The organism is Veillonella parvula (genome assembly GCF_024461875.1).
GTDB lineage: Bacteria > Bacillota > Negativicutes > Veillonellales > Veillonellaceae > Veillonella > Veillonella parvula_I.
Map to the genome: position 1 here is coordinate 1 of NZ_JANGAL010000002.1, position 115,343 is coordinate 115,343.

Sequence of the window (115,343 nt, forward strand, 5' to 3'; positions counted from 1 at the left end):
ACTGACGATCTTCGCCGTGACAGGGCGACATGTTAACCGCTACACCACGGGGCCGCGTATCAACTCGCGTTGACTACTTGTACATAATATCATGGATTTAAGAGCAATGCAACTATTTTTTAAAAAAATATTATTACAAATCTATGAAAATAATTGATTATATTTGATAATCGTTATTTTATAGCTTTTATAAAAGTATCTCTATATTATATTACAGGAATCCAACCTTTATCGTCATAATTCGTCAGTTTTCGCAATAGTACAATTTTCTCTATAAGCTATAAGAGGTATACCCTTTACTAGAAATCATCCTATTCTTTACTCAATATGCTACAATATGTATATATTCAGTATGAAAATGCCTCTATAGAAACATGAAAGGATTCGCTATGAATAAGTTCAATTCAAAAGGTGTTATTGTCGCTCTTATCATAGCTATTATAGGAGCGATGGCCGCAGCATGGTACTTTTTATGGTATGTACCACATACACCAGCCTACACATTAAAAATCATTCACCAAGCAGTACAAGATAAAGATGCAGACGAAGCATTGCGCCACGTAGATATAAAATCCATTGTAAAAAACATTGTAGAACGAGAAGGCAATAAATATGTCGATACATCTACCCCACTTGGCAAAGCCACAATAGCAGCTACCAAAACATTTGGACCAGCTCTTATCGAAGACGTAATACGGACATATATCGAAGATCCTGACAGCTTTAAGTCTGAATCACCTACCAATAATACCACTACAGCAAATGATGATAATAAGTCTATGGTAGATCGTCTTGTAGAAGGTCGCCTATTTAAGGAACATGATGTAGAGGTTAAAAACCTAAAGTCAGAAGATAATGGTGATAAGGCTACTGTGACTGTAACAATACAAAATAATAAAAAGAATATGACAAAAGATATAAGAGTTTTGATGCGTCATTTAGGAGATGGAACATGGGTGATTTACGATATTCCTAATATTGAAGACCTATATACTATCACTAGAAAATAAATATCTTTGTCTTTTCTAACATTTTAAATTGCAGATCTTAGAAAACGTAAATAAGAGCTATGTCGTTTTTCTAGATGAGCAATTTACATTGTAAATCCAACAAAGGACAGTATCTACCGAAAGGTATATACTGTCCTTTTATTATCCTATAATCTTAACAATCGTAAGTTCTCATGTAAGACGAAATTATACATAACTTAATTAGCAAATATAACTAAATCCTTTAAAAATGGGATTTTATCTATCAAAATCTACAATAGCCAAGGTTACAGTCACTTGTGAGATAAGGCGTTGTGCATCATCTATCATATCAAAGCGCCACACATGGGATGTCTTACCTTTTACTAGTAAAGTTCCTAACGCTGTTAAGGATCCTTCACACTTTACAGGGCGTAGATGGTTAGCAGTTACAGATTGTCCTACACCAAATTTATGAGAACCTACCAGTTCATTACTCATCATACCTGCAATAATTTCTGCAAAAGCTAATGTAGCACCACCGTTTAAATAGCCTTGTGGTTGTTTGTGAAACTCAGTTAAATTCATTTTTGCAATACATGTAGTATCGCTCGTCATACGAGGTACATCGATTTGTAAGGATTCAATTAGATTCATAGTGTTCGTTTCTCCATACAATAAGTTTCTAGCCGGTCATCAAAAACTGTTACACCTAGTCCATCACCATCAGGGACCTGCATAACACCCTCATTAAAGGTTAAATCTGGGAAAATAAGATCTTGTTCAAAATATCGATTTGAATCGGACAAATCCCCTGCCATATAGGAATCTCCTAATGCGGCTAACTGAACATGAAGCATTTTAGAAACCCCTGATTCTACCATGCTACCAATCCAATATGGAATATGACGTTCTCTACATAGATTAATAGCTGCTTTTGTTGGAATAAGCCCCCCCATGCGCCCTACTTTTATATTAAGCACATCAATCAAACCATATTCGATAGCATAGGACAAATCATCATATCCTAAAATGGACTCATCCAAACAAATTGGCGTATAGATTTTCCAATCACCATGATTAAGACGCTCCCACTTCCAATCTTTATAAGATTGAAGGTTTGCCATCGCAAAGGGCTCTTCAATACAAGCTAGACCTAAATCATCATACTGACGGACCTTATCTATTTCTTGATATGAATAGCTTCGATTTGCATCAGCCGCTAAGACCAAATCCGGATAATGTTTGCGAACTAAAGCTACGCGTTCATAACCATCTATAGGATTTACCTTTAATTTAATCCGCTTACAACCATTTACTACATGATGCGCTACAACATCAAGTAATTGGTCTATTGGCACATCACCGACGACGATACCACTTTCAATTGTCTCTTGTAAAGGTTGATCCATAATGTAGGAAACAGAATTTACACCTATCCGTTCACAATGAAGATGAATAAGCGCATTTTCTAGAGCCGCAATAGCCATAGGCATATTGTCTCGATTGCGCCAAAATTGTAATTGTCGTACATAGGTCATCAGTGATTTAGGCCGCATCAAGCGCAAATTAAAGATATAATCGTCTACCATAGCTTTCCAACAGGTTTCTACGGTCTCAAATGTATAGAATGGCTCTGTGAAAGCTACGCATTCCCCATATCCTACATATCCTTGTTGATCTTCAATACGAACGACGATAGTCTCTCTTTCTTTCACCTCGCCCTTGGCAGTCTTAAAATTGAACTTCAGTGACAATTTAAGGCGATATGTAGTTATACTTTTAAAGTTTAAAATATCATTCATAGGCGCCTCAATTTTCAAATTTCAGTTTATTACGCAATATTTTGCCAGTTCCATTTCGAGGCAATGCGGTTAATACTTTTACATATTTCGGAATCTTATATTTTGCTAAAGAGTCTTTCATAAAGACTATAATATCCTCTGGTGGCAAACTTTTACCATCATGAAAGGCCACAAAGAGGGCTGGCACCTGTCCCCATTTAGTATCAGGTACAGGCACGACGGCACATTCCTTTACCGATGGCAACGTATAGACCAAATCCTCTAATTCCTTAGGATAAATATTTTCACCCCCAGAAATGATGAGATCCTTACGTCGATTCAAAATATAAACGAACCCCTCCTCATCGATGTAACCAATATCATCTGTATTAAAGTCTCCATCAATAGTTTCCTTATTGATATAACCAGTCATAACCATAGGGCCCGTCAAATGAATTTCGCCTACCCCATCTGTATCAGGATTATCGATACGAACCTGCATGCCAGGCAGGGGCTTACCTACAGATTCTCGTTTATGAGGATACTCCAATACAGAGAAGGTCACACTTTGACTAAAGGTTTCCGTCATGCCGTAGGTCTTATAGATAGGCAAAGATTTCTTTTCACAAGCTTCGATGAGCGCCATGGGAATGAATTCTCCACCGAGCAATATAACACGTAATGCATGGTGCGTAATATGTGGCTCTAATTGAGTCAAAATAGTGGGCACTAAGGACATCATATTGATTTGCTCAGATTCTATAAGTTTGAGAACTTGAGCTTCATCATATTTAGGCAAAATAGTGATAGCCGTCCCGTTATAAAGAGACCTCATCAAGATAGATAAACCACTCACATGAAACAGAGGCAGTACCATTAGCCAATTATCCTGCTCTGTTTTCCCTAGTACCTCATGGGATGCTTGTACATGAGCTTTAATCTGCCCCCATCGAAGCGGTACAGACTTAAATTGCCCCGTAGTAGCGCTCGTATTCATGATAGCAGCTATGTCTGTGTCCACAAATACCCAATCAAAGGAGTCCTCGACCGCTAAATCCGATAGAATATCTTCTAGAGCTTCAAACTCATTTGTAACAATTGAATTAGAGGCCTTCGAATCAACGAAATGAGATAATTGATTACGTCGTTCTTTACTATGTAATACGGTGGTAACACCTAGTTGATCCAATTGGTTTTCTATTTCCTTTGGCTTAAGATGTACATTAAGTAAAAGTACCTCTTTATGAACTAGCATAGCAGCCAACACATACATTGCCATGGTCACAGAGTTATCAGACAAGATAGCCACACGAGATGCGTCTAAAGGCACTAAATTACGAGCTACATGGAGTACACCACGGTATATATCGTTATAGGTATATTCATTTATACATTTACGATTAGGATAGTGCTGTGCACCATAACGTAACCACTCCATCATCTCACCTCGTATCTAAACCTAATCACTAATAAGTAATCACTAATTACCAATTACCAATAAATAGTAAATAGTAAATAATAAGTAATAACTAAAAAATAATAATTGAAATATGATAAATAAAGAGATATTACAAGAAAGGCGCCTCCTATAGAGGCGCACTTGTCGTTTTAACCGTTAATATAGTCCGTCATATAGGACTGTATCGACTCCCGATTAAGGGAATTTAGGGAATTGTTTGAAGTTAGGTTTCCGTTTTTCTTTGAACGCGTCACGACCTTCTTTCGCTTCATCAATTGTATAGTACATCAATGTAGCGTCCCCTGCGAATTGTTGTAAACCTGCAAGGCCATCTGTGTCGGCATTGAAAGCGCCTTTCAACATGCGCAAAGCCATTGGAGATAATTCAAGGATTTCGCTACACCATTGAACTGTTTCTTCTTCCAATTTGTCAAATGGTACCACAGTATTAACCATGCCCATTTCATACGCTTGAGCTGCTGTGTATTGACGGCACAAGAACCATACTTCGCGTGCGCGTTTGTGACCAATCATGCGAGCCAAATAACCTGCACCGTAACCAGCGTCGAAGGAACCTACACGAGGACCAGTTTGACCGAATTTAGCATTTTCAGAAGCGATTGTAAGGTCACATACGATGTGTAACACATGACCGCCACCGATAGCATAACCATTAACCATTGCAATAACAGGTTTAGGGATGACGCGAATTAAGCGTTGTAAATCGAGAACGTTCAAGCGAGGCACATTGTCTTCACCTACATAACCACCGTGACCACGTACGCTTTGGTCACCGCCGGAGCAGAATGCCTCTTTATCTTCGCCCTTACCGTGGTTAGCACCAGTCAATACGATTACGCCTACTTCGTTATCTTCACGAGCTACTGTGAAAGCATCAATTAGCTCCATTACCGTTTTAGGACGGAATGCGTTGCGCACTTCTGGCCGGTTAATAGTAATCTTTGCAATGCCATTATATGTTTCGTAAATTACATCTTCATAATTACGATCCAATACTTTCCAATCAAATTTGCTCATGGACTTAACCTTTCTTCTGTAAAAAATCTAACACCGCTTGTTCAAAAATTTGCGGTTTTTCTATATGTACATTATGCCCCGCCCCGTTGACGATGACATGATTAAAACTTGGCAACTTGCCAAATACGTCTCTTCCTATTGTAGTATATTTTGTATCTAATGCGCCACTCACATATAAACCTTTAACAGAGAATTTTTTTAATTTATCCCCTACATAAGACATTACGCCCTGCCCTGACCCACGCAACGTACAAGCTAATGCATATGGGCTATTATTGGAACGACGTAGATAGATTAATTCTTCTACCCCCTCTGAAAGCTGTTTTTGACTCTCAAAAATAGGTACTTCCGCCCATCGTGCAGCAAACCAAGCACCATCATGCTCTTCGATGTGAGCTGCTAAGTCTTCATCCGCCTTGCGGCGTGCTGCTCGCTCAGCGTCAGAAGCGATGCCTACCGAGCCACTTTCAAGAATAAGACCTTTGATTTCACGTTCATACTCCAACGCATAGGAAAGTGCAATACGAGCACCCATGGAATAGCCCATAAGGTAATAGCTTTCACCAACCATGTGATAGATAACTGTGTGCAAGTCCTCTATCATTTGAGGAATGGTATAGGCCTTATCCTCATCAGGAATATCTGAATCACCATGTCCGATCAAATCGATACGGACAACGCGATACCCCGGCAGATTAATAGCATCCCAAGTATAGCTCGATTCAGAGAAGCCGTGGAAACATACAATAGGTTCCCCTTCACCTACCACAGTCAAACCGTAGCGGTAGTCGCCCAAGTCAAAATACATACGCTGAGCTGGATTACACAAAGCATTATCTACAATACTGCAAAAATACTGACTCATAGTAATGCCTCCATATCAACTGAAACGTTTGTATATTTCCTATGTAACTGACGACTATATTCCCGGTCTGTTGGTATTTCAATAATATGAACGCCAGATTCCTCGCTAACTTTAGCTAATACAGGGACCAATTCATCAGGACTAGAGATTTTAGTGTACCCACAGCCATAGAGTTTAGCAGCCCCACTATAATCTAAACCTTGTGACGTAGAGAACAAATAATCAAAATATTTCGTTCCCTTTTGCGGTAAATATTCAAAAATACCGCCTCCATCGTTATTATGCAAAATAATCGTCAAATTGAGATTGTGCGTTTTAGCGACCGCTAAACCGTTTAGATCATGGAATAAAGACAAATCACCCATTACGAGATATGTAGGCTGATGATTCGTTGCAAGTCCAAGCGCAGTTGAAACGGTACCATCAATACCATTAACACCACGATTACCGTAAAGAACAGCATCTGACTCCCCAGAGAACCAGAAGTAATCAAAGTCGCGAATGGTCATACTATTCGCCACTAGCACTTGGCTATTGTCAGAAATATGCTGTTGCAACTCGCGTATCGTGCGTCCTTCAAAGCAACTTGGTTCTTCTATGGCTGTACTTAGTTGAGCTTTACCAGCTACGTCTAAACGTTGCCATCTATTAAGATATGCATTAGATTCGTTCTTTACAGCGAACAAATGCGTAAACATATCTATGCTTGCTTGCATGTGTATGGTGGTTTTCCCCATAGGGTTCATGGAGTCCATCGTGGGATTTACCTCAATATACTCCACATTATCCCAACTTGCCACCATTTGCTGTACCCGTTTCGATACAACGATTTGGCCAAACTGAATCACGCAATCTGGCTTTAGTACAGGCCATAGGTCTTTATCCGCTAAAAACGCATCATACGTAGAAATGACAACATCAGAGAAATGTTTTTTCTGAATCATATCTGTATCATTGTTACGATTGCTAGCAACTTCATGATTGTCATCAATAGTACCAGTCTTATGACAACGTCTTACATTGGACAATGGATCCGCCAAGATAGGAGCTTGTAAATTCTCCGCAAAGGAATGAATAGACTCAACTTCATCTACATCAATTTGTGGGCCAGCTAAAATAAGGACTCTCTTATACTGTGTAAGCAATAGATTAGAGTTATTAAAGTTATTAAAGTTATTAGTATTATTAGCACTATTATCAGTAGTATTTTTAGTATAACTTACATCACTTACGTCACTTACATTACTTGCATTACTTACATTACTTGTATTATTACTTCTATTCTGATAGCTAAACACATCACCGTAATTAGGTTTAAATACTTTGTAAGGGCTACGTCCCATTACAAAGTGCTTACGGTCCAGTTCAGGCACTAATGGCTCAAAGAGAGGTACATTGATATGCACGGGTCCTTTTTTAGTATCCATAGCTTTCATATACGCCTTGCGTGCTACTTGTCGTGGATATGTGTAGTAATGCTCATCTTGGGGCACCGCTAATTCTTCATAATAGTTTACAGCTGTACCAAAGATTTTTTGTTGATCTACTGTTTGTGGAGCCCCTGTATGTAGCAAGGTATAAGGTCTATCGGCAGACAATACGATAAGAGGTACCCCACTATATTGAGCCTCTAAAATAGCGGGCAAATAATGAGCCACTGCGGAACCGGATGTACAAACTAGCACAGTTGGTTCTTTATGAGCCTTTGCAATGCCAAGTGCCATAAAGCTAGCAGAGCGCTCATCTATATTCATATATGTTTCAAAGCCTTCATACTCCGTGAAAAGCATAGCCATCGTCGTAGAACGAGAACCAGGGCTAAACACAGCATGCCGGACGCCGAGTTGGTAAAACTCATCTACCAAGGCAGCAATATATTCGTTCATTATATTCCCTTTCAACAACTCCTAAGGGTTTGGAAATTTATCATAATGCATCCAAAATGGTGCGCATTTTATTATTAGTTTCTGCGTACTCTTCATCCGCATCAGAATCGGCTACGACGCCACATCCTGCATAGGCATAAAGAACATTATCCATAATGAGGGCAGATCGAATAGCAACGATGACAATGCCGTCCCCCATATCTTTCATAAAGCCAAAAGGTGCTGCATACATGCCGCGCTCATGAGTTTCGTACTTTTGTAACAATGTCAACGCCTTTTCTCGCGGTTCACCACCGAGAGCCGGTGTAGGATGGAGCAACTTTGCCCATTCCACGAGGGATTTTGTGCTATCCTTTGCAGTAATAATGGTGCGCAAATGATATAGATGCGCCAGCTCCATGATACCCGTTTCACCTATTATAACCTCCGGAGTAATAGATTTCATGATATCCACAATACGGTCACGGACGATATTATGTTCAAAGAGATTTTTCTTATCTGTTAACAGTTGTTCCTTAGTCCACGCATTTGGTCCATGTTTAGGCGCTGTCCCCGCCAAGGCATAGCTGAGAATTTCACTACCTCGATGGCGAACTAGAATCTCTGGCGATGCACCCACAAAGGTGCGTCCATCCTTTTCGTAACCAAAGATAAAGCAATTTGGATTATTATCTACTAAATTTGCTAAAATACTTGCCACATTGTATGGTGTTTCACTAGTAAACTGTACCTCTCGAGAAGAAACGACCTTCGTCATTTCACCACTACTAATACCATCAGCGATAGCGTTCATCAAACTATCCCAAGCCGCCTTATCATCACTGGTTTCCTTGTAGTTATGGCGAACTCGAGGCACCTCGAAATCCGTAATAGGGACGCTTTCACCAGCGTGCAAGTAGAAAGACTCCCCATTTTCTACGATGTAATAATGGGTGAAAGCAATCATTTCATGACCCATGCCAGCCCATTTAGGGTCCTTAGAGTTCTCAAAAAAAGTATCTCCATAAAACACGTAAGCGTAATTATGGCGATCTTCATCATCTTTGACCGTCGCCAAACGTTTAGCGCCTACAACGATGCGGTCACTTTGACGATCCACCCAAAATACGCGTTCTTCGTTTGGAAAATTCAGCCAAAAGGCTACCGGACTATTCAGTTCTAACGGTTCTTTATTATATATCATAGTTGTATATCGCTATTAAGAAATAAAATAGACTATAGTAAAAACACCTAACGTGTAGAAGATTTACTTCTACACGTCAGGCGTCATCAATAAGTTTCCAAATTTTTGAGATGAGCCTAACGCCATCACACGTCGATGGGCCCTCTTTATATCTAATTTATTATATCATAGGTAACAGTTAAAAGGTAGAAAATAAAACCTCTACACCGCATGCGTCGTGCATGAATGTAGAGGTTTTCATTATATTCAAAATGTTGTTACTTTATTTAAAAGCCTTAGCCCCAATATCTGTACGATATTGCATGCCTTCAAAGTCGATATGCTCTATACGTTCATAGGCTCTATCAAGTGCCGTTCTAAGGTCTTTGCCAAGTCCGACAACACCAAGCACACGACCGCCATTAGTGACATAATTTTCACCAACAAGCTTTGTACCAGAGTGGAATACAATGGTTGTGTCATATTGTTTAATATCCCCACTGATGACATCGCCCTTAGATGAAGTTTCAGGATAGCCCTTAGAAGCAAGGATAACGCAAGCCGCTGAGGAGTCTTTCCATTTCACCATATTAGAGGTTAATGTGCCCTTAGCACAGGCCATCATAATCTCACCTAAATCACTATCCAGTAGCGGCAATACAACTTGTATTTCAGGATCACCAAAGCGCGCATTGAATTCTACCACCTTAGGACCTTCGTCAGTAATCATAAGCCCCGCGTAAAGGCAGCCTACATACGGCATGCCTTCTTTTTCCATAGCCGCTACCATAGGTTCTAAGATGGTTTTCATCGCTGCGTCCCGCAATGCATCTGTAAGAACGGGGGCCGGTGCATAGGTCCCCATGCCACCTGTATTAGGCCCTTTATCACCATCAAAGATGCGTTTATGATCTTGAGAGGCAATCATAGGAACTACGGTCTTGCCATCTACAAAGGCTAATAAACTAGCCTCTTCGCCTTCCATAAACTCTTCGATAACAACGGTGCTGCCTGCATCACCGAATCGATTACCACTGAGCATATCTTCTACGGCTACATTCGCTTCATCGATGGTCATGGCTACTACAACACCCTTCCCTGCTGCCAAGCCGTCAGCTTTAACAACGATAGGAGCTCCTGTTTGAGCAATAAAAGCTTTCGCTTCATCTACCTTGTGGAATACACCATACGCAGCAGTGGGAATATTGTATTTTTTCATGAGGTCTTTAGCAAATACCTTTGAGCCCTCTAGTTGAGCGGCTGCTTTAGATGGACCAAAAACTGGAATCCCCGCCTTATTAAGTACATCTGCTAAGCCCGCTACTAAAGGAGCCTCAGGCCCAACAACACCTAAATCAACTTGATTATCTTTCAAAAAGCTAATTAAATGATCGCTTTGTTGCCAATCGATGCCAACTAGCTCTGCACAATCTGACATAGCCGCGCTACCAGGAATAGCATATACCTTTGTTACGCTAGGGCTGATGGACAATCGCCACGCCAATGCATGTTCACGGCCGCCGCTACCGATTACACATACTTTCATAAGTCCTCCATCGGCGCCTAAACGCCATCAAATCCATAATAATATAAACACATAACGGGCTTACTCCAAACATCAATAATTGTTGTGACCGTTCAATAGATATTTTGCCCTAATCGTGTTTAACAATCCGCTAAAAATTCTTAACTAGTTAATGTTTAAAGTGACGAATGTTTGTAAATACCATAGCGATGCCCGCTTCGTCAGCCGCTTTGATAGACTCTTCGTCGCGAATAGAGCCACCTGGTTGAATAATAGCTGCAATGCCATGCTTTGCCGCTGTTTCTACGGTATCTCCAAATGGGAAGAATGCATCGGATGCTAATACAGCGCCTTTAGCGGCTTCCCCGGCTTGTTCAAGAGCAATTTTTGCAGAACCTACGCGATTCATTTGACCGGCCCCAACTCCAAGAGTACGCTTTTCATTAGAAATCAAAATCGCATTGGATTTTACATGTTTTACGAGTTTCCATGCAAATTCAAGAGCTTTCCATTGTTCCTCTGTCGGTTGTACCTTCGTAACAACTTTATAATTAACGCGGTCTTCTAGGATATCGTCTTCTGTTTGCACTAATAAACCACCAGACACCTTTTTCACTGTCACTTGGCCAGATTCCGGCTTAGATAGTTCAATGAGGCGAATATTCTTCTTAGCTTCAAGGATTTCTAATGCCTCTTTTGTGAAAGCAGGTGCCATAATAACTTCTAAGAAAATTTTGCTCATTTCCTCCGCTGTACTTGCATCTACGTCACGGTTTAAGGCTACGATGCCACCAAAGGCGGATACGGAATCAGCTTCGTAAGCATTTACATAGGCATCATGTAATGTAGCTGCAGTAGCGGCACCACATGGGTTCGTATGCTTAATAATACATGCAGCTGGCCCAGTAAACTCCCATACCATATTCCATGCCGCTTCCATGTCTACAATATTGTTATAGGAAAGCTCTTTGCCATGTAATTGTTTCAAGGCCCCCATGCCATGAGCTGTACCAATTTCTTTGTAGAATGCGGCTTGTTGATGCGGATTTTCCCCATATCTAAGATCTGTTACCTTCTCATAAGCACTCAAATATTCTGGAGGTATAGGGCCTTCATTCAAGATTCTACTCATATAATTAGCGATGGCCACATCGTAAGTCGCTGTATGAGCAAAGGCTTCTTTGGCAAGTCCAAAGCGATATTCTTTAGTCAATTCACCTTGATCCTTGAGCATCGTAATGATTTCATCGTAATGATTTGGATTTACTACGATGCCCACAAAGGCATGATTCTTTGCTGCAGAACGAACCATCGTAGGACCACCAATATCGATATTTTCGATGGCCTCTTCTAAGGATACATTAGGTTTTGCAATGGTTTCGCGGAACGGGTAAAGATTGACTACAACAAGGTCGATTGGTTCAATACCATGTTCTGCCATAGCTTGTTGATGCTCCGCATTATCACGGATCGCCAAAATACCACCATGCACCTTAGGATGTAATGTCTTTACGCGGCCATCCATCATTTCAGGAAAATCAGTCAAAGACTCTACCGATTTTGCCGGAATACCTGCTTCAGTTATGACTTTAAGGGTCCCACCTGTGGAATAAATGGTTACCCCTAAATCAACTAAACCTTTCGCAAAGTCTACAATACCTGTTTTATCAGAAACACTAAGTAATGCATTTTTAATCATCTAACGTCTTCCTTTGCTTACACATCAATCTTCAATATATACAACACGACCTTTTATAGTGAGCTTATCCTCACAAAATAGTCGTAACGCCTCTTTATATGTTTTATGTTCAATAGGCAATAATCTACCACTCAGGGTATCCTCTGTATCCTCAGGTAATAAAGGAACCGTATTCTGCATAATGATAGGCCCTGTATCCATTCCGGCATCAACAAAGTGTACCGTACAACCAGTTACCTTTACTCCCGCATCAATAGCTTGTTGATGTCCATGAAGACCTGGAAACGATGGTAGCAAAGCAGGATGAATATTTAATATCTTATGCTCATATCGTTCAATAAGTTGAGTTCCTACAATGCGCATATACCCTGCCAAAACGATACCATCTACCTTATAGGGCTCTAACGCATCTAACTGGGCTTGTTCAAAGCTAGCTTTAGAATCATAGTCGCTACGCTCGATGACAATGAGTGGAATATTCCAAGATTTAGAACGTTCAACGATACCTGCATCACCGTGATCTGTAATGATAACTACGAATTTACCATTAATATACCCTTCTTGCATGGCTTCATAGAGGGCTTCCCCATTGGAGCCTCTGCCGCTTGCAAATAGAGCTAGACGCTTTTTAGCTACGGAACTAGTCATTAAATACCGCCCCTTTTACAACAACTGGACCTTCACCGCTAACGATATGACCAATTTCATAAACAGCTTCATTACGACTTTCAAGATTTGCCTTTACTCGATCCACATCCGCAGCATCCACTATGAGAATCATGCCGATACCCATGTTAAAAGTACGGTACATTTCATGCCAATCTACATTGCCCCATTCTTGTAATTTTTCGAATACAGGAAGGCGAGGCCATGTATCACAATCGACCTCTGCCGTTACTCCCGCAGGTAAAACGCGAGGAATATTTTCATAGAAGCCCCCGCCCGTAATATGAACCATACCTTTAATTAGATTTTCTTTAATCAAAGGCAAAACGGCCTTAGGGTATAAGCGCGTTGGTGTTAATAATTCTTCTCCCAGTGTTTTGCCGAATTCAGGAATATTTTGATCAATGGAAAACCCTTTATGATCGAATACGATTTTACGAACTAAAGAGAAACCATTAGAATGAACCCCAGAAGATGGTAACCCAAGAATAACGTCTCCTGCCTTGATACTTTCACCAGTAATCAATTTAGGACGATCTACGATACCAACGGCAAAACCAGCTACATCATAATCCTCATCATCGTAGAAACCTGCCATCTCAGCAGTTTCACCGCCTAGTAAAGCGCAGCCTGATTCTTCGCACGCCTCAGCTACACCACGTACGATATCCGCCACTTTTACAGGCTCTAGTTTGCCAACCGCAATATAATCAAGGAAGAATAAAGGTGTAGCACCTTGTACAAGGATATCATTAACACTCATAGCTACACAGTCTTGACCGATAGTATCATGTTTATCCATCATGATAGCGAGACGTAATTTGGTGCCCACCCCATCTGTACCAGATACGAGCATAGGGTCCGACATAGAATGACCAGCTAAGGAATAGAGTCCCCCAAAACCACCTAAATCACCAACAACACCCGGTGTATAAGTGCGTTTAACAGATTCTTTCATCAATTCTACGGCACGGTTGCCTGCATCAATATCAACGCCTGCATCGCGATAGGTTAAACTAGTTTTATTCGAGCACATATTTGACCCCTTCCTCTTGGTCCGCAGGAACCGCTACACTATAATCACCATTAAAACATGCAAAACATAAATCATTTGACTTTACATCGGATATAGCGCGACATAAACCTTCACGAGACAAGTAATGTAATCTATCAGCCTTTATGAAATCTCTAATTTCATCCACTGTATGAGTAGCTGCTATAAGCTCTTTACGCACCGATGTATCGATGCCATAGTGACAGGAGTATTCAATGGTCGGAGAGCTAACACACATGTATATCTCTTTAGCACCCGCCTCTTTTAGCATTTTTACAATGATACCACTCGTAGTACCGCGCACGATAGAGTCATCGATGAGAACGATACGCTTTCCCCCAACGACATGAGGCAATGCATTTAGCTTCATACGAACAGCTAGTTCTCGTTCCTCTTGATTTGGTTTAATAAAGGTACGACCGCTATAACGGTTCTTAACTAACCCTTCCGCAAAAGGAATCCCCGATGCACGAGCATAACCTAATGCAGCCGTTGTACCGGAATCGGGAATGGACATGACGATATCCGCATCATACTTAGTTTCGTTATATAATTCGCGGCCCATATTGAGACGAGATTGATATACGGATTGACCATCGATATGACTATCGCCGCGTGCAAAATAGATGTATTCAAAGACGCATAGCTTTTTATCGATTTTTTCTGGTTCCGCATAGATTGTGCTACGCACACCAGAATCATCGATGATAACCATTTCACCAGGATCTATATGGCGAATAAACTCTGCCTTAATCGCATCAAAAGCACAGCTTTCACTAGAAAGCACATAACCGTTTTCCGTTTTACCTAAGCAAAGTGGTCTAAAGCCTTGAGGGTCACGTACACCTACTAAGGAGTCGTTCGTAGTAATGACTAGAGAGAAAGCCCCTTCAATTTGACGTGCCGCATCGGCAATTCGTTCCGCTTGTGTTTCTGCTTTAGAGCGGGCAATCAGGTTTACAATAACCTCAGAGTCCATCGTCGTTTGAAAGATTGAACCATCGGCTTCAAGGCGTTTTCGAATAGATAAGGCATTCGTTAGATTACCATTGTGAGCCACCGCAATTTGACCACCTTGGTAGTGAATAACCAAAGGCTGAATATTGCGCGGATTATTAGACCCTGTCGTAGAATACCGCACATGGCCAGTCCCCATATAGCTTGGCAATGCTGGTAATTCTTTAATAGCCTCAGTCAACAAGCCCATGCCTTTTTTCAGTTCTACATCGTGCCCATCAGTAACAGCAATGCCCGCACTTTCTTGACCACGATGTTGGAGTGCAAATAGCCCCCAATATACATAGCGTGCTACATCAACGGTTCTATCATAGACACCAAACACACCACACTCTTCATGCCATTTATCAAAAACAGGATCGTAGTTCATCTTCCCCCCTATTAGGCACGCTCGCCAGTAAGACGGAATAACATTTCCTTATACGCTTCTTCAATATTACCAAGATCTCGACGGAAACGGTCTTTGTCGAGTTTTTCACCAGTTGTAGCATCCCAGAAACGACATGTATCAGGAGAGATTTCATCACCTAATAATACCTCACCTTTATGAGTGCCAAATTCTAATTTAAAATCTACAAGGGTTACATTTTTAGTAGCCAAGAATTTTTTTAAAATATCGTTTACCTTTAAAGTAATAGTAGAGATTACGTCAAGTTGCTCTTGAGTGGCCCAACCAAGTGCAGTAATTTGTGATTCGTTGGCAAACGGATCGCCTAATTCATCATTTTTGTAGCAGAATTCAAGGATTGGATGTTTAAGTGGTGTACCTTCTTCAATGCCAAAGCGTTTAGCCATAGAGCCAGCCGCAATATTACGAACAATAACTTCAAGAGGAACTATTTTCAATGCAAGTACTGTTTGGTTGCGATCATCTTCACGACGAACAAAATGAGTTGGTACGCCTTCTTTTTTCAACAATTCAAAGAAGAAAGAGGAAATTTTATTGTTCAAAACACCTTTTCCAAGAATGGTATCATGTTTCTCGCCATTAAATGCAGTGGCATCATCTTTGTAATGAACGATGTACTCATCTTTGTTATCTGTTGCATATACTTGTTTTGCTTTGCCTTCGTATAATAATGTTAATTTTTCCAAATCGATGTTAGCCATGATCTTTCTCCTTTATCATAAATTAATGATACAAACTAATTAATGATACAAACTATGTAATAGATATCTAAATAAACTGTTTTTCTTAACCAATATTTAATCGCCGATGATTTACATGATTAAATATGAATAGCACCTTGTAATTCTGCATTGTCTGCTAAGACTTTTTCAGCCATATCTTTACGATATTGTTGATATTGTTCTTTCAGGTCTTTATTGAAAGCTGCTCCAATTTGTACTGCAAAGAGCGCTGCATTTTTAGCACCATCTACAGCCATAGTTGCTACAGGCATACCAGATGGCATTTGAACGATAGCAAGCAAAGAATCAATGCCTTTTAGAGCCGTTGCATTAAGAGGAATGCCGATAACAGGTAATGTAGTGAAGCTCGCCACCACACCAGGTAAATGAGCCGCCGCGCCAGCACCAGCAATAAAAGCGATAGCCCCTTCATCTTCAAGTCGTGTGACAAAGTTCTTCACAGCCTCTGGGGTACGATGAGCTGAGGCAATAACCATTTCATAAGGGATTTTGAATTCATCAAGTACGGCAGATGCCTTTTTCATTGTGTCTAGGTCAGACTTGCTGCCCATGATAATACCGACCTTCATAGATCCTCCTAATAAAAAAGCCCAGCCAAAACAGACTGGGACAAATACGCGCAAATAGCCTCCGTAGACTTGCTTTGAGTTTGTTGATTTGCATAGTTCACGGTGCTACCTCCTTCTTGTACTCAAATTGTAACACCTAACATTTACAAAATCAATACTATTTTCGAATATTTTTTTATTAAATATTTTTATCATTCGTTATATTCCGAACTATTATAAAAATATAGATTGCATCATATAAAATAATTTTAAATAAATCTGTAAAATAAAATACTGCCTTTTCAATCTTATAATAACACAAATTTACTCTATCGATTAAAATATTTATATGTTTTTTCTTATCCATACAAAAAGAGGATAACCCATTTATAAACAGGTTATCCTCTTTTCATAATTCCGAACATTAGATCACTTAACTTGTATCTATTATTGATTAGTGAGTACCACTTTCAAAGGCAGCTTTCAATTCACCTACAGATTCAGGAATATAATCTACGATAGAAGACATCAACGCATACATCAATGCAGGCTCGAACGCATCATCACCACACATATATACGCAATCCAAGTATAGGCTAGAATCTTGTTCATCAATATATAGTTTGTAATTTTTATATGTCGCATTGTCTCGATTAATTAATGCATTCAAGGCATTCATATTTTGTGCCGTTACCTTTTCAGGACCTAACACTAAACGAACTACACTATAAATACTGTTATCGAGAATGACGAATAAAGGCATATCCCATAAAGGAGACTTGATATAAGAACGATATACTACTGTACCGTCTTCATCATCAAAATCCTTCCGTTCAAAAGATATGATTTCTTCTTCTTTCAAAAACTTATCAAATAATAAGGATTTAGGATTCATAACAACCTCTATTAAGCTAAGCCAGCTACTTTAAGAATATCTTTATGTACAGTATCTAAATGCGGTTGAATAACTTCAAGCATAAGATTCACTACTACAGTAGGGTCAAATTGTTCATTCAAACATGGTATAGACACATCCATATAAATGTTATTATCTTCATTGCTCACGTAATATTTAGATATCTTGTAATCTTGATTTAACGTGTTAAGTTCTTTCAATACCGCAGGAATCACTTTTTTATCAATAGATGTTGTTGTGATAGCGATGCGTACATAGGTGAACGCAGAATCGTCTACAACGATGAACACAGGCAAGCTATGCTCATGAACATCCAAACGACCATGATATACAACTGTATTAAGATCGTCTGTCATTTCTTCCTTTGTAAACCAAGTGTTACCGCCTTTGTTAAGGTCAGCAACAAGTAAGTCGAATTTTTCTGCTTTTTTATTCATAATTCCCTCTAACAATAATCAGACAAATTAGTCTTCGATAAACACACACCCATTATCTTTGAATTCTTTAATGCGAACTAAAGACTCTACACGGTAGCCCGCATTTTCCAAGCGTTCACGACCAGGTTGGAAGGACTTTTCAATAGCAATCGCCATGCCTACTACTTCATCACCTGCGTCTTGAACCAACTTAGCAAGGCCCATAGCCGCCTCACCAGACGCCAAGAAATCGTCGATAATCAACACTTTTTCACCAGCTGGCAAGAATTTTTTAGAAATAGTGATATCATAATTCTCTTCTTTTGTATAAGAGTACACAACACTATGATATACATCATCTACCATAAGGATAGATTTTTTCTTACGCGCAAATACCAATGGTACGTCTAGTTCAAGCGCGGCCATCAACGCCAACGCAATACCAGATGCTTCGATGGTAACAATACGTTGTACACCTGCATCACGGTAACGATCCGCGATTTCTTTACCAATCGCCTTAAACAATTGTGGATCGATTTGATGGTTTAAGAACCCATCTACTTTCAGCACTCGATTATTGAGGACAATCCCCTCTTCACGAATGCGTTCTTTTAATAATTCCATGTGCTCATACCTCCGCATAACTATCTTTAAATTTTAACGTAAACAACCCCTTAGGGTCAACCTATATCTAGTAAAAGTCTTATAATATAACCCATAAATATCATTGCAAATAAGACTTAAATATTTCATATATGAATTATATAACTCAACTGCTTTATAGGAATATAATATAGCACGGTAAAACTCACACTAATATATAAAAAGACACACTTTAAGAAAGTTTCCTAAAGTATGTCTTTAAACATGTCTTTTTCTTATAAAACTTTATCTCGAGTACTTTCACGATTAACTAGTAAGGACGTAAATCTTGCAGCCCCTTCAGATTGAGGAACCAAACGTGAACGCACAAGCACAATGTCGCGTGTTGGTACCGGAATATCTGTATCGATGCGCACAATAGTCCCTTCTTGCATTTTTTGTTGTACCACATGATTAGGCAACATGGAAATACCCATATTGATTTCTACAAGATCTAGTAATACATCGACGCTACCCAATTCAAAGCGAGGCTTACGACAAGCACCATGTGTTACATCGTCAAAGAATGTACGACTAGCAGAGCCTTTATGCAAGAGTAAAATAGGCTCGTTAAGAAGGCGCCCTTGATCAAAGAATCCTGCCCCTTTATAGTCAGGGCCCCCAACAAAGACGTCTTGAATGGTAGCTAACGTAGTTACCTCTAGCTGAGGATTATCTCTCAAGCCCTCATAATCATTAACCACAGCTAATTGCGCCTCTTTATTGAGTACTAATTCTACACAATCAGGAGACGGACGATTAATGATATGTAAGCCAATTTCACTTTCTTGTAATTGCCATTTGTGGAAATAAGGCAATAAGAAATGGCGACACAAAGTATCTGTGGCAGCCAAATTTAAACTTTCATAAGCTTGGCTAACCCGTTCTTGTAATTGGGTAACACCATTATCAAGAATAGAGAAAGCTTTAGCTACCGTATCAAACAATTCTTTACCTTCTGGCGTGAACCCTACAGATTTTGTAGTACGCACGAAGAGAGGCATATTAAGTTCTCCTTCTAATTGTTTGATACTTTGACTGATGGCGGATTGGGACACCCCTAATTCTTTTGCGGCACGGGAAAAAGATAAATATAAGCCTACCCCTAGAAAGGTTCTATATAAATCTGCAGATACTGCCATTTTATTCACCTCTGTTATATACTAATAGTAACGTCTTACTTTTAAATACACATATCATTACCCTATTATAACTATAGACTCTCAATATATAATGAATATGTAGAAATCTTCATGAAAGTTAGGTCTTATGACCTTCATGAACTTTTCATATTTATTAGTATTTCTAATCTTTTCATTAGTAAGATTATCTTTACTTATAAGTCTAGACCGACTATACTTAATTTGTCAATATCCCATAGGGAATTATATACATTACAGGAGGCTACAATGGCTATACAACGATTATTCGTAACAAAACGAGAATCTTTCAACCTAGAAGCGCAACGCATGTTACAAACCTTACAACAGGAATTATCTATGCCTGCTACAGATGTGACTATCTATGAGCGATACGACATCGAAAATTTAGATGCAAAAGATCTAGAGTCTGCTAAAAATTTAATTTTTTCTGAACCTCCTGTAGATACTGTATTAGAAGAAATTCCAAGTGTACAAGGCTTTGTATTTGCTGTTGAATATGTGCCAGGTCAATACGATCAACGTGCTGATAGCGCAGAGCAATGTATTTCTATGCTCACACTTACATCCGGCCACATCGTGCGTTGTGCTCGCGTATATGCTATCGAAGGCACCTTTACAAAAGAACAAGAAAATGTCATTAAGGCCTACTACATTAACCCTGTTGATTCCCGCGAAGCGAGCCTTGACGTACCAAATACCTTAGCTCTCGATTTAGAAGATCCAAAACCGGTAGCAACAATCGATGGCTTTACTACGATGAGCAATGATGATTTAGAAGCTCTCATCAAGAACTACGGTCTTGCTATGACATTAGCAGACCTTCAAATGATTAGACAACAATACGCAGAGGTGGAACACCGCGATCCTACGATTACAGAAATTCGCCTCTTCGATACATATTGGTCTGACCATTGCCGTCACACTACCTTTATGACCGAGTTAACAGATATTACCATTGAAGACAGCCGCTTCACCGGTTCTATAAAGGAAGCCTTCGAAGAATATATGGAAGGCCGTGCTGAGCTCTACACGACTAAGAAAAAAGCTCGCTCCCTCATGGACATGGCTACATTGGCTGTAAAAGAATTACGCCACGCTGGAGGACTTACAAATCTCGATGAATCTGATGAAATCAATGCATGTACAATCATCGTCCCTGTCGATGTAAATGGCAAGACTGAAGAATGGTTGTTACTATTCAAAAACGAAACCCATAACCACCCTACTGAAATCGAACCATTTGGTGGCGCAGCTACCTGCTTAGGCGGTTGTATTCGCGACCCATTGAGCGGTCGCGCTTATGTATACCAAGCTATGCGCATCACAGGCTCTGGCGATCCACATACAAAACTTGAAGATACATTGGAAGGCAAATTACCACAAAGAAAGATCACCCAAGAAGCAGCTCGTGGTTACTCCTCTTACGGCAACCAAATCGGCCTTGCTACAGGTGAAGTAAAAGAATATTACCATCCTGGCTACGTAGCAAAGCGCATGGAAATCGGCGCAGTTATCGGTGCTGCACCTCGCAACCAAGTTCGCCGTGAGGTACCAGTTGCAGGCGATGTGGTAGTATTGCTAGGTGGTAAAACTGGCCGTGATGGCTGTGGTGGCGCTACAGGTTCCTCTAAAGAACATACCGTTGAATCTCTCTCCACATGCGGTGCAGAAGTCCAAAAAGGCAATGCTCTTACAGAGCGCAAAATCCAACGCTTATTCCGTCGTGGCGAAGTAACGACACTTATCAAACGTTGTAATGACTTCGGTGCAGGTGGTGTATCTGTTGCTATCGGTGAACTAACTGATGGTGTATCAATCAATCTCGACTTAGTCCCTAAAAAATATGCTGGCCTCGATGGTATAGAGTTAGCCATCTCTGAATCCCAAGAGCGCATGGCCTGTGTCATCGATGCTTCTGATGTAGAGGCATTCAAAGCATACTGCGACGAAGAAAACTTGGAGTGTACAGTTGTGGCAGAGGTAACTGATACAAATCGCCTTGTTATGAACTGGAATGGCGAAGCAATTGTAGATATTAGCCGCGACTTTTTAAATACAAATGGTGCTAGTCAACAACAAGAAGCTATCGTAAAAGCACCTACAGATCGATCCTACTTCTTACGTGGTTCAGCTAGTGCAGATAACTTCAAGGAAAAATGGATCGCAGCCGTATCCGATTTAAATGCAGCATCCCAACAAGGCTTAGCAGAACGCTTTGACAGCACTGTGGGCGCCAATACAGTCCTCATGCCATTCGGTGGCAAATTCCAAAAAACGCCTACCCAAGGCATGGTTGCTAAATTACCGGTTCTAAACGGTGAAACTACAACGGCTAGTATTATGACTCATGGTTTTGTGCCTGAGTTATCTGCATGGAGCCCTTATCATGGTGCGCAATATGCAGTACTTTTATCTGTAGCAAAATTAGTAGCTCTTGGCGGTCGCCGAGAAGACGCATACTTAACATTACAAGAATATTTTGAACGCCTCAACTCTAAAGAATCTTGGGGTAAGCCAGTAGCAGCTTTACTTGGTGCTTATAAAGCACAAAAAGAACTTGAAATCGGCGCTATCGGCGGCAAGGACTCTATGAGCGGTACATTTATGGATCTTACCGTTCCCCCTACCCTCGTATCCTTTGCAGTTGGTACAGCTCATGTAGATAATATCGTGAGCCAAGACCTTAAAGGCGTAGATCACCGCCTCGTATTCTTCGATGTACCTCGTACATACGATGACACCCCTGATTGGGATCGATTCAAAGAAAACTGCGATACACTACAAGAACAAATTGAAAAAGGTCGCGTTTACTCTGCCTATGTAGTTGATCAAGGCGGCATTCCTGAAGCAGTCACAAAAATGGCCCTTGGCAACAATATTGGTGTTAAATTCGATAAATACGCTGAACGTGGTATCTTCCAACCAGCCCTTGGTTCCTTCATCGTTGAAGTAGATATTACGGCTGTTAATTATCTTTTAGAATTACCTGATGTGAAAGTTATCGGCGTAACCCAAGCCACACCTGTTATCGAATGGGAAGGTCAATCCGTATCACTCAAAGAAGTACAAGCGGCCTATGAAGCACCTCTAAACGATATCTTCCCAATGTACGCATCAAACGGCTTTGGTGAAGCAGTCGCTTACATTCATGATCAACACGCTAAGCCTCGTAGCACATCCTTAGGTGCAAAACCAAAAGTTCTCATCCCAGTATTTCCTGGTACAAACTGCGAATTTGACTCTGCTCGTGCCTTTGAACGAGCTGGTGCAGAAACAGATATCGTGCTCATTCGCAACCAAACTCCAGAACAATTAAAAGAATCTATCGACGTAATCAAAGCTAAATTAGCAGAGTCTCAAATTCTTATGTTCCCAGGAGGTTTCAGTGCTGGTGATGAGCCAGATGGTTCTGGTAAATTCATAGCCACCCTCTTCCGCAACCCATACCTTGCAGAAGGTTTAGAAAACCTCTTGTATAAACAAGATGGCCTTGTATTAGGTATTTGTAACGGCTTCCAAGCGCTCATCAAGTTAGGCTTGTTACCTGGTGGACATATTGAAACGTTAACTGCAGATCATCCTACATTGACATACAATACTATTGGTCGTCACTTATCTCGCATGGTTAATACGAAAGTTATTTCCACAAAGTCCCCTTGGATGAGTGATGCTAAAGCTGGAGAAATTTACACGGTACCAATTTCTCACGGCGAAGGTCGCTTTATAGCGTCTCCTCAACAAGTGTTGGAGTTCAATAAAACTGGCCAAATCGCTACACAATATGTAGACTTTGATGGTATCGCCTCCATGGATAGTCACTTCAATCCTAACCAATCTGTAGCTGCTATCGAAGGTATTTATAGCCCTGATGGTCGCGTATTCGGCAAAATGGCACACTCCGAACGCTGTGGTGCAGGCATCAGCAAAAATATTCCTGGCCAATTAGAAATGCCAATCTTTACATCTGGTGTAAAATACTTCAAATAATTGGTCACTATGAACTTTCATGTGAAAGCCTACTTCTTCAAGTAGGCTTTTTCAATATTGATTTTTTTCGAAAATATTAGTATTATAAATTGATACTATATTTACAGACATGAGTTCTCATGTAAAGCTATACATACCTAGTGTGGGTTAAGAAAGGATTTTATTATGCATTGTGCTCAGAAAATGACTCATAATATCTACTGGATTGGTAGTAATGACTGGACAACAGAACGTTTCGAAAACTTATTCCCTATTCCAAATGGTGTTAGCTATAACAGCTATTTCATCGACGATGAAAAGACTTGTGTGGTAGACTCCGTAGATGCTGAAATTCGCGAAGAGTACTTCGACAACTTGACTCACCTCTTAAATGGTCGTGAACTTGATTACATCGTCGTAAACCATATGGAGCCTGATCATTGCCAAACATTATTGGAAACATTGGAACGGTATCCAAATTGTAAAATGGTAGGTAATGTTACAACATTCCGCATGTTTGAGCAATTCTATAACACTCCAAAACCAGAACAATACCATCAAATTAAAGAAGGCGATGAAATCTGTTTAGGTAAACATACTTTGGTTTCTTACACTATGCCTATGGTTCACTGGCCTGAAGTAACTTGTACATACGAAAAATCTACAGGCACATTGTTCTCTGCAGATGCTTTTGGTACATTCGGTACAGTTAATGGTAATATCTTTGCTGATCAAACCGATTTCGTAGCTACATACGAAGAAGAAGCTCGCCGTTACTATACAAATATCGTTGGTAAATACGGACCGCAAGTACAAAATGCACTTCGCAAAATTTCTAGCCTTGATATCAAACGCATTGCTCCACTTCATGGTCCAATCTGGCGCACCCCTGAATCTATCCAATATATCACGCACAAATACTTACATTGGTCCAGCTATACAGCCGAGCAAAAAGGTGTTGTCATCGCTTTTGGTTCCATGTATGGCAATACTCGTGCTATTGCTCAACAATTGGCTAAACAACTCTCCAAACGTGGCGTTACAGATATCAAAATTTACGATGTTTCCAAAACTAATGCTTCCTACATCATCTCCGATGCTTGGAAATATACTAACTTGGTAACTATCGCACCTACATATAACTTGAATCTATACCTTACTATGGAAAACTTTATCCATGAATTAAAAGCCCTTAACTTCCAAAACCATAAGGTATCCATCATCGGTAACCACTCTTGGGCTTCCGCTGCGATGAAAACAATGGTTTCCCATTTCGAAAATGACTTCAAAGACATTGAAATCGTTTCCGAACCACTAGATATCAAATCCTCTTTGAAAGAAGAAGATCTTCCATTAATTGAAAAAATGGCAGACGATATCAAAGCATCCATTGAAGCTGCTGAAATTAAAGACGTATTCTAATACCTAATACAAGAGCCGCCTATTTAGGCGGCTTTTTTCTTTTTATATACTAGATTTTATACGCCTAAAACCAGGCTATGTTTTTTGGTTTATATCCATTTATTGAGATCAAATACTATATTTTAAAAGCCTTGTAAATATGCAATAATTCTACTATTTTTTTGCTTGACATAAATCTAACTTTTTCATATACTATACAAGTACCTGTTACACAACAGAATACATGGAGAGGTGTCCGAGCGGCTGAAGGAGCATGATTGGAAATCATGTGTGCGGTTATCCCGTACCCAGGGTTCAAATCCCTGTCTCTCCGCCATAGTAAAAGCAGTGCTTTCGCACTGCTTTTTTATTTGCATATAAAGAAAAAGCTATTCGAATTATACTCGAATAGCTTTTTGTATGTCACACTATATTAGTTGTGAATTTTCTTTGCAATATCACCGATAATTTCAGGTGTCGTTCTACAACAGCCACCAATGATTTCAGCTCCAGCTTTTCGCCATACCTCAACGTAGTCTACAAATGATGCAGCATCGCCATACCAAGTTTTAGTTTTACTATCATAGCTTTCACCAAGATTAGGATATACAGCAATTGGTTTATCTGTAACGGTACGGATATCTTTTATCAATGATTCTACATATTCCGGTTTAGTACAATTAATGCCAATCCCCGTAATAGGATGTACCTTATCGATCATTTGTGCACATTTAATAATGGTTTCGCCACTAGAAACATGGTGCCCATCTTTACAGGAAAAAGCAATCCATCCGGGAATACCTTTTGATGTAAATGGATCAGACATAGCTCTCGCAATAGCAATCGCTTCAGCATAAGACGGTATAGTTTCAAAGGATAATATGTCTGGATGTTCTTCGCAGAATAATGCTAGCCGTGGAATATGGAATATCTCTAGATATTCTGTTTGCACATCAGGATAACCACGGTATTCAGAGCCATCAGCCAAGAAAGCGCCATAAGGTCCTACAGAGGCTGCCACCAACGGTTTAGGTAAAGCATCTTCAGAAAAATATCTAACCCCCTCAGGAGTCTCTTCACCGAGCTTAATACCATGCAATGTAAGCGCCCCACTCGCCTTTGCTTCTAAAAACTCATTACGAGCTTGCACGGCTAAACGAACAGATAGTTTAACGAGCTCTATCGCTTCTTCCGTTCCATAACCTAAACCTTTAAAGCCTGCTACTGTCGCTTGATAGCCAGAGCTTTGAATGATATCGGCACCCGCAGCTAAATAAGAAATATGTATTTTCTTAATGATATCTGGCTGATCCATGAGAACCTTAGCAGACCACAACTTATGTTGAATATCACAGCCATAACGCTCTAATTCGGTCCCTAAAGCCCCATCTAAGACGAGGGCGCCCTTTTCCTTAATAATATCTAAAAATGCACTTCGTTTAGCCATCATACCACCCATTCTATACATACCTCTTATAACACGAGGCTTACCTAGCATATTATATCAAATAATACATTCTGGTACTATCTACAAACTATCTTAATACCTCTGCTGGAGGCTCCTTACCAAACCATTTCTTATAAATTTCTGCATATTTACCGTTTGCTTTGATCTTAGCCAAACCATCATTGATTTTGTTAAGCAATTCTGTATTGCCTTTTTTCACAGCAATACCTAGTGGTGCCGCATCATAGTCCTCTCCAGTAACCTTTGCGATACCTTTGCCCTTACCATTAACATAATATTCGTTTACTGGTGTATCATTGATAACTACATCGACGCCTTTATTTTGCAATTCTAAGAACGCATCGACAATTATATTGAACTGATGTACATCGGCATTGGGAATCTTGCTAGCAATCTCTGCACCAGTAGAGCCGATGGATACACCAATGCGTTTACCTTCTAGATCCTTAAAGCTATTAATATTGGTGTTATCTATGTTCACAACGAGACCATTACCTGCAATATAGTACGGTTTACTAAAATCAACGGATTTTGCTCGTTCTTCAGAAATAGTCATATCCGAAATAGCGATGTCGATGGTATTACTTTGTAATGCTGGTAAAAGCGCATCAAAGTTTAGATTTTGAATATCTGCTTCTATACCCTCTTCATTTGCAATCGCATTGATAATATCAATATCAAATCCAGCTAATTTACCACTATCTTTGTCTTTAAAACCAAATGGTGCATAGGTCGCATCAGTACCTACGCGCCATGCCTTCTGACTATTCCCCTCCTGACCACAGCCTGCGATTAATAAACTACTAGCAATGGTGAAAGCCCCTAATAGAGCTGCTATTTTCTTAAATTTCATATTATTATCCTTACTTCTCTCTGTTCTATCTAGAAACAGAGTTCTTCTTAATCAACTAATATATCTATACTTACACTTATGAGCATAATAAAAATAATACCTCTAAAGGTATTATAGTTTTATGATAACATTCGATATAGTACGGGTCAATAAATCCAACTATACCAATAGGTATTGAATTGATATAGTTTTTAGCTATATCGAAAATAACATTCCTAAGTATATAAAAAGACCGCCTTTACCAAGCATAGATGAAACTTGATAAAGGCGGTCATCTCCAAAATGGAGGATTCCTGGTTATTTATAGAATAAATAAGCTATTCAATTCATTTAGGATATATAGTATGTAATTTATTTAGCATGTTTAGCTTTTATATACATAGCTACCTTGTACAAGAACGTACAGAGTAATAAATACATTACGATACTGAGATATGTCGCTTCAGGTGTTTCTACCCAAGCTTGAGCAAATACATCAACACCTGCAATGCGAAGTACCGCACTGAACAAGGATCCAATAGCACCACCGGCTACGAGACCAGAGGCAATTGTACTACCTTTGGAGAAGCGAAGATCTGCCAATTCTTTGTCTTTTGTACTATTTTGTACAAGATACGCAATCAAACCTCCGATAAGTAATGGTGTATTAATTTCCATTGGCAAGTATGTGCCCAAGGCAAATGCCAACGGTGGAACTCTTACCATCCACAAGATGATTGCAAATAATGCGCCAGCCATGTATAGAGGCCATTGAGCACTACCACCAGTCATCATTGGCTCAATGATGGCAGCCATAGCGTTCGCTTGAGGTGCATTTAATGCATGATCTCCTACAAATCCATAAGCATCGTTTAAAAGAATCATAACACCTACAGAAAGTACGGCACAAAGAATAGTACCAACGATTTGCCATTGTTCCATTTTCTTAGGTGTAGCACCTGTCATATGTGCCACCTTAAGTTCAGACATAAAGTTACCAGCCATCCCAATAGTAGTACCAATAAAGGATGCCATCATGAGGACTGCAATCATACCGACCTTACCAGTCATACCTGCTGCGGTTAAGCATACAGCGGAGATGATAATCATAAAGATTGTCATACCTGAAACTGGTTCTGTACCTGTATAAGCGATGGAGCTAATCCCCACTACAGACAATAGGAAGGACATAATAAGAACGATTAAGAACGCTACAATTGTTTGTCCGAAGCTTTCAGCATACATAAAATGGAAATATGCTGCAAATAAAACTGTACATAACAAGATGCCAGCACCAATCCAAGATGTAGGTACGTCACGTTGTGTACGAAGCAAATTAACATCTACAGTTTTAGAACTAAAGATGTCAAGCACTGCATTTTTAACAACATTTGCTACCACTTTAGACATTGTAATTAAACCAATAATGCCTGCCATAGCGAGCATGCCGATACCAATATGACGAACATAATCAAGGAATACCTTGCGAATTGGGGCCTCCCCTAATGGAACTGCATGGCCGCCAATTTGCATGATATGTTCAGGCGCTAAATAGTACACAATCGGAATACATACAAACCAAGAGAAGAAGGAACCGGCTGCAATGATAGCCGCATAGCGAAGGCCCGTGAAATAACCAAGGCCAAGCAATGCTGCATCAGTATCTACCGCTGCGGTTAGCTTAGTTTGATCTGCAAGGGCTGCCCCCCACTTAAAGGTAGCAGTGCGAATAACCTCTTGCCACCACCCCAAACTATTAAGAATAAAGTCATACACAAGAGCAATTAAACCAGAGCCAAGCATAAGTTTTGCTTTGCTCCCTTCATTACTCATCAATACTTCCGCTGCAGCACGACCACTTGGGAACGGATACACATAGTGCATTTCCTCAACGAAATAGCGACGGAACATAACGCATAATAAAACACCTAAAACGCCGCCAAGAATGATAGGAATCGCCATTTGTACAAAGGATACATCTGTTACATTCCAGATATAAAGAGCTGGCAAGAAGAACATAGCCCCTGCTAATGTGTTCGTACTAGAACTAGCGATAGCTTGAATGTGTACCGTTTCGGCAAAAGCATTTTGCCGCTTTAAAATAACTGCTGTACCCATAGCAAGTACAGATACTGGTGCAAAGGCATCTACTGTTTGACCGATTTTCAAACATAAATAGCCAACAGCCAGTGTGAAAACTGCCGCATAGAACAAGCCCCAGAATACTACATATGAATTAATCTCTACGTAATCTTTCTTAGGATCTAACACCGGTTCTATGGGTGGAATGGAACGAACCTCGTCCGACATAGTAAAACCTCCTCACAGAAAAAGTACAAACGTATAACTATTCACCTTTATACTAACACGGTACTACACATGGTTCAATGGTTTTCTATGCACTATGCGAATAAAACAATACACCCCCTATAAATAATTATTTTGCATTTTTGGCGTCCCTGTTCTACAATGAAAGTATATTAAGAATCTCTATTATGTAACGGTATCGTATACTGCCCTGTATAACACGTATGTTTACTTACGAGGAGGCTCATTATGGAATCAATGGTCGAACGTTTTGTACGCTATACGAGCATAAATACACGGTCTAATGAGGAAAGTACAACCATTCCTAGTACTCAAACTCAAGTAGACTTTGCTACGAATGTGCTCGTTCCCGATTTAAAGGCAATAGGTTTAGATGAGGTTATTTATAATCGTGAAAATGGTTTTGTCATCGGCACATTACATGCTAACACTGATGAGAAAGCTCCTTCCATCGGCTTCATTGCCCATATGGATACAGCTGATTATAATGCAGAAAATATTAAACCTCGTATCGTAGAAAACTATGATGGTAGTGATATTTGCCTCAACGAAGAACACCAAATCTTCACCCGACGTGCCGACTTTCCAAATCTAAAAAATTACATTGGCAAATCTTTAGTCGTAACTGACGGTTTAACACTCCTCGGTGGTGACGACAAGGCTGGAATCTGTGAAATCATGGAAGCTCTCACCTACCTCGTAGCTCATCCAGAAATCAAACATGGTAAAATCATGTGTGCTTTCGGTCCAGACGAAGAAATTGGTACTGGTGCGGACCACTTCGATGTTAAACAATTTCCTGTAGACTATGCTTACACTATCGATGGTGAAAGTCTAGGCCAACTTGAATACGAAACCTTTAATGCAGCTGGCGGTACCGTTACCCTAAAAGGTGTTTCTGTTCACACCGGCACAGCCAAGGGCATTATGATCAACTGTGCTAAACTAGCTATGCAATTTGACGCTTTATTGCCAGGAGCAGCTGTTCCTGAACACACCTGTGGTCGCCAAGGTTTCTTTATGCTCATGAGCATGGAAACACAAGTAGATACCGGTAAAATGAACTACATTATCCGCGACCATGACAAGGAACTGTTCGAAGCAAAAAAAGCATTCTTCTTACAAGCAGGTCAAACATTGAACGAAATATATGGTCGTGAAGTATGTGAAGTATCTGTAAAAGACCAATACTACAACATGTACGATGTCATCAAAGATAATATGGAATGTGTAAATGTAGCCAAAGCAGCTATGGAAAAAGCTGGGATTACACCTATTTGTGATCCTATTCGCGGTGGCACAGATGGATCTAAAATCTCCTTCATGGGCATTCCTACACCAAATATTTTTACAGGCGTAGAAAACCTACATGGTCGTCATGAATTTGCATGTATCGATGATATGAAAAAAGCGGTTGAAGTTATCGTTAATATTGTAAATATTGAAAAATAATAGCATTAGCAAAGCAGTAGTAGATAACAAAAAGGACTATACGAGCCTAGGCTCGTATAGTCCTTTTAATTTACATATTACGCAAGCTTATTATTACGCTTACGATTTCTAATTTCTTCCTCTTCAGCGCGAGCTTTTAAAGAAAGATCTCTTTCAGTCCCCACATAACGACCATATAATAAATAATAAGCAACTAATGCAAGGAGCGCCACAACAACGGTTACATGGAACATACTAGTATAACCTACAACCTCTTTAACAGCGCCTAAAATATAGGGGCCAAAGCCTAGCCCCATGTCCAAGGCAATGAAGTATGTGGATGTGGCAACACCAATACGATGAACAGGTACTATTTTAACAGTAACAGCTTGTCCGTTGGACATAAATGTACCATATCCAAGGCCAACAAACACAGCCGATAAAAGCACAAGCCATGTAGAGTGAGCGATGGATAATAAGAAAATACCAAGTGCTAAGGATACAAAACAAGGATAAAGAACAAAGTTTTCCCCTTTCATATCAAACACAATGCCAAGCAATGGTCTTGTTATAGTAATAACTACAGCATATACAACAAAGAAGAAGGTACCTGCCATAATAAGATCTAGGTCTTTTGTGTAGGCTGCCATAAAGCCAATAACACCAGAGTATGCAAAGCCGACTAGAATGGAAACAAGACTGATTGAATTCATCCGTGGTTCAATGTAGTCCGAGATTCTAATGCCCTTATGTGCTTCAGATTCGATACCAAGTTTAGGTTCATTAAATTTCATGATGACAGAGCCAATACCGCAAAGGATGATAAGTGCAACACAGAATGCGATGATAAAATCATAACCAAGACTATGAAGCATCAAGATACCTAAGAATGGTCCTACAGCTGCGGCAAGAGAGGTAGATAAGCCATAATAGTTAATCCCTTCCCCACGGCGTGACGTAGGAATAATAGCAGCTATGATAGTACTTGTAGCAGTAGATGTAATACCATAAGCAAAACCATTTAAGAAACGAACACTATCAAGCATTAGTAAATTAGGTGTGTAGAAATACATAGCCGTTGAAATCAAGTAAATCAATAACCCTAAATAGAGCATCTTGTGACACCCTAAGATACTGATAAACCGTCCTGCCAACAAACGGGCTACAACGGTGCCAATAATATATATACCAACAGCAAGTCCCGCTTGACTAGCCGTAGCATGAAGATTATCTTTTGCTACAACCGCAATAATAACGATTAATAAATAATAAATTAAAAATACTAAGAAATTAATCAAAGTATCAAGGACAAAGGATTTTGTCCACAAGGCCTCCTTAGCCTTATCCATATTATCAACTCCATTTTTTAAATTATTGTCAACCAGTTTGCGACAACGGTTAATTATAAACCTCTCATTTTAAAAAACAAGAATTAAAATATTATATATCTCATCAATTTTATTTATAACAAACTACATACTCACAATAAATATGCATTAATTTCCATTTTAATATCTCATATATTTTTACGATATAAAACACCTTCAATAACGACAGATGAGACCAAAAGACTCAAAGCCAACTATTAAAGGTGCTACTTTAAATATTTATTTTGTTTTTAGACCACAAGCTTTGAAGAAATTCTTGTACGCTTCAGCCTTTTTCGGTAGGCTCAACGGATAAGCACGTGATGTAGATGGCAAACGTGTCAATGTCAATTCCCGACCATTAAATACAAAAGGAATTGTTTCACCAGTTTTAGGTAATTTAACCTTTTCTGGTAAAAGGCTCAATAAAATCTCCGTAGCCTTGCCGCCTGTTGTACCAATATGCTTACAGTCAGGGATTTGCTCCAGTACGTCCGCAAGTGGAACTGGTTCAACGACCTTAAGAAATGCATCAGATGCATTCCCTTTTTCGCGAATAGCTTTCAAAACAGTAGGACAAGATGCAATTCCAGCTTCAGACAAAAAGGCTTTAATCTTCTCAGGATCCATCGCTTTTTCCTCACCATTTCTAAAATGATCCTTTTCATCAAAGAATACGAGGCCAAAAACACGCCACATATCATTTTGGAAATTTGGATAATGGAATTCCATAGCACGTTTTGATTGTTCTGGAGGAAATGTGCCCATCATCATGACTGTTGCCTTCTTTGGTAAGAATGGAGGGAATGGTCTTGTTTCAATTGTTTCTGCCATATAGCATCAACTCCTTTCACATTCTAATATGAACTTAATTTTCAATACAATATATGAGATATATCACACATTATAATCCAATTAGCTCCTAGGTGAAAGCAACTAAAGAACTCATTAAAATATATCAATAGACTTACATTATCTATTATTATTGGCCAATTGGTTGAGAAACTAAGGTATTAATATGATCGAAACCAACTGGTGTCGGAGATACGAGATACAAGCAAATTACGGCAGCCACGGCAAAACCGATTGCTAAATAAGAGAAACTGCCATTACGAGGAAATTCATACATACCAAAGAGGCGTATCCCTATAGCAGCACCAATAGCTGTAATCAAAGACGGTATAGAAAAAATGTTATAAAAACCGAATACTACCATAAGGCCTGCATAGCCACCTACTACAGTAACCATAGGCAACATGCGATCCATTGGATTTGGAATAGATCGCGTAAGTGCAGCTGGATAATATGAAGCCTCTATGCCAAACATGCCTAAGAATATATTAAAACCAGCCCAAATGCTATCCCATACGCTTCTAAAAGCATCTCTATGCTTGCCGGCATACCATGCAAAGTCTGTAATGATTAAAATGGCTAAGCCTACACAGACAAAGTAGAATTCACTAGGAATTTTAGGACCTATATAAGCACCTACAGCTGTTGCAACAGCACTCAAAATCGATGCTACTATTACACGCTGTAAACGAGGTCGTTTATTTTCAGGAATGCGTTTATACACAGTAGCCAATAACTCTAAAACAAAGCAAGCCATAAAAACAGCAATGCCTGCAGCAGGAACAAAGAACGCGCTTACCAAACTCAAAATGAAGGGAATGCACAAGCGCCATTTAGGGAATAAGACAAGATCTTTATAATCTAAACGAATATCTTGTGTTTCCATAGTGAAGTTGTTGTACACCACAAAGAGCAACATAAAGGCGATTACGTCAACCGCAGTTGCACCCCAAATCAATAAAGTTGGTACTACAACCATAGATAAGGCTACCCCAGAAAGTCGAGATAAACCAGCAGCCACTAAGCCCAGTAATAAAAACGGTGTTAAAGCAGATATAATTTCGAGCATAATATTCCTCCCATCATTGTATAAATTTAAGTATATAGTATCTACCACGCTACATCAAGGAGAGATATATTTTTTCATAGCTAGACGCTTTCGCACAGCAGAGGTAGAGCAACCCATCACCTGTGCAATCCTTGCAACTCCATAACCTTGAGCACGGAGTTTTTTAATCTTATTTTCGTCTAGATCAAGAGTATTTGCCCTTATTTCTATACCTTGCTCTCGCAAATAAATTGCCACTGTAGAACCACGTATCCCATAAGCTAGGCCAATGTCATCTGTACTCATGTGATGATGAATATATAAATAAGCCATCTCCTCTACGCGCATAGGCTTTCGAACTTTAGGAAGTAAGCAATTCCCCATATGCCGCAATACATGGTGAACTTTCCATCGCGATATACCATACATACGAGCAATGGCATCTGTACTATTTCCACTTTTATAGGCCCTACATATACGCACTACATCTATAGAGACGTTTTTATTTGATTGCTGACAAACCAATCCATATTCCTTCAAGCGATTCGCCATCGTCGTAATAGACACATCATAACGCTTTGCTAATGAATGGAGCGACCACTTACCGGTCTCATACAAAGCTTGTACATGGACCATATTGATTTCTTTCTTCAGAGGCCTCCGTTCGATATCGTACGCTTTCATACGGCGCATGATGGTATCAACACTACATTGAAAATAATCCGCCACATCGCGAACGCTCCATTGTTTCTCTATATATAATTGCTGCAACAGCTGTTTTGGTATAACACGCACATTTCGATACATAATTTTGCCCTTCCTTATGAACGAACTCCTTCCCCTATTATTGTGAAAGTTTCACTAAGAAAAAACAATAAAAAAGAGGTTCCTAATAGTCACATAGGTGACCAATAGGAACCTCTTTCAATATGTAATTATATGCCCCACATTATGATATGTGACAGTATGGTTGCTATACCACATCAGTGCACAATCCGTTATTATTTATGTTCTAATAAAACCATAATTAGTTTATACGCTTATAAATAGATTGCTTCATTAGCGGTATCTACGTTCAAGAGCTTTAGGTTTACTTAAAATGATCGACCATTTCATGCCCTCTTTTAAAGCATGATTAGATTTACGCCCACGAGTTGAAGTCGCAGCTAGAGCAGTAGGCGCAGTTGTAATACCTACATTTTCAACAAGAACTTGTCCCTCTTTAGCTGCTTTATCTCGTTTAAACTCAGCTAGTCTTTCACTTAAGGTCGGCCCCGTAACAGCTTCTCTATCTAAGCGAGTCTTACTGGTAGTATAACTCGGATTGCTACTGGAACTTTTCATTGATAAGGCTTCAATATCTCGTTGAGTTGCTGCAGCCTCTTCATTGAAATGTATGTTTTCCATAGTTTGCGATGGAGCTTCTGGTTGCTGAGTTACAATCGGTTTATCTTCATAAGAATCCCGATAAAAGTCATCAACCTTAGACAAATCACCCGTAGACGGTTCATCTACCTTGCGTTCTATGGAGATGCCATATTCGCGCTCCATATCTTCCCAAGTTCCGCCACCAGAGCTTTCATACTCATCATATTCTTCAGACTCTTCAGTATTCTTATTTTTTATAATGGAAAAAGCAATGTACGCGATGATACCTAAAACAAAGATTGGATTATGCGAAAAGATGGATAGCACTGAAGACAAAATAGAGTCCATAGCTACTCCTATTCACCATCTGCTAAGTTTTCACGCATTTTAGTGTCTGCAATAATATTGTTCATATTATAGTAATCCATAACACCTAGATTACCGTTTCTGAAAGCTTCTGCCAATGCTTTAGGAACTTCAGCTTGTGCTTCCACAACCTTAGCTTGCATGTCTTGTGTTTTAGCACGCATTTCTTGTTCTGTCGCAACCGCCATTGCACGGCGTTCTTCGGCACGAGCTTGAGCAATTTTCTTATCTGCTTCCGCTTGGTCAGTTTGCAATTGAGCACCGATGTTACGTCCCACATCTACGTCAGCAATATCGATGGACAAGATTTCGAATGCAGTACCCGCATCAAGGCCTTTACCCAATACAGTACGGGAAATGTGATCTGGATTTTCCAATACATCTGTATGTTCTTCAGAGGAACCTACAGTCGTTACGATACCTTCACCTACGCGGGCAATAATTGTGGCTTCACCAGCACCACCAACGAGGCGATCGATATTCGCACGTACAGTAACACGAGCACGAACTTTCAATTCGATACCATTTTTTGCTACCGCAGAAATAATTGGAGTTTCAATCACTTTAGGATTAACGGACATTTGAACCGCTTCCAATACATCACGACCGGCAAGGTCAATAGCTGCAGAACGTTCAAAGGTCAACGGAATGGATGCCCGTTCAGCGGCAATCAAAGCATCTACAACGCGGTCAACGTCACCACCTGCAAGGTAATGCGCTTCCAACTGATTTACATTCACATCAAGCCCCGCTTTATTAGCTTTAATCAACGGCATTACAATTTGAGACGGATTTACGCGACGCAAGCGCATACCTACAAGTGTAAAGATACCAACATTAACGCCCGCTGCTAAAGCAGATACCCAAAGCCCTAATGGCACAACATATAAGAATACCATAATACCAATCAGCAGAATGGGAATCAAAATTAAAATACCTACATCCATAATAACCTCCATAATTTACGACGATGTTGTGAAAGCTTAATCTCGCTTTCTAACAATATTGCGACCACCTACAACTCGAAGGACCACAATAGGTGAACCGGCATCGATGAAGTCACCTTCGGTTACAACATCTACCAAATTACCATTAATCTTAGCAATACCTGCAGGGCGTAGTGTTGTATGAGCTACACCTTCCTTGCCAGCCAAATCTTCTAATACATCATTAGATACATAACCGGCTTTTGTCGTAGACCGTTGCCCTAAGGTAAACAATTTCCCTATCCATGTCTTTTCAAAGTGATTAAAGAACACAATGATAATGACAATTAACAAGGCTGTTAATCCTAGCACGGCATACAATGCTACCGTACCTTCCCCAAGAGCTACATAAACGCCCCATAGGAATGCACAATAACCGATAAGACCTAAAATACCGCCTGGTACTACGAGTTCTACAGCCATCAAGGAAACACCGATAGCCATCCATATTAAAAACTCCATAGGCCCTCCTCTCTAAAATTAATTTTATACAACTTATATATTTATTATACAATATTGAAGATAAATTATAAAGATACTAAACAAAAACGACTACTTTCACAGATACAATCTGATTCAGTAGTCGTTTATTGTATTGAATACAAGTCAATTCACTTTAATCTCAAGGTTCTATGCCAAGAGCTTAAAATCGTATAAGGTTATACTTCTGTTTTTTTCAATTGGTCATTGCCAACGCCTGTTTTTTGAAGGATCAACAAACAAATGCTCATCGCCATACCTACTACAGTAGCAAGCCCCATTCCTTTTAACACTACAGGTCCAACCGCAAGTTCTGCACCACTAAGACCTACCACAAGGATAACGGATGTAAGAATCATATTAACAGGGTTTGTATAATCCACCTTACGTTCTACAAGCATACGCAAGCCAGAAGCTGCGATAATGCCGAACAAGAGAATAGAAACCCCGCCCATAACAGGTACTGGGATAGCATGAATAAGTGCTGCCACTTTACCAACAAAGGATATAATCATCGCAAGCACTGCAGCACCGCCAATTACCCATACGCTAAAACAACGAGTAATGGCAAGTACGCCAATGTTTTCACCATACGTCGTATTTGGTGTAGCACCAAAGAAACCAGAAAGAATATTTGCAAGACCATCACCAAGCAAGGATCTTTGTAGACCAGGTTCTTTCATTAAGTCTTTAGCGACGATATTACTAGTAACAACTAAATGACCAACATGCTCTGCAAATACTACGAAGAGCGCCGGCATAATCATGATAATCGCATTGATATCAAATACAGGCATGCCATAGAACTGAGGCAATGAAAGCCACGGAGCAGCTTCTACACCAGAGAAGTCAACAACTCCCATCACAGCAGACAATACATAACCGGAGACAACACCGATAAGAACAGGAATAACAGCTAAGAAACCACGGAACACAACAGTTCCAAGCAAGGTAACAACTAAGGAAAACATAGAGATAATAACAGCTTGGCTATGACTCATTCCTAAATCTTGATTACCGATAAGGCCAGACATACTCATCGCTACTGGCGCTAATTCTAAGCCGATAATCGCTACGATAGCACCCATTGCCGCTGGTGGGAATAATTTATCAATCCAACGCGTACCAATATAACGTACGAGAACAGACAAAATTACAAAAGATAGACCAAATACAACGAAGGCCCCTTTTGCCGCTTCATAACCAAGACCAGCAGATAACACACCTGCTACAGGCGCAATAAAAGCAAAGCTGGAACCAAGATATGCAGGAATCTTACCCTTACACACAAATAAGTACAATAATGTACCAATACCATTCATAAACAATGCTGTTGCAGGGTCTACTTTTAATAAATACGGTACCAATACAGTAGAGCCAAACATGGCAAATAAATGTTGAAAACTAAGTGGTAACATTCGGCCCCATGATGGGCGTTCTTGAATATCAATATAATCTTTCATCGTTTCTCCTCACACACAATATAACGATGCTAAGTTCATATAGTACAGTCCTTAAATATACTCTATGAATTTACACAAACAGATTCATCTTATGATACATACGTTAGATATTAACGTTCAAATTTAATCTATCTACGAGTCGACTTTTTAGAAGGCCGTGGTTTAAACGGTCCAGGCATATTTGTCTTATTAGTACGCGTCGTAGCAGAAGGCTTGAAACGACTTTGTGTTTCTTCACGCAAAGATGGTAATGGTTCAGCTGTACCAACTTGTTTTACCCCTTCTACATTACGACGACCAATGCTTGCCAACAACCCAATAGCCATGAAATTCATCAGCAATGAAGAGCCACCATAACTAACAAATGGTAATGGTACCCCTGTTACAGGCATGATACCGCATACCATGGCGATGTTAAACAAAGCCTGACCACTGATAAGCAATGTTATGCCCATTGCTAACCATTTCCCGAATTCATCACGAGCCTTATTAGAAATGCGGAACCCAAAATAGGTAAAAGCTGCAATCAGAACGACAACAAACACTGCACCAACGAAACCCATTTCTTGGGCCCATACAGCAAAGGCAAAGTCCGTATGTGCTTCTGGTAAGTAAAAATACTTTGATGTACCTTGCATAAAGCCTTCGCCTAAAATACCGCCAGAACCTACGGCCAACAGCCCTTGAACTGTTTGATACCCCATATCCTGCGCATGAGGCCAAGGATCAAACCAAGATTGAATACGTTCCCAGCGATATGGCGACATACGAGCTGCAATAAAGCCAAGAAATCCAGCTATCACAAAAGCTCCGCCAAAGAATTTTCCATCAAAGCCCGCTAAATAGATGAGCACAAAGGAAAAGCCAAAAATCAATACGGTCGTGCCCATATCTGGTTGCAAGATTGTTAAGCCTGCAAATATAATTGGCCATATTAACATTGGCAACATATAACTTATACGTTCACTAAAATAACCTTGTAAATTAATGAGAGGGTTAGTATGCTTTGGTTTTCCCCATTTCCGCATGGTGCTCAATTTAGCCGACGTCCATATCAAGGCAGCCAATTTCGCAAATTCTGAAGGTTGAATCGATACAGGCCCAATAACAATCCAACGACGTGCACCATTAATGACTGCACCAATCACAAGAACCAAAATCATACCAATTAGTGTAGCAATCATAATTCTTTGCAACATGTGAGGCTTCTGTAACTGACGGTAATCGTAACGATACAATATGACACCTGCCGCCATAGACAAAAGCAAGAATGTCATATGTTTTAAAAAGTATCCTAATAATCCCGTATTTTCATAGATAGAGCTGATATACGTAGCACTAAAGATATTTACACTGCCTATAATTGTAATGAGAAGAATAGGTAAGAGCATACCTTGTAAGTCATTTTTAAAGAGTGAGCCCCACCGACTATCCCCCTTATTCGGTGTTTGCATGTTAAGCCTCCTTTTGAACTTTTGGCTTAATTGCTTCTAAGCGGAAAATAGGTTGACCTTTTTCACTAAATTTTTCTTCATATTCAGTCTTTACATTTGGAAGATCCGTACTATGTAAATCATACGTTACATTTTTAAGCTCCCAACCACATTCTTTGAATTCTTCGAGAGAAAACATAAACAATCCTTCATTATCCGTCTTGAAGTGGACTTCACCACCATCTTTCAAAAGACGAGCATAACGATCGAGGAATGTGTGATATGTAAGGCGGCGTTTTGCATGTTTCGCCTTAGGCCAGGGATCACAGAAGTTAATATAGAAACGATCAACTTCACCTGGTGCTACTATCTCTTCAATACCTGCGATATCAAATAAAGATACCTTTGCATTGTTCCGCTCCCCTTCAAAGATTTTTTGTGCTGCATAATAAATAACCCCCAGCTGCACTTCAAAACCTACGAAGTTAGCATTTGGATACGCTTCAGACATCCCCGCAATAAAGCGACCTTTCCCCGTCCCTAGTTCCATATATAATGGGTACTCAGGATGTTCAAATAATTCACACCACTTGCCTTTATACGCTTCTTGGCCAGACAAAATAATATGAGAGTCATATTCGTGGATAGCTTCATCAATCCATGGTTTTCTACGAAGGCGCATACTTTCTCCTTACATCTATTTTTAAAAATATGTTTATATTTATTTATATTTATTATTACAGGTCATATACCTATCTTATTAATTATAGAAAAGGGGACATTAAACGTCAATTACATTCTATGTATTTAATACGAATCACTGCGACTATGAAAGCACTTCTTATAAAAAAAGACCTACTTCCGAAGAAATAGGTCTACATTTTATTGGAAAATCATAGCTTCTAAATTTTCAATTTGATATTGACTTAGGCCAAGTTCAGATAAACTCTTTTCAGCTGCAGTGAAAAGATTATTTTTACCAACTCGAGTACCTAATGCTGCCGCAGCGACCAATTCACGGTCCAATTTACCTAGACGTGAACGATTACGATTTTGAGGTTTTGGTTTTTTCATACGGAACGTATTATATTGAACCCCCTCTTTTGCTTCCTCAGCTTTCGGCTTTGTTAAAGGTGCCCCATTAGTGCCATTCCCCAATAAAGCACTAAGTCCTGTTTGCTTTGGTACCAATTTTTCGTACTCATCGCCAAACTCAGGGCGTTCATCACGTAATTGATCAAATGTAGCTAAAGCAGCATTCATTTGTTTCAAGCCAGCAGCAGAGTAAAGTTGACGAATGGCAATACTCACCTCTTGTGGCGTCAACGTGCCTCGCTCAATAGCAGATGCAATTACACTCTTTAATGCACCTTGATCACCAGACGCAGTATAGCGGCCAATTTCAACCAAGTCTTTCTGACGTGCATTAAGCTCTTTTGGCGTATATATATTTATCTCAGATATAGATGGTGCCTGTTTAGAAGGTTGTTCTCCCGCCCCATTAGCCTCAAACATATAGCCACCGGCAACGATGGCCACGGCTAATGTTAAGGTTAATACTCTTTTCAAAGTCTTACAATCTCCCTTATCATTAATACTAATTGTATAATACTGCAATAGTAGCGTACATTATCAATGGATTTATTTTACTGTTCTACTGTAATACATACTGTAGATATTATTATATAATACTTCATCTAATTTTTATAGTCCTATTCGAAAAAAATCTATAATCTTTTAAGAAATTATATATATTTATCTATAAAAATTATATATTTATAAACCACACTTAACAATGCATCAAAATGCACTTCTACTATTTTATCAAAGAGATTAATGGCTATCGTAATAAACTAAGAAAGAGAATTCGAATCATACCAACTATGCAGCAATACTGAACCAAACAGTCTATATAATTTACTCATTTGAGCTTTCAAATATAGTTCTATAACCTTCAACTGTAACAGCCACTATTTGTTCAATTTCCTCTGTAGGATCCTCCGTGAAAGTAAAACTTTCATCAGCCTCAAAGGAAGCACTCGTTCCACAGGACGAACTAAGATTCCGTGGTACAGGACGTAGTTCTATATTAGTTACCCCTTCTGGGGCTTCACGCTTGAAGCGAATCGCTCCAAAATGAGAGTAAAAAGTGGCAATATATTTCATAGACACTCAATTCTAGCTATCAATAACGAATAAAATAGTAAAATACATTCATACTATATGTTGATCATACCATACATGATCTAAACATTTCCAAGTTAACCATCTGCAGGCTAAGCATTTGAACGTTTTGTATTAAGTACAGCAATAATGAACGCTACCACAAAGCCAACACCTACAGCAATTTCACCATTTAGTGTAGGACCAGCACCAGAGGCAGCTAAGCCGAAATTATGAGCAAATGCTGCGCCAGCCGCAAGGCCAAGCACTGTAACAGCGGAATCAGAATTACCTTCACCAGTCATGATTAATTGACGTAATGGACAGCCCCCAAGCAATACGCTACAGAAACCTGCAAGCGCCATACCTAGGAAGTTCCACAATCCATCTGTATGTGCAATTGGTTGGTTTTCAAAGCCAAGATGGAAATTACCAAAGCTAATATTCACAACGAATACACCAATGAGAACCGCTAAATAACCAAAGATAAGAATGGATTTTTTGAACAAGAATAAATCCCGAAAACCACCAACGGTACAAAGGCGACTAAATTGAGATAAGCCACCTACCACAAGGCCTGCTGCCAATGAAATTAACCAAGGTGCATGCATAGCGCCTGGTCCTTTTTGACTAAAGAAGATAAATGCCGGAGCAGTTACTACTAACACTAATAGCCCAACTTGGATGGCAGGCATCATAGCAGACTCTAACTTACTCAATGCGTAAGTTCGTTGTAAAGAATAGCCTTTTTTCAAGAATATTGTACCGAACCCAATACCACCAGCAAAACCAGCAATACCGAACAAAGCATTTAAGTCACCGCCACCAAGTCGCAAAATCATACGAATTGGGCAACCGAGGAACATCAAAGCACCAATCATAACAAAGAAACCAAGAATAAATCGAATAATTGGAGAGGAACCACCTTTACTTTGGTGTTCGCCACGAATCATGGACAATACATAGGCCCCTAAAATAAGACCGATAACTTCTGGACGAATGTACTGTACCGGTGCAGCACGATGTAGACCAAGAGCACCTACGGTGTCACGAACAAAGCAAGCAATACAGAAGCCCATGTTACCTGGATTTCCGGCTAATACGAGAAAACCTGCAATAACACCAATTATAAGGCCTGCAATAATTAAATTTCTTTTTTCATGAGACCCACTCATAATAAACTCCTTTCAAACTACAAGAACTAAAACTATATAAGTATGTGCTCCTACCCGATCAAGCACAATACTCATGATATAATAACCATAAATACATCTTGTTATTCATGGAGATTACCTATGAAGTATATCTATTTAGATAATGCGAGCACCACATTTCCCAAAGCTCCAAATGTGGCTAATGCCATGTCAGACTATTTAACGAACTACGGTATCAACATCAACCGTGGCTCCTATGCCCTCGCCTATGATGTAGAGGATATTATCTATACAACAAGACAACGACTAAACAACGTATTCAACAGCCATGATCCATCACATGTCATCTTTACACAAAATGTGACGATGAGCTTAAACATGGTTATCAAAGGCCTATTGAAATCCGGTGATCACGTACTCGTTAGCTCTATGGAGCATAATGCTGTCATGAGACCGCTCACACAGCTACTCAATGAAGATATTACCTTTGATACTATCCCTTGTGATACTACAGGTTCTATCAAATTAGACGCTATTGAGTCACTCATTCGTCCAAATACAGTAGCTATAATTATTAATCACGCGTCCAATGTATGTGGAACCATACAACCCATTAAAGAAATCGGTATACTCTGCAAAGAGCATAATCTACATTTTATTGTAGACGCAGCACAAACGGCTGGTGTCATACCTATCGATGTAAAAGAATCTCAAATAGATGCCCTCTGCTTTACAGGTCACAAAGGATTATTGGGACCCCAAGGTATTGGTGGCATGATCTTGACCAAAGAAATGGCTCAAACCTTAACCCCTCTTATTACTGGTGGTACAGGTAGTTTCTCACATTTGGAAACAATGCCTACTAATATGCCCGACGCCTTTGAATCAGGCACATTAAACCTACCAGGTATCATAGGTCTCAACAAAGGTCTCACCTTTATTGAGTCGAAGGGTATGGAAAGCATTCACAACCACGAGCTCGCTTTGACAGAAGCCTTCCTCGAAGGATTACGACCGATAGATGGCATTAACATCATTGGCAAGCAAGATGTTCAGAACAGAACTGCTGCCGTATCGATTACAATTGATGGAGCTGATGTTGCGAGCGTTGCTTACGAACTAGAATCAACCTATCACATCATGACGCGCGTTGGACTCCACTGTGCCCCGCGAGCACACCAAACACTAGGAACCTATTCTGAGGGAACTGTGCGTTTCTCCTTTGGCTATGCCAACACACTTGAAGAGGTAGATATGGCATTATCTGCACTACATACAATCCTGAAAAATACTAAATAATAATTATCACCGTTAAGGCTATATACTTTGGTATATAGCCTTTTATACTTCTACGCTTCACACAAACGACCGATAGCATCAGCTCTACAACGTTTACAGTGCGTCATCTGTGGTACATAGTGACCAATAAATTGACGCATATTGTCAATCTCTTCTGCATTCGGTCCTCGATAGTTTTCAAAGGCCGTATCATGAACTGGAATCATAGCAATGCAGTTCATCAAATCGACGCCCCATGCTTCCGCTTGTTTAGCAATGGCTGGTACATGATTCATATTTACATCAGGTACTACTACAGTATTAATCTTAACGATAATATTCTTTTCCTTTAGTTTTCGGATACTTTCAGCCTGACACTCTAATAAAATACGGGCCCCATCGATTCCTTTGTAGATATTACCCTCATAGCGAACCATGGAATATACATTTTTTGCAATCTCTAGATCAATAGCATTAGCCGTAATCGTTACATGCGTAATTCCTAAGTCAGCAATGTCATTAACATAATCAGGCACTGCCAAACCATTACTAGATAAACAAAGCATGACATGAGGAAAATCCTTTTTCACGAGGCGGAAGGTTTCAAGTGTCTTGTCTGCATCACACATAGGATCCCCAGGACCTGCAATACCTACTACAGAGATATCCTGACGAGCATCAAACACCTTGCGCACAAAGGCAGCTGCCTCTTGTGGCGTATATACATGTTGCGTCACGCCTGGTCTATTTTCATTCGCACAGTCGTACTTACGATTACAATAATTACATTGAATATTACAATTCGGCGCTACTGGTAAATGTAGACGACCCCAATTAGCAGAAGCGGCCTTATTGTAACAAGGATGATTTTGTAGGAAACTTTGTCCTTGAATTTCTTTCATAATTAACCTTTCCGACCAAATCTAATAGCATCTTTATGGCAAACATGTAAGCAATCACCACAGTTGGTACAATTCATTTCATTTGGTCGTGTCCCCATTTCACAAACGCGTAAACACGCATCACAGTTGTCGCACTCATTCGTTTTATAAATTCTAAAAATAGAAATCTTACGAAGCAATTCCATGATGCCACCGAAAGGACATACAAATCGACACCATGCATTAGCAATAATAAGGGAACCAGCAATGATGGAAACTACAGTTATAGTACGAGCCGCCCAATACCAGTCGGAAAATTGCATAGATAAAATAACGGCATTAAAATATTCATCACTTGTCCGTATTGGGATCATAATACGAGGATTACCAAATTTGAAATACACAATAAGACCTAAAATTATAGTGGCTACCATGCCGAGTTGAAGGTATCGCATGTAATGTTTACGATTCCTTAGTGGTCCCATAGATATTTTTCCCAGCATTTGGTTAACCCATCCACTTGGACAGAACCAGCTACAAAATGCACGGCCAAAGAATACGACCATAATAGGCAAAACAATCCACCAAGCATAGAAATACGTCGTAATACGGCCCCAACAGGTAATCATGGAACAGCTTTCACAGTTTACAAACGGCACGATATACGGGCATCGGAATATACCATAATATACCCATTTTCCCATGATAAAAAGGAATATAAACTGCACGATACGACGCCAAAGCGTTAGATTCTTAGGGGCTTGTTTCCCAGATACACCAGATCCCCCTTGAGATCCACAGGTTGTAGATGACGGACAATGACTACACATCTTTTACACCAAACCTTTCTATCAAATCGAGACCTCTCGCACTATGAACGGATGTAAATCCATGATTTTCTAAGATTTGTTGCCCTTCTTGGGACCGTGTAAATTCAATATAGTCGGCAGCCAATGCACGATCTTGTACATATTTCATCGTATTGATAGTAAAAGTAAGCGGTGCCGGCGGCACAAATTGTGGTGGTATAGAGAAGTATTCAATGCGATCCTTGAATCGATCATGAGTAGTAAGGCGTTTTTCAATAATGGATACATCAGCTTTACCTTCTACAAGGTCACACATCATGGAAATAACACAAGCATTTTCGGCTATCATATTTTTCATAATGCTATCAGTCAATCCTGACAGTTTCATAATCCCCTTTACAGAGGCACTGCCTGGAGGAGATGCCCCCAATGGTAACATGACACGCACACCGGGCTCCGCCATATCTTTAAGATCACGAATACCGGCAGGATTACCTTTAGGTGTGACTATGACGTAGTCTGTAAAACATAGCGGCTCAAAAGCGATACTTATCCCTTTTTTGCGCATATTTTTTGCTAACTCTAATCCGCGAGCTCCAAAGATTTCGGTGCGACTTTTTTCTGCTAACAAAGATTTACCAATAGCCCCTGCAAAAGCACCGGTGTACTGAATATTGTGACCTGTGTGCATCGTGTAGACTGGGTTTAAATCAAGAAATGCTTCTGACAAGCCTCCACAAGTCCATACTTGTAACGAATCAGATTGTGTTGGCTTATAAGCACCTCGTATAAACGACGGCACTACTGATGCAGCCGCTAAAGCTAAAGCACCACCAATAAACTGGCGACGGGATATATCCTTTTTCAAAAATCCCATGTACTTACCACCTTTCACTGAACTTTACAGCTATATATGTATATTTGTATTATAGTATAAATATTTCTAATCGCATGCATAAGATTGATTAACTAATCTATATAGATTAGTCATATAAAACCTATTATTTATTAAATTATTCAAATTTTTAACTTCAAATAACCATATCTATTTTTATGAATATTTATTACAACAAGTAACTACGATAATTAATGAGAATAAAAGGAAATAGATAGAACCTATGCTCTAAATGCATAGGTCCTATCTATTTTTATTCTATACTTTTATACAACAATCTATACAATAAGCTTCAATCCCTAATATAGCCTTCTAACATCTCCAGTTAAATAAATTCAAAGATATACACTTCCATGTGAATCATGGACCAAACGCAAAAAGGCGGCACAACCAAATGGTTGTACCGCCTTGATTCATCAATTATTCAGCAGTGAATGGCAATAAAGCAATTGCACGTGCACGTTTGATAGATGTAGTCAATTTGCGTTGATGTTTTGCGCAAGTACCGGAAATACGACGAGGTAAGATTTTACCGCGTTCAGTCGTAAAACGACGAAGTTTAGCAACATCTTTATAGTCGATTTGATCGATATGGTCTGCACAGAAAACGCATACTTTTCTTCTTGGCTTTCTGCCTCTATCTCTTCTCATTGCGAATCCTCCTTTTCGAATTAGTAGGAGTCCCTGACACTAGAACGGGATGTTTTCGTCATCGCCGCCTGTACTGAAACTATCAAAATTGGACCCACCTTCGAAAGAATTAGTATTCATATCAAGGGATTGGCCCACAAAGTTCGCCACCACTTCAGTAACGTACCGTTTTTGACCGTCCTGAGTCTCGTAAGAACGAGTTTGCAAACGACCTTCTACAAAGCAACGACTGCCTTTACGAAGATTGCCTGCCGCTTCACCAAGTTTACCCCAAGCAACGCAGTTGATGAAAGCAGTTTGTTCTTTCGTCTCATTTGTTGTGGAATCAATATAGGTATTTGTGGCAGCTACTGTGAAAGTTGCTACCGCACGACCAGTTTTGGTATAGCGTACTTCAGGATCACGAGCTAAATTACCTAGAATTTGTACAGAGTTCATGTTTTCCTCCAGGCTTTAATTATGCTTCGTGTTTAACAATTAGATGTCTTAGGACTTCATCGTTGATTTTCAATACACGATCGATTTCTTTGATTTCAGCAGGTGCTGCTTCAAAGTTGATCAATACATAGAAACCGTCAGTGAATTTCTTCACCGCGTAAGCAAGACGACGCTTGCCCCAACGATCTACCTTTTCTACTGTGCCGCCTACACGAGCAATTAAAGCTTCTACTTTTTCAATAACAGCGTTAGTTGCTTCCTCTTCAGCTGGTTTCACAATAAACATGACTTCGTATTTGTTCATACAAAATCACCTCCTCTTTCGGACTAATGCCCCTATCGACACATAGGGGTAGGAAGTGCTTACCATCAATAAGCCTTACTATTATAACCTAAAAAAATGATGAAAGCAAGGATTCAAATTAAAACCCTCGCTTTTACCAATATTATATACGATTATATTTTTCATCCTCAGGAAAGGCGATAATAGCGCAGATAATTACAAATATGGCTATTACCCCCATCATAGGATAGGCCGTATCATTTGGTAAAAAGGTAAGTATCAACGATGACACAATACCACTACCATATTGCATGGCACCTAATAGTGCCGCCCCAGATCCAGCCATTCTACCTGCTCTATCTAAAGCTAATGCATTAGTTACAGCGGCAATGATACCATTCATGGAGAAGAATAAAAAACAACCAATAACGATTAACCACAATGAATGGTAACCTAAGAACATCAAGCCCATAACAATGGATACACAAACAGCAGCAAATAGTGTGGCATATTTCAATAGTCTATCAAGGCGTATAGCACTAACAATACGACGATTAATGGCACTTAACAACATAACACCAATAATATTAACAGAAAAGAGATAACCAAAATATTCTTTGGGCACTTCATACACATCTATATATACATAAGGCGATCCCGTTAAAAACGCATAAATGGCAATATAAAATGAGCTAACACATAGGGTATATTTCATAAAACCTTTATTGCGTAATAAAATCCAATAGTTATTATAGGTATGACCTATGGACTTTTTGCTCCTCTTCTCTACGGGATGTGTTTCCGGAAGCACTAATACGGCAACGAGCATTAAAAGTCCTATACCAACAAGCAACCAGAATATAGAATGCCATGTATACCATACAAGTAAATGTCCGGCTAACATTGGGCCTGCTATAGGCGCTATAGCCATAACAATGGCCAATGTAGACAACATTTTAGCCGCCTCAGTCCGACCATATAAATCCCGAATCATAGCCCGTGACAACATCGGTCCTACACAGGCACCAAAAGCCTGAAACACACGCCAAGCTAGTAATTCTAGCATAGACGAACTTAGGGCACAGCCCACAGACCCTATGATAAATAAGACTATCCCTATAATCAGTGGCTTCTTACGACCAATTTTATCACTAACGGCGCCCCAAAAAAGCTGAGCTAGCGCAAACCCAATTAAGAAACCTGTCAACGTAAGCTCCGCATCACCATTGAGGTCACGCCCCATCTCAGGCATAGCTGGCAAATAAATATCCGTAGACAACGATGTAAACGCCATCAAAGCACTTAATATAGACGTAAAAAGCCATCCCTTATTGCTAATCGTCAGCATAAAGACACCACTTTCATATAAAACCGCACTATAATATGTATTCATTTAGATTATATCAGAAATAAAATTAATGCTATATAAAGTTTTGATTTTTTCAATAAAAAAGCGTAGTAAAATACTACGCAAAAATTGGTCTATAGTAATATCACTCTTTGCACTATTCAAATAGTATAAAGACAAAAGCCTAACGCAACAGAGTATACAAAATACTCGCACACTAGGCAATCCTAAAAAATGTTTATAAGATGAGCCTAACGCTACCACACGTCGATGGCTCTCTTTTTTTTATTATACAACATAAATAGAATTTCTAAAAGAAATTATAAAACAAATGGTATGACTAATAAAGTCCTCATAATACGACCTTTTATAGTCATAGACTTAAACAATATTTATATAAATCAGAAATTCTATAGAAAATCCTTGCGTCATTATTCTATATAATTTACTATATATAGAGAAATCTGATTATAAAAAGGAGTCATCATGGCTAATATCAATGAAAACTACTTAAACCTTCAAGGTTCTTATTTATTTGCTAATATTGCTAAAAAGGTAAATGAATACCAAACTGCTCATCCAGATGCAGATATTATTCGTCTTGGTATCGGCGATGTTACATTACCTCTTGCTCCAGCAATTATCGATGCTATGAGTAAAGCTGTTCAAGAAATGGGAAAAGCGGAAACATTCCGAGGTTATGGCCCTGAACAAGGTTATGATTTCTTACGTCAAGCTATTGTTGATGGCGATTACAAACCATTAGGCGTAGATATCGCTATTGACGAAGTATTCGTTTCCGATGGTGCAAAATCTGACGTTGGTAATATCCAAGAGTTATTCAGCGAAGATAACATCATTGCTATCACAGATCCTGTGTACCCAGTATACTTAGACTCCAACGTTATGGGTGGTCGTACTGGCGAAGCCGTAGATGGCATCTTCCAAAAGGTTGTATACCTCCCTACTTACGCAGAAAATAACTTCTCTCCAGAATTTCCTTCTGAACGTGTAGACATCGTATACCTTTGCTCACCTAACAATCCAACCGGTACTGTTTTGAGCCGTGCTCGTTTAGCAGAATGGATCAAATGGTGTAAAGATAATGATGCCATTTTGATGTTTGACTCCGCTTACGAAGCTTTCATCAGCACAGAAGATACTGTAAAATCTATCTACGAAATCGAAGGTGCTCGAGAAGTAGCTATCGAGTTCCGTTCCTTCTCCAAAACTGCAGGTTTCACTGGTACACGTTGTGCTTATGCAGTAGTACCTAAAGAGGTCACTGGCAAAACTAAATCTGGTGAAAGCCAACCGCTAAACCCTATGTGGAACCGTCGTCAATGTACTAAATTCAATGGTGTTCCTTACATCATCCAACGTGGTGCAGAAGCAGTATACACAAAAGAAGGCCGTGAACAAACACGTGCAAACATTGCGTACTATAAAGAAAATGCCCGCATCATCAAAGAAGGTCTTGAATCTATCGGCCTTACTGTATACGGCGGTGTGGACGCTCCATACATTTGGCTAAAAACACCTGGCAACATGACTAGCTGGGAATTATTCGACATCTTGCTCGAACAAGTTCAAATCGTATCTACACCAGGCTCTGGCTTTGGCCCTCATGGTGAAGGTTACCTTCGTTTGACAGCATTCGGTAGCCGTGAAAATACAATTCGTGCCGTGGAAAGAATCAAAACATTACAATTCTAATATAATTATGTCTATATTTAGGTTTAGATTTATATCTTGATTTAGATTTAGATTACATTTAATTTGAGACATCTGATTGAAAGTAGTTTATATCTATAAAACTAAAAGACCGATTACAGTCCTTCAATAGGAATGTAGTCGGTCTTTTTATATACCCTTACATATATGAATATTTAATTCTAGTATTCCTTAACACTATAGTACTAACAAATAACATCCCCATATTATTTGTGTCCGCTATATTTACCATTAATTAAAAGTTATGACGAATCCCTGCGTCAATGCGATAGGAATTGTCTATGATAGCACCAAAGTTTTTAGTGAAAGTCCCATAAATATATGTATTAGGACGTACGCTCCATGAACCACCTAACTCAAGATCTAGCCATGTATCTTTAAGGTTCACTTCACTACCTGTAGTTGGCTCACCGGTCATGCTATAAGTAGCTTTCATTTTACCAGAGAATTCATGCGCTAATGCAGCTTTGAGGAAGAGATTGCTGTTCTTACTTTCCTTACCAATACCTACACCGATACGACCAATAACGGAGTTTACCGCATCAGAGTTAATATGCACTGTGCTACCTGTATTTGTACGAGCATCAAAGTTTACACCAGATAATCGACTAAGCGTCAATTCTGCGTTAGGATCGATGTAGAAACCATTGTCTTTCTTGATCCGTTTACCATATTCAACGCTCAAAGAGGTACCTGTATTGCGGTAATCTCCGCTCAAGCTTGTACCTAAGCTATTGCGTACAGTGAAATCATTTTTCAAACGACTTACTTTACCAATCACATCTAAATAACGACCATCATTATATTGTTTTGCACCGTATAATGCTAAACCTGCGGTTTTACCAGACCCTGAACCTAAAGCGTAATCGCTATTGCTTGTACCATATAACAAGGCCCCACCAATAGTCCAATCGCCACGCAATGTGTCATAGCCTACTTGCGCCATATTATAGGTTTGGTTTACATAGGCGCTGTCCGTAATTTTAGATTTACCACCGATGTATTTCCCCCATACACCATGCTTATTGGAGTTGAGTCGCACATCACCGAGGCGACGTTGTAAATCATTCGTATCGGCTCTCATTTGCATCACAGAGGAAGCTAACGCACTCTTAGCACCAGAAACAACTTCGCTTTCACGAGCTGTCACAACCGCTTGGTCAGTAATACTAGGTTTCCCATCAACAGTAAAGCTATCTGTACCAAGCTTAGTAGCATATGCAGGGCTAATAAGGCCTGAATCGACTTGAACATTCACATTTAAATTACGTTCACCCTTAGTAAAGCCAGTATATGTTAATTTATTAGCCAACTGCTGCAAAGTACCTCTTGGGTTATCTACATTTACAGACCCTTTAAGTGCATCTACCGAACTGCGCATAGTCACCGAAGAACCTTTATCAGCATGGTTGATAACGACTTTGCCCTTACCTTGTGCCGCTGCAGGGGCTCCCTTTTCATAGTCGATAGCTGCATGACCAGCATAGTTGTTAATAGTAATAGGTCGTGGATCTACGGTTTGGATAATACCTTGACTATTTATATCTTTACCACCAATAAAATGTTCTACACGACTACCAGTATATAAATAGTTTGCATTATTAGGACGACCTTGTGTAGGATATACGCGTTCAGCTCCTAACCATTCATTGCGCCAAGTCGCACCATTTTGTAAGTACAATCGTAGACCACCATGGTACGGATTATTGTTGCTTTCATCAAATTCATTCAACACACCACCTACCAATTTAGAATTTGGTGTTGTTAAACCTAAAGAAATTTCAGATCCATGGTTATGTGGGTTCTTTTCAATACCATAGTTTTTATCTAAGAATCCTATATTACCATACATCTTCACATCATTCGTTCCCGGATGTAAGCCATCCATCCCCGTATTTACATAAACAAAACCTTCTTCAGATAATGCAGAATAGGTATCAGAGGTATCTAAAGGATATGTTTTTATATCAGCCCCACCTAGTATGCGAATATATCCATCTTTATTGGCTTGCAAACCAACGCCAACAGCATCGACTTTAGCATTACCCTTTACGGTAATTCGAGTATCATCGTTATTGCCATCACTAGTAAGTCCACCATAACCAGCATAGATACCGCTCATATAATAATGTGCCAAATCAGGTCTACGTTTCGCGCCACTTTCTGCAGGTGCTGGATTTTTAACTGTTACAGTTACATTTTTATCGATAGCAACTTGTGTCCCATCAAGGGCGTAAATACCTGTAACATTATTATGATATTTTGTTCCATTTACACCTAAACCTGATACATTAACAGTTAAGTCATCTGTATAATGTCTCTTTTCCCCCCACAAATTAAGACCAATGGATTTTCCGTCTGTATGACTTTCCACAGTTGTGGCTGATACCATGGTAAAAGCATTAGCACCTGTTACGATTAATGCAGCAATAACAGCAGCTTTTACATTTCTTCTCATGTTATACCTCCTTAACACTTCAACTATGAACATAACTAGCTAACATAACCAATTTAATTGTATCTAGATTCAGGGTATATGTGTCAATTTCTACTCATATGATTTTTTATTTGTCCCCTATAACAACACGCTATGTATCGATATAGTTGTGCACAAATTACTTGTTTAAATTAGATATTAATTATTTTCCATACCCTCTAATAAATTCTATAGAAAAATATTAAAAGCTATTAATTTTATGCTATAATAAATATGTTAATTATTAAATTTCAACTTATATAGGAGGCTAATATGAATATTCGTATTGGTATCGTTGGTTACGGCAACTTAGCTCGTGGCGTAGAAGCATCTGTTCAGTTACAACCTGATATGGAGCTCATCGGCGTATTTTCTCGCCGTCAAGGTATTGAAACTGTATCTGGTGTACCTACTTACACGATGGAAGATATTCCTAACTTTAAAGGCAAGATCGATGTAATGGTTCTTTGCGGTGGTTCTGCAACAGATCTTATCGAACAAACACCGATGGTAACAAAATACTTTAACTGTATCGATTCCTTCGATACACATGCACGTATTCCTGAACACTTCGCTAATGTAGACAAAGTAGCTAAAGAGGCCAAAACTGCTACATTAATTTCTTGTGGTTGGGATCCAGGCATGTTCTCTTTGCAACGCGTTTACGCGGAGGCAATCTTGCCAAAAGGTAAATCCTACACATTCTGGGGCCGCGGTGTATCCCAAGGCCATTCCGATGCCATTCGCCGTATCGATGGTGTTCTTGACGCTCGTCAATACACTGTTCCTAAAGAACAATACCTAGAGGCTATCCGTAATGGCGAAACTCCAGATGTTGATGGCTATAAAGGTCACCTTCGTGAGTGCTATGTAGTAGCGGCTCCTGATGCGGACAAAGCTAAAATCGAAAATGAAATCAAAACTATGGAAAACTACTTCGTAGGCTATGAAACTGTAGTCAACTTCATTTCCCAAGAAGAACTTGATCGCAACCACAAAGGCATTCCACATGGTGGCTTCGTTCTTCGCTCTGGTGAAAGTACAGAAGGCACACGTCACGTTATTGAGTACTCCTTGAAACTTGACTCTAACCCTGAATTCACAGGCTCTGCACTTGTTGCTTACGCTCGTGGTCTCTACCGACTTGCTAAACACGGCGGCACAGGTTGCTATACAGTATTCGACATTCCACCAGCTTGGATTTCCACACAATCTGCTGAAGAATTAAGAGCACATTCTCTATAATAGAGCGAGGTCCTCATCGACTTAATAGATGAGGGCCTTTTCATACACATTAAAAGAGACCATCTTAAGATGGTCTCTTTTTTGTCCTATAAGTCTATTTTTACTCTTAATTAATACCAACGTGTTAATGGCAACTCATTCGTAACACCTTTTGTCATCAAAATTTGATGCAAGTCCATATTACCGATGTAGAAACCTGCCGCACATCCACAAAGATACAAATCCCACATGCGTACAAATTCACTGCCTCGTTTCGCCTCTACTTGCTCACGGACGCCTTGGAAATTGTTATACCAATGCATTAAAGTCTTATAATAGTGATACCGTAAACTTTCAACATCGATGACATTCATATCATAGTCATAAGCGAGGCTGACCATTTCGCGGAGGGACGGCAAACATCCGCCCGGGAAGATATATTTACGAATCCAGGCACTTGTTTCCTTTTCAGAGGGATCACTAATATAGTGAAGCAGGAACAAACCTCCGTCTTTAAGCATATCCGATGCGTCCTCCATATACAGAGGAAAATTAGGCCGACCTACATGTTCAAGCATGCCGATGCTGACAATACGGTCAAAGGTACGTCCGGAAGCTGCTACGTCGCGATAATCTATAAGTTCAATCTCAACCTGTCCTTCAAGGCCATATTCTTTAATGCGTTCCTGTCCTTTTTTCCATTGTTCTTCGGAAAGAGTACACCCATAGCCCTTAACACCGTATTTACGAGCCGCTTCAATGAGAAGGAATCCCCATCCGCAACCGATATCAAGTAAAGTCATTCCCTCTTTTAAATACAATTTATCAAGAATATGATGAACCTTTTGATATTGCGCATCTTTGAGACTATCATTCTCATGCTTAAAATACGCACAGGAATAGCTCATGGTTTCATCGAGCCACAATTTATAGAATTCATTGCCTAAATCATAATGGGAAGATACTTGTTGTTTTTGATCTTTCTTTTTAAGACCCGCATTAAAGAGCGAGCTAAGTACCTTACGATTGATAGAGTCCTTACCTACATGACCAAGGACTACACAAAGGGCTTTAAACAAATCCCCTTCAATTTCGATATCTTTACGCATATACGCTTCACCGAGGGCGAGTTCTGCGGATATTAACAAATCTTTCTTGGGAATATCGCGATTAACGATGACGGTAAACTCGGATTCTCCGTCACCGATTGTATATTCATTATCTCCAATTTTTACGGTGAAACAATGATCATTGAAACGTTCTAAATAATGGACTAAGAAACTATCAAATAGCTTGGAAAACATACTGAACTTCCTTTCCTATTAGCTTTCACTATATAGGTTTAAAAATATATACATTAACATGATTGGATACATTCCATACCCTATTAATATATACACCTATAAATTATATCAATATAGTTACGGCGAATAAAAATCTATATTAATCCTATATTTTAATATGAACTTATCACATTATTTAAGTAATATATTTAACTCTATTTATATTATAGCACTTTGAAATAATCTATTTTATATTTATAGAGTAACTCCATCCTATTAGTATGGTATAATATTTATTTGATAAGGTTTATAACAAACTATTGCTATAAACTTTCACAAAGAACGAAATCAATTTATTAATAAAAGGTGGTACCATGAGCACAAATTTAGAAGTAGGCATCGTAGGCCTTCCAAATGTTGGTAAAAGTACATTATTCAACGCTATCACAAAAGCGGGCGCTGAAGCTGCCAACTATCCATTCTGTACAATTGAACCTAACGTAGGTGTCGTTGACGTTCCAGATAATCGTTTAGCTGTATTGGCTGAAATGTTCGGTTCCAAACGCATCCTTCCTGCTGCTATGCGCTTCGTAGATATTGCTGGCCTCGTAGAAGGTGCATCCAAGGGCGAAGGTTTGGGTAATAAATTCCTTAGCCATATCCGCCAAGTAGATGCGATTGCACAAGTTATTCGTTGTTTCGATGACCCTAACATCACTCACGTTTCTGGCTCTATTGACCCAATCCGTGACATCGAAATCATAAATACTGAGCTTTGCCTTGCAGACCTTGAGTCCGTAGAAAAACGCAAACAACGTATTGAAAAAATTGCTAAATCTGGCGACAAAGATGCACGTGCTGAATTACCATTATTAGAACGCATCATCGAAGGTTTAGGTGAAGCGAAACCTGTTCGTGCACAAGGTCTTGAAGAAGAAGAATTGGAAATGATCAAAGAGTTAACATTGCTTACAGCAAAACCATCTCTTTATGTAGCCAATATTTCTGAAGATGAAGTATCTGATTATTCTGCCAACGAATATGTAAAACGCGTAGAGGAATATGCGAAAAACGAAGGCGCTGGTATCGTTGTTGTGTCCGCACGTATCGAGTCCGAAATTGCAGAGTTATCCGAAGAAGAATCCGCTGCATTCCTTGAAGATCTTGGCCTTGAAGAGTCTGGCTTAACTAAACTTATCAAAGCAAGTTATGCACTTTTAGGTCTTATCAATTACTTCACAGCTGGTGAAATGGAAGCTCGTGCTTGGACAATCGTAAATGGTACCAAAGCACCTCAAGCTGCTGGTAAAATTCACTCGGATATTGAAAAAGGCTTTATCCGCGCTGAAATTGTCTCCTTTGATGATCTACAAGCTTGCGGTAGCCAAAACGCGGCTAAAGAAAAAGGCCTCGTACGCCTTGAAGGTAAAGACTACGTTATGAAAGACGGCGATGTAACCCATTTCCGCTTCAATGTATAAACAAACTTATATAACAAAAACCAGTAAATCTCAGGATTTACTGGTTTTTTATTACTAATTATAACCTTTATATAATATTATTTATCGTCTTTATGAAGAACATTTTTGACGCCACTAATCGCACCATCTACAGCATCTTTAACATCTTCAGCTGCTTTTTTGAGATCTTCAGCAACATCATGTGCAGCATCTTTAACTTTTGCAGCTGTATTTTCTACAGCACCTTCTGCTTCCAATTTTTTGTCACCAGTTAATTTACCGGCATTTTCTTTTAATGCACCTTTAGCTTGATTTAATTTATCTTCTAATGCCATAATTATGAATCCTTTCATATGAAATCATTTTTAGTTATGTTAGCTATATATGTTAGCTATACTTTTAAAAATAGATTACTATCCCTTTTTCCCGAAGAAAAACGAAACAACAGCAACAACAATTACAGCGCCAAGAACAGAAGGAATTAATGCCATGCCAGCTAAGCTAGGACCCCATGTGCCAAATATTGCTTGACCCACGGACGAACCAACTAAACCAGCAACAACATTGGCAATAACGCCCATTGCTCCACCTTTGTTAGTGATGGCTCCCGCAAGAAAACCGATAAAACCACCAACAATAATTGACCATAACATACGATCACTCCTTCCTATTTAATCAATATATTTATAATATCCTACCAAATTATACGGGCTTTATAAATATAATAAACAATGTGTATATTTATAATATACCATTCATTTCTAAAGATTAGATGAAGAAATTCGATATGGTTATAAAAGTCGCAATCGATTAAACTACTGTAACAATTTCATCCATTGTGCGACGTGTTTTATTGCGATGCGGTTCTTCATCGCGATAACCAAAAGCAGCCATAACGGCAATACCAAAATGTTTTGTATCAAAGAGCCCTAGTTCATCACCTAAAAAAGCTGTCATCTTATCTTGATTAAAGCCTTCCAATGCACAGGAATCAAGACCTTCATAAGCAGCCATAGTCATCATGTTAGCCATTACAATATACGCTTGCTTAGAAGACCAATCAAAGGCAGCACGATCAGACTCAAATGTTTTATAGTCTTCAGTTGTGAACTGAGCATATTTTTCTTTATAAATAGCATCGACTTCAGCAGGTAATTGTTTCACCTCTTCTTGAATGTAGCGTACATAAGGGGAATCAAATTCCAAATCCACCTTTTTACGTGTTAAAAACACTACGAAATGACTCGCTTCAAGACCAGCTTGAATCCCCCAACCATAAGCTTTCATCTTTTCACGGATTTCAGGATTTTGAATAACTAATAATTGGTAAGCTTCAAAACCTAAGGAGGTTGGAGACAAGCGCGCCGCCGTTAAAATACCTTGCCAATCTTCATCAGAAATCTTTTCAGCGCTATCAAATTTCTTACATGCATAGCGATATGTCATAGCATATTCTAAATCTTTACGATCAAATTTAGGGGCTGTTAATTTTACATTTTCTATTTCATATTTACTCATATATACCTCCATAATTAATATCTGTAATTGATAAAATATATCATGTTTCTATAGTACCACACTCATCGTTCAAGTTATATGAAGATGGACACTAAAGTAAAAAAAGCCTAGACAACGTCTAGACTTTATACGGTACGGCTAGCTCTCCTTTTTCATACCAAAAGAAGCCAGACATACTAATTTTATGTTCTTTTAAAATGGTCTTTACTTGATCCACTATACTTGAGTCTATTGCAATAGATAAACCGCACATATCGTAAAGTTCTGGGGGTGTGGCCATCAACTGATGAGGCACATCTAACTCGGTTAATACTTTATCCGCTTTATCACCAAAATAATAGGATGTAAAAACGACAAGTAATTTTTTATTTTCCAATGCCTCACCTCCTACCAAAGTAGATACGATTAAATGTCTTTCATCTCAATGATTCATTCTAGAAATAAGAAATCTACTTTAAATCAGTAGCTCTAAATCGATATATCAAAATAAAATACTAATATTATAGCTTAACAATATTATCTCCAAGGATTGCATCTGTAATAGCGTACATATTAGTAATACTGCCTACGCCCAGCTTATCTTTTACACCGAAATAATCAAGACAAATGCCGCATGCTGCAATTTCTACACCAAGCTCAGCTAATTTCTTGATATTTTCCAAATGAACCGAATCATTGACTACCATCTTAACACTGCTATTGATGAAATAAATCTTAGAAGGCTTTACGTCAGCTTCAAGCATACATACCCAGAAGGTTTTCATCAAATTTCGGCCAAGCTCTTCACTACCTTCACCAAGATAATCCTTCGTCATCAAAATGACGCGATTTCCATAGTTCATAGGTTCACAACTTACTTCCGTTACCGAATTTGCATTTGGTGTCATAGTAAGATAAAAATCCTTGCCATCTTGGCGAATACCTACACCATAACCACGAGACTTACCAAACTTCTCTACATTATCGCGGCTCACTTCATTATCTACAATTGTAATAATAACAGCATTTGGATTCGCATCACTTACCTTCTTAGTTTCAATAACAGGTTTTGGACACAAGCTACCGCGCACATCTACCGTTAATTCCTTTGTATTGCTCATCATACACCTCTATATACATTATATAATTTGTGAAAGTATCAGCTATCAGCTATCAGCTATCAGCTATCAGCTATCAGCTATCAGCTATCAGCTAATAATAATTTAATTAAATATCTATCCTCAATAGTATAGACCTGATTTTTATAATTTTATTCTGTAACGCGTACCGCTAAACCACTGAAGCTTTCAACAGTACCCACAATAGCAGCACAGTCAATACCCGCCTTATGAAAGGCCTGAACAAGCGGCTCACCTTCGCTAGCAGGAACAGAGAATAGTAACCCACCAGAGGTTTGAGGATCAAATACAATATCCGACCATATAGGATCCAAGTCCTCATCAACTTGTACTTCAGTTATAGCCTTGCGATTACCATAAGATGCAGCCGGAATTAACCCCATTTGAGCCGCCTCGATGACATCATCAAAAAGAGGGATGTCGTAAACTTTAATATGAATCGTCACATTAGAAGCACTCGCCATTTCTACGGAGTGTCCCATGAGGCTAAAGCCTGTAACATCTGTACAAGCATGAACTGTAAAGTTATGCGCCACCTCAGCCGCTACACGATTTAAAGTACTCATACTAGTGACGGCCTGTTCTGTGCCTACAGGGAATAAATCTGCTTTCAACGCATTATTCATAATACCTGTACCAATGCGTTTTGTTAGCACCAACACGTCCCCTACTTGAGCACCTTTATTTTTCCAAATCTGATGGGGATTTACTTGACCAGTCACAGACATCCCAAAGATAGGTTCCTTATTTTCAATGCTGTGTCCACCTACGATGGCTGCACCAGCCTCGGCTACAATCGAACCAGCCCCATTTAACACATCCGTCAAAACACCTTGCTCGACGAGAGGAACCGGAAAGCCTACGATATTCATCGCTGTTAAAGGAGTTCCACCCATAGCATACACATCGCTTAGCGCATTAGCAGCTGCAATTTTACCGAATAAACCAGGATCATTAACCATAGGTGTAAAGAAATCTAAGGTTTGCACCAATGCAAAGGTATCCGAGATTTGATATACACCTGCATCATCGGCACCAGTCATATCTGCGAGAACATGTTCGTTAGTAACGGGTGTTACAGCTTTCAGCACACGGTTTAATATATGAGGCCCAATCTTACACGCGCAGCCTCCACTTGTCACATAATCAGTAAGTCGTACCATAATTTCTCCCTACTCATTTTCCGACAATCGAGAGACGATTTTCTTAACAGCCTTTTCAAATTTAGGGCGCGGCATCAAGAGTTGATGACCACATCCATTACATACGATGAGAAAGTCTGTACCAATTCGCTTAACTTCCCACTCATCACTGCCGCAAGGATGTGATTTTTTCATCTTCACTACATCGCCTACGTAATATCTAACAAATGCCATAGCGCCTCCTTTAACTTCTGTCAGTATTTATATATTTATTATACATAAAATAGTTGATTCTATAAATATATCCTGATTCTATAGTTCAATCGTCTATTACATAACCATAAAATTTTCGCCCTAAATATATAATGTACAGATTTGATATGTCTGCTGTTCTTATAATTAAAACCATAACACAAGAAAAATAGTATTATATAATCACCAAAAGATCACAAAAATGTTTATCTTAATCATTATATTTTATAGGGAAATATTAGTGCATCTAAAGAAATCAACATTAATAACTAAACAATAATGATTTTTCATTTAGTTATCATTCTCAATATCAAAATAAAGATTTTTTATAAATCCCATACTATTCAATCTTTATAAACCCACATTTTTACTACATTGATAATATTTATCATTTAGAAAATTTTCGAAATAAATTTTACAAAAAGACTTGCATTTCTCATTTAGTATGTTACAATATAGTCAACAATGATTATTCGTTAAGTATACGGATAACACATTGTATATAAAACTGTTAAGACGGCAAGTGCCGAAACACACAAATAAGTAAGTACTATTTTAAGAGTTAAGCAAGTGTCTATTTAATCTAAGAATAAGTTTTCTTACTAAGGCGAAGTCGCCCTCGAAATTGATAGAATAAGTATTCTATTCCATTGCATTCACAACCAAGTGGTTATGAATATATACGTTAAGTAACAATTTTGAAAATTATCGTAAGTACAAAGGAGTATTAAAATGGCAGAATTAAAAGGTTCTAACACTGAAAAAAATCTTCAAGCAGCATTTGCTGGCGAATCCCAAGCATTCCAAAAATATACATTCTACGCTAGTGCAGCTCGTAAAGCTGGCATGAACGAAATCGCTGACTATTTCGAAGAAACAGCTCACAACGAATCTGCACATGCTAAATTGTGGTTCAAAGCTCTTCATGGTGGCGATATTTCCGCTGATATCGAAGCTAACCTTCGCGATGCAGCAGCTGGTGAAAACTACGAACATACTACAATGTACAAAGAATTCGCTGACGAAGCTGAAAAAGAAGGCTTTGCTAAAATCGCTTTCCAAATGCGCGAAGTTGGTAAAATCGAAGCTCGTCATGAAGCTCGTTACCTTGCATTAGCAGCTCAAGTATCCGGTAACAAAGTATTCCACAATGACGAACCAGTAGCTTGGATCTGTGCTAACTGCGGTTACGTACACGTTGGTGAAGAAGCTCCAAAAGTTTGCCCTGTATGTGCACACCCACAAGCTTTCTTCCACCGTTTCGTTGAATCCATCTAATCTATAAGTACGACACTAACTAGATTAATAACCTGTAAGTACAGATTTTAATAAAACTATACCTGTAAGTACAATCTAAACTTACAGTAAGTACTGACAACTTCCTTAACAAAAAGACGATGACATTTGTCATCGTCTTTTTTTGCATTCTTTTGCTAGATTTTTATTTTATCTACTAAATTTTTAAATTCTTCTGCTGCTTCATATGGATTATCTGCATGAGCAATAGCAGATATTACGGCTACTCCACTGGCACCAGCTTGCAAAACAGGCGTTGCGTTAGCTAACGTAATCCCACCTATACCAACACAAGGTAATGTTAAGCCTTCTGCTCGTAACTCAGTAATACAATCTGGTCCGCATGGCTCTTGTGCATCAGGTTTGCTACTTGTAGCATACATAGGACCTACACCGACACAATCTGCATACACTACATCAGTCTTATGAAGTTCCTCCACAGAATGAATGGATATACCAACAACCTTATTTCCTACAAGATTACGAACGTCTTCTAAACGCATATCCTCTTGTCCTACGTGAACACCATCAGCATTAACAGCCACTGCTAAGTCTACATCGTCATTAATAATATAAAGCACATTATACATAGCACAAATTTCTTTTAACTGCTGAGCTAATTCTAGTTTCTGTTGTCCTTCTAATGTTCCTATGCCCTTCTCTCTAAACTGAAAGCATGTAACGCCACCCCGACAAGCAGCTTCAACAGTGTCCAATAAATGTCTTTCATTAAATCCTACATCCTGTGTACCACTAATAAAATATACCTTTAATTGATCAGGTACAACTACGGGGCGTATTCGATTTTTAGATAAAAGCATCGCATCATCGAATTCATATAAGGCATCCATAAATGCCACACTAAAGATGCCAGGTTTTACACCGCTCACCTTAACCGCACTTTCACCAGCAAGTCCATAGTAAGCCAGTGCATACGCAAGAAACTCACCGATAGACAGGTTATCCATAAATGGATAATAGGAACTAAAGAATGCAGCTAAGACAGCTCCTAATAGACAGCCGGTCCCTGTTACCGCTGTCATGATTGAGTGACCATGAGGAACTGCAAATACGCGAGTTCCATCAGAAACGTAGTCCTCTTCCCCCGTTGCGACGACAGGACAGTTAATTTGGCGTGCAAGACGATACGTTATAATTGCGCTATCCTCAACTTGTTCTCCATCTACACCCTTACCCGAAAGAGAACTATCAATCTTATGATTTGTATTAAGAGCATCATAGATGGCTTTAATTTCACTTTGGTTCCCTCGTAGCAACGAAATAGCACCAGTTTTAATCAAGTCTAAAACAACAGATAATCGATAAGCCCCGGAGTGACAACCCACAGGGTCTAGTATAATGGGTACCTCATGAGCCTTCGCTAATTTAACAGCCTCTTTGTAATAAGTAACCTTATCTGGTGTAACGGTCCCAATATTGATGAGCAGTGCAGAAGCATGAACGATAAGGTCTTTTAAGTCTTCGCTACACTCACTCATCACGGGTGATGCACCGATGGCTAGCAAACCGTTAGCTGTAAAGGTCCGCACCACATCATTGGTAATACAAATAACAAGAGGATTTTTTTTGCGTAGAGACTCTAATATATTCAGTTCGGACCAATTTGAACCATTTATATTTGGATTGTTGTAGGTCATATAACTATCTCCTCTAGTCATTTTTCAAAAGTTCATCCATCGTTTGAGGGCCATTTACCAATAACCCATAAGCCATATGATTAACAGGTCCACAGCCATTTCCAAGTGCTGGATTATGCTTAATCGCAAGGGAAATATAGTTCTTTGCAATGCCAATTGCATCCATTACATCACGCCCTTTGGCGAGCTCTGCCGTAATAACCGCCGAGAAGGTGCAACCCGTACCGTGAGTATGAACAGTATCATATTTAGGACTTGTCCACGTACGCACATCTCCATCTTTGGTGAAAGCATAATCCGTAGCATCATCTCCAATATGGCCGCCTTTTATAATAACCACTCGAGGTCCTAATTCATGTAAAATACGCTTAGCTGCTGTTGTAATGTCACTTTCACAAGAGATAGACATATCCGCTAACACCTCTGCCTCGCTACGATTAGGTGTAATAACTGTAGCGACCGGAATGAGTTTAGATTTTAAGAAATCGACGGCCTCATCCGATACAAGTCGATCACCGCTGGTGGCAATCATAACTGGATCCATCACATAAGGGATGTTCTTACTCACATAAGGATAGATGAGATCCATCATCTCTGGTAAAGCAATCATACCTGTCTTAACGGCTTGAGGAAGAATATCTGAATATACATCGTGTAACTGTTTTTCTATGCTTTCTAGCGATAGGTGTTCTACGTGGTGAACCCCTGTTGTATTTTGGGCTACTACGGAGGTAACCACTGCCATACCATATACATGGCGGCTTTGGAATGATTTTAGATCGGCCATAATGCCAGCGCCACCACTAGGGTCGGTACCGGCAATTGTTAATGCTGTATGTAGTTTCATTATGCCTCCTTATGTAACAAATTACGTCGAGATAAGATTTGTAATACCACGAAGCCAATACAAGCTCCGCTAATAGAACTCATGGAGAAAGAGGTAATCAAGGTCAACAAGGCCAATGGTTTGCCTAGTAGAAAGTTAGCAATTGGATAGCTAATAAAAGCCCCGAGAATACCTGTACCTATGATTTCTCCTAGAGCCGCCGCCCATATGGAATTGTATTTCTTATATAAATAAGCAGATAACCAAGCCCCAATCATGCTACCAGGAAAGGCTAGCGGAGAGCCTAGTGCTAGTACATTACGTAAGCAAGAGGTACTAAAGGCTGCGCCTACGGAGAATCTCGCCCCAACTATAACGGCTAAGATCACATTTATCATATGTTGAAATGGAAAAATTCGGGCCGGGCCAATGGGAATCGACGTAGTCGATAAGACGACACCTAAGGCTACACATATACTAGCAATAATCAGTTTTTTCATAATACCTCCAACTAAATAAAAAATGAGACCACCTCAAATGGAATGGTCTCGTAATAGTTTGGTATTATGTTTCATTCCACTTCCCTACGCCAGTATTATCTGGATCAGGTCTAGGGTTTTGAATGATCAATCTCAGCAAAAGCACCCCTAGTGGCCATATATTTTTATACTCTAGTTATAACATCATTATACAATCTATGCAACAAAAGAATTGACGGTTCTCCCACCACCTCGTATAATGAAGCCATAACGGGGTGCTCACACGAGTGGGCTGAGAGTAAGCTAATGCTTTAACCCATAACCTGATTTGGATAATGCCAACGTAGGGAACATAGAGGATTAAAAGCCGAGTTCCCATGAGCTCGGCTTTTTCTATGACTTCCTGGCAAGGAGGACGTATGACAAATACACACATTACACAACCACAGTTCGCCATGATATGGTTTGGTGCCGCCCTATCTATAGCGGAGATTATGACCGGCACCTATCTGGCACCCTTAGGCCTCACTCAAGGACTATATGCCATCATCTTAGGCCATATCATCGGCGGTATTCTGCTCTTTGGAGCAGGACTCATCGGTGGCCGTTTGCGGCAAGGCAGTATGAACACGACAGCCTTTAGCTTTGGTCCCTTAGGGGCAAAGGGCTTTGCCTTTTTAAATATGATCCAACTAATCGGTTGGACTAGTATCATGATTTACGATGCTATGCTTGCCTTACAAGAGCTGGCGCCCCTATCTCCTATGATTTGGACTATTGCTATTGGGGCGCTCGTCATTTTATGGCTCTTCATCGGTCTCCACAATACAGGCTATATTCAAGCTATCGTATCTGTTTTATTACTAGGCCTCACACTCTACATGGGAGTTCACATGATTTCTCAATGGCCTAGTGACAGTAGCTTCATGACTAATGGCAATATGAGCTTTATAGCAGCCCTTGAGCTATCAATCGCTATGCCACTGTCTTGGCTACCTCTCATCAGTGATTATACTCGTGAAAGCAAAAGCCCTTTCTCCGCATCACTAACAAGTGCTACCATCTACACCGTAACGAGTGTCGCCATGTACACCTTGGGCCTTAGCGCGGCGATCTTCGGCGGTGGGGACTCTATCATTACTATTATGATGAACGCAGGCCTTGGTCTTGCAGGACTCATCGTCATTATCTTCTCCACTGTAACTACGACCTTCATGGACGCTTACTCAGCTGGCGTATCTAGTACGACTATCTATAATGGAGCATCTAGTAAAGGCGTAGCTGTTATCGTAACCATTGTCGGCGCCATTGCAGCCATCCTATATCCGATGGACGATATTACAGAATTCCTATATCTCATCGGATCCGTCTTTGCTCCAATGATTGCCATCTTGTTGGCAGACTATTTTGTCAATCGCCAACAAGTGCAAACGCTATCGGCTTATCTAGTTCGCGGGTTGATTTGGGCTATAGCCGTAGGTTTATACCATTATATGTTGCATAGTGAAAGCTCCATAGGTGCAACACTACCAGCCTTTACAATAGCATTTATCGTAACATCCATCGTTGGATTCATAAGTAAAACTGCTAACACCTTACTATAAGCCCATCTTCACAGGTCCAGTGCCGATTTCCAACCATTTCGGCTTCGCTTTCATCATGGGTAACCCATACACATGGCACATCCCATTCGCGAATAATGGAAACAAGATCCTCTCGAACATGCTTACGTAAATTCCAGTCTAGTGCAGATAATGGTTCATCAAGAAGCAAGATGGTTGGTTTAGAGTAAAGAGCACGCCCCAATGCAACGCGTTGCTGCTCACCACCAGACAAGCTACCTGCTTTCGTTTTACGATATTTCTCAAGGCCTAAGCGTTTTAATAAGCTGTCACACATCTCTGACGTGCCTCGTTTACTATAGGTAATATTATGTTCCACCGATAAATGTGGAAATACGATATTACCTTGTGGCATATAGCCAACTTGACGTTCTTGAGCAGGTACCCAGATTTTTTTGTCGCGATCAACCCATATAGTTTCATCATATTGAATGCTACCTGTAGTCGGTTTCACAAGACCTGCAATGCACTTAATAAATGTACTTTTACCACTGCCAGATTGGCCTGTTAACACGGTAATACCAGAAGAAAGTACCCCATCGGCTTTCACAGTCACAGAAGGTCTAGCTATGGTAAAGGAAAATGTAATCATCGGACCTCCTAATTATTATCAATGTGATGGAACAAGGACCCCTTTGTGATGAAGTGAATTCCACTCAACAATGCCAATGTGAGCACACAAATATAGATAACTAATTCAAAAGCATCCATGTACTGCCCTGCCTCTACGTAAGAGTAGATAGCAAGTGGCATGGTGCGCGTTACCTTTGGAATATTGCCTGCAATCAAAATGGTAGCACCGAACTCGCCCATAGCACGACAGAAGGCTAAGATACTGCCCGTCAAAATGCCTTTCCAAGCGAGTGGTACGGAGATAGTAAAAAAGATACGTAACTCTGAAGCACCTAATGTACGCGCTACGTCCTCCATATTATGATCGACGGATTGCAATGCTGAACGCACCGTTTGATAAAACAGCGGAAATGCAATTACAGAGGAGGCTATCACGGCACCGGATGCAGCAAAAACAACACTCATACCATGAGCTTCAAGCCAAGCACCAAACGCATAACCTGGAGTAAATACCATAAGTAACGCAAAACCAACAACTACCGGAGGCAGTACAAGTGGCAAGGTAATAAGTGCATCAAGAATGGCAATACCACCCCACTTACAACGGTTCATCCAGTAACAAGTCCCTAAGCCACTTAAAATAACTATGATAAGAGCTATACTTGCTACCCATAATGATAGCCAGAATGGACTCATGTCACGCCCCCTTTCTATACACAACAAATTTAAAATATTTGCGGTATCCATTATTTCTAAAATATTTTTCAAATAAGATTTATGTCCTAAATCATATGCTAGATTATTAATCAGTCCCCACTCCTCACTACAAATGAGTAAAAAAGAGCATACAGTTAGAAATAATCTTATTAGTAATACCGATAATATCTCTATTGTATCATAAGAAAACGCTAGCCCTGAAAGCTAGCGTTTTACTCTTATTTAGAAGTAGAGAAACCGTATTTCTCTAATACTTTTTGGCCTTCTGGGCTCATTACGTATTGGTAGAAGTCTTTTGCCAATGCGTTGTCATATTTTTTGATAATACCGATTGGATAGATAACTGGATCATGAGAGTCAGCAGGTGTTACAGCAGAGATTTCAACTGCATCGCCCGCTGCAATAGCATCTGTTTTGTAGATGAAACCAACATCACCAGCACCTTGGCTAATGGAAGCAGTTACAGCTTTAACGTCTTTCGCATATACTACATTAGGTTCTACTTGTTCCCAAACGCCTAGTTTTGTTAATACTTGTTTACCATAGTTACCAGCTGGTACTGTTTCAGGGTTACCTAACACGATACGTTTTACGGAAGCGATTTGATTCAATTCAACTTTAGGTTGACCTTTTGGAATTACAAGAACGAGTTCGTTAGTTACAAATGGTTTTACATCAGTTACTAAGTCTTTCTCTTGTAACATTTTCATGTTTTTTTCGTCAGCAGAAATGAACAGACTAGCTGGCGCACCTTGTTCGATTTGTTGACGTAATGTACCAGAACCAGCAAAGTTAATAGCAATTTGATCATCTGCTAAGTTATGGCTTTTTTTGTATGCATCTGCCAATTCGGTAAGAGCACCTTTAAGACTTGCTGCAGCTTGTACCGTAATCTTTTCAGATGTACTTGGTTTAGCCGACTCAGTTTGTTTACTTGCATCATTACCACAACCTACTAAAAAGGCAAGCATGAAAACGCTCATTAATACTAATAAAATTCGTTTCATAATTCCTCCTGTGCATCCCTTAAAACACCATACTGTAAAAGCTATGGTAACACCTAGAGACACCTCGTGTACTAACAAACTAAAATATACAATATATTCATATTATACTATAAATCGATAGCTAAAGTCGTATATCCAAAATCACATATTGCATAGATATTTCTGATGATTATGATAAGTAATCATAATCAATAATTTTTTAAATCCCAAAAAATACATACTATGGTATGATAATATTATAAAAAATAAGCACATTTCGTAACGCTTGTTCACTTTTAGCTTATATAAAATAACTGTATATTTGCTATATAGTTATACGATACATTTAAACTATGCCTTTATATTAATGAGAAACTCTAGGTGAGATGATGAATCTATTCGAATTAGTAGGCCATATCTTTATGAACTCTATGGTACCTATCCTAGTACTTATAGGGATAGGATTTGTATTAGATAGAAAATTTAAACTCGATCTATATACGCTGAGTAAACTAAACTTTTATATACTGCTGCCTACCTTTATATTTCGAGCAATGTACGAAGCAAAACTTAACTCAGGTACCTTGGAAATTGTATTCTGTGCACTCTGTGTACTCATACTAAACTCAATTCTTTCAAATGTAGTAGGAAAGATACAAGGTTATGATGTGGCTAAGATTGCAACTCTGAAAAACTGCGTCATGTTCAATAATGTTGGGAACATGGGTGTCGCTCTTGCCATCTTTGTATTTACTAACATTCCCTACGTCATCGATGGTGCTACCCCCTATGCTAATCTAGGTTTAGTGAGTGTTGTATCTATCATGATCATCCAAACTATTAGCAGTAATACCTACGGTTTCTACCAAGCGGGAGCAGGACGATTAACCCCTAGGGATGCACTAAAAGTCGTATTTCACATGCCCATGGTATATGCCATTCCACTGGCACTACTTTGCCACCTACTCCCTTTTGATTTACACGGCCTCTTCTTCTTTGCACCGCTCAATATATTTGCCAATGCCTTCGTTGGCGTCGCTATGATTGCCTTGGGTGTTCAAATTAACAGAACACCGCTAAACTTCTTCAAGATGGATGTTATGCTTGCTACTACATTACGACTCATTGTAAGTCCACTCATAGCCGCCGGTATTACCATACTATTCATTATGTTCTACGGCCCTATGCATCCAATAGCGGCACAAACTATCATTATAACCTATAGCGTTCCAACGGCTATTAATATGTCTCTTATTGCTATTGAAATGAAGAATAATCCAGAATATGCTACACAAATTGTAATGGGCACAACTATTTTATCCGCTATAACTATGCCACTGTTTATTACTATAGCCTATTATCTCTTCCCATTATATTAAAATAAAAAATCATAGTTATAAAAAATCACTCATAGCCATATGACTATGAGTGATTTTTTATGCCTTAGCATTTAGCCTTGTTAAACAAGTTACACAAGCTGTAACAATTATAGCACCAATAATTTCATTCAAGGCTAAATTATGATTAAGAATAACTACATCTAAAGCTAAAGTAACTATTGGTCCCATTGCACTAATAACGGCTGCAAGAGATGCATTAATTCTTTTAAGACCAAAAGACATCAAGTATGAAGGAATGATAGAACAAAAAATGGCCAAAAATACTAAATAAATTATAGTATGCGTTTGGAGTGTTGAAAATGTAGTAAAATTTTTGCTATCAATTATAAAGCCGAGAAGTAAAAGTACTGTAGTTATACACATATAAGTACTGGTAAAAATAGTAGAACTAATATTCGAAACAGCCCTCTTACTATAAATAATAAACAACGCCCAAAAGATTGCAGAAAGCAAGACTAGTAAAATGCCTATTAAAGTATCTGTAAGGTGGTTATCAACGGTAGGATTAAACATAATTGCTAATCCTAGCACAGTAGATACAATTAAAACTACTTTTGAAAATGTAATGCGTGATAAATCTGATGATAACAGAAAAACGTAAATTGGAAATGTAAATAGAACAGCACGTTCTAATGAGGCAGATATATATAATAATCCTATAAAGTCCGTTATAGATGAAGATACATAAAGAATAGCCCCCCAAAATGAGTATTTAAAAACCTTACTTTTATTCACGCTATTCCAATCAAAACGAATCATTGGTATAAGAAAAAAAGGTAATGATAAAACAGCCCTACACACAAGAACATTCAAAGGGCTCAGTGAATCTAAATAAATTAGTTTTGCCCATATAGATTTTGTTGATAAGAATACAGTAGCTAAAAATACCACTAATATTCCTATATTTTTCATTAACAGATTCACTTTATATACTTCTCCATAATCAAATACAACTCAAATAAAATATATAAAATATATAAAATATAAAAACACATTTCATCCTAAGTAGGACGAAATGTGTTCATTATAAAAAATTTAAATTATTGATGAGCTACGTGTTCCATCCCCATGCGAACTAAACATTCAACATGATCATCGTTTAGAGAATAATATGCTGTTTTCCCATCTTTACGATATGTAACAAGGCGTGCTTGGCGCAATACACGCAATTGATGAGAAATAGCAGATTGTCCCATCTCCATGGTTTCTGCAATGTGATTAACACACATTTCATTTTCTAGTAATAGCTCTACTATTTTAAGGCGTGTAGGATCACCCAAGATTTTAAACAGTTCTGCTAGCTTCAGCAATGATTCTTGTTTGTCGGTCATATAATCCCCCTTTTTTAATCCTATCCATTCTTTTTTGTAGCTCTTCTATGTCACTAATCGATACGTCTTAACGTATAACACCAATATGTATGGCATACATATAGACATTATATCATTTTTAACATAAAAAAGAGACTTTGAGAAACCAAAGTCTCTTTTTTTATCATATCTATATAAAATATAAGATATAAATTATTTAATGATTAATACAGGGCAAGTGGAGTGGCTAGTTACATAGCTACTTACGCTACCCATGAATAAGCCTTTCAAAGGGCCAAGACCACGGCTACCCATTACGATGAGATCAGCATTATATTTTTTTGCCACTGCAAGTAGTGCAGGTCCAGGGGAGCCAACTTCAAATACGCTTTTAACTTTTACGCCTGCAGGAATTTCTTTCACTACATCATTAAGAATTTCCTTACCAGTTTCTTCCATATCCTCAGCAATTTGCTCAGATACATATCCACCAGAAATTGGTGTTTGATCAAAATTGGAAATAGCAGACACAATATTTGCAACGTGAACAACAATCAATTCAGCTTGGTTGCGATCCGCTACAGCGAGAGCATGTTCCAACGCACGTTTAGCATTTTCAGAACCATCAGTAGGTACGACAATAGTTTTGTAGGTAACCATAATAACCCCTCCTATTCCTAATCCCTCAAAGGGGATATGATCAAATATCGTTTAGCCTATACTAATATATTCTAGACCATCAAGGAAAACTCCTCTTTTTTCTGAGGATTTATTACATTATAGCACAAATCGTACAGAATTATACAAATAAAAGAATATTATGCGTATATTAAAGAACCTGAGACGATTGATTTGTATTAAGTGTAGTAGTCAATTTAAAACCATCTAATATATCTATAAGTTCCTGAGTAGCAAGATTGCTAGTGGATGGACCAATCATTCGAGCTACTGCTACATTACCTTCATTGCCAAGAATAATTGTTGCGCCAAAGGATACTGGTTCCGCTACAGATGTATCAGATGTATTTGGATTTTTCATATGGCCCGCCAAATAGAACATCACATTACCGTCAATGATATGCGTTTCATAACGAGTAATCGTGGCCTTGTTCACATCAACCAATTGTTTAAGATAATAATCACCAAGCATCTGCTTAGCCATCATAGTTGGCATACCGGAGCTGACAGCTTGTACTGGAATTGTAAAGGACTCAATGTCAAGGCGTACATTATGTTTAGTAAAAGCAATCTTACCTTTTTCATTAAGACGAGTAAAACCTTTTGGATAGGTAAATTTGATACCTTCTGCAACACTGATATCGCTTGTGCCGGTTAATATTTTTTTTACCCCTTTAATAGCATTAAAACCGCGCTTATTGATCAATTCAAAGGATGGAATTGTATGCTCCATCAAACCTAGCTCCATAAACTCTGCACGAACAGGTGCATACGTACTAGACAAATTGTACCGATGAGTTGGATCTTTCTCCATGATAAATTCTGCTTCAAATACAGACTGAACCGGCTCTGTAGATGTCATATCTGCATAAGATTTTGGTGTACTCTTATCCCAGCGTGCGGAAACTGCACCTTTCTTAGCAAAGAACCCACCAACAATATCATTATGCTCAAAGTTATTGCTATGTTGGCGCCAGATATTTAAATACTCCTCATTAGACATGCCCTTAATAGGTACACCATACCAAGTCGTATTCCATTCTTTTTGAGATATTCCTTCTTGTGGTGTATTATTGCGCTTAGTAAAAGATACTGTATAGGAATCCTCTTGAGTAGGGCCCGCTAAATTGAAGGAATATCCTTGAATATGTTCGCTTTCACTACGCACATCCATATCTAACATAACGCCATCAGCTACACGCCAAGGAATCGAGAACATATAACCATTTTTGTAATCCTTCACCACCGTGTTCATCTTAGTAGCATAGGATTTGTATTGTTCTGGCAAAATAGATGCGGAATCCTTCTGAGATTCCACAATAGATAAAGGTGTATCAGGCGTCTTCTGTAAATCTTCTGCCATAATAGAAGTCGTTCCCAAAGCCATGACAGCTAAGGTTGCCGCAAATAAACGTAACTTCATAGAACCTCCTATAACATATTATCCAAGAACGCTTTCGTTCTTTCGTTCTGCGGATGACTAAAAATTTGTTCTGGTGTTCCTTCTTCTTGAATAACACCATCAGCCATAAAGATAACACGATCCGATACTTCACGAGCAAAGTTCATTTCATGAGTTACGATAATCATCGTCATGTGATCGTCCGCCAATTGTTTGATTGTCTTAAGAACCTCACCAGTAAGCTCAGGATCAAGAGCAGATGTGGGTTCATCAAAAAGCATGATTTCTGGATTCATCGCTAGCGCACGGGCAATAGCTACACGCTGTTGCTGACCGCCAGACAAGCGAGATGGATACATATCTCGTTTTTCCCATAATCCTACTTTATTGAGTAATTGCTCTGCAATCGGTGAGATTTCGTCATCTTTCATACCTTTTACCATACGTGGAGCAATCATAATATTATCTAATACCGTCATATGCGGGAACAAATTGAAAGATTGGAATACCATACCCATGCGGAGCAATAATTCATGCTGAGTTTGAGGAGAGGCGTATTTTACAACCCCATTTTCAGTACTAGCAAGAATCGTACCATCAACGGTAATAGAGCCTCCATCAATCGTTTCTAACTGACCCAAGCAGCGTAAAAATGTAGATTTACCAGAACCAGAAGGTCCGATAATAGAAACGATTTCGCCTCTATTCATTTTGAGCGACACATCGCGCAATACGGTTTGATTATTAAAGCGTTTTTCAATACGCTCCATATTTACAAATGTCATAAGTACCTCTTACATCGTCAGATTAAGTATATAATTAGCGTCTCAAGTAAAGATATCTCATCTACGAAATCGCATCTATAGACATCAAATAAAGGTATTCCACCTATAAAACTAGCTACACCATTACATACGACAAACTACCATAGAATTAGTTTAATCTTCGTATACAGCAAATCTTCGTTCTAAGTAGCTGAAGATATTCGTCAAAATAAAGGTAAAGATTAAGTAGAATAATGCTGCCACGAGGAATGCAGAAATATCAAAATCACGTTGTACGATAGATTTTGTAATACGCAAGATATCATTCATCGCCAATACATACACGAGAGATGTATCTTTCAATAAGTTAATTGTCTCATTCGCAAGAGGAGGCAATACACGTTTAAACATTTGTGGCAAGATGATCTTACGCATAGTTTGTGCATAGGTAAAACCAAGAACCTTTGCCCCTTCGTATTGACCACGAGAGATGGATTGAATACCACCGCGGAAAATTTCACATAAATAAGCTGCGTAGTTTAAGACGAAGGTAAGAACTGCTGCCGTCGCATCATCCATCTGAATGGCACCGTCTGTAATGATTGGCAAGGCATAATAGACGAATAAAATTTGTAGCATCAACGGTGTGCCACGCATCAAATACACGAAAGCATCAACAAGCTTATCTACTAAAGGCAATTTAGATAGACGTAACATAGCCATTAAAATGCCACCAGGAATAGATAAAATCCATACAATACAGAATAGCGATACGGTTACCTTTAAACCATCAGCGATGGTTGGGATAATCTGCAATAAATAATCTAACATGAAAGACTCCTTCAAAACACGACTAGAGAAGGGCCATCTGGCCGCTTCTCTAGTGTACATTTCGTTCTTTAATTATCAGTTGTACCTACTGACCATAGTACTATTAGTATATCACGAATTGTACTATTTAGCATCGCTCTTATCTAAGTCTGCGCCTGAGCCTAACCATTTTTCAGCAATTTTATCAGCAGTACCGTCTTTTTTCATTTCAGCTAAGATACCATTAATTTTGTCACGCAAAGCAGTATCATCTTTACGGAAACCAACAGCGAAATTATCAACGCCGTAGTCAGTACCTTCTACGATTTTGTATTTACCAGGTTCTTTTGTCATAAGATAACGAGCGATTACACCATCAGCAATAACCGCATCAACACGACCAATACCAAGATCCATAAATGCACTTACAAAATCCGCATAGGATTTTGTCTCCTTAACAGTCTTACCGCTTGGGTCGTTTTGCAATGCTGCTTCACCAGTACTAGCTTGTTGCACCCCTACTACCTTACCAGCTAAATCAGCTTTACCTTTAATGGAGTCATCGTCATTGCGAACAATGACGTATTGTTTATCCTTCATATATGTGTTAGAGAACAAAATATTTTTCTCGCGCTCAGGAGAAACTGTTAAGCCATTCCACAAAGCATCAATTTTTTTAGATTTTAGTTCCGCTTCTTTACTGGACCAGTCGATAGCTTTGAATTCTACATCCATGCCAGCACGTTTAGCTGCTTCTTTAGCCATGTCGATATCAAACCCGACGATTTCACCTTTTTCATCTTTAAAGCCCATTGGAGGGAAACTATCATCTAAACCGATAACAACTTTCTTAGGCAATTCTGTATTAGCCTTTTTAGTGTCACCACCACAACCTGTTACAAATGCCATCATAGATACAGCTGCAAGGCCAACGGCCATCATCTTTTTCCAATTCATAACTATCCTCCACGGCGATTATCGCCCATTTACTATTTAATAATACGTTCAATACAGATTTAGATTCCGTACTTAATGATTGTATTATACTTTAGTTCATTAAAGTTGTAAATAGTTAATTCGATGAATTTTACATTTTTTATTTTACAGACTCTCCACATATATAGTTTATGATTCTAGATTCATTTGCTTTATGTTTCTGTAGTCCTATATTTATATTTCTGTATACCTATATCGTATGACGCTACGTACTTATACTTTATGACTGCGTATGTTTATGAATGGCCTCAATCATCGCCATTTTATCCTTGTACGCCACCTGATGCAGATCAAGTGGTATCACATAAATTCCACCATGACCATTCATCGCTTGCAACTCGCGCCATTCCTCAGTGAATCCAATAATATGCTCATAATCAACAAAGACGAAATATTCATCCCCATAGAACAAACTGTGAAAGTATTCTTTCACAGAAAAAGGCCTACGTTTTAACACGAGGCCCTTTTCACAGATAAAAGCTTGACTTTCACCTAATCTATGAAGGGTCCATAATATCACGAGCAACAATAGATAATACCATACACGTTCCGCCCAGTCTGAGGGCATATATTTTACAATCAACGCACACGCAACTAGACCGATGATGCGACCGGTCCACTGTATACCGCGATGTATTTCTAAGCTCTGTTGTACGGCACCTGATGAAAAGCGTTCCATCGCCTCTTGTTTCGTCATGGTTTACCTCACAAATTGAAAGTCTACTATATGATTTTATTTACGGCACAAGCCCATAGCTTGCTCTACTTTACGATACATTTGACTCGCTTTAGCATGAGCCTTAGCAGCCCCTTCATCGAGGATTACATCCAGTTCAGGGCTTGTAATCAATTCATTGTAACGTTGTTGAATTGGCTCAAGGGTTGCTACTAATAAATCGGCAATATCGGATTTAAATACACCGTAACCTTTACCCGCGTACATTTCTTCGATAGCTTCGTAGCTGTCTTTTGTAATAGCACGGTAAATTCCCATCAAGTTAGAGATGCCAGGTTTATTTTCTTTATCATAGCGAACCGCATTATCAGAATCAGTTTGAGCTCGTTTCAACTTTTTCACGATTAAATCTGGTGCATCCAAAAGACGGATTGTAGCATTTTGGTTATCATCAGATTTACTCATTTTCTTAGTTGGTTCTTGCAAGCTCATAACGCGAGCGCCACCTTCGCCGACCTTGATATCAGGTACTACAAAAGTTTCACCGAATCTACGGTTAAAACGCTCTGCTAAATTGCGAGTCAACTCGAGATGTTGCTTTTGGTCTTCCCCTACAGGAACATAATTCGTACCATATAGCAAAATATCTGCCGCCATCAACGGTGGATACGTAAGCAATGCTGTAGGAATAGAGTCACCTTGCTTTTGAGACTTATCTTTGTACTGAGTCATACGCTCTAATTCGCCAACATAGCTAATAGATTGCATAACCCAACCGAGCTTAACATGCTCAGGCACTTCGGATTGTACGAACAATGTTACCTTTTTAGGATTGAGACCAACAGCGAGGTACAACGCCGCCAAATTACGAGTATTTTGGAATAGCTCTTTTGGATCTTGCGGTACAGTAATCGCATGTTGGTTAACGATGCAATAATAACACTCATCAGTATCTTGATAGTCTAAAAAATTACGTAAAGCCCCCAAATAGTTACCAAGTGTTAACTCCCCACTTGGTTGGATGCCGGAAAATATAACTGCCATAATAGTCTCCCTATATTGAAATAAACCAACAGTGCCGAAGCACTGTTGGTTATATATATTATTCTACGGTTACAGATTTAGCCAAGTTACGTGGCTTGTCTACGTCTGCACCACGAGTAATCGCTGCGTAGTACGCCAATAATTGCAATGGTACAACCGCTAAGATTGGAGCGATGAATTTATTTGCACGAGGCACATAGATTGTGTGGTCAACGTGTTTAGATAATTCTTCGTCACCTTTCATACCGATGCCGATTACGATAGCTTCACGCGCTTTTACTTCGCGGATGTTGCTGATCATCTTGTCATAAACATCCTCTTGTGTAGCCAATGCGATAACAGGTACGCCCTCTTCAATAAGAGCCAATGTACCATGTTTCAATTCGCCACCTGCATATGCTTCAGCGTGGATGTAAGAAATCTCTTTCAATTTCAAAGCCCCTTCCATCGCTACTGCGTAGTCGATAGCACGACCCAAGAAGAACGCATCAGATTTGAAGCCATAATGTTTTGCAAAGGCTTTCATATCTTCGTCTACTTCAAAGATTTCATGAATCAAGGATGGTAAGTTTTTAACGCCGTTAAGAATTTCTTCGCCTACAGCTGGATTCATTTTGCCGTTTAATTGGCCAAGGTATACAGCGAACAACAAGCCTGCTACTAATTGAGTAGTGTACGCTTTTGTGGACGCTACAGAAATTTCAGGACCAGCCCATGTGTAAACTTTGTTATCCGCTTCACGAGAAATGCTGGAACCAACAACATTGGTAATAGCCAAGGATTTGGCACCAAGGCGTTTAGCTTCCTTCAAGGCCGCCAATGTATCGGATGTTTCACCGGATTGGCTGATAACGATACATAATGTTTTATCATCAGTCAACGGGTTGCTGTAACGATATTCAGATGCGATTTCCACATCAACTGGAATACGCGCCAAGTTTTCAATATATTGTTTTGTTACAAGCCCTGCATGGTATGCAGTACCGCATGCAACGATGAGAATTTTATTGAAAGCTGCCACATCTTCAGCAGTCCAATTCAACTCATCAAAGATAGCTGTCTTACCGTCTTCAGAAATATGTGTACCAAATGTATCACGAACAGCCTTAGGTTGGTCATGAATTTCTTTCAACATAAAATGTTCATAACCGCCTTTTTCTGCTGCTTCAGCGTTCCAATTTACATGGAATACCTCTTTATCAACAGGTTTGCCTTCACGGTCAAATACGGATACATTATCGCGAGTTACGATAGCTAATTCACCATCGCTCAAGATGTATGTATCGCGTGTGTAGTTAATGATAGCTGGAATATCGGATGCTACAAAGTTTTCCCCTTTGCCGAGGCCGATAACCAAAGGGTTTTCTTTCTTTGTACAAATGATTTTATCCGGTTCATCGGCACAGATGATTTCGAGAGCATACGCACCGTCTACACGATTCAGCATACGACGAACAGTACCGACAAAATCACCATCGTACATGTCCTCCAATAAATGTGCAACCACCTCTGTATCCGTTTCAGATTTGAAATGATATCCTTTTGCGATGAGTTCCTCTTTTAAAGGCATATAGTTTTCAATAATACCGTTATGTACAACGGCAAATTTACCATCTTCAGATGCATGAGGATGCGCATTCATATCGGATGGACGACCATGTGTAGCCCAACGAGTATGTCCGATACCTACAGTTCCTTCATTAGGATCCGCTTTCACGATAGTCTCTAAATTGGAGAGACGGCCTACCTTTTTTTGAATTTTAATAACATTTTCAGGACCGATGACAGCAATACCTGCAGAGTCATAACCACGGTATTCTAACTTTGCCATACCGTCCAACAAGAAATCAGATGCTTGATTAAAGCCAATGTATCCTACGATACCGCACATGAGTATATCCTCCTATAACTGGGGGTATTTCTAGCCCCAGCAAAAACTAAGGCTAACTAATTAATGTTCTAGATTAATATTCTATTTAATGTATTAATTATTAATTCAATACAATTCATTCAGATATACTTTGTCCCCATCGTTACCGATGGGCTTTTTAATACCTGTTACGACATGAATATGCCGGAAGAGCATCCGCTGATGACTCGATCACTCTTCACCTCGTCTACCCTAACGACTGCCTTCGCGGGTACTTGCGCTATTCGCCTTTACGAATTTGGAATTCCTTTCTATGATATACGGCAGAATCAGTACAAAATAAAATATGTACTGAGGTATATTATACTAGAAAAATCGATAAAAAGTAAACCACCACAGATAAGTCAAAAGGAATAAAAAAGATTGTTTCTATGCTTCACATCCTTTTCATTGTAAGAAATTATACTTCTATCATTCTAAATTTTACGCAATTAGATTTTGTTGTATTTTCAAAATGTATGTATATAATTTGGGAGATATTAATCATGAATAAAACAACTATAAAGAAACAACATAAAACTAAAAAGAATAGCTTATCATATAGAAAATTACGTCGTTGGGTGTTACCTGCAGTCCTTGGTGCCGCTTTATCGACATTAGCAGTTATCCCAACATTAGCTGCAGAGACTCAAACTAATACCAACGTAGCAGTTGTAACCACAACAGAACAAACTAAAACAGTACCATCTGCACAAGGAAGCACACCTCCAACCGGTGCACCTCACGGCAAACCACCTGCCGGTCATGTCCCTACAGGCACGTCTAACCAAATACCTCCAAATGGGAATCCTCCTTCTGGCACTCCTAACGGTATGCCTCCAACAGCTATGCAGAATGGAGCCCCTAATGGAATGGCACCACAAGTTGAAGTAGATCCTAGTACTTTTAAAGGCACAACTATCGCTACAGAAAACAAATCCATTGCTCACGAATCGATGACAAACACAACGGCCGATCAGAATGCTTTCATCGGTAAAAATAAAGCGGTAATTGATATTGAAAATAGCGTTTTCGATAAAACAGGCGACACTACAAGCGATGACAACAGCAATTTCCGTGGTCAAAATGCAGTAGTCCTCGGTATCGAGGGGAGCCAAATCAATATTAAAGGCAGTAATATTACATCTAACTCTAAAGGCTCTAACGCAGTCTTTGCCACTGGTGAAGGTTCTGTTATCAACGTAGAAAATACTAATATTCACACCAAAAGCGATTCCTCTCGTGGTTTAGATGCTACTTACAAAGGTACGGTAAATGGCAAAAACCTAACTATCACCACTGAAGGGGCTCACTCTGCTACACTTGCTACAGATCGCGGAGAAGGCACTATCACCACAGAAGCAGCCAAACTTACGACATCTGGCGAAGGCAGTCCTGTTATCTACTCCACGGGTAATATTATAGTGAACAATGTCAACGGCATAGCGAATAACAGTGAAATTGGCGTCGTAGAAGGTAAAAATTCTATTACCCTTACGAACTCCAATGTAACAGGCTACAAAGATAATGGTTTCATGCTATATCAAAGCTTCTCTGGTGATGCTGAAAACGGTATTGCTCGCCTGAAAGCAGAGAATAATACACTTACAACTCACGCTACAGGTGCGTTCCTCTATGTAAACAACACTACTGCTGAAGTAGACCTTTCTAACAATGCCATCTCTATGCCGAACACTTCTACCTTAGTGAAAGCAGCTGCCGACTCCCGTTGGGGAAAAACTGGTGAGAACGGCGGTCATCTTACACTCCGCACATCTAACCAAGAACTAAGTGGTAATATTATGGCTGATTCAATCAGTACCATCGCTCTAGACATGACAAATGGATCTAGTCTTGTAGGTGCTGTAAACACAGACAACACGGCTAAAGAAGTAACTGTGAAACTCAGCAAAGACTCCAATTGGATACTCACTGGCGACAGCTATGTAAAATCCTTGAACAACGAAGATACCACAGGCAGTAACATTCACTCAAATGGATATAAACTCGTTGTGGCTGAAAAATAATAATAAAAGCACTACTTTGAATTATTCCAATCCAAAGTAGTGCTATTCTTTTTCAATCAAAACTATAAAACTTCAACTATATAAATATTCTTTAGCCCTATCACTATGAAGTTAGCGTATTATAAGTTATGAGTTAAACAGTCTATTAAATAGCAGCCATATATAGGCCACAGTTTTAATTCAACCATAGGCTTGTAGTTTTCATCTTTAATTTTATGTTCCAACAAATTTAGATTCTCTAAATCATCTTCCCAGCTTTTGATATAGTCCTGCTTTTCTTCTTCGCTATCAAAGTCTTCGTCTATTTTTGCATTTTCAATGCATGCCAATAGTTCATTTCGTTGTTTATCGACTTCACGATCGAACATATCATGTTGCTTCATAGTCCAAAGGCCAAAGTAATACGGACCGTCACTTAAATCGCAGTCAGATTTAGCCTTTTCACATTCATCTAAAAATAGGCCATACTCATCTAATATATAATAGGCGTCAATGATATCTAACTCAAAAACTTCATCATTACTTAAATGATATGCTACATCGCCTCCAAGCTTAATTTGCTTCAAACAATCAAGGGCTTGCTTTTTATTACCTAAATACACATCACAATAAGCAATACAAACTAGTAACCTCATCCTATTTGGATAGCTTTTTAATAACTCTTCAAAAATGACCTTTGCTTTCTCATATTGCTTAAGCTCAAATAAACACACTGCATAGCCAAAGTTCATTTCATAATCGTTCGATACTATTATTCCCCTTTCAAAAGCACGTAAACTTTTCTTTAAGTCCTCTGCAGAACCTTTCTCTCTATAAGCTGAAAAATGATATAAAGCCAACCCTCTGTAAGTCTCTATATATGGAGAATTTAGCTTTACAGCTGCATATAGATAGTCATATTCTTTTATATTCCCCTCATCGTTATAATAAAAAGCCAAATTAGTGTAAACTCTTGCTTTTTCAGTATCACTCAGTTCTTCTATATATTTTCTGAGAAACTCTTCCAATAGTTGTATTGAATTTTCTTCATGCCTCAACACCTGTTCAACAGTTGCTAAAGCACATACCACATCCACATCATGCGGATGTTCATGCATCAAACCATGCAAGTAAGTTCCGAAACGCTCTGCATATTCCTTTAATACATTATAATCACTAAATATAGATACCTTATAATTAGTTTTATATTCTGTTTTTAGATTTTGCCAATACTCTCTTATAGCAAGTTTCATATTACACCTTTACTATCATCGAACATATTTTAGACCATATGTTTATAATAACATAAGTTATTACTTATATACTTTTGTGCTTATAATAACGCCGTTCATATAAATTCAAACTATACAAAAAGATTTCCTTTAGCCTCTATCTAATTCTAATTGCATAAAAATAACCCTCTATTAAATATTCTAAAAATGAATAAAATATCTAATAGAGAGTTATGTTACTTGGACAAAATAAAACCTAACTATATTATGCTCTATCAATAGAAATTAAAGCCGCATTTTTTGCATGTATCAATGTAGTATCAAATAAAGGTATATCCGTATCATCTTGTTTAATAAGTAGCCCAATTTCAGTGCAGCCTAAGATAACACCTTGTACACCAGATTTTACCAAATCACCAATAATATCTAAGTATTGTTGTTTAGATTCATTAGAAATAACACCTAAACACAATTCATTATATATAATATCATTCACAAGTTCGACTTGATCTTCGTTAGGTATAACAACATGAATCCCCCGATTTTCCAAGATACATTTATAAAAATCTTGTTGCATCGTGTACTTGGTACCGAGTAGACCTACCTTTGTAATACCTGATTTTTCCAACTCTACTGCAGTCATTTCCGCAATATGAAGAAGTGGAATGTGAATATGTCTTTTTATTTCATCCGCTACTTTATGCATTGTATTCGTGCATATAACAATATAATCAGCACCAGCCTTTTCTAAAGATTGAGCAGCATCGGATAAAATTTCAGCACTTCTGACCCAATCTCCATTTGCTTGACACTTTTCTATCTCTTCAAAATCGACACTATATAAAATACATTTTGCTGAATGTAAGCCGCCCAAAACTTGCTTAATAGTTTCATTCAAGACTTGGTAATACGTAATCGTACTTTCCCAGCTCATTCCCCCAATTAAACCTATTGTTTTCATAATTTCACCCTCTAAGCTTAGAATAAACCAAAATAAAAAGATTATTCATTATGATTATTCAATTTTAAATATCACTCATCTCTAAACCTCCTATATACGATCCTGCAGTGACTTTACGTAGGACGGAGCAAAGGGACATATATAGGAGGGGATACCTTTAATATCAAATTGTAGAATGGATTCACAATTATTAAAATCCATAGGATTAATCTCAGTAAAGATGGTTCCTCGCAGTGGATTTTGCTTCGCAAAATCTTACGCTCGGAACAAAGTGATGTGTGGGCTTCATCGTCGCAGGCTCCTCTGCCGCCTCACACCCTACTTTTATTCAGCCAACCCTTGTTCTCTACCGATAATATCAGCAATTTCTTGGCACAGGGATTGTAGTTCTTCTTGGTTAGGCCCTTCAGCCATGACACGGATGAGTGGTTCTGTCCCGGATGCACGTACTAAAACGCGACCTTCATCACTAAGTTCTCCTTCAGCTGTTACGATAGCAGCTTTGATGAGGTCATTATCTTCCCAGCCAGTTTTTGTAGCTACACGAACATTTACAAGAACTTGTGGGTATTTTGTCATAATGCCGGCCAACTCAGAAAGAGGTTGCTTTTTCTCCTTCATAAGAGCTGCCACTTGAACAGCTGTTAACATGCCGTCACCAGTGGTGTTGTGATCTAAAAAGATTACGTGACCAGATTGTTCACCACCAACGGAAAGATTATGTTCACGCATATATTCCAATACATATCGATCACCAACAGCAGTAGAAACCGTTTTCATACCAAGTTCTTCTGCTGCTTTATGGAATCCGATATTACTCATAACGGTACCAACTATGGTATCACCTTTAAGTTTGCCTTCTTCTTTTAACTTAAGGGCGCATAGCAACATGATTTGATCACCATCGAGGACTTGACCTTTTTCATCAACCAATAAACAGCGGTCAGCATCGCCATCATTAGCAATACCAAGGTCTGCATTATGTTGTTGTACGGCTACTTGTAAACCTTCAATATGTGTGGAACCACAATGATGATTGATATTCAAACCATCTGGATTCACATTAATATTGATGACTTTAGCTCCTAATCCAGACAAAATTTCCGGACCTACACTGGACGCTGCGCCATTAGCGCCATCATAAACGATAGTCAACCCTTCAAGGGACGTATCGATTGTGTGACGTACAAAATGAGCATATAAATGAGCCAAGTTACTATTAAACTCAATTTTACCTATACCATCCCCTGTAGGACGTGCTAATTCATTATCTGCACTTTGACGAACATATTTTTCCAATTCATCTTCCACTTCATCAGGTAATTTATAGCCATTGCTATCAAAGAATTTAATGCCATTATCTGGATATGGATTATGAGATGCAGAAATAACAGCACCCGCATCAAACCCTTGTTGACGTACAAGGTACGCTACTGCTGGAGTTGGGATAACGCCTGCAATCACTACATTACCGCCAACAGAACAAATGCCCGCTGCTAATGCACTTTCAAGCATAGAACCAGAAATTCGCGTATCGCGCCCAATCAAGAACGTAGGATGTTCCTTTTCCTTACCAAAATGCGTTCCTGCCGCACGACCTAAATGATAGGCTAATTCCGGCGTTAAAAACTCATTAACAACACCACGTACACCATCTGTACCAAATAAACGAGCCATAATTATCCTCCTCTAAGGATTTGTGAAAGTTTCACAAGTCTATATATCTACCGTGTGTATCATTTCAATAATTACTGTTGTGTATTATATCATAATATAGAAAGCATACCTACTATAAAGTCACATCTATATTACATAAATAGTATGAATCTATACTGTAATTCAATCCATCAGTATAATCCCCACTATTTAGGTTTTGCGTATTTTGCCATACATAAAATGGCCGTTTCCGCGCCATCAAGGGCAGCACTCATAATGCCCCCTGCATAGCCAGCCCCCTCACCCATAGGATAGAAACCTCCTACAGTAGGAGAAATGCGTTCTTCATTGCGTCCCATACGAAGCGGTGCAGAGGTACGCGTTTCAACACCTGTCATGCATACCGCAGGATCATCAAACCCTCGGATACGACGGCCCCAGTATGGCAAGGCACGCTCTAATACGGATGTAACGAATGATGGCAAGCAATCATGTAAATCGCAATTCACGACACCTGGCTCGTAGCTATATATACTTTTTTGTACACTAGATGCTTGTGAAAGCCCTAAAAACTGCCCTACTGTTTGTGCAGGCGCATGGAAGTTAGAACCGCCCAACTCATAGGCCTTGCGTTCCCATTCTCGTTGAAATGAAACGCCATCTAATGGATGAGTACCAAAGTCATCTGGACCTACGTTGACTACGATAGCACTATTAGCAACACCGCTGTCCCGAGCGTATAAACTCATGCCATTTACGACAACGCCACCTTCTTCAGAGGCAGATGCTACTACTTGACCTCCTGGGCACATACAGAAGCTATATGCAGTACGGCCTGATTCTTTATCGTGGTACACGAGAGAATATTCCGCTGCACCGAGACCCAAGCTAGATGGTTCTACACCATATTGGGACTCATCAATTACAGTCTGATCATGCTCAATACGAACACCGATAGCAAATGGTTTTGCCGTCATTTCCACATTGCGTTTATAAAGCATTTCATATGTATCACGCGCACTATGACCTACACCAGATAAAACAACAGTCGTATCAATACGCTCACTACCATTAACTTCAACGCCTACAATACGGTCATTTTCAATAAACAAATCTGTTACCTTCGCACCGAAGCGGACTTCACCACCCCATTCGATGATGCGTTCACGCATGGCTTTTACCATAGTACGCAATTTATCTGTACCTACGTGAGGTTTATGTTTATATAATATTTCTTCAGGCGCACCAAACTCAACAAAGTATTTAGATATCTCATGTAAACGCGGATGGGTAATGCGAGTTGTCAACTTACCATCGGAAAAAGTTCCTGCGCCGCCTTCCCCAAATTGTACATTGGACTCAGGCTTAAATATGCCCTTTTTCCAAAATGTTTCTACATCATGACTACGTGTATCTACATCTTGACCGCGTTCAAGCACGATTGGGCGATAGCCTTCACGAGCTAAGTAAAAGGCTGCAAGCATCCCCGCAGGGCCAAAGCCCATAACAACAGGACGATGTGCTAATGGTACAGACCCAAAAACAATAGGTTCTGGATCCTCTGCAGCAAATACAGATACATCCTTTTCTTTACCAAGTTTTTTCATGACTTGAGCTTCATTATGAACCTCAATGAATAGGGTATATACAAAAACAATATTTGGTTTCTTACGGGCATCTACGGCACGTCGAACAACATGAATCGTTTCGATAGCACCACGTAACGGGGGATATCTCTTTTCTACAATACTTTTGATATCCGACTTAACCGTAACAGCCACGCGGAGATTTATTATTCTAATCATATCTTTCCTATTAAAGCCTCCCTTTTAGGTGAGCCTACTTCTTTAATCTTTGACCAAAATTCTTTACCACTTGACCAGTAAAAAAAATAGTCATACATCTTTATTATACAACACTACTATAAAAGCTAATATATAAATCATAAAAAGGCCCTAATAGAGAAATATTCGCTCTATTAGGGTCTTTGTCGCAAGATTTCAAAGCCTCACAAAAAACTTATCATCCATTAAGTACTTTCTTTTGTATTTCTACTTTCACCCGTACCGTTGTAGTATTGCTATTAACTCCATTCGGTAATACTAAATTATAGTTACCCTGTACAGTTTCAGTAGCACCCGATACATCGATAGGTTCCGTTTGTATTTCTGTAACGGAATCAATCATTTCTTCACGACCTGTAACTGTTAATTGCGTTGGTGTAGCAGACGTGGATTTAACTTCATAACCTTCTGCTACTGTACCAACAGTCGGAACAGTAATAGGAACCGCCTTTTCTTTACGTAATAAGTTAAGTTCATATTGTGCTTGGCCTTGGTTTGGATTAATATGTACATCCAGTACATTACCTGCCGTATCCCAAGCTTCTAAAGTACTAACAGCGCTAAAGTTCTTCGTTTGACCAGCCACATTGACTTTCATCACAACCTTGCTCACTGCATTAACTTGTTGCTTACGACCAGAAACAGTTACCTCTTTCGGCACAATCGTTACCGATTTCAAAGCAATATCATCAGAGAACTTGCCGATTGGAACTATTTCAACAGGAATCGTTTTCTCTGCATATTCATCAACATTGATGGTGATGGTATCTGGTTTAACCTCTACAAGATTCATTCCTGCAGGAGGCGTAAAATTAATAGTTACATTATTTTGACCTGGTTTTACACCAGATGCATCAATATAAGCCCGTAAATTATCTGATTTCATAGACATAATGGTATCACGTGGGCCAGCCAGAACAACACGGACCGCATCTGGTGCATCTTCTATGATATAGCCAGAATTGAGATTTTGAACCTGTACAGGTATTATGTAGGTTACTTCCATCACAGGGTTCTGATCGCGCATAATAAAGAACCACATGACGATAGCTGCTAACAAGGATAATAATTTAGCAGGCCAATTGCGTTTCAAATGAATCATCATTTATTTGCCCTCCATTTCCACATACTAGTAATGGTTTGACGAGGGCGTTCCATAAAGGTACGCAATGCCTCTTTAATTTGATCCTCTGGTAAATGGCGATAAATATGACCGCCATATGTATAAGAAATGGTCCCTGTTTCCTCACTAACAACGACTACGACAGCGTCAGTTTGCTCAGACAAGCCAATAGCTGCACGGTGACGTGTACCTAGTTCAGTACTCAATGTGCGGTCCTCAGTCAACGGTAACAAACAGCCCGCTGCACGAATTCGCCCATCACGAATAATCAAGGCCCCATCATGAAGCGGTGTACTAGGAACAAAGATATTTTTAATCAACTCGCGGCTCAATACAGCATCGATAAGAATACCAGTATCTACAAAGTCATTGAGACCTACTTCACGTTCAAAAACGATAAGTGCCCCCGTATGTTCGCGAGACATAACGCGAGCCGCAGCCATCACTTCATTAATGGCCATATCCATTTCTTCTTCGTTTACATTTTGTGCCTTGCTGAAGATTCGTCCACGCCCCAATTGTTCTAGAGCACGACGCAATTCTGGTTGGAATACAACGGGTAACGCAAAGAGAAGAACGGTCATACTTTGTTGCAAAATCCAGTTGATAACGTATAGATTTAACAGATGACTCAATAAATTTAAAATTGCCAACATAACGAGACCTTTTAAAAGAGAAACGGCCCGTGTATCTTTAAGCAATTTATATAAATAGTAAATACCAATAGCAACGATTATGATATCAACGATATCAAGAAGCCTAAAGGTATGTATAAGTGCGTCAATATGCATAAAAATAGCTCCTTATACAAAATAATAAGGTACAATCAATTCTTTGACTGTACCTTATATTTTAACTCATTTTGAGAGTACTGTAAATTTATAAACAAACGCTGAATGAGATTTTTATTAGATGTTTTGTGTTTCAATCCAAACATCCATTTGGCCCCCACAAACCATGCCTTCTTTAACAGCTACGTCATCATCGAGATGAACATCGATACGACGGTGAGCTTCTTTTTTATTCAAAGAGTCCACCGCACTTAGGCGGATTTCATTTTCCGCACGGCCACCGCCGATAGTACCAAAAATAGATCCATCAGGAAATACAACCATAGATGTACCAGCTTTACGAGGTGTGGATCCACAGGTATATAAAATAGTGGCTACTGCTAAGGTTTCGTTTTTACGTTCACTAAGGTATTCAATAAACTCACGATTCATGGATCACTCTACCTTTCCGCAATGAGCCGCCTTTTTTACCACGCACCACTGCCAAATATTCACTAACGATAGATAATGCAATTTCCTCAGGCGTTTGAGCTCCTAAATCTAGACCAATAGGCGCATATACCATATCTAACTCATCTTGAGTCCATCCTTGCTCACGCAACACTTCAAAAGCATGATGGATGCGTTTTTGGCTGCCCATAACGCCCATATAGGTAGGCAAGTACCCTCGTAATTGTTCTAAGCATATATTATCGTACTCATGAGCACGTGTCACAATGATAAAACCAGTATATTCATCAAGAGGTAAATCGTTCTTGAAGTTTTCTAAAGGTAAGCACTTACGTGTAACACGTTCATCAAAGAATTCAGGCACTACATATTCTGGACGGTCATCTACGACTGTAACGCGACAGCCAATAAACAACAGCAAATCTGTAATAGCTCGGCTAACATGACCTGCACCTAATACGAGAACTGACGGATCATTTTCTACAGGTTGTACGAAACACTCCATTTCGCCTACCATACAGAGAGAATTTAGTTTTGCTTTATCTACAGTAAATCCTTCAATAGGAGTTCCGTATAGAACCCTTCCATCTTCAGCATAAATAGTCTTATCCCCTTGACGAGGACCGGATAGAACAGTAACCATCACAGTAGTTTCAGTAACCTGTAGACGATCTTTCATCACATCATAAATTGTTTCCATCTAGATTCCTTTCATAATCCCAAGCGGTAACAGCCTCTAATACACCTCCACCGACAGCAAGGGATTTATCTGAAATACTATAGCAATGAGACTCTTCACAACGAGCATCCACATCAGCCAACTTAAAATGATCTGATACGATGAGCCCACTTTTTAAAATGCCTCGTAGAATACCTGTAATTTTCGCTCTTACTGGTTCTTCATCAACATAACCAATTACTTCATTAGCTTGTACAGAATCCCCAATATGACGTTTTGCTGTAAATAGTCCAGCCTTTGGAGAATGAATAACGCGCTCATGAGTGTAGCCACCTACATTTCCAGGGATACCTGTATTAGGTTGAGCTGATCCATCATAGATACAGCGACCTAATGAATGACCACGCATCGTTTCAATGACCACATCTACATCTTCTCCAGCAGTAAATCCAGGGCCCACACCGATAACGAGCTCTGCATCATCCCGTTTTGTACCAAGATTCTTTTTACTCAAAATAGCATCGACTACAATCTCTGGTTTTAAAGTGTCCAATAATTCCTCATATGAGCTAGTGACAACGGGGATGATTTCCTGTGCCAATGTATCCTTCACTTCATTAAGAGACACATGACGAGCAACAAAACGTTCCAAAATCATTTCTCCACGATGAACCGCATTACCGTAACATACTTCGCGGCGAATCATTGTAGGAATAGCTATTTCACTAATTACAACGGGATAGCCCGCCCGTCTCAATCTATATACAGCGCCGGAAGCAATGTCTCCGCCTCCACGCATGAGTACCAATGGTTTCATAATGCCTCACTTTCACGATGTTTCAAACGCTCAAAATCATCGGGTGTATCGATATCGTCGCCAATATCATCACTAATCCATAATTTCACAACATGGGCTTTACCATCACCATGAATAATGGTCTTACCCCCTTGATCCCCTTGAATCTGTTGTAAATAATCAAACCAATGAGAACCAAAGAGAACGGGATTTCCCGAGTGATAATTTGCCCCATAATGTGGAACGACGATAGTTTTCGGATGAAAGTTTTCATTAAACGCACGAATGACCTCGTGTACAACAGCACTCGTCAAAAGTGGTTGATCTCCTACTGAACAGAGAATACCGTCTAGCGATATAGGCGCCGTATTCACCAAATGATGTACTCCCAGCGCTATGGATACGCCTTGCCCCAGTTCAGGATGGTCATTTCGAAGGGCTTCAAAACCATAGCTTGTGACAATAGGTTCTAGTTTCTCATGATCATCACCAGTAACTGCCACAAAAGGTAGCTTACACGATACAGTAGAAGCTACCTGTCCACCCCATCCACCTTGAAGAGCCCCACAGACCGCATCTAGAACAGTCTTGCCACGCCAGGGTAAGAGCTGCTTATTACATCCCATACGCTTGGATTGCCCTCCCACAAGGAGGACAATGCCAATATGCAAAGGATGACGGTCTATGGGGTCTCTCATGGGACTAAAAGCGGTGTTACAATTTGCTTTCACATTAGTCATGAGTACCTACCGACATTGAATAATGCGACGGATTTCACAACTTGCTTTATATCCATCAGCCAAAATGATAGCCGTAATATCACTATCAACAATATGATCAATAAAATCATCGATAATGCGATGTTGCACTGTTTCATAACCAGTACAGAATAATATTTTCTTACCTTTACTGTATTGGAATAAACCTTGCCTATGCAAAACAAGATCAGCCAACATACGAGGAGTTACAATAGCCCCCATATCACGTTTTACAATATCTTGAACAAGCTCGATATTATGTACGTGCTCATCATCTAACGGGGCCCCTAGCATTTGTAGATTCACGAGGCCAATCGTAGTCTTTGTAAGAGATGGAATGATAGGTTCGGTCGTCTTAGGTGCCTTGAGCCATTTTTCCTTCGCCCCATCTGCTTCTACAACAATTTGCCAATTGGGATGTAACTTGGATAAACCATCGATAAGATCACAATCTAAGGAGTCTACTTTTGTTCCTGTAATTCCAGTGAACCACGCACCACAATAGCCATGTAAAAGTCGGTCAGTACAATACTCATCAGCTTCATTAATATTATGAGTATAAATCGGTTCATAATGAGCCACCTGAGACTCATAAAGTCGAGTCGTAGTCGTAACTACGATGGGCTGACCTTTCAGCCGTCCATATTCTACTAGTTTTGAAAGCACAGTCGTTTTACCGCCTGCCCCAACAAGGGCAACGATTCCCGGCTGAATCAATCGATTCCAATAGGATGTTTGTGATGTCATAGAACCAGGCCTCCTTAGAAAGTAAAAGGAACTAGAAATCTCTATACTTTATATTTCTCGTCCATAGCCATAAATACCTTCTCAGGTGTCATAGGTAATGTACGAATATCCGCACCAACTGCATTTTTAATGGCATGTTGAATAGCAGGGCACCCCGTATTGATGACAACCTCACCAATAGATTTAGCTCCGAAGCCACCTGTAGGCTCGTAAGATTCTACAAAGTCTGTATGTAATTCACCAATATCCTGACGGGTTGGGATTTTATAAGTCATAAGATTGTTTGTTTCCAAGCGACCATTGTTAGAATAGCGTACATCTTCATATAAAGCCATGCCGATAGCTTGTACTACACCACCCTCAACTTGAACGCGAGCCAATTTAGGATTGATAACAGTACCACAATCAACACAAGAATAGAAATGAAGAGGAATAACCTTACCTGTTTGTTTATCTACCTTCACCTCAGCAATAGATGCCATAAATGGAGGTGGGGATGTATGACTCCCCCATGTAGCAAAACCAGACAATTGCTCCGCATTAACACCAACTAATAATTTTGGTGCCAATTGATGGATATCCATTGTTTTAGCACCATCTTTTGTGGTAGCTACAACGCCGTCAAAGTCAACGTTTTCAACGTCAGTTTCAAAGAAATGAGCGAATTTAGCAATAATCTTAGTGCGCAATTCTTCTGCCGCCATCTTAGCAGCAGTACCTGTTACATAGGTTGTACTAGATGCGTAAGACCCTGGATCGAATGGTACGATATCTGTATCTGATTCAATAACAGTCATATATTCCATAGGACAGCCGATTACTTCACAGGCCATTTGAGTCAATACGGTATTAGACCCCATGCCCATATCAGAAGACCCAGTATACAATGTATAATTACCATCGTCACCAAGGCGAATTTCAACAGATGCCACATCTATATTTGCGACACCAGAGCCTTGTAATGCTAAAGCCATGCCCAGTCCACCGCGATAGCGTTCATCGATATCCCAAGAATGAGGGCGTTCATCCCAACGAGCCATTTCTTTTACCCGATTTACAGTATCTTGGAAAAGACCAGAATCAAGATATTCATCTGGAGCATATACTAAGCTTTGTTCACCTTCCGCTATTAAGTTCTTCTGACGTAACTCAGCTGGATCAATCCCCATCTTATCAGCTAACTGGTTTACTGCACATTCTAATGGCCACAATGCTTCTGTTGCACCATACCCACGGAAAGCACCACCCGGAGTTTGATTAGTATACACACCTTCTGTACCATAATGAACAGCAGTCACTTTGTTGTACAAAGGTACAGATTTATGTTCACCAGCCGTTGTAGTAGTGAAGCAATGAGTTGCATGTGCACCAGCGGCTGTGATGGAGTCCATATCAATAACTTTAATAATGCCATCTTTTGTAGCACCAACACGGATTTTCCATTCACGAGCATGACGTGTAGTGGAGCAAGTTTGTGCTTCTGTACGATCGTATAAGAGATAACAAGGTTTTTTCAATGTCCACGCTACAAAAGCCGTCATAATTTCTGTACAAGCCGTTTGTTTAGAGCCGAAACCGCCGCCGATACGAGGCTTAATTACGCGGACTTTTGTAGCCGGAATACCGAGTGCACGAGCGATGTGACGGCGTACATGGAATACGATTTGCGTAGAGGATACGATAACTACACGACCAAGCGCATCTATATATCCAAAGCTTTGGAATGGTTCCATCGCTGTTTGACGTGTGGCCTGGTCAAAGTATGTACCTTCTGCCACGTAATCACATTTAGCAAGTTCTGCCTCCACATCTCCTACCCGTTTGTGATAGGATACGCAAATATTGCGTTTGTAATCTTGTCCTACAGGGATATTATTGTGAATATCATCTTCAGGATGTACTATAGTTTCATGGTCGATAGCAGTGTGCATATCAAGTACAGGTTTTTGTACTTCGTACTCAACCTTGATAAGCGCCATTGCTTTGAGCGCTGTAGCCTCATCTTTTGCTACGATAAGAGCTACTTCGTCTCCAACATAGCGAACTACAGGGTCCAAGATGAGTGCATCATAAGCGGATGGCTCTGGATACGTTTGACCTGCTAATGTGAATCGCGTATTAGGCACATCTTCATAAGTAAAAATAGCTTCTACGCCAGGGATCAATTTGGCTTTAGATGTATCAATAGATTTGATGCGCGCCTGAGCATGAGGGCTACGAAGAGCCTTAATAACGAGCGCATCTTTGGGAACAAAATCGCCAGTATAAGACGGTTTACCAGACAAAATACCTTTGGAGTCAACTTTGTCATAGGACTTACCAATATGCTTGTTCATCATTATAGGCCTCCTTCTAAGAATTTACGAACTCCTCGAAGTTGTGATTCATAACCAGTACAGCGACATAAGTTACCTATGAGGTATTCGCGAATCTCATCATCGCTAGCCTTTGGATTTTTGCGTTTCAAATTAATAGCACTCATCATCATGCCAGTTGTACAAAAACCACACTGATCTGCGCCTTCACTTGCGATACAAGCCGCTAATAATTCAGCTTCCTCTTGTAAGCCTTCTAATGTAGTAATTTTATGGCCTGGCGCACGAAATGTAGGGTATGCACAGGACAAAATAATTTCGTCATCCACCCATACAGTGCAAAGGCCACAGTTTGTAGTATCACAGCCACAGCGCACACTGTAATAGCCAAGATTACGCAATGTATCTAGCAACATCTCATCAGTTGGCACATTAACAGTTACATTTTTGTTATTAATATTAAGTACGAGTTCCATTATTGTGCCACCTCCTTAGCTAAGCGTTGAACCATTGCTTTTACCATTTCCATGCGATATTCTTTAGACGCATGAGAGTTAGATTGATACACTAGTTCTTCAGATGCCAATTGCCCTGCCTCTTTTGCAGCAGATAATCCTTTTTCTGAAAGCAAGGCACTTGCTTTAACAGCTAATTGAGGTACACCAGGTCTTGTACCGATATACAATTCAACCCCTTTTTCATCATGGCGAAGAGCACCTGTCAATAACGGGAAATCACCACGAGAAATGCGAAGGGCTTCAACAGCTACAGGTACATCTACTTTAGGGATGCGAATCTCCACGAGAATATCACGTTCTCTATATGTCATATAATCTTGCATGGACATACGACCGCCTTTGAAGGTAACGATGTCTGCATGCACTGCCAATAGCGCAGGGATGATATCAGAGAAGCCAAACTTACTTGCTACAGAACCGCCCATGGTAGCAGTATTTCTAAATTGAACGCCAAGAATCTCCTTAACGCCTTTAACTACGGCACCGCCGCAGAATTGTTGTAAAGGCTCAAAGCGTTCCACATCTCCTTGTGTCGCCATAGCGCCAATTACAAACTCCTTATCTTCTTCACGAACATAACGCAAATCAAGACTCGCCATATCAATCACTGATGGCCAAGTACGTCGTCCTAGACGCAGCCAACAGCCGCCTGCTAGCATAGGAGCAGTTTTGTTCTTTGTGGCTAATTCATAAGCCTCTTCCACCGTCTTCGGTTGTAATACTTTCATAAATGCTAACATAATCTGTCCTCTCAATGGTATACTAATACTAACAGAATTACGGTGCTAACTATAAAAATACAGTTCTCACCAAACTACAAACTTAACAAAAACTATAGAATCTCGTGCATTTCTTATACTTTTATTTTACCAATTATTTACCACTAAATCTACGATGAATGATATAAATTTACAGGAAATTTGCAAAGAATTACATATTTATGAATTTGGAATTGCCTCATGGCCACTACCTGAACAGGCCAAAACTATTTTATTTGAAAGCAACCCATGCCCCTTTACTACGGCAGATGTGGAGGCAAGACTACTAGGAACGACTCGGTTTATGCCCAAAAGTGCCATCGTTTGTCTATTCCCGTACCATGTACAACACAATGGCCATACCAATCTATCGCGCTATACATGGTCAACAGATTATCACCTGGTCATTAATGAATATTTAGAACGTCTTATTGAAAGATTACAAATAATTGATGACTCGGCTCAGTTCTCCATTCATTGCGACACCTCTCCTTTAGCAGATCGGTACATGGCCTACTTAGCAGGTCTCGGCTTTTACGGAAAGAACAACTGTTTTATCAGCCCTAAATGGGGTTCTTATGTCGTTATTGGTACGATTTTAACAACACTAGAACTCAAACCAAATGCCCCTCTTGAGCAGTCCTGTATAGGATGCAATCGTTGTATTACAGCATGCTTAGGCCAATGTTTGGGCCATGACGAATTTAAATTCGCGACTTGTAAAAGCTACTTAACTCAGAAAAAAGGAGAACTTACCGATGAAGAGGAACAGATTCTCGCTAAAACACCACTCGTATTTGGTTGTGATGTGTGCCAAGAGGTGTGTCCTCACAACAAAGATATTCCAACTACGCCAATCCCAGAATTCCAACAGATAAAACCGTATATCAATATAGACGAACTAGAAACACTAACGAACAAAGAATTCAAAGCAAAATACGGTCATCGAGCCTTCTCGTGGCGAGGTAAAAAAATACTAATGAGAAATCAAGAGATTATAGATAGAAAAAATAAACTATAATATTCAATAAGGCATAATAATTAACAAATACGCTTATAATAATAATTATTATTAAACAAACTAACAAAAATTTGATAAAGCATTAGCAACATAATCTACAAATCTTTAGAATCAAAAGAGACGGCCCAAATGAACTATACCTTCAAAATTGTGTCCAATTTTTGGGGTACAGTTCAAGAAGTCGTCTCTTTTAGTAGTTATTTAATTTCGTAATAGTTCAACTCATCCAAACTTTTACCAAGAGCAGGAATATATATTTCAAGAAACATATCTACCTCAGGCATATTTAGAGTTTTCAACTTGGCTAAGATAGAGTCATGTGCCTCTTTAAACTCATCATTCCCTGCCTTGAGCTCTTTGACGCATTTCATATAGGCTGAAATTGTATCAGCAGCCTTAACAAGAGGCCATTCTGGACTAGTCTCTGCATCAACAAGTATAGGCTTATAAACAGATTGTAACCGGTCTGGCAAGGTTGATAGCATTTTTTCTTGCGCCAAAGTTTCAACCTCACCATACAGTTCACGCAACTTTGGATCAAAATACTTGATTGGTGTCGGCATATCTCCTGTAAAGATTTCACTCACCTCATGATACATGGCTATGACAGCTACCTTATTAATATCTACATTTCCACCGAAGTATTCATTTTTTATAGCTCCCAAATTGTGGGCTACCATAGCCACTTCAAGGCTATGTTCTTGAATATTTTCTATTTCCGTATTTCGCATGAGGCTCCATCGATTGATAAAGCGCATGCGTTTTAAAAATGCAAAAAATGAACTCATATATCCCCCATTACACAATAGGTCCTTAAATTACCCCACGGAGTTTAAAGCCATAATCAAGGAATTGCACCGCTTCATCCCAACGGTTATCATCGTTTAACATGACTACAATCATAGTATGGCCCTTACGTGTGGCAGACGCAATCAAACATTCTCCTGCTGCATTTGTAAAACCTGTTTTCAAACCATTTGCGCCAGGATATTTGTTGCGAATGAAGTGGTTTGTAGTACGAATTGTTTCTGGTGCACGGTTTTGGTACGGCACCTTATAGTAATCATTGGCAACCTTATCACGGAACATTTGGTATTTCATACCGTACGCGGCAATCATCGCTAAATCACGAGCCGTAGAATGGTGACCCTTTTGTGTTAATCCATGAGGATTCAAGAATACACTATTCTTTGCCCCCGCTTTTGCAGCAATGCGAGTCATATCCTTAGCAAATTTATCTACAGAACCACTTACATTTTCGGCTACTACAACAGCCGCATCATTACCACTAGCAACCATCATACCTTCAAGAACACCTTCCAATGTAATCTGATCGCCTACGCGAACCCCAAGGTTTGATTCTTCCATGCTCGTTGCATAGCTACTTATAGTAGCTAATTCATCAAGCTGTGTGCCCTTTAATTCTAAGGCAGTTAACAAGGTGACCATTTTTGTAGTACTAGCTGGATGCATCCACTTATCTGGGTTCTTTGCAAATAAAATTTCTTTTGTATCTGCATCAATGAGGACTACGGCCTCACCAACAGTAGAAGGGGGGGCAATGTATGCAGCTTGAGCAACACTAGCACCTATAAATATGATTCCTATAAAAGTTATGGCCAATACCAATTTCTTATAAAACATATAAATATTCGTCGTTAAAAGTGTCATCACTCTCGTTCTACCTTCCAGTATCTTAACTTTCAAGACTATCATCTATTGCTACATCTGTAGCAGTTGCTTTCTTCTTTGTTCCTTTAATTTCACCTGTCGATGTATCCACATTTTGAATATATACTACACGTTGAGGATATGGAATATCGATGCCATATTTATCAAAGGCATCTTTTACATCAGACATAATGCTATATTGAACATCGAGGAAATCCTTCGACTTAACACGAGCATAAGCAGCAATTCGTACAGAATTATCTCCAAATTCAGAGATACCTATTTCCATATTCTTCGGATTAAGGACACGTTTATCTGCTGCAAAAATATTTTTTAAGATTTTTATTGCTTCATGATGATCATTATTATAACCAATGTCAAATGTAAATGGGATAACACGTTCTGTAGTATAAACAATGTTAGTTACAGCTTGTGATGTAAGAAGAGAGTTAGGTATGTATACATTCTTTTGATCTTTTGTAGTAATAACTGTATACATAAATTGGATTGATTTAACACTGCCGACTACATCACCCACCTGAATAACGTGACCCGCTCTAAAAGGTTTGAAGATAAGAATTAATAAACCAGATGCTAAGTTAGAAAGGTTATTCTGTAAGGCAAGACCAATACCTAAACCAAACGCACCAAAAGCAGCTATAAAGGATGTTGTAGGAATACCGATTTGGTTTAAGCAAATCAATACTAACCCTACTAGCAAAGCATAATTAATAATTTGAGTGATAAAGCTCATCGCTGCTGAGTCATAGGAAGCTTTTGTCATAATGCGCACCGCAAAAGCTTTTACCCATTTAATAGCATATCGCCCTATCCAAAATAAAATTAGTGCTAATAAAATATTTCCAGCTTGTGCAAAAAACCAGTCCCTAATTTGAATTAATATATTAGCGTCTTTAAAAAGAAATTCAGAAACAGCACTTAAGAAATTAGCCATAGTAACCATCCATAATATAAATCTATACAATCACAAATATACGTCTCAACATAATAGCAATATAATAACGGTAAATATATATGCTATAATTTTACATATGCATTTGCAATACGATAATAAAGATATTATATCGTTATATTCCATATATAACAATCATAAAACTAGGGAGACTTACATGTTCAAAAATCTATACGAAGCACCCCAAGAGCTCGCTACTGGAGGCTATGTAACTAGAGAGTTACACTCCGTTACGGTACACTTTGACGATATCCACTATTCTCTTTCGAGCGGACAATTAAATGGTGGCTATCACCATACGCTAGCGGTACGCAACCAACAGCTAACATATCAAATCGAAACAGAAAAAGATTTACCCGGTGGCTCTGTAGCCGATTATTTGGCTCAAGAATTTGAACATATTGATACTCCTGTTCATTTTAGTACAGCACTTCTCACGTCTGCCACAATGCATCTACACGCCTATGCCAAAGTTGAAGAACATGATACTATTGTGGAAACTATCGTGACTGCAGGCTATGAAAAAACGGCACATCGCGCAGGTACAGGCTATTGTTACGAAGAGCGTGATGGAGACTTCATAGTGCCAGGCACAATTAATATTCTCGTATTTACAAATAAAGCTTTAACAGATAGCGCTATGGTAAAAGCTATTATGACGATTACCGAGGCCAAAACAGCAGCCCTACAAGATTGGAATGTTGAAAGTGTACGCCTCCATCCGTTTATTAATGAAGACATTCCTGATGCAATTACAAAAGAACGCAAAACATCTGCCACAGGTACCTCTACAGATGGTATCATCCTCACCATCGATACAAATGGAGATATCTTAACAGATGCTGGTTCCTTCTCATTATTTGGAGACACCTTAGCCAAGGCTGTCTATGTAGGCGTACAAAGAGCACTAGAAAATGCTATCGGCGCTGAATAGACCTATCATGTGATATCCAAAAACATCTAGAATGATACCCCAAAAATTATCATTCAACTCCCAATCATATACGAAAAATATAATACAAATGGAAAACCGCACATCCTAGGCGATCGGAATGTGCGGTTTATTGCATATAAAACTGTTAAATACAGTATAATTCTTGAAAATGAATATCAAATTAAATTTTGAGATATTTTCTCAACTTTTTATTGAATTAATTATTGGATCAAAGAATCATTATGTTCCATGAATATTATGTGCTTTTAATAATCATAGAAAAATTGTTGTAACTTTTTAAGATTTTTAGTTTTTGTAAGCCCTAGCATCAATAAAATACGCGCTTTTTGTGGACTTAAAGTATCACATACTAGATAGTTTGCCAGTGCATCTTGTGGCACTGCAGATACCATGCCACTACCGGTACGAGAAGCACGTACCGTTGGAAACTTTGTATTCTGTGTAATTTGACGTACATTTTGTGGGATTGTACCATGACCAAGACCTGTTAAGATCAAACCGTCAGGATTTGTAGCAACTACACTCATAGGCACCATATCATCCATACCACCATAGCAGGTCATTATAACTACACGAGGTAACTCAGACAATTTACTCACATCAAATACAGAGTCTTGCGTATGTCGGCGAGTAGACACTTTATAATAGTGGGCAAAACCATCTTGTACAATACCAAGATGCCCCACTAATGGACTATCAAAAGTCGCTACATTAGTAGTGTTGCATTTAGATACATCCCTTGCCCCATCAATGTAGCCATTTAATACGACTATCACACCTTTACCTACAGACGATGGTGTTCTCGCTACTTGGATAGCTTGCAATAAATTAATTGGCCCATCTGCACTAATAGCACCTGCGGGTCTCATAGATCCAGTAATAACAATTGGCTTGTCTGTATGAACTGTCAGATTCAGAAAATATGCCGTCTCCTCCATGCTATCTGTGCCATGAGTAATAACAACACCACCGATATCATCTCGATTAACCAATTTTTGCACCAACTTAGAAAGTTCTAACCAGTGATTTACCGTAATATCGGAGCTTTCAATATTACTAAACTGAGTATATGTATAAGGACCATACGGTTTTGTACCAGGTACGGAGGCTAAGATTTCGTCAAGTCCTAACACCCCTGCCGTATAGCCTGTTAAATCAGTATTTGAAGTACCTTTTCCTGCAATAGTTCCTCCAGTACCAATCAAAGCGATTTTTGTATCCATATTACCTCCACTATAAAACTATAAAATAATTATTGTTATTAAATTTAAACTAAGTACGATTCAATAAGGCTGGTCAATAATGGGCAGTCTTATTATATTCTAAAAAATTATTTTATCTTATTTTATGGCTTCGCCCCTATAGATTCATGGATTCATCTCTATAAATCGAGATTTCTGCCTTATCAATTAAAGCTTTGGGTCAAATGATGGCATCAACTCCAATTTATGTTTATTAATTCGATTCAGATGATCTATTCGCTCTTTTGTTGGCTGATCTTCAATTTCACCAGTTCTGATATAACGATCCAGTATAGCATAGGTAAATCCCAATTTATCCTCATCTGACTGACCACTAAGACCATCACTTGGCACCTTATCAACTAAATATGATGGAATATCAAGAAGCTTGCCTATTTGACGAACCTCTTCTACCACGAGTTGAGCGAGAGGGCTAAAATCACCTGCACTATCTCCGTATTTTGTAGAATATCCTACGTAGTCTTCAGAACCATTACAAGTATTGGCTACACGAGCACCATTTGGCAAATTTTGCCCTACTGCATAGAGCGTTGTCATTCGAAGGCGAGGCGGTGTATTGATAATTGCATCCTTGGCTAAATCAGTTCTCCCCGTTACAACATCATATCCCTTAGCTTGAACGATAGCATGAGTTAGCGCCTCATAGGCAGCACCAATGTTAACTGTCATGTGAGGAATTCCTAAATGATTCACCACTGCCTGAGCATCATCAATATCCGATTGCACTCCATTTGGCATAAGAACACCAACTACGCGATCTGCACCGAGAGCTTCTTTGCAAAGAGCTGCCACGATAGTAGAGTCCTTACCACCTGAAATACCAACTACAGCACTACAGTTAGGACCATTTTCACCAAAATAATCTCGAATCCATTGAATGAGGGCATCCTTTGTAGCTTGTGGATTTTCTAACATAGGCCCTCCTACTTTTTCCGATAAATACGGTTCAATAAATCCATCTTCAATTGATAGTAGCTAGGACTCATATCAAGATAGTGACGATGTGGATTTTCAAAGCGTTGCTCTTCAGGCCAAATTTCATTAGCTAATTGATCTTGCACATATGCTCGAATTTCCTCTAGTGTTGGTAAGTCCACAACTAATTTACCATCCTTGATAATAAGCTGCTTCATCTCTTTAAAAGTACAATTTTCAAAATATAATTCACGCCAAGGTTGCTCAGGATCGATATAACGATATGGTTCCTCTGTATCAGGTACCTCTCTCAACAATGTTAATAGATCTGCAATCGCACGACCTTTATCATTATAAACACGATATACCTTTTTAAGACCTGGATTAGTAATTTTCTCTACACTTTCAGAAATCTTGATACGAGGTTCCCACATACCATCTTTCTCGATGCTAGCAATTTTATATACCGCACCAAATACGGGGTCACTCTTAGAAGTAATGAGGCGTTCCCCTACACCAAAGATATCAATAGGCCCACCTTGTATTAGCAAAGATGTAATTGTATACTCGTCTAGGCTATTTGATGCCATGATTTTACAATCCTCTAAACCTGCATCATCTAGTATGCGCCGTGCTTTTTTAGCCAAATACGCAAGGTCACCAGAATCTAGGCGAATTCCTTTTAAGCGTTTCCCCATTGGCTCCAATACATCCTTTGCTACCTTAATAGCATTGGGCACGCCAGAGTTTAACACATCATAGGTATCAACAAGGAATACTGCATTATTTGGATACACTTCGGCATAGGCTTTGAAAGCATCGTATTCAGAGCCATAGTACATGACCCAACTATGCGCCATAGTCCCACTGACAGGAATGCCAAATTGTTGACCTGCCAAAACGGTTGCAGTGGACTGAACACCGCCAATATAAGCGGCTCTTGCACCATATACAGCAGCGTCTACATTATGTGCACGACGAGCACCAAAGTCAGCCACAATACGCCCATCCGCAGCGCGAACGATGCGATTAGCTTTTGTGGCGATAAGAGATTGATGGTTCATCATAGTAAGTACTGCAGTTTCTATGATTTGTGCATCTATGAGAGGCGCCACAATTGTAATTACAGGTTCATTAGGATAGATGATAGAACCTTCTGGGAAGGCATATACATCACCGGTGAAAGAGAAGTCTTCTAGATATTCTAAAAATTCTTCACTAAAAATACCCTGACTCCGTAAATAAGAGATATCACTTTCATCAAAGTGTAAATTTAAAATGTACTCAACGATTTGTTCAAGTCCACCAAAAATAGCAAAACCGCCCTTGTCTGGATTACGTCTAAAAAACACATCAAATGCGACGCGATCCACATTTTTTAATTTTGTAAAGTAGCCATGTGCCATAGTCATCTCATAAAAATCCATAAGCATGCTAATATTGCGGCTTTCATGTTGCATTAGTTCACCAACCTTCTAAGATCTATAGAAATTTAGTTAATTGTTATTCGTTATTCGTATACCCTCATTATACAATATTATTCCTATATAGCTAGCACCTAGCATAAGCTATCCTAATAATCTTTATTGTGATATAACTATATATATACAATAATAATTTATATAGTTCGTATGTATGAAAGGACCTAGTCTAGACTGTAAAACAAGCGACCATTACGCTATAATATTTTATTTTATATTGTTTTAAAAGCTTTCAATAATACATACATGTCTATTTTACATGAGAATGAAAGGTACCATTATGGAAACAATCGTTCAAGCAAAACGCGTATTAGAAATTTTTAAAGAAATGAGCCAAATCCCTCGTGAGTCCGGCAATGAAAAAAGCATCAGCGATTACATCGTGAACTTTGCTAAAAATTTAGGTCTTGAAGTTCATCAAGACGAAATCTTTAATGTAGTTATCAAAAAAGCTGCATCTCCAGGTTATGAAAACCGTCCATCCATCATTTTACAAGGCCATATTGATATGGTTTGTGTTAAAGACCATGACTCTAACCACGACTTCTCTAAAGATCCAATCGCCAATATCATCGAAGGCGAATGGATGCACGCAGACCATACAACATTAGGTGCCGATAATGGCATGGGTGCTGCTATGATGCTTGCTCTCCTTGAAGATGAAAGCCAACAACATGGACCTATGCAATTATTATTCACTACCAACGAAGAAACTGGTATGGATGGTGCCTTTGCCATTAAAGAAGGTCAAGTAACTGGTGACTACTTACTCAACCTGGATACAGAGGTAGAACATGACTTCACCGTTAGTTGTGCTGGCGGTTGCCACGTACATGTAAAAATTCCATTGTTACGCGATAACAATCAACCAGGCTATGATGCGGGCTTATCCATTACAGTAACCGGCCTCAAAGGGGGACACTCCGGCATCGAAATCAACGAGCAACGAGCCAATGCAAACCAAGTGCTAACCCGTGTACTCTATGATATTCAACAACAATATCCTATTAGCTTAGCGTCTTTTGAAGGTGGCGTAAAACATAATGCAATCCCGTCTAAAGCAGTAGCTGTACTATCCGTACGCTCTGAAGATGTGGCAGCCATTAAAACATTGCTCGCATACCAAGAAAAACAATACCAACACGAATATAGTGTACAGGATCCAGGCCTTACATTTGTAGTTGAAGATGTTCCTACTCCTGAAATAGTATATGCAGAAGACACAACAGAAGCACTTATTACATATATCTATCTTGCACAAGATGGGGTTCATTCTGTAAGTAAGTCTATTCCAAACCTTGTAGAAACATCTAATAATATTGCTATCGTACGTGAAAATCAACATACCATTGAAATACTCATTTCTATTCGTAGTTCCAATAGCAATAGTCTTGAATTCTTAACGAAAAAAATGATGCTTCTTGCAAAAGCACTCGGCGTAGCTGCAGAGCGTACAGGTGGATATCCAGCATGGGAATACGACAAAGGCTCAAAATTGGAAGAACAAGCGATTTCGCTGCATAACGAAATGTTCGATACACCAGCTAATGTAAATGCCATTCACGCAGGCCTCGAATGTGGTTTATTAAAAGGCGTATTGCCAAATACACAGATGATTAGCTTTGGGCCTACTATCGTAAGTCCTCATACACCATCAGAACGCGTTCATTTACCTTCTGTTGAAAATGTATATGTGTACCTCAAAGCATTATTAGCAAAATTACAATAAAATAAATAATTACTATATTTTTGATGTATAATTTGCTATACTATAAGCAAATAACACATCAAGTTACGAGACCCATGTAATAGTGACTCTCCAACCCTCCTACAAGTAATTCAGCCATCTCTCCAACTGAATTATCTTGTAGGAGGGATTTTTTTCATAAAAATTCCTCAACTATATAAATAAATATTTATTCATACAGGAGTATCCTTTCATATATGAACAACATGGAATGCATCGTTTTATTTATAAATAATTATGAATATCAACTACATGTGCCAGTATACTCATATATAGTATATAATCTATAAATTTCAAAAAAGGCTGTTAAACTCTGACTCATTCACTAGTCTCCATATACCCCATAGAGTATTTTCTGTGTTATCTTATAGGTGTATACTGTGTTTACATTATGCAGGAGGTATATATGATTCCAATAGTTATCATATCCGGATTTCTAGGTTCTGGAAAAACAACATTCTTACAACATATACTAAAAGAACATACATCGAAAGATAAAATTCTTATTATAGAAAACGATTTTGGTGAAACTAGCCTCGATGCTGCTAATCTTGCAAAAACAGGGGCCTCAGTCCGTGAAGTAACATCTGGCTGTATTTGCTGTAGCTTACAAGGAAATTTCCAACAGGCACTACTTGATATTCTCCAAAATCACAAAATCGATATGATCTACATCGAGCCATCAGGTGTTAGCAAGCTTAGTGAAATCATCCATACTTGTAACGACGAGGACATTGCAAAATCTGCTTACGTTCACGCATCGATAACGACTGTCGATGCTATGCAAGCACCAATGTTTATCAAAAATTTTGGTCTTTTCTTCAAGGATCAAATCACTCATAGTGATGCGATTTTTTTGAGCCATACAGAAGATATTCAACAAACAAGCATTACGAAACGTATGATTCGCGACCTCGCGCCACATACACCAATCCATGAAGAAGCATGGGATACCATCAGTTTGCGTGATTATATCAAGCGCCTGTATCATTGTCATGATGATCACTGTTTGCACGATGAACATTTATTTATGAGTCATACCTTTAAGGATTTACGTACTCTTAGTCTCACACAGTGGAAAACCATTTTAGAAGGCATGCCTGATACAGTGCTTCGTGCCAAAGGGATTGTACCTACTACAGAAGGCCCACACGAACTTCAGTACGGCACACATTATTGTTCGCTTTCACCTAGTGAAACTAATGACTATAGTTTAGTCGTTATCGGAACAGATTTTAATGTACCAATGGTACATAACGAAGTGTGTCAATCATGATTCCTGTTTATATCGTTACAGGGTTTATTGGATCCGGTAAAAGCACGTTCATAAACAAACAATTACAATACCGAAAAAAGCTAGGCGGTACCGCAATAATCAGCGCCGAAGAAGGCAGTGAGCCTCTTATCAAAGAGCCCTTACAACTCAATGCGGATGAACTCAGTGCCATCGTTCCTAGCGATATCAAGTCTTACGAGTTGATAGCCTGTAAAATTGCAGATTATTTAAAACGACTACAGCCAAAAGAGCTATGGATTGAGTGGAATGGCATGGTAAGCTTTCATCAACTAGAAGCCTTACTATATAGCGATATGTTAAGACACCTAGTACAAATAGAAAAGGTATTATATATTTGTACCGATCAATTTGTTTCAACCATACTCCCTGGTTTAGGTAATGATGTAATGAGTCAATTATACAGCGCAGATTGTATCATAACAGAGTCCGATACACATCACACTTTATTGCGCACCTACAACGGAGAGGCTAAAATTGTAACCACTCCCACCCCTGAAAAAGTGGAGCAGCTGTGCCGAAATTCTACATGGGGACTCATTCCCAATCTATTAGTTATTGGTGTTACAACTTATATACTGTTGGTCACAGCTTTTCGCCATGATATCCCCTATTCCATCCACCAATGCTTTGCTATAATCACGGGTCTCATCATCGAAGCCATCCCATTCCTATTGCTAGGCACGGTAGGCTCAACGATTATTCGCTATTTCGTACCACAACGAGTGCTACTAAAACTGTTAGGCGACCATTCTTGGAAAAGTTATGGGGCTGCTATGGTCAGTGGCTTTGCCTTGCCAATTTGTGACTGTGCTATCATCCCCTTATTCAAGGCACTAATAGACAGAGGTATCCCTTTATCGGTAGCCCTTTTATTTATGCTCGCTAGTCCGATTATAAACCCTATCACTATTCTTTCTACTTGGTATGCATTTCCAGACAATCCTATGCTCTCCGTATGGCGTATCGTTTTAGGATTAGGTGTTGCCTTGTTAGTAGCCCTATCGTTCCGATTCTGGCCTCCAGCCACATCTATATTGAAAGCAAGAGCACCACAGAGTCTTAGCTACGAAGAAATCGTTTTAGAAACAACTAAAACTAAATATATTGATAAAAAAAGATTGTTAATCCATATGGAACAAGAGTTTTCTCAACTCTTATTCTATTTCTCCATGGCGGCAACTGTACTATCTATAGTTCAAGTGTATGGCAAACCTTGGCTTCTCAATGCAGGATTAACCTTGCCAGAATTTACAGCCATTCCAATTTTGCTGATGTTAGCATTCTTCTTCTCAGTCTGCTCTACATCAGATGCTATCATCGGTAAATCCTTGAGCACTTTATTTCCTATTAGCTCCGTAATGGGCTTCCTCATCTTGGGTCCGATGCTAGATATCAAAAATGTATATATATTAAAACAATATATGCCTGCCTCATTTATCATACGATTAAGTATAACAATTGCCGTTATGTCCTACATAGCAGCATTAGTATTCAAATTTTTTCTTAGCTAATTTACAAATTTTTATAATCATTATCTCAGTTCTTAATTAATTAAAAGGAGATGATTTCATGACATTAGGACTGAAAGATCGCTTTTCTATCGTGAAAGGTCTATTGTATCTCACCTTAGGTATCTGCTGTATTTACCTCATTGTGACAGGTCGTTATTTGAACTATATTGCACCACGTTATGAACTTTTACTAGGTATTAGTGGCGTTGCCCTTATTTTAGGAGGTCTAGCGACGATCATTTGGGCGCCTTCAAAATACTACAAGCATAACTGGAAGTCTATCGTTCCGATTATTATTCCCATTATGTTGCTCATCATTCCTCCCGTTCTTGTACCATCAACAGGCGTTCATGGTGCCGCTCGCGTAAACGATGATACTAACAATTTCGACTTTACAAACGATGCTATTGGAGAGGTTGTCACCGTTAACAGTGAAAGTAAAGAGCCAGGGATTTCCAAGGACAAAAAAGAAATCGTTTTGAACTCAGATAATTTCTATCAAACCATTGTAAAGGTTGGATCTAATGTTGATCAATATAAAGACTACACAGTTTATATGACAGGCTATGTAAACCGCGAAGATAATACATTAAAACCTAACGAATTTACTATTTCTCGTATGGCTATGGCTTGTTGTATTGCTGACGTTGCCCCTATTGGCATGACAGCCTATAAAACAGATGGTGATAGCTTACAAAATGAACAATGGGTATCGATTGAAGGTAAGGTTTCTACCCGAGACTTCCACGGTCGTAAACAACCATATGTAGAGATTACAAAAATCAAATCTGCAGAACCTATATTAGGCTATGTATACCCTTAAGAATTACATAAAAAACGAGGCTTAACGCCTCGTTTTTAATAGGAATGATTCTGTTGAATAAAATAATAACGCATATTTCATAGTTCAATGTCTATATGAATCTACAAAAGATTGATGCTTTATAATAGTTATTATATTTATTCTTGTTATTATAATTATAATAATTAAAAACGTTCTATTAGTGCTGTAATTCTTTAATAATTCTCTTACCAAGAGATGCTGCTACAGCGCACAAGAAAATATCTGGACCAACGGGGATTAGGAAGCATGTAATAATAACAGCTTCGACACCAATAGGCTTACCTAAATACAGATTCATAATAAAGTATAGGTACACCATGCCAAGACCATATACAATAAATAGATTTAATATGGATCCAGCTAGCAAACGTTTAAACGATAATGTATCCATTGTCTCTGCAATGCGTCCTACTGCATACGCACCAACCATAAAGCCAATTAAATAACCAAAGGTAGGTTGCAAAATATAACTAGGACCACCACCGGACGTAAAAATAGGAACCCCAACAAGACCTAATATAATATAAATGCCAACACTAGCGGCACCTAAACGACTACCTAAAACCATGCCCGCTAATGTAGTAAATAAGATTTGCAATGTAAACGGACAATTCGGTAATGGGACCCGTATGAAAGCACCAACGGCGATTAGCGCAACAAAAAGTGCTGTCATCGTTAACTGACGGGTGGTAATGTGAGTTTGTTTTGATACAGTAGAGCTCATGGTATACCTCCATTCATAACAGACCTAAGCAGGAATTTGTGCTATCAATGGAGAATAAAAATCCAAGATAACACGAAAACAAACTACTAACTATCTAAATTAAAGCACTTGTATTTTTAATTGTCAACTATAATGATTGACTTTTAGTTTACTATATAGTCTAATATTATATATACTATGTTTTTTGTACTTTTTAATTTTGACTATAGCTAATAGTTATTATCAATAGTTCATAATAACTAAAAGATATACTCATCTTCATACAAAAATCATTTAATTTCATCTTATTTTCATATAACAAGATTAAATTATACGTAAGTAGATTGAGTAAAATCTACTTTCACAAAATCGTAACTAAACGAAAATTATAATTTGGTATCAGGAGGCATTGCTTATGAAAAATGTTAAGAAAGTATCCAAAGTACTATGTGCATTTGGCGTTAGTACAGTATTATTAGCAGGTGTAGTTGGTGCAGCTAGCAACCATGGTTACAACAACCATAGCAACTGGAATGGTGTTGGTAGCGTTGTTCCATCCGCACAAGCTAACTATTCTGTTGATTATATGGGCGCTATTACAGTATTCCAACAACAATTCCCTGGCGCTACTGTAAAATCTATTTCCTATGACGCAAAACACAATCCTTACTATGAAGTAGAAGGTTATTATGGCAACCGTGAAGTAGAAATTAAAGTAGACGAAGCATCTGGTCAAATCGTTGGTAAAGAAGTAAAAGGTTACTCCAAAGCTTCTAAAACAATTAACGTTCAAAACATCATCATTCCTGAAGTAGCTGAAACAAAAGCTATGGAAAAAGTTGGTTCTGATTTCCAAACTATGGATTGGACTGTTGAACGTGAAAACGGCAGAGTTGTATATGAATTCGATATGACAACTGGCGGCGGTAAAAATGCTGAAGTAAAAGTAGACGCTACATCCGGTAAAGTTATTAGCGCTAAAGTTAAAAACACAAAATACTAAGATTTTTCTTTCATCAAGTGAAACCCTATCCTAACCCACTTAGATGACACACTACACATATAACACACATACTATACACACTGTATCCTTTGGATACACTCTCTAACACACTCTCAGAGAGCCCGTAACACTAACCACGGGTTCCCTAAAATCCTATCTCACACAATAGGAAAACGGTCTGTGCTCACACACCACAGACCAAACGTTACACACACTATACTCCCTTAAAGACCTTGGATCATTGAATCCAAGGTCTTTTTATATATCCATTCTATCAAGGTTGTATTACACCTATACAACTTTTTATTCTTATAAAATTAGCACATACTTACAAAAAGACCTCCCAACGGGAGGTCTTTTGTATAAGTTTTATAGGTTTGATAGTTATGTGTTCTATTTCTTAAGCAAAGTTCAGCTTAAGGATGTCATTTGTAAGTTCTGAAAGTTTGATCTATAGTTTTCAAACTAAAGGTGTGAAAGATTAAGCTTTATCTAAAGCTTGTGCTAAGTCTTCGATGATGTCATCTACATTTTCAAGACCGATAGACAAACGAATCATGTCTGGTGTTACGCCAGCAGATTTTTGTTGTTCTTCGTTAAGTTGTGCATGTGTTGTGGATGCAGGATGGATAACAAGAGATTTAGCATCTGCTACGTTGGCAAGGTTGGAGAAGATTTCCAAGGAGTCAACAAGTTTAATACCTGCTTCTTTACCACCTTTTACGCCGAATGTGAATACAGCACCAACACCTTTAGGGAAGTATTTATCAGCTAATGCTTTGTATTTGCTGTCTTCTAATTCTGGATAGCTTACCCATGCTACCTTAGGATGTTTGCTTAAGAAATCTACTACTTTACGAGTATTTTCAACGTGACGTTCTACGCGCAAAGACAATGTTTCGATACCTTGCAAGATTTGCCAAGATGCAAGCGGTGTAATGCATGCACCAGTATCGCGAAGTAATTGAGCACGAATTTTTACAGTGAATGGGATTGGCAAATCACCAAATACTAATCCATTGTAGTGTTCGTCACCTTCGGAGAAGCCAGGGTATTTACCAGAACCTTTATAGTCGAATTTACCAGATTCTACAACTACGCCAGCCAATGTTGTACCGTGACCACCAAGGTATTTAGTAGCAGAGTGTACAACTACGTCAGCACCATGTTCTAATGGACGGAATAAGTATGGAGATGCAAATGTATTGTCTACAATCAAGATGATATTGTGTTTATGTGCAATATCAGCTATGGCTTGTACATCGATAAGATTAATACCAGGGTTACCAATAGATTCGATATAAACGGCTTTAGTCTTTTCATC

At 39.1% G+C, this 115,343-nt stretch carries 107 protein-coding genes, 1 tRNA gene and 2 riboswitches (1 of these 110 running past the window's edge); of the genes, 20 read left to right on the forward strand and 88 right to left on the reverse strand.

Annotated elements, in window-relative coordinates; translation table 11 throughout:
• Positions 1–389: 389 nt before the first annotated feature.
• On the forward strand, positions 390–1,010 hold the full coding sequence (locus NE668_RS04225) for a DUF2939 domain-containing protein (RefSeq protein ID WP_227037801.1): 621 nt from the start codon (positions 390–392) through the stop codon (positions 1,008–1,010).
• 237 nt (positions 1,011–1,247) lie between these two features.
• Here the strand turns inward: NE668_RS04225 and NE668_RS04230 are convergent, their stop codons facing one another.
• The 18 genes from NE668_RS04230 to NE668_RS04315 all read right to left on the reverse strand — a co-directional run bounded on the left by NE668_RS04230 (position 1,248) and on the right by NE668_RS04315 (position 19,939).
• Positions 1,248–1,625 (reverse strand): PaaI family thioesterase, encoded by a 378-nt coding sequence (locus NE668_RS04230; RefSeq protein ID WP_227037799.1) that lies wholly within the window; start codon positions 1,623–1,625, stop codon positions 1,248–1,250.
• Positions 1,622–2,773 (reverse strand): o-succinylbenzoate synthase, encoded by a 1,152-nt coding sequence (gene menC / locus NE668_RS04235; protein ID WP_227037797.1) that lies wholly within the window; start codon positions 2,771–2,773, stop codon positions 1,622–1,624. Before menC ends, NE668_RS04230 begins: the two co-directional genes overlap by 4 nt.
• Positions 2,774–2,780: 7 nt before the next feature.
• Positions 2,781–4,193, reverse strand: a complete 1,413-nt coding sequence (menE, locus tag NE668_RS04240) for an o-succinylbenzoate--CoA ligase (RefSeq protein WP_227037795.1) — start codon at positions 4,191–4,193, stop codon at positions 2,781–2,783.
• A gap of 213 nt (positions 4,194–4,406) precedes the next feature.
• Positions 4,407–5,249 (reverse strand): 1,4-dihydroxy-2-naphthoyl-CoA synthase, encoded by an 843-nt coding sequence (gene menB / locus NE668_RS04245; RefSeq protein ID WP_004693709.1) that lies wholly within the window; start codon positions 5,247–5,249, stop codon positions 4,407–4,409.
• A 4-nt stretch (positions 5,250–5,253) separates the two neighbouring features.
• A complete protein-coding gene (gene menH, locus NE668_RS04250; protein ID WP_227037793.1) occupies positions 5,254–6,114 on the reverse strand; it encodes a 2-succinyl-6-hydroxy-2,4-cyclohexadiene-1-carboxylate synthase in 861 nt (286 codons plus the stop codon).
• Positions 6,111–8,000 (reverse strand): 2-succinyl-5-enolpyruvyl-6-hydroxy-3-cyclohexene-1-carboxylic-acid synthase, encoded by a 1,890-nt coding sequence (menD, locus tag NE668_RS04255; RefSeq protein WP_227037792.1) that lies wholly within the window; start codon positions 7,998–8,000, stop codon positions 6,111–6,113. The genes menH and menD overlap by 4 nt, the downstream gene beginning before the upstream one ends.
• A gap of 40 nt (positions 8,001–8,040) precedes the next feature.
• Positions 8,041–9,183 (reverse strand): isochorismate synthase, encoded by a 1,143-nt coding sequence (locus tag NE668_RS04260; RefSeq protein WP_008602808.1) that lies wholly within the window; start codon positions 9,181–9,183, stop codon positions 8,041–8,043.
• A gap of 262 nt (positions 9,184–9,445) precedes the next feature.
• Positions 9,446–10,708 carry a phosphoribosylamine--glycine ligase gene (gene purD / locus NE668_RS04265; protein WP_227037790.1) on the reverse strand — a complete coding sequence of 421 codons (1,263 nt, stop codon included), beginning with the start codon at positions 10,706–10,708 and terminating at the stop codon, positions 9,446–9,448.
• A 148-nt stretch (positions 10,709–10,856) separates the two neighbouring features.
• Positions 10,857–12,386: a bifunctional phosphoribosylaminoimidazolecarboxamide formyltransferase/IMP cyclohydrolase gene (gene purH, locus NE668_RS04270; RefSeq protein WP_227037788.1), complete on the reverse strand. Its 1,530-nt coding sequence runs from the start codon at positions 12,384–12,386 to the stop codon at positions 10,857–10,859.
• A gap of 24 nt (positions 12,387–12,410) precedes the next feature.
• Positions 12,411–13,034, reverse strand: a complete 624-nt coding sequence (purN, locus tag NE668_RS04275) for a phosphoribosylglycinamide formyltransferase (protein WP_227037785.1) — start codon at positions 13,032–13,034, stop codon at positions 12,411–12,413.
• The gene (gene purM, locus NE668_RS04280; RefSeq protein ID WP_227037784.1) at positions 13,027–14,088 is read right to left on the reverse strand and encodes a phosphoribosylformylglycinamidine cyclo-ligase; all 1,062 of its coding nucleotides are present in this window, start codon (positions 14,086–14,088) and stop codon (positions 13,027–13,029) included. The genes purN and purM overlap by 8 nt, the downstream gene beginning before the upstream one ends.
• Positions 14,075–15,493 (reverse strand): amidophosphoribosyltransferase, encoded by a 1,419-nt coding sequence (purF, locus tag NE668_RS04285; RefSeq protein ID WP_227037783.1) that lies wholly within the window; start codon positions 15,491–15,493, stop codon positions 14,075–14,077. The genes purM and purF overlap by 14 nt, the downstream gene beginning before the upstream one ends.
• Before the next feature lie 11 nt (positions 15,494–15,504).
• Positions 15,505–16,233, reverse strand: coding sequence for a phosphoribosylaminoimidazolesuccinocarboxamide synthase (gene purC / locus NE668_RS04290; protein WP_305144282.1), 729 nt, complete (start codon positions 16,231–16,233; stop codon positions 15,505–15,507).
• Between the two features lie 119 nt (positions 16,234–16,352).
• Positions 16,353–16,844 (reverse strand): 5-(carboxyamino)imidazole ribonucleotide mutase, encoded by a 492-nt coding sequence (gene purE, locus NE668_RS04295; protein ID WP_004697975.1) that lies wholly within the window; start codon positions 16,842–16,844, stop codon positions 16,353–16,355.
• Positions 16,845–17,277: 433 nt separating this feature from the next.
• Complete coding sequence (locus NE668_RS04300; RefSeq protein WP_004693734.1) at positions 17,278–17,718, reverse strand: hypothetical protein; 441 nt, start codon at positions 17,716–17,718, stop codon at positions 17,278–17,280.
• A gap of 11 nt (positions 17,719–17,729) precedes the next feature.
• Entirely contained in the window at positions 17,730–18,176 is a 447-nt protein-coding gene (locus NE668_RS04305; RefSeq protein WP_004693736.1) for a hypothetical protein, read from the reverse strand.
• A gap of 27 nt (positions 18,177–18,203) precedes the next feature.
• Positions 18,204–18,779: a xanthine phosphoribosyltransferase gene (locus NE668_RS04310; protein ID WP_004693737.1), complete on the reverse strand. Its 576-nt coding sequence runs from the start codon at positions 18,777–18,779 to the stop codon at positions 18,204–18,206.
• A 254-nt stretch (positions 18,780–19,033) separates the two neighbouring features.
• Positions 19,034–19,939 (reverse strand): LysR family transcriptional regulator, encoded by a 906-nt coding sequence (locus tag NE668_RS04315; protein WP_004693739.1) that lies wholly within the window; start codon positions 19,937–19,939, stop codon positions 19,034–19,036.
• A gap of 267 nt (positions 19,940–20,206) precedes the next feature.
• Between NE668_RS04315 and NE668_RS04320 the strand changes: the two genes are divergently transcribed.
• The 3 genes from NE668_RS04320 (at position 20,207) to NE668_RS04330 (ending at position 25,664) form a co-directional block, all read left to right on the forward strand.
• Positions 20,207–23,947: a phosphoribosylformylglycinamidine synthase gene (locus NE668_RS04320; protein WP_227037782.1), complete on the forward strand. Its 3,741-nt coding sequence runs from the start codon at positions 20,207–20,209 to the stop codon at positions 23,945–23,947.
• 165 nt (positions 23,948–24,112) lie between these two features.
• Positions 24,113–25,348, forward strand: coding sequence for an FprA family A-type flavoprotein (locus tag NE668_RS04325; RefSeq protein ID WP_227037781.1), 1,236 nt, complete (start codon positions 24,113–24,115; stop codon positions 25,346–25,348).
• Between the two features lie 225 nt (positions 25,349–25,573).
• A tRNA-Ser gene (locus NE668_RS04330) sits at positions 25,574–25,664 on the forward strand.
• A 96-nt stretch (positions 25,665–25,760) separates the two neighbouring features.
• Here NE668_RS04330 and mmuM read toward each other — a convergent pair.
• The 3 genes from mmuM to NE668_RS04345 all read right to left on the reverse strand — a co-directional run bounded on the left by mmuM (position 25,761) and on the right by NE668_RS04345 (position 29,937).
• Positions 25,761–26,786, reverse strand: a complete 1,026-nt coding sequence (gene mmuM, locus NE668_RS04335; protein ID WP_306795552.1) for a homocysteine S-methyltransferase — start codon at positions 26,784–26,786, stop codon at positions 25,761–25,763.
• A gap of 76 nt (positions 26,787–26,862) precedes the next feature.
• Positions 26,863–27,648: a basic amino acid ABC transporter substrate-binding protein gene (locus NE668_RS04340; protein ID WP_004693747.1), complete on the reverse strand. Its 786-nt coding sequence runs from the start codon at positions 27,646–27,648 to the stop codon at positions 26,863–26,865.
• 351 nt (positions 27,649–27,999) lie between these two features.
• Positions 28,000–29,937 carry an OPT family oligopeptide transporter gene (locus NE668_RS04345; RefSeq protein ID WP_004697976.1) on the reverse strand — a complete coding sequence of 646 codons (1,938 nt, stop codon included), beginning with the start codon at positions 29,935–29,937 and terminating at the stop codon, positions 28,000–28,002.
• Between the two features lie 246 nt (positions 29,938–30,183).
• Here NE668_RS04345 and pepT point away from each other — a divergent pair, with 246 nt between their 5' ends.
• On the forward strand, positions 30,184–31,407 hold the full coding sequence (gene pepT / locus NE668_RS04350) for a peptidase T (protein WP_227037776.1): 1,224 nt from the start codon (positions 30,184–30,186) through the stop codon (positions 31,405–31,407).
• A gap of 77 nt (positions 31,408–31,484) precedes the next feature.
• Here pepT and NE668_RS04355 read toward each other — a convergent pair whose 3' ends face one another.
• The 13 genes from NE668_RS04355 to yedE all read right to left on the reverse strand — a co-directional run bounded on the left by NE668_RS04355 (position 31,485) and on the right by yedE (position 44,087).
• The gene (locus NE668_RS04355; protein WP_369522335.1) at positions 31,485–32,735 is read right to left on the reverse strand and encodes an MFS transporter; all 1,251 of its coding nucleotides are present in this window, start codon (positions 32,733–32,735) and stop codon (positions 31,485–31,487) included.
• Between the two features lie 258 nt (positions 32,736–32,993).
• Entirely contained in the window at positions 32,994–33,587 is a 594-nt protein-coding gene (locus tag NE668_RS04360) for a DNA glycosylase (protein ID WP_008602839.1), read from the reverse strand.
• 148 nt (positions 33,588–33,735) lie between these two features.
• Positions 33,736–34,674 (reverse strand): hypothetical protein, encoded by a 939-nt coding sequence (locus NE668_RS04365; RefSeq protein WP_101928949.1) that lies wholly within the window; start codon positions 34,672–34,674, stop codon positions 33,736–33,738.
• 54 nt (positions 34,675–34,728) lie between these two features.
• Positions 34,729–35,460 (reverse strand): sortase, encoded by a 732-nt coding sequence (locus NE668_RS04370; protein ID WP_101928948.1) that lies wholly within the window; start codon positions 35,458–35,460, stop codon positions 34,729–34,731.
• Positions 35,461–35,712: 252 nt separating this feature from the next.
• Complete coding sequence (locus tag NE668_RS04375) at positions 35,713–36,369, reverse strand: hypothetical protein (protein ID WP_227037774.1); 657 nt, start codon at positions 36,367–36,369, stop codon at positions 35,713–35,715.
• A gap of 8 nt (positions 36,370–36,377) precedes the next feature.
• On the reverse strand, positions 36,378–37,334 hold the full coding sequence (gene floA, locus NE668_RS04380) for a flotillin-like protein FloA (RefSeq protein WP_004693762.1): 957 nt from the start codon (positions 37,332–37,334) through the stop codon (positions 36,378–36,380).
• A 36-nt stretch (positions 37,335–37,370) separates the two neighbouring features.
• Positions 37,371–37,835, reverse strand: a complete 465-nt coding sequence (locus tag NE668_RS04385; protein ID WP_004693763.1) for an NfeD family protein — start codon at positions 37,833–37,835, stop codon at positions 37,371–37,373.
• 197 nt (positions 37,836–38,032) lie between these two features.
• Positions 38,033–39,316 carry a uracil permease gene (gene uraA / locus NE668_RS04390; RefSeq protein WP_008715436.1) on the reverse strand — a complete coding sequence of 428 codons (1,284 nt, stop codon included), beginning with the start codon at positions 39,314–39,316 and terminating at the stop codon, positions 38,033–38,035.
• 128 nt (positions 39,317–39,444) lie between these two features.
• Entirely contained in the window at positions 39,445–40,770 is a 1,326-nt protein-coding gene (locus tag NE668_RS04395; RefSeq protein WP_227037771.1) for an FtsW/RodA/SpoVE family cell cycle protein, read from the reverse strand.
• A gap of 1 nt (position 40,771) precedes the next feature.
• Positions 40,772–41,431, reverse strand: coding sequence for a tRNA (guanosine(46)-N7)-methyltransferase TrmB (trmB, locus tag NE668_RS04400; protein WP_004697974.1), 660 nt, complete (start codon positions 41,429–41,431; stop codon positions 40,772–40,774).
• 200 nt (positions 41,432–41,631) lie between these two features.
• Positions 41,632–42,318 carry a carboxymuconolactone decarboxylase family protein gene (locus NE668_RS04405; protein ID WP_004697971.1) on the reverse strand — a complete coding sequence of 229 codons (687 nt, stop codon included), beginning with the start codon at positions 42,316–42,318 and terminating at the stop codon, positions 41,632–41,634.
• 348 nt (positions 42,319–42,666) lie between these two features.
• Positions 42,667–42,915: a putative Se/S carrier protein gene (locus NE668_RS04410; protein WP_004693778.1), complete on the reverse strand. Its 249-nt coding sequence runs from the start codon at positions 42,913–42,915 to the stop codon at positions 42,667–42,669.
• A gap of 110 nt (positions 42,916–43,025) precedes the next feature.
• Positions 43,026–44,087: a YedE family putative selenium transporter gene (gene yedE / locus NE668_RS04415; RefSeq protein WP_077708096.1), complete on the reverse strand. Its 1,062-nt coding sequence runs from the start codon at positions 44,085–44,087 to the stop codon at positions 43,026–43,028.
• Positions 44,088–44,207: 120 nt separating this feature from the next.
• Between yedE and NE668_RS04420 the strand changes: the two genes are divergently transcribed.
• Positions 44,208–45,365, forward strand: a complete 1,158-nt coding sequence (locus NE668_RS04420; RefSeq protein ID WP_227037768.1) for an aminotransferase class V-fold PLP-dependent enzyme — start codon at positions 44,208–44,210, stop codon at positions 45,363–45,365.
• Positions 45,366–45,415: 50 nt separating this feature from the next.
• Here NE668_RS04420 and NE668_RS04425 read toward each other — a convergent pair whose 3' ends face one another.
• The 7 genes from NE668_RS04425 to NE668_RS04455 form a co-directional block, all read right to left on the reverse strand.
• Positions 45,416–46,246, reverse strand: coding sequence for a radical SAM protein (locus tag NE668_RS04425; protein ID WP_227037766.1), 831 nt, complete (start codon positions 46,244–46,246; stop codon positions 45,416–45,418).
• 2 nt (positions 46,247–46,248) lie between these two features.
• Positions 46,249–47,055: a 4Fe-4S binding protein gene (locus NE668_RS04430; protein WP_077708093.1), complete on the reverse strand. Its 807-nt coding sequence runs from the start codon at positions 47,053–47,055 to the stop codon at positions 46,249–46,251.
• Positions 47,048–47,911 (reverse strand): substrate-binding domain-containing protein, encoded by an 864-nt coding sequence (locus NE668_RS04435; RefSeq protein ID WP_227037764.1) that lies wholly within the window; start codon positions 47,909–47,911, stop codon positions 47,048–47,050. The genes NE668_RS04430 and NE668_RS04435 overlap by 8 nt, the downstream gene beginning before the upstream one ends.
• Before the next feature lie 438 nt (positions 47,912–48,349).
• Positions 48,350–48,580: a 30S ribosomal protein S18 gene (gene rpsR / locus NE668_RS04440; protein WP_004693795.1), complete on the reverse strand. Its 231-nt coding sequence runs from the start codon at positions 48,578–48,580 to the stop codon at positions 48,350–48,352.
• 39 nt (positions 48,581–48,619) lie between these two features.
• Positions 48,620–49,018 carry a single-stranded DNA-binding protein gene (locus tag NE668_RS04445; RefSeq protein WP_004693797.1) on the reverse strand — a complete coding sequence of 133 codons (399 nt, stop codon included), beginning with the start codon at positions 49,016–49,018 and terminating at the stop codon, positions 48,620–48,622.
• 19 nt (positions 49,019–49,037) lie between these two features.
• Positions 49,038–49,322 (reverse strand): 30S ribosomal protein S6, encoded by a 285-nt coding sequence (gene rpsF / locus NE668_RS04450; protein ID WP_004693799.1) that lies wholly within the window; start codon positions 49,320–49,322, stop codon positions 49,038–49,040.
• Between the two features lie 142 nt (positions 49,323–49,464).
• Positions 49,465–50,649, reverse strand: coding sequence for a multidrug effflux MFS transporter (locus NE668_RS04455; protein ID WP_038149718.1), 1,185 nt, complete (start codon positions 50,647–50,649; stop codon positions 49,465–49,467).
• 486 nt (positions 50,650–51,135) lie between these two features.
• Between NE668_RS04455 and NE668_RS04460 the strand changes: the two genes are divergently transcribed.
• Positions 51,136–52,365 (forward strand): LL-diaminopimelate aminotransferase, encoded by a 1,230-nt coding sequence (locus NE668_RS04460; protein WP_227037761.1) that lies wholly within the window; start codon positions 51,136–51,138, stop codon positions 52,363–52,365.
• 253 nt (positions 52,366–52,618) lie between these two features.
• Here the strand turns inward: NE668_RS04460 and NE668_RS04465 are convergent, their stop codons facing one another.
• Positions 52,619–54,841, reverse strand: a complete 2,223-nt coding sequence (locus tag NE668_RS04465; RefSeq protein WP_227037759.1) for an autotransporter outer membrane beta-barrel domain-containing protein — start codon at positions 54,839–54,841, stop codon at positions 52,619–52,621.
• 291 nt (positions 54,842–55,132) lie between these two features.
• Between NE668_RS04465 and NE668_RS04470 the strand changes: the two genes are divergently transcribed.
• Positions 55,133–56,104: a diaminopimelate dehydrogenase gene (locus NE668_RS04470; protein ID WP_227037756.1), complete on the forward strand. Its 972-nt coding sequence runs from the start codon at positions 55,133–55,135 to the stop codon at positions 56,102–56,104.
• 110 nt (positions 56,105–56,214) lie between these two features.
• Here the strand turns inward: NE668_RS04470 and NE668_RS04475 are convergent, their stop codons facing one another.
• A complete protein-coding gene (locus tag NE668_RS04475) occupies positions 56,215–57,387 on the reverse strand; it encodes an SAM-dependent methyltransferase (protein WP_105086961.1) in 1,173 nt (390 codons plus the stop codon).
• Positions 57,388–57,740: 353 nt separating this feature from the next.
• On the opposite strand from NE668_RS04475, the gene ychF reads away from it, so the two are divergent.
• Entirely contained in the window at positions 57,741–58,847 is a 1,107-nt protein-coding gene (gene ychF / locus NE668_RS04480) for a redox-regulated ATPase YchF (protein ID WP_004693813.1), read from the forward strand.
• A gap of 77 nt (positions 58,848–58,924) precedes the next feature.
• On the opposite strand, the gene NE668_RS04485 is transcribed toward ychF, so the two are convergent.
• The 7 genes from NE668_RS04485 to NE668_RS04515 form a co-directional block, all read right to left on the reverse strand.
• Entirely contained in the window at positions 58,925–59,179 is a 255-nt protein-coding gene (locus tag NE668_RS04485) for a CsbD family protein (protein ID WP_428837335.1), read from the reverse strand.
• 60 nt (positions 59,180–59,239) lie between these two features.
• Entirely contained in the window at positions 59,240–59,479 is a 240-nt protein-coding gene (locus NE668_RS04490) for a GlsB/YeaQ/YmgE family stress response membrane protein (RefSeq protein ID WP_004693817.1), read from the reverse strand.
• Between the two features lie 157 nt (positions 59,480–59,636).
• Positions 59,637–60,344: an NAD(P)H-dependent oxidoreductase gene (locus NE668_RS04495; RefSeq protein WP_004697967.1), complete on the reverse strand. Its 708-nt coding sequence runs from the start codon at positions 60,342–60,344 to the stop codon at positions 59,637–59,639.
• Positions 60,345–60,462: 118 nt separating this feature from the next.
• Positions 60,463–60,720: a putative Se/S carrier protein gene (locus NE668_RS04500; RefSeq protein ID WP_004697984.1), complete on the reverse strand. Its 258-nt coding sequence runs from the start codon at positions 60,718–60,720 to the stop codon at positions 60,463–60,465.
• Between the two features lie 124 nt (positions 60,721–60,844).
• The gene (gene yedF, locus NE668_RS04505) at positions 60,845–61,444 is read right to left on the reverse strand and encodes a sulfurtransferase-like selenium metabolism protein YedF (RefSeq protein ID WP_004697982.1); all 600 of its coding nucleotides are present in this window, start codon (positions 61,442–61,444) and stop codon (positions 60,845–60,847) included.
• Between the two features lie 149 nt (positions 61,445–61,593).
• Positions 61,594–62,625 (reverse strand): selenide, water dikinase SelD, encoded by a 1,032-nt coding sequence (selD, locus tag NE668_RS04510; protein WP_004697987.1) that lies wholly within the window; start codon positions 62,623–62,625, stop codon positions 61,594–61,596.
• A 9-nt stretch (positions 62,626–62,634) separates the two neighbouring features.
• A complete protein-coding gene (locus NE668_RS04515) occupies positions 62,635–62,838 on the reverse strand; it encodes a DUF951 domain-containing protein (RefSeq protein ID WP_004697980.1) in 204 nt (67 codons plus the stop codon).
• Between the two features lie 750 nt (positions 62,839–63,588).
• Here NE668_RS04515 and rbr point away from each other — a divergent pair.
• Positions 63,589–64,134: a rubrerythrin gene (gene rbr / locus NE668_RS04520; RefSeq protein WP_004693830.1), complete on the forward strand. Its 546-nt coding sequence runs from the start codon at positions 63,589–63,591 to the stop codon at positions 64,132–64,134.
• A gap of 155 nt (positions 64,135–64,289) precedes the next feature.
• Here rbr and thiM read toward each other — a convergent pair whose 3' ends face one another.
• Genes thiM through thiW form a run of 3 tightly spaced genes read right to left on the reverse strand, consistent with a single transcriptional unit; the run spans position 64,290 to position 67,136 of the window.
• Positions 64,290–65,810: a hydroxyethylthiazole kinase gene (thiM, locus tag NE668_RS04525; RefSeq protein ID WP_004697999.1), complete on the reverse strand. Its 1,521-nt coding sequence runs from the start codon at positions 65,808–65,810 to the stop codon at positions 64,290–64,292.
• 13 nt (positions 65,811–65,823) lie between these two features.
• Entirely contained in the window at positions 65,824–66,657 is an 834-nt protein-coding gene (gene thiD / locus NE668_RS04530) for a bifunctional hydroxymethylpyrimidine kinase/phosphomethylpyrimidine kinase (protein WP_004697995.1), read from the reverse strand.
• Entirely contained in the window at positions 66,657–67,136 is a 480-nt protein-coding gene (gene thiW / locus NE668_RS04535; protein ID WP_004698006.1) for an energy coupling factor transporter S component ThiW, read from the reverse strand. Before thiW ends, thiD begins: the two co-directional genes overlap by 1 nt.
• A 64-nt stretch (positions 67,137–67,200) precedes the next feature.
• Positions 67,201–67,295, reverse strand: a riboswitch (TPP riboswitch).
• Between the two features lie 81 nt (positions 67,296–67,376).
• Positions 67,377–67,482, forward strand: a riboswitch (TPP riboswitch).
• A 52-nt stretch (positions 67,483–67,534) separates the two neighbouring features.
• On the opposite strand from thiW, the gene cytX reads away from it, so the two are divergent.
• The gene (gene cytX, locus NE668_RS04540) at positions 67,535–68,719 is read left to right on the forward strand and encodes a putative hydroxymethylpyrimidine transporter CytX (RefSeq protein ID WP_004697994.1); all 1,185 of its coding nucleotides are present in this window, start codon (positions 67,535–67,537) and stop codon (positions 68,717–68,719) included.
• Here cytX and NE668_RS04545 read toward each other — a convergent pair.
• The 3 genes from NE668_RS04545 to modA form a co-directional block, all read right to left on the reverse strand.
• Positions 68,703–69,329, reverse strand: coding sequence for an ATP-binding cassette domain-containing protein (locus NE668_RS04545; RefSeq protein WP_004693839.1), 627 nt, complete (start codon positions 69,327–69,329; stop codon positions 68,703–68,705). The genes cytX and NE668_RS04545 overlap by 17 nt on opposite strands.
• 8 nt (positions 69,330–69,337) lie before the next feature.
• Positions 69,338–70,006 carry a molybdate ABC transporter permease subunit gene (modB, locus tag NE668_RS04550; RefSeq protein ID WP_004693841.1) on the reverse strand — a complete coding sequence of 223 codons (669 nt, stop codon included), beginning with the start codon at positions 70,004–70,006 and terminating at the stop codon, positions 69,338–69,340.
• Positions 70,007–70,245: 239 nt separating this feature from the next.
• A complete protein-coding gene (modA, locus tag NE668_RS04555; RefSeq protein ID WP_227037754.1) occupies positions 70,246–71,034 on the reverse strand; it encodes a molybdate ABC transporter substrate-binding protein in 789 nt (262 codons plus the stop codon).
• Between the two features lie 368 nt (positions 71,035–71,402).
• Here modA and NE668_RS04560 point away from each other — a divergent pair, with 368 nt between their 5' ends.
• Complete coding sequence (locus tag NE668_RS04560; protein ID WP_227037752.1) at positions 71,403–72,392, forward strand: AEC family transporter; 990 nt, start codon at positions 71,403–71,405, stop codon at positions 72,390–72,392.
• 57 nt (positions 72,393–72,449) lie between these two features.
• Here NE668_RS04560 and NE668_RS04565 read toward each other — a convergent pair whose 3' ends face one another.
• The 10 genes from NE668_RS04565 to glmS form a co-directional block, all read right to left on the reverse strand.
• Positions 72,450–73,325 (reverse strand): DMT family transporter, encoded by an 876-nt coding sequence (locus NE668_RS04565; RefSeq protein WP_227037750.1) that lies wholly within the window; start codon positions 73,323–73,325, stop codon positions 72,450–72,452.
• 128 nt (positions 73,326–73,453) lie between these two features.
• A complete protein-coding gene (locus NE668_RS04570; protein ID WP_004693850.1) occupies positions 73,454–73,744 on the reverse strand; it encodes an ArsR/SmtB family transcription factor in 291 nt (96 codons plus the stop codon).
• 192 nt (positions 73,745–73,936) lie between these two features.
• A complete protein-coding gene (locus NE668_RS04575; RefSeq protein ID WP_004693853.1) occupies positions 73,937–74,383 on the reverse strand; it encodes a universal stress protein in 447 nt (148 codons plus the stop codon).
• A 169-nt stretch (positions 74,384–74,552) separates the two neighbouring features.
• Complete coding sequence (locus NE668_RS04580; protein WP_227037748.1) at positions 74,553–75,824, reverse strand: hypothetical protein; 1,272 nt, start codon at positions 75,822–75,824, stop codon at positions 74,553–74,555.
• An 8-nt stretch (positions 75,825–75,832) separates the two neighbouring features.
• The gene (locus NE668_RS04585) at positions 75,833–76,588 is read right to left on the reverse strand and encodes an amino acid ABC transporter ATP-binding protein (protein WP_077708072.1); all 756 of its coding nucleotides are present in this window, start codon (positions 76,586–76,588) and stop codon (positions 75,833–75,835) included.
• A gap of 153 nt (positions 76,589–76,741) precedes the next feature.
• A complete protein-coding gene (locus NE668_RS04590) occupies positions 76,742–77,398 on the reverse strand; it encodes an amino acid ABC transporter permease (RefSeq protein WP_227037746.1) in 657 nt (218 codons plus the stop codon).
• A 123-nt stretch (positions 77,399–77,521) separates the two neighbouring features.
• Entirely contained in the window at positions 77,522–78,334 is an 813-nt protein-coding gene (locus NE668_RS04595) for an amino acid ABC transporter substrate-binding protein (protein ID WP_012863876.1), read from the reverse strand.
• A gap of 259 nt (positions 78,335–78,593) precedes the next feature.
• Positions 78,594–79,070, reverse strand: a complete 477-nt coding sequence (locus NE668_RS04600; RefSeq protein ID WP_008602920.1) for a hypothetical protein — start codon at positions 79,068–79,070, stop codon at positions 78,594–78,596.
• Between the two features lie 36 nt (positions 79,071–79,106).
• Complete coding sequence (gene trpS / locus NE668_RS04605) at positions 79,107–80,093, reverse strand: tryptophan--tRNA ligase (protein WP_227037745.1); 987 nt, start codon at positions 80,091–80,093, stop codon at positions 79,107–79,109.
• A 58-nt stretch (positions 80,094–80,151) separates the two neighbouring features.
• Positions 80,152–81,984, reverse strand: a complete 1,833-nt coding sequence (gene glmS, locus NE668_RS04610) for a glutamine--fructose-6-phosphate transaminase (isomerizing) (RefSeq protein ID WP_227037743.1) — start codon at positions 81,982–81,984, stop codon at positions 80,152–80,154.
• A 524-nt stretch (positions 81,985–82,508) separates the two neighbouring features.
• On the opposite strand from glmS, the gene NE668_RS04615 reads away from it, so the two are divergent.
• Positions 82,509–84,029, forward strand: coding sequence for a hypothetical protein (locus NE668_RS04615; protein ID WP_118091033.1), 1,521 nt, complete (start codon positions 82,509–82,511; stop codon positions 84,027–84,029).
• A 119-nt stretch (positions 84,030–84,148) separates the two neighbouring features.
• On the opposite strand, the gene NE668_RS04620 is transcribed toward NE668_RS04615, so the two are convergent.
• The 14 genes from NE668_RS04620 to NE668_RS04685 all read right to left on the reverse strand — a co-directional run bounded on the left by NE668_RS04620 (position 84,149) and on the right by NE668_RS04685 (position 98,618).
• Positions 84,149–85,261, reverse strand: coding sequence for a tetratricopeptide repeat protein (locus NE668_RS04620; RefSeq protein ID WP_004697854.1), 1,113 nt, complete (start codon positions 85,259–85,261; stop codon positions 84,149–84,151).
• Positions 85,262–85,505: 244 nt separating this feature from the next.
• Positions 85,506–86,201, reverse strand: a complete 696-nt coding sequence (locus NE668_RS04625; protein ID WP_004697879.1) for an aspartate/glutamate racemase family protein — start codon at positions 86,199–86,201, stop codon at positions 85,506–85,508.
• A 324-nt stretch (positions 86,202–86,525) separates the two neighbouring features.
• On the reverse strand, positions 86,526–87,878 hold the full coding sequence (glmM, locus tag NE668_RS04630) for a phosphoglucosamine mutase (protein WP_227037741.1): 1,353 nt from the start codon (positions 87,876–87,878) through the stop codon (positions 86,526–86,528).
• Positions 87,879–88,063: 185 nt separating this feature from the next.
• Positions 88,064–89,662 (reverse strand): NAD(P)/FAD-dependent oxidoreductase, encoded by a 1,599-nt coding sequence (locus NE668_RS04635; protein ID WP_227037739.1) that lies wholly within the window; start codon positions 89,660–89,662, stop codon positions 88,064–88,066.
• A gap of 217 nt (positions 89,663–89,879) precedes the next feature.
• The gene (locus tag NE668_RS04640) at positions 89,880–90,806 is read right to left on the reverse strand and encodes a CdaR family protein (RefSeq protein WP_227037737.1); all 927 of its coding nucleotides are present in this window, start codon (positions 90,804–90,806) and stop codon (positions 89,880–89,882) included.
• Complete coding sequence (gene cdaA / locus NE668_RS04645; protein WP_004697909.1) at positions 90,803–91,615, reverse strand: diadenylate cyclase CdaA; 813 nt, start codon at positions 91,613–91,615, stop codon at positions 90,803–90,805. Before cdaA ends, NE668_RS04640 begins: the two co-directional genes overlap by 4 nt.
• A gap of 117 nt (positions 91,616–91,732) precedes the next feature.
• Positions 91,733–92,047 carry an XdhC family protein gene (locus NE668_RS04650; protein WP_004693881.1) on the reverse strand — a complete coding sequence of 105 codons (315 nt, stop codon included), beginning with the start codon at positions 92,045–92,047 and terminating at the stop codon, positions 91,733–91,735.
• Complete coding sequence (locus NE668_RS04655) at positions 92,037–92,765, reverse strand: XdhC family protein (RefSeq protein ID WP_004697774.1); 729 nt, start codon at positions 92,763–92,765, stop codon at positions 92,037–92,039. Before NE668_RS04655 ends, NE668_RS04650 begins: the two co-directional genes overlap by 11 nt.
• The gene (yqeB, locus tag NE668_RS04660; RefSeq protein WP_004697675.1) at positions 92,749–93,561 is read right to left on the reverse strand and encodes a selenium-dependent molybdenum cofactor biosynthesis protein YqeB; all 813 of its coding nucleotides are present in this window, start codon (positions 93,559–93,561) and stop codon (positions 92,749–92,751) included. The genes NE668_RS04655 and yqeB overlap by 17 nt, the downstream gene beginning before the upstream one ends.
• A complete protein-coding gene (locus NE668_RS04665) occupies positions 93,558–94,280 on the reverse strand; it encodes a nucleotidyltransferase family protein (protein ID WP_004697919.1) in 723 nt (240 codons plus the stop codon). The genes yqeB and NE668_RS04665 overlap by 4 nt, the downstream gene beginning before the upstream one ends.
• Before the next feature lie 6 nt (positions 94,281–94,286).
• A complete protein-coding gene (gene yqeC / locus NE668_RS04670; protein WP_004697856.1) occupies positions 94,287–95,045 on the reverse strand; it encodes a selenium cofactor biosynthesis protein YqeC in 759 nt (252 codons plus the stop codon).
• Positions 95,046–95,086: 41 nt separating this feature from the next.
• Entirely contained in the window at positions 95,087–97,384 is a 2,298-nt protein-coding gene (locus tag NE668_RS04675; protein WP_227037733.1) for a xanthine dehydrogenase family protein molybdopterin-binding subunit, read from the reverse strand.
• Complete coding sequence (locus tag NE668_RS04680) at positions 97,384–97,836, reverse strand: (2Fe-2S)-binding protein (protein WP_004693892.1); 453 nt, start codon at positions 97,834–97,836, stop codon at positions 97,384–97,386. Before NE668_RS04680 ends, NE668_RS04675 begins: the two co-directional genes overlap by 1 nt.
• Positions 97,836–98,618, reverse strand: a complete 783-nt coding sequence (locus NE668_RS04685) for an FAD binding domain-containing protein (RefSeq protein WP_221741368.1) — start codon at positions 98,616–98,618, stop codon at positions 97,836–97,838. Before NE668_RS04685 ends, NE668_RS04680 begins: the two co-directional genes overlap by 1 nt.
• Positions 98,619–98,772: 154 nt before the next feature.
• On the opposite strand from NE668_RS04685, the gene NE668_RS04690 reads away from it, so the two are divergent.
• Positions 98,773–99,657: an epoxyqueuosine reductase gene (locus NE668_RS04690; RefSeq protein WP_155086350.1), complete on the forward strand. Its 885-nt coding sequence runs from the start codon at positions 98,773–98,775 to the stop codon at positions 99,655–99,657.
• A gap of 197 nt (positions 99,658–99,854) precedes the next feature.
• Here the strand turns inward: NE668_RS04690 and yfbR are convergent, their stop codons facing one another.
• The 3 genes from yfbR to NE668_RS04705 are packed head-to-tail and all read right to left on the reverse strand — an operon-like array spanning position 99,855 to position 102,283.
• Positions 99,855–100,445, reverse strand: coding sequence for a 5'-deoxynucleotidase (yfbR, locus tag NE668_RS04695; RefSeq protein ID WP_155086349.1), 591 nt, complete (start codon positions 100,443–100,445; stop codon positions 99,855–99,857).
• A gap of 25 nt (positions 100,446–100,470) precedes the next feature.
• Complete coding sequence (locus NE668_RS04700) at positions 100,471–101,328, reverse strand: D-alanyl-D-alanine carboxypeptidase family protein (protein WP_042986344.1); 858 nt, start codon at positions 101,326–101,328, stop codon at positions 100,471–100,473.
• Between the two features lie 25 nt (positions 101,329–101,353).
• Positions 101,354–102,283 carry a mechanosensitive ion channel family protein gene (locus tag NE668_RS04705; protein WP_021147709.1) on the reverse strand — a complete coding sequence of 310 codons (930 nt, stop codon included), beginning with the start codon at positions 102,281–102,283 and terminating at the stop codon, positions 101,354–101,356.
• A gap of 175 nt (positions 102,284–102,458) precedes the next feature.
• Between NE668_RS04705 and NE668_RS04710 the strand changes: the two genes are divergently transcribed.
• A complete protein-coding gene (locus tag NE668_RS04710) occupies positions 102,459–103,235 on the forward strand; it encodes an adenosylcobinamide amidohydrolase (protein ID WP_021147708.1) in 777 nt (258 codons plus the stop codon).
• A 266-nt stretch (positions 103,236–103,501) separates the two neighbouring features.
• On the opposite strand, the gene NE668_RS04715 is transcribed toward NE668_RS04710, so the two are convergent.
• The 3 genes from NE668_RS04715 to NE668_RS04725 form a co-directional block, all read right to left on the reverse strand.
• Positions 103,502–104,479 (reverse strand): asparaginase, encoded by a 978-nt coding sequence (locus NE668_RS04715; protein WP_195394469.1) that lies wholly within the window; start codon positions 104,477–104,479, stop codon positions 103,502–103,504.
• A gap of 186 nt (positions 104,480–104,665) precedes the next feature.
• A complete protein-coding gene (gene nadE / locus NE668_RS04720; protein ID WP_227037730.1) occupies positions 104,666–105,433 on the reverse strand; it encodes an NAD(+) synthase in 768 nt (255 codons plus the stop codon).
• An 8-nt stretch (positions 105,434–105,441) separates the two neighbouring features.
• A complete protein-coding gene (locus tag NE668_RS04725) occupies positions 105,442–106,893 on the reverse strand; it encodes a nicotinate phosphoribosyltransferase (protein WP_227037729.1) in 1,452 nt (483 codons plus the stop codon).
• Positions 106,894–107,194: 301 nt separating this feature from the next.
• On the opposite strand from NE668_RS04725, the gene NE668_RS04730 reads away from it, so the two are divergent.
• The 4 genes from NE668_RS04730 to NE668_RS04745 all read left to right on the forward strand — a co-directional run bounded on the left by NE668_RS04730 (position 107,195) and on the right by NE668_RS04745 (position 112,292).
• A complete protein-coding gene (locus NE668_RS04730; RefSeq protein WP_227037890.1) occupies positions 107,195–108,643 on the forward strand; it encodes an aminoacyl-histidine dipeptidase in 1,449 nt (482 codons plus the stop codon).
• Between the two features lie 424 nt (positions 108,644–109,067).
• A complete protein-coding gene (locus tag NE668_RS04735) occupies positions 109,068–109,937 on the forward strand; it encodes a CobW family GTP-binding protein (RefSeq protein WP_227037727.1) in 870 nt (289 codons plus the stop codon).
• Entirely contained in the window at positions 109,934–111,469 is a 1,536-nt protein-coding gene (locus NE668_RS04740; RefSeq protein ID WP_227037725.1) for a permease, read from the forward strand. Before NE668_RS04735 ends, NE668_RS04740 begins: the two co-directional genes overlap by 4 nt.
• A gap of 58 nt (positions 111,470–111,527) precedes the next feature.
• The gene (locus NE668_RS04745; protein ID WP_004697866.1) at positions 111,528–112,292 is read left to right on the forward strand and encodes a TIGR03943 family putative permease subunit; all 765 of its coding nucleotides are present in this window, start codon (positions 111,528–111,530) and stop codon (positions 112,290–112,292) included.
• A gap of 178 nt (positions 112,293–112,470) precedes the next feature.
• Here the strand turns inward: NE668_RS04745 and NE668_RS04750 are convergent, their stop codons facing one another.
• Complete coding sequence (locus tag NE668_RS04750) at positions 112,471–113,037, reverse strand: biotin transporter BioY (RefSeq protein ID WP_004693921.1); 567 nt, start codon at positions 113,035–113,037, stop codon at positions 112,471–112,473.
• A gap of 394 nt (positions 113,038–113,431) precedes the next feature.
• Between NE668_RS04750 and NE668_RS04755 the strand changes: the two genes are divergently transcribed.
• The gene (locus NE668_RS04755) at positions 113,432–114,019 is read left to right on the forward strand and encodes a PepSY domain-containing protein (RefSeq protein WP_004693923.1); all 588 of its coding nucleotides are present in this window, start codon (positions 113,432–113,434) and stop codon (positions 114,017–114,019) included.
• 481 nt (positions 114,020–114,500) lie between these two features.
• Here the strand turns inward: NE668_RS04755 and NE668_RS04760 are convergent, their stop codons facing one another.
• Positions 114,501–115,343, reverse strand: the 3' portion of a protein-coding gene (locus NE668_RS04760) for an O-acetylhomoserine aminocarboxypropyltransferase/cysteine synthase family protein (protein WP_227037723.1). The gene runs 429 nt beyond the window's last position; 843 of the gene's 1,272 nt are visible here — the last part of the coding sequence; its start codon lies beyond the right edge, outside the window; its stop codon occupies positions 114,501–114,503.

Coding starts and splice junctions, on each gene's coding strand:
- NE668_RS04225 (WP_227037801.1), top strand. CDS start 390: ATGAATAAGTTCAATTCAAAAGGTGTTATTGTCGCTCTTATCATAGCT.
- NE668_RS04230 (WP_227037799.1), bottom strand. CDS start 1,625: ATGAATCTAATTGAATCCTTACAAATCGATGTACCTCGTATGACGAGC.
- menC (WP_227037797.1), bottom strand. CDS start 2,773: ATGAATGATATTTTAAACTTTAAAAGTATAACTACATATCGCCTTAAA.
- menE (WP_227037795.1), bottom strand. CDS start 4,193: ATGATGGAGTGGTTACGTTATGGTGCACAGCACTATCCTAATCGTAAA.
- menB (WP_004693709.1), bottom strand. CDS start 5,249: ATGAGCAAATTTGATTGGAAAGTATTGGATCGTAATTATGAAGATGTA.
- menH (WP_227037793.1), bottom strand. CDS start 6,114: ATGAGTCAGTATTTTTGCAGTATTGTAGATAATGCTTTGTGTAATCCA.
- menD (WP_227037792.1), bottom strand. CDS start 8,000: ATGAACGAATATATTGCTGCCTTGGTAGATGAGTTTTACCAACTCGGC.
- NE668_RS04260 (WP_008602808.1), bottom strand. CDS start 9,183: ATGATATATAATAAAGAACCGTTAGAACTGAATAGTCCGGTAGCCTTT.
- purD (WP_227037790.1), bottom strand. CDS start 10,708: ATGAAAGTATGTGTAATCGGTAGCGGCGGCCGTGAACATGCATTGGCG.
- purH (WP_227037788.1), bottom strand. CDS start 12,386: ATGATTAAAAATGCATTACTTAGTGTTTCTGATAAAACAGGTATTGTA.
- purN (WP_227037785.1), bottom strand. CDS start 13,034: ATGACTAGTTCCGTAGCTAAAAAGCGTCTAGCTCTATTTGCAAGCGGC.
- purM (WP_227037784.1), bottom strand. CDS start 14,088: ATGTGCTCGAATAAAACTAGTTTAACCTATCGCGATGCAGGCGTTGAT.
- purF (WP_227037783.1), bottom strand. CDS start 15,493: ATGAACTACGATCCTGTTTTTGATAAATGGCATGAAGAGTGTGGTGTG.
- purC (WP_305144282.1), bottom strand. CDS start 16,233: ATGGCTAACATCGATTTGGAAAAATTAACATTATTATACGAAGGCAAA.
- purE (WP_004697975.1), bottom strand. CDS start 16,844: ATGAAGGTCGGTATTATCATGGGCAGCAAGTCTGACCTAGACACAATG.
- NE668_RS04300 (WP_004693734.1), bottom strand. CDS start 17,718: ATGAATCCTAAATCCTTATTATTTGATAAGTTTTTGAAAGAAGAAGAA.
- NE668_RS04305 (WP_004693736.1), bottom strand. CDS start 18,176: ATGAATAAAAAAGCAGAAAAATTCGACTTACTTGTTGCTGACCTTAAC.
- NE668_RS04310 (WP_004693737.1), bottom strand. CDS start 18,779: ATGGAATTATTAAAAGAACGCATTCGTGAAGAGGGGATTGTCCTCAAT.
- NE668_RS04315 (WP_004693739.1), bottom strand. CDS start 19,939: ATGGCAGTATCTGCAGATTTATATAGAACCTTTCTAGGGGTAGGCTTA.
- NE668_RS04320 (WP_227037782.1), top strand. CDS start 20,207: ATGGCTATACAACGATTATTCGTAACAAAACGAGAATCTTTCAACCTA.
- NE668_RS04325 (WP_227037781.1), top strand. CDS start 24,113: ATGCATTGTGCTCAGAAAATGACTCATAATATCTACTGGATTGGTAGT.
- mmuM (WP_306795552.1), bottom strand. CDS start 26,786: ATGGGTGGTATGATGGCTAAACGAAGTGCATTTTTAGATATTATTAAG.
- NE668_RS04340 (WP_004693747.1), bottom strand. CDS start 27,648: ATGAAATTTAAGAAAATAGCAGCTCTATTAGGGGCTTTCACCATTGCT.
- NE668_RS04345 (WP_004697976.1), bottom strand. CDS start 29,937: ATGTCGGACGAGGTTCGTTCCATTCCACCCATAGAACCGGTGTTAGAT.
- pepT (WP_227037776.1), top strand. CDS start 30,184: ATGGAATCAATGGTCGAACGTTTTGTACGCTATACGAGCATAAATACA.
- NE668_RS04355 (WP_369522335.1), bottom strand. CDS start 32,735: ATGGATAAGGCTAAGGAGGCCTTGTGGACAAAATCCTTTGTCCTTGAT.
- NE668_RS04360 (WP_008602839.1), bottom strand. CDS start 33,587: ATGGCAGAAACAATTGAAACAAGACCATTCCCTCCATTCTTACCAAAG.
- NE668_RS04365 (WP_101928949.1), bottom strand. CDS start 34,674: ATGCTCGAAATTATATCTGCTTTAACACCGTTTTTATTACTGGGCTTA.
- NE668_RS04370 (WP_101928948.1), bottom strand. CDS start 35,460: ATGTATCGAAATGTGCGTGTTATACCAAAACAGCTGTTGCAGCAATTA.
- NE668_RS04375 (WP_227037774.1), bottom strand. CDS start 36,369: ATGGACTCTATTTTGTCTTCAGTGCTATCCATCTTTTCGCATAATCCA.
- floA (WP_004693762.1), bottom strand. CDS start 37,334: ATGGATGTAGGTATTTTAATTTTGATTCCCATTCTGCTGATTGGTATT.
- NE668_RS04385 (WP_004693763.1), bottom strand. CDS start 37,835: ATGGAGTTTTTAATATGGATGGCTATCGGTGTTTCCTTGATGGCTGTA.
- uraA (WP_008715436.1), bottom strand. CDS start 39,316: ATGAAAGATTATATTGATATTCAAGAACGCCCATCATGGGGCCGAATG.
- NE668_RS04395 (WP_227037771.1), bottom strand. CDS start 40,770: ATGCAAACACCGAATAAGGGGGATAGTCGGTGGGGCTCACTCTTTAAA.
- trmB (WP_004697974.1), bottom strand. CDS start 41,431: ATGCGCCTTCGTAGAAAACCATGGATTGATGAAGCTATCCACGAATAT.
- NE668_RS04410 (WP_004693778.1), bottom strand. CDS start 42,915: ATGAAATATATTGCCACTTTTTACTCTCATTTTGGAGCGATTCGCTTC.
- yedE (WP_077708096.1), bottom strand. CDS start 44,087: ATGAGTGGGTCTCATGAAAAAAGAAATTTAATTATTGCAGGCCTTATA.
- NE668_RS04420 (WP_227037768.1), top strand. CDS start 44,208: ATGAAGTATATCTATTTAGATAATGCGAGCACCACATTTCCCAAAGCT.
- NE668_RS04425 (WP_227037766.1), bottom strand. CDS start 46,246: ATGAAAGAAATTCAAGGACAAAGTTTCCTACAAAATCATCCTTGTTAC.
- NE668_RS04430 (WP_077708093.1), bottom strand. CDS start 47,055: ATGTGTAGTCATTGTCCGTCATCTACAACCTGTGGATCTCAAGGGGGA.
- NE668_RS04435 (WP_227037764.1), bottom strand. CDS start 47,911: ATGGGATTTTTGAAAAAGGATATATCCCGTCGCCAGTTTATTGGTGGT.
- rpsR (WP_004693795.1), bottom strand. CDS start 48,580: ATGAGAAGAGATAGAGGCAGAAAGCCAAGAAGAAAAGTATGCGTTTTC.
- NE668_RS04445 (WP_004693797.1), bottom strand. CDS start 49,018: ATGAACTCTGTACAAATTCTAGGTAATTTAGCTCGTGATCCTGAAGTA.
- rpsF (WP_004693799.1), bottom strand. CDS start 49,322: ATGAACAAATACGAAGTCATGTTTATTGTGAAACCAGCTGAAGAGGAA.
- NE668_RS04455 (WP_038149718.1), bottom strand. CDS start 50,649: ATGCTGACGATTAGCAATAAGGGATGGCTTTTTACGTCTATATTAAGT.
- NE668_RS04460 (WP_227037761.1), top strand. CDS start 51,136: ATGGCTAATATCAATGAAAACTACTTAAACCTTCAAGGTTCTTATTTA.
- NE668_RS04465 (WP_227037759.1), bottom strand. CDS start 54,841: ATGAGAAGAAATGTAAAAGCTGCTGTTATTGCTGCATTAATCGTAACA.
- NE668_RS04470 (WP_227037756.1), top strand. CDS start 55,133: ATGAATATTCGTATTGGTATCGTTGGTTACGGCAACTTAGCTCGTGGC.
- NE668_RS04475 (WP_105086961.1), bottom strand. CDS start 57,387: ATGTTTTCCAAGCTATTTGATAGTTTCTTAGTCCATTATTTAGAACGT.
- ychF (WP_004693813.1), top strand. CDS start 57,741: ATGAGCACAAATTTAGAAGTAGGCATCGTAGGCCTTCCAAATGTTGGT.
- NE668_RS04485 (WP_428837335.1), bottom strand. CDS start 59,179: ATGAAAGGATTCATAATTATGGCATTAGAAGATAAATTAAATCAAGCT.
- NE668_RS04490 (WP_004693817.1), bottom strand. CDS start 59,479: ATGTTATGGTCAATTATTGTTGGTGGTTTTATCGGTTTTCTTGCGGGA.
- NE668_RS04495 (WP_004697967.1), bottom strand. CDS start 60,344: ATGAGTAAATATGAAATAGAAAATGTAAAATTAACAGCCCCTAAATTT.
- yedF (WP_004697982.1), bottom strand. CDS start 61,444: ATGAGCAATACAAAGGAATTAACGGTAGATGTGCGCGGTAGCTTGTGT.
- selD (WP_004697987.1), bottom strand. CDS start 62,625: ATGGTACGACTTACTGATTATGTGACAAGTGGAGGCTGCGCGTGTAAG.
- NE668_RS04515 (WP_004697980.1), bottom strand. CDS start 62,838: ATGGCATTTGTTAGATATTACGTAGGCGATGTAGTGAAGATGAAAAAA.
- rbr (WP_004693830.1), top strand. CDS start 63,589: ATGGCAGAATTAAAAGGTTCTAACACTGAAAAAAATCTTCAAGCAGCA.
- thiM (WP_004697999.1), bottom strand. CDS start 65,810: ATGACCTACAACAATCCAAATATAAATGGTTCAAATTGGTCCGAACTG.
- thiD (WP_004697995.1), bottom strand. CDS start 66,657: ATGAAACTACATACAGCATTAACAATTGCCGGTACCGACCCTAGTGGT.
- thiW (WP_004698006.1), bottom strand. CDS start 67,136: ATGAAAAAACTGATTATTGCTAGTATATGTGTAGCCTTAGGTGTCGTC.
- cytX (WP_004697994.1), top strand. CDS start 67,535: ATGACAAATACACACATTACACAACCACAGTTCGCCATGATATGGTTT.
- NE668_RS04545 (WP_004693839.1), bottom strand. CDS start 69,329: ATGATTACATTTTCCTTTACCATAGCTAGACCTTCTGTGACTGTGAAA.
- modB (WP_004693841.1), bottom strand. CDS start 70,006: ATGAGTCCATTCTGGCTATCATTATGGGTAGCAAGTATAGCTCTTATC.
- modA (WP_227037754.1), bottom strand. CDS start 71,034: ATGAAACGAATTTTATTAGTATTAATGAGCGTTTTCATGCTTGCCTTT.
- NE668_RS04560 (WP_227037752.1), top strand. CDS start 71,403: ATGAATCTATTCGAATTAGTAGGCCATATCTTTATGAACTCTATGGTA.
- NE668_RS04565 (WP_227037750.1), bottom strand. CDS start 73,325: ATGAAAAATATAGGAATATTAGTGGTATTTTTAGCTACTGTATTCTTA.
- NE668_RS04570 (WP_004693850.1), bottom strand. CDS start 73,744: ATGACCGACAAACAAGAATCATTGCTGAAGCTAGCAGAACTGTTTAAA.
- NE668_RS04575 (WP_004693853.1), bottom strand. CDS start 74,383: ATGGTTACCTACAAAACTATTGTCGTACCTACTGATGGTTCTGAAAAT.
- NE668_RS04580 (WP_227037748.1), bottom strand. CDS start 75,824: ATGAAGTTACGTTTATTTGCGGCAACCTTAGCTGTCATGGCTTTGGGA.
- NE668_RS04585 (WP_077708072.1), bottom strand. CDS start 76,588: ATGACATTTGTAAATATGGAGCGTATTGAAAAACGCTTTAATAATCAA.
- NE668_RS04590 (WP_227037746.1), bottom strand. CDS start 77,398: ATGTTAGATTATTTATTGCAGATTATCCCAACCATCGCTGATGGTTTA.
- NE668_RS04595 (WP_012863876.1), bottom strand. CDS start 78,334: ATGAATTGGAAAAAGATGATGGCCGTTGGCCTTGCAGCTGTATCTATG.
- NE668_RS04600 (WP_008602920.1), bottom strand. CDS start 79,070: ATGACGAAACAAGAGGCGATGGAACGCTTTTCATCAGGTGCCGTACAA.
- trpS (WP_227037745.1), bottom strand. CDS start 80,093: ATGGCAGTTATATTTTCCGGCATCCAACCAAGTGGGGAGTTAACACTT.
- glmS (WP_227037743.1), bottom strand. CDS start 81,984: ATGTGCGGTATCGTAGGATACATTGGCTTTAATCAAGCATCTGATTTC.
- NE668_RS04615 (WP_118091033.1), top strand. CDS start 82,509: ATGAATAAAACAACTATAAAGAAACAACATAAAACTAAAAAGAATAGC.
- NE668_RS04620 (WP_004697854.1), bottom strand. CDS start 85,261: ATGAAACTTGCTATAAGAGAGTATTGGCAAAATCTAAAAACAGAATAT.
- NE668_RS04625 (WP_004697879.1), bottom strand. CDS start 86,201: ATGAAAACAATAGGTTTAATTGGGGGAATGAGCTGGGAAAGTACGATT.
- glmM (WP_227037741.1), bottom strand. CDS start 87,878: ATGGCTCGTTTATTTGGTACAGATGGTGTACGTGGTGTTGTTAATGAG.
- NE668_RS04635 (WP_227037739.1), bottom strand. CDS start 89,662: ATGATTAGAATAATAAATCTCCGCGTGGCTGTTACGGTTAAGTCGGAT.
- NE668_RS04640 (WP_227037737.1), bottom strand. CDS start 90,806: ATGATGATTCATTTGAAACGCAATTGGCCTGCTAAATTATTATCCTTG.
- cdaA (WP_004697909.1), bottom strand. CDS start 91,615: ATGCATATTGACGCACTTATACATACCTTTAGGCTTCTTGATATCGTT.
- NE668_RS04650 (WP_004693881.1), bottom strand. CDS start 92,047: ATGAATCGTGAGTTTATTGAATACCTTAGTGAACGTAAAAACGAAACC.
- NE668_RS04655 (WP_004697774.1), bottom strand. CDS start 92,765: ATGGAAACAATTTATGATGTGATGAAAGATCGTCTACAGGTTACTGAA.
- yqeB (WP_004697675.1), bottom strand. CDS start 93,561: ATGAAACCATTGGTACTCATGCGTGGAGGCGGAGACATTGCTTCCGGC.
- NE668_RS04665 (WP_004697919.1), bottom strand. CDS start 94,280: ATGACTAATGTGAAAGCAAATTGTAACACCGCTTTTAGTCCCATGAGA.
- yqeC (WP_004697856.1), bottom strand. CDS start 95,045: ATGACATCACAAACATCCTATTGGAATCGATTGATTCAGCCGGGAATC.
- NE668_RS04675 (WP_227037733.1), bottom strand. CDS start 97,384: ATGATGAACAAGCATATTGGTAAGTCCTATGACAAAGTTGACTCCAAA.
- NE668_RS04680 (WP_004693892.1), bottom strand. CDS start 97,836: ATGGAACTCGTACTTAATATTAATAACAAAAATGTAACTGTTAATGTG.
- NE668_RS04685 (WP_221741368.1), bottom strand. CDS start 98,618: ATGTTAGCATTTATGAAAGTATTACAACCGAAGACGGTGGAAGAGGCT.
- NE668_RS04690 (WP_155086350.1), top strand. CDS start 98,773: ATGAATGATATAAATTTACAGGAAATTTGCAAAGAATTACATATTTAT.
- yfbR (WP_155086349.1), bottom strand. CDS start 100,445: ATGAGTTCATTTTTTGCATTTTTAAAACGCATGCGCTTTATCAATCGA.
- NE668_RS04700 (WP_042986344.1), bottom strand. CDS start 101,328: ATGACACTTTTAACGACGAATATTTATATGTTTTATAAGAAATTGGTA.
- NE668_RS04705 (WP_021147709.1), bottom strand. CDS start 102,283: ATGGCTAATTTCTTAAGTGCTGTTTCTGAATTTCTTTTTAAAGACGCT.
- NE668_RS04710 (WP_021147708.1), top strand. CDS start 102,459: ATGTTCAAAAATCTATACGAAGCACCCCAAGAGCTCGCTACTGGAGGC.
- NE668_RS04715 (WP_195394469.1), bottom strand. CDS start 104,479: ATGGATACAAAAATCGCTTTGATTGGTACTGGAGGAACTATTGCAGGA.
- nadE (WP_227037730.1), bottom strand. CDS start 105,433: ATGTTAGAAAATCCACAAGCTACAAAGGATGCCCTCATTCAATGGATT.
- NE668_RS04725 (WP_227037729.1), bottom strand. CDS start 106,893: ATGCAACATGAAAGCCGCAATATTAGCATGCTTATGGATTTTTATGAG.
- NE668_RS04730 (WP_227037890.1), top strand. CDS start 107,195: ATGGAAACAATCGTTCAAGCAAAACGCGTATTAGAAATTTTTAAAGAA.
- NE668_RS04735 (WP_227037727.1), top strand. CDS start 109,068: ATGATTCCAATAGTTATCATATCCGGATTTCTAGGTTCTGGAAAAACA.
- NE668_RS04740 (WP_227037725.1), top strand. CDS start 109,934: ATGATTCCTGTTTATATCGTTACAGGGTTTATTGGATCCGGTAAAAGC.
- NE668_RS04745 (WP_004697866.1), top strand. CDS start 111,528: ATGACATTAGGACTGAAAGATCGCTTTTCTATCGTGAAAGGTCTATTG.
- NE668_RS04750 (WP_004693921.1), bottom strand. CDS start 113,037: ATGAGCTCTACTGTATCAAAACAAACTCACATTACCACCCGTCAGTTA.
- NE668_RS04755 (WP_004693923.1), top strand. CDS start 113,432: ATGAAAAATGTTAAGAAAGTATCCAAAGTACTATGTGCATTTGGCGTT.